General features: G+C 45.0%; 103 protein-coding genes and 1 tRNA gene (2 of these 104 running past the window's edge). 34 read left to right on the forward strand and 70 right to left on the reverse strand.

Features of this window, described 5'->3' with window-relative positions:
* Positions 1–594 carry the 3' portion of a tetratricopeptide repeat protein gene (locus DYD21_RS06335; protein WP_116034232.1) on the forward strand. Its footprint begins 33 nt before the window's first position, so the window shows 594 of its 627 coding nt (coding positions 34–627); its start codon lies off the left edge, out of view; its stop codon occupies positions 592–594.
* On the opposite strand, the gene DYD21_RS06340 is transcribed toward DYD21_RS06335, so the two are convergent.
* From DYD21_RS06340 to DYD21_RS06365, 6 genes are all read right to left on the reverse strand, one after another.
* Entirely contained in the window at positions 583–900 is a 318-nt protein-coding gene (locus DYD21_RS06340) for a hypothetical protein (protein ID WP_116034235.1), read from the reverse strand. The two genes, DYD21_RS06335 and DYD21_RS06340, sit on opposite strands and share 12 nt — an antisense overlap.
* Before the next feature lie 146 nt (positions 901–1046).
* Positions 1047–1655 (reverse strand): sigma-70 family RNA polymerase sigma factor, encoded by a 609-nt coding sequence (locus tag DYD21_RS06345; protein WP_116034238.1) that lies wholly within the window; start codon positions 1653–1655, stop codon positions 1047–1049.
* 47 nt (positions 1656–1702) lie between these two features.
* Positions 1703–2764 (reverse strand): DNA polymerase III subunit delta, encoded by a 1062-nt coding sequence (gene holA, locus DYD21_RS06350; protein ID WP_158551437.1) that lies wholly within the window; start codon positions 2762–2764, stop codon positions 1703–1705.
* A 378-nt stretch (positions 2765–3142) separates the two neighbouring features.
* Complete coding sequence (locus DYD21_RS06355) at positions 3143–4363, reverse strand: hypothetical protein (RefSeq protein WP_116034245.1); 1221 nt, start codon at positions 4361–4363, stop codon at positions 3143–3145.
* Between the two features lie 12 nt (positions 4364–4375).
* Entirely contained in the window at positions 4376–4825 is a 450-nt protein-coding gene (locus DYD21_RS06360) for a hypothetical protein (protein WP_116034248.1), read from the reverse strand.
* Between the two features lie 67 nt (positions 4826–4892).
* On the reverse strand, positions 4893–5423 hold the full coding sequence (locus DYD21_RS06365) for an adenine phosphoribosyltransferase (RefSeq protein ID WP_116034251.1): 531 nt from the start codon (positions 5421–5423) through the stop codon (positions 4893–4895).
* A gap of 69 nt (positions 5424–5492) precedes the next feature.
* Between DYD21_RS06365 and tadA the strand changes: the two genes are divergently transcribed.
* Complete coding sequence (gene tadA / locus DYD21_RS06370) at positions 5493–5969, forward strand: tRNA adenosine(34) deaminase TadA (RefSeq protein ID WP_116034253.1); 477 nt, start codon at positions 5493–5495, stop codon at positions 5967–5969.
* A gap of 1 nt (position 5970) precedes the next feature.
* Here tadA and DYD21_RS06375 read toward each other — a convergent pair whose 3' ends face one another.
* Positions 5971–7554, reverse strand: coding sequence for a VTT domain-containing protein (locus tag DYD21_RS06375; RefSeq protein WP_158551438.1), 1584 nt, complete (start codon positions 7552–7554; stop codon positions 5971–5973).
* 14 nt (positions 7555–7568) lie between these two features.
* Positions 7569–8363, reverse strand: coding sequence for a 1-acyl-sn-glycerol-3-phosphate acyltransferase (locus tag DYD21_RS06380; RefSeq protein WP_116034259.1), 795 nt, complete (start codon positions 8361–8363; stop codon positions 7569–7571).
* Positions 8364–8637: 274 nt separating this feature from the next.
* On the opposite strand from DYD21_RS06380, the gene DYD21_RS06385 reads away from it, so the two are divergent.
* Positions 8638–9450 carry an alpha/beta fold hydrolase gene (locus DYD21_RS06385; protein ID WP_116034261.1) on the forward strand — a complete coding sequence of 271 codons (813 nt, stop codon included), beginning with the start codon at positions 8638–8640 and terminating at the stop codon, positions 9448–9450.
* Positions 9451–9735: 285 nt separating this feature from the next.
* On the opposite strand, the gene DYD21_RS06390 is transcribed toward DYD21_RS06385, so the two are convergent.
* The 11 genes from DYD21_RS06390 to DYD21_RS06440 form a co-directional block, all read right to left on the reverse strand.
* Positions 9736–11583, reverse strand: coding sequence for a hypothetical protein (locus DYD21_RS06390; protein ID WP_158551439.1), 1848 nt, complete (start codon positions 11581–11583; stop codon positions 9736–9738).
* Positions 11584–11600: 17 nt separating this feature from the next.
* On the reverse strand, positions 11601–12452 hold the full coding sequence (locus tag DYD21_RS06395) for a hypothetical protein (protein ID WP_116034267.1): 852 nt from the start codon (positions 12450–12452) through the stop codon (positions 11601–11603).
* Positions 12453–12454: 2 nt separating this feature from the next.
* Positions 12455–14197 (reverse strand): PilN domain-containing protein, encoded by a 1743-nt coding sequence (locus tag DYD21_RS06400; RefSeq protein WP_116034269.1) that lies wholly within the window; start codon positions 14195–14197, stop codon positions 12455–12457.
* Between the two features lie 5 nt (positions 14198–14202).
* A complete protein-coding gene (locus DYD21_RS06405) occupies positions 14203–15462 on the reverse strand; it encodes a type IV pilus twitching motility protein PilT (protein WP_116034272.1) in 1260 nt (419 codons plus the stop codon).
* 161 nt (positions 15463–15623) lie between these two features.
* On the reverse strand, positions 15624–16127 hold the full coding sequence (locus DYD21_RS06410) for a Crp/Fnr family transcriptional regulator (protein ID WP_116034275.1): 504 nt from the start codon (positions 16125–16127) through the stop codon (positions 15624–15626).
* A gap of 11 nt (positions 16128–16138) precedes the next feature.
* Positions 16139–17911: a GspE/PulE family protein gene (locus tag DYD21_RS06415; RefSeq protein WP_116034278.1), complete on the reverse strand. Its 1773-nt coding sequence runs from the start codon at positions 17909–17911 to the stop codon at positions 16139–16141.
* Between the two features lie 504 nt (positions 17912–18415).
* Positions 18416–18504, reverse strand: a tRNA-Ser gene (locus DYD21_RS06420).
* Between the two features lie 78 nt (positions 18505–18582).
* The gene (locus DYD21_RS06425) at positions 18583–20154 is read right to left on the reverse strand and encodes an MFS transporter (protein WP_116034281.1); all 1572 of its coding nucleotides are present in this window, start codon (positions 20152–20154) and stop codon (positions 18583–18585) included.
* 37 nt (positions 20155–20191) lie between these two features.
* Positions 20192–21565, reverse strand: a complete 1374-nt coding sequence (locus DYD21_RS06430; protein ID WP_233505484.1) for an alpha-amylase family glycosyl hydrolase — start codon at positions 21563–21565, stop codon at positions 20192–20194.
* A 51-nt stretch (positions 21566–21616) separates the two neighbouring features.
* A complete protein-coding gene (locus tag DYD21_RS06435) occupies positions 21617–24541 on the reverse strand; it encodes an alpha-amylase family glycosyl hydrolase (RefSeq protein WP_116034284.1) in 2925 nt (974 codons plus the stop codon).
* 6 nt (positions 24542–24547) lie between these two features.
* Positions 24548–25564, reverse strand: a complete 1017-nt coding sequence (locus DYD21_RS06440) for a LacI family DNA-binding transcriptional regulator (RefSeq protein ID WP_116034286.1) — start codon at positions 25562–25564, stop codon at positions 24548–24550.
* Between the two features lie 308 nt (positions 25565–25872).
* Between DYD21_RS06440 and DYD21_RS06445 the strand changes: the two genes are divergently transcribed.
* Complete coding sequence (locus DYD21_RS06445) at positions 25873–27375, forward strand: phospholipase D family protein (protein WP_116034289.1); 1503 nt, start codon at positions 25873–25875, stop codon at positions 27373–27375.
* 1 nt (position 27376) lies between these two features.
* Here DYD21_RS06445 and DYD21_RS06450 read toward each other — a convergent pair whose 3' ends face one another.
* From DYD21_RS06450 to DYD21_RS06470, 5 genes are all read right to left on the reverse strand, one after another.
* Positions 27377–27874, reverse strand: a complete 498-nt coding sequence (locus DYD21_RS06450) for a VOC family protein (RefSeq protein WP_116034292.1) — start codon at positions 27872–27874, stop codon at positions 27377–27379.
* A 108-nt stretch (positions 27875–27982) separates the two neighbouring features.
* Complete coding sequence (locus tag DYD21_RS06455) at positions 27983–28720, reverse strand: DsbA family protein (RefSeq protein WP_116034295.1); 738 nt, start codon at positions 28718–28720, stop codon at positions 27983–27985.
* Positions 28713–29138: a MauE/DoxX family redox-associated membrane protein gene (locus DYD21_RS06460; protein WP_158551440.1), complete on the reverse strand. Its 426-nt coding sequence runs from the start codon at positions 29136–29138 to the stop codon at positions 28713–28715. The genes DYD21_RS06455 and DYD21_RS06460 overlap by 8 nt, the downstream gene beginning before the upstream one ends.
* 317 nt (positions 29139–29455) lie before the next feature.
* Positions 29456–30031, reverse strand: coding sequence for a YceI family protein (locus tag DYD21_RS06465; protein WP_116034300.1), 576 nt, complete (start codon positions 30029–30031; stop codon positions 29456–29458).
* Positions 30032–30088: 57 nt separating this feature from the next.
* Positions 30089–30589: a hypothetical protein gene (locus tag DYD21_RS06470; RefSeq protein WP_116034303.1), complete on the reverse strand. Its 501-nt coding sequence runs from the start codon at positions 30587–30589 to the stop codon at positions 30089–30091.
* Between the two features lie 383 nt (positions 30590–30972).
* Here DYD21_RS06470 and DYD21_RS06475 point away from each other — a divergent pair, with 383 nt between their 5' ends.
* Both DYD21_RS06475 and DYD21_RS06480 read left to right on the forward strand, forming a co-directional pair.
* Entirely contained in the window at positions 30973–31860 is an 888-nt protein-coding gene (locus DYD21_RS06475) for an SDR family oxidoreductase (RefSeq protein ID WP_116034305.1), read from the forward strand.
* A gap of 172 nt (positions 31861–32032) precedes the next feature.
* Positions 32033–32344, forward strand: a complete 312-nt coding sequence (locus DYD21_RS06480) for a putative quinol monooxygenase (RefSeq protein ID WP_116034308.1) — start codon at positions 32033–32035, stop codon at positions 32342–32344.
* Between the two features lie 16 nt (positions 32345–32360).
* Here DYD21_RS06480 and DYD21_RS06485 read toward each other — a convergent pair whose 3' ends face one another.
* The 3 genes from DYD21_RS06485 to DYD21_RS06495 all read right to left on the reverse strand — a co-directional run bounded on the left by DYD21_RS06485 (position 32361) and on the right by DYD21_RS06495 (position 34501).
* Positions 32361–32936, reverse strand: coding sequence for a Crp/Fnr family transcriptional regulator (locus DYD21_RS06485; RefSeq protein WP_116034312.1), 576 nt, complete (start codon positions 32934–32936; stop codon positions 32361–32363).
* 201 nt (positions 32937–33137) lie between these two features.
* Positions 33138–33488: a hypothetical protein gene (locus DYD21_RS06490; protein WP_116034314.1), complete on the reverse strand. Its 351-nt coding sequence runs from the start codon at positions 33486–33488 to the stop codon at positions 33138–33140.
* A gap of 80 nt (positions 33489–33568) precedes the next feature.
* A complete protein-coding gene (locus DYD21_RS06495) occupies positions 33569–34501 on the reverse strand; it encodes a ring-cleaving dioxygenase (protein WP_116034316.1) in 933 nt (310 codons plus the stop codon).
* Positions 34502–34762: 261 nt separating this feature from the next.
* Here DYD21_RS06495 and DYD21_RS06500 point away from each other — a divergent pair, with 261 nt between their 5' ends.
* Positions 34763–35047, forward strand: a complete 285-nt coding sequence (locus DYD21_RS06500; RefSeq protein WP_116034319.1) for a GNAT family N-acetyltransferase — start codon at positions 34763–34765, stop codon at positions 35045–35047.
* Positions 35048–35134: 87 nt separating this feature from the next.
* Here the strand turns inward: DYD21_RS06500 and ispG are convergent, their stop codons facing one another.
* The 7 genes from ispG to DYD21_RS06535 all read right to left on the reverse strand — a co-directional run bounded on the left by ispG (position 35135) and on the right by DYD21_RS06535 (position 43076).
* Complete coding sequence (ispG, locus tag DYD21_RS06505) at positions 35135–36370, reverse strand: flavodoxin-dependent (E)-4-hydroxy-3-methylbut-2-enyl-diphosphate synthase (protein WP_116034321.1); 1236 nt, start codon at positions 36368–36370, stop codon at positions 35135–35137.
* 154 nt (positions 36371–36524) lie between these two features.
* Positions 36525–37388: a rhomboid family intramembrane serine protease gene (locus tag DYD21_RS06510; protein WP_116034324.1), complete on the reverse strand. Its 864-nt coding sequence runs from the start codon at positions 37386–37388 to the stop codon at positions 36525–36527.
* 6 nt (positions 37389–37394) lie between these two features.
* Entirely contained in the window at positions 37395–37925 is a 531-nt protein-coding gene (locus DYD21_RS06515; protein ID WP_233505485.1) for a rhomboid family intramembrane serine protease, read from the reverse strand.
* A gap of 76 nt (positions 37926–38001) precedes the next feature.
* Entirely contained in the window at positions 38002–39534 is a 1533-nt protein-coding gene (locus tag DYD21_RS06520; protein WP_116034330.1) for an NAD(P)/FAD-dependent oxidoreductase, read from the reverse strand.
* A 64-nt stretch (positions 39535–39598) separates the two neighbouring features.
* Positions 39599–40333, reverse strand: a complete 735-nt coding sequence (locus tag DYD21_RS06525) for an ABC transporter ATP-binding protein (RefSeq protein ID WP_116034333.1) — start codon at positions 40331–40333, stop codon at positions 39599–39601.
* Between the two features lie 12 nt (positions 40334–40345).
* Positions 40346–41707: an efflux RND transporter periplasmic adaptor subunit gene (locus DYD21_RS06530; RefSeq protein WP_116034335.1), complete on the reverse strand. Its 1362-nt coding sequence runs from the start codon at positions 41705–41707 to the stop codon at positions 40346–40348.
* Positions 41708–41726: 19 nt separating this feature from the next.
* The gene (locus tag DYD21_RS06535; protein ID WP_233505486.1) at positions 41727–43076 is read right to left on the reverse strand and encodes a TolC family protein; all 1350 of its coding nucleotides are present in this window, start codon (positions 43074–43076) and stop codon (positions 41727–41729) included.
* 344 nt (positions 43077–43420) lie between these two features.
* Here DYD21_RS06535 and DYD21_RS06540 point away from each other — a divergent pair, with 344 nt between their 5' ends.
* Complete coding sequence (locus DYD21_RS06540) at positions 43421–43981, forward strand: DUF4256 domain-containing protein (RefSeq protein WP_116034338.1); 561 nt, start codon at positions 43421–43423, stop codon at positions 43979–43981.
* A gap of 184 nt (positions 43982–44165) precedes the next feature.
* Here the strand turns inward: DYD21_RS06540 and DYD21_RS06545 are convergent, their stop codons facing one another.
* From DYD21_RS06545 to DYD21_RS06565, 5 genes are all read right to left on the reverse strand, one after another.
* Entirely contained in the window at positions 44166–44594 is a 429-nt protein-coding gene (locus DYD21_RS06545; RefSeq protein ID WP_116034340.1) for a hypothetical protein, read from the reverse strand.
* Positions 44591–45022, reverse strand: coding sequence for a phage holin family protein (locus tag DYD21_RS06550; RefSeq protein ID WP_116034343.1), 432 nt, complete (start codon positions 45020–45022; stop codon positions 44591–44593). The genes DYD21_RS06545 and DYD21_RS06550 overlap by 4 nt, the downstream gene beginning before the upstream one ends.
* A 5-nt stretch (positions 45023–45027) precedes the next feature.
* Entirely contained in the window at positions 45028–45240 is a 213-nt protein-coding gene (locus DYD21_RS06555) for a hypothetical protein (protein ID WP_116034346.1), read from the reverse strand.
* 113 nt (positions 45241–45353) lie between these two features.
* Positions 45354–46580, reverse strand: a complete 1227-nt coding sequence (locus DYD21_RS06560) for an ABC transporter permease (RefSeq protein ID WP_116034348.1) — start codon at positions 46578–46580, stop codon at positions 45354–45356.
* A 2-nt stretch (positions 46581–46582) separates the two neighbouring features.
* Positions 46583–47815 (reverse strand): ABC transporter permease, encoded by a 1233-nt coding sequence (locus DYD21_RS06565; RefSeq protein ID WP_116034351.1) that lies wholly within the window; start codon positions 47813–47815, stop codon positions 46583–46585.
* Positions 47816–47979: 164 nt separating this feature from the next.
* Between DYD21_RS06565 and bshB1 the strand changes: the two genes are divergently transcribed.
* A complete protein-coding gene (bshB1, locus tag DYD21_RS06570; protein WP_116034615.1) occupies positions 47980–48723 on the forward strand; it encodes a bacillithiol biosynthesis deacetylase BshB1 in 744 nt (247 codons plus the stop codon).
* Between the two features lie 394 nt (positions 48724–49117).
* Here the strand turns inward: bshB1 and DYD21_RS06580 are convergent, their stop codons facing one another.
* Positions 49118–49924 carry an inositol monophosphatase family protein gene (locus DYD21_RS06580; RefSeq protein ID WP_233505487.1) on the reverse strand — a complete coding sequence of 269 codons (807 nt, stop codon included), beginning with the start codon at positions 49922–49924 and terminating at the stop codon, positions 49118–49120.
* Between the two features lie 768 nt (positions 49925–50692).
* Here DYD21_RS06580 and DYD21_RS06585 point away from each other — a divergent pair.
* The 9 genes from DYD21_RS06585 to wecB are packed head-to-tail and all read left to right on the forward strand — an operon-like array spanning position 50693 to position 61190.
* Positions 50693–51475 (forward strand): hypothetical protein, encoded by a 783-nt coding sequence (locus DYD21_RS06585; RefSeq protein WP_116034359.1) that lies wholly within the window; start codon positions 50693–50695, stop codon positions 51473–51475.
* Positions 51476–53089, forward strand: a complete 1614-nt coding sequence (locus DYD21_RS06590) for a FlgD immunoglobulin-like domain containing protein (protein ID WP_116034361.1) — start codon at positions 51476–51478, stop codon at positions 53087–53089.
* Between the two features lie 7 nt (positions 53090–53096).
* Entirely contained in the window at positions 53097–54149 is a 1053-nt protein-coding gene (locus DYD21_RS06595; protein ID WP_116034364.1) for a hypothetical protein, read from the forward strand.
* The gene (locus DYD21_RS06600) at positions 54146–55096 is read left to right on the forward strand and encodes a PorV/PorQ family protein (protein ID WP_116034367.1); all 951 of its coding nucleotides are present in this window, start codon (positions 54146–54148) and stop codon (positions 55094–55096) included. Before DYD21_RS06595 ends, DYD21_RS06600 begins: the two co-directional genes overlap by 4 nt.
* A gap of 15 nt (positions 55097–55111) precedes the next feature.
* On the forward strand, positions 55112–56155 hold the full coding sequence (locus DYD21_RS06605) for a glycosyltransferase (RefSeq protein WP_116034369.1): 1044 nt from the start codon (positions 55112–55114) through the stop codon (positions 56153–56155).
* The gene (locus tag DYD21_RS06610; RefSeq protein WP_116034372.1) at positions 56148–57542 is read left to right on the forward strand and encodes an oligosaccharide flippase family protein; all 1395 of its coding nucleotides are present in this window, start codon (positions 56148–56150) and stop codon (positions 57540–57542) included. The genes DYD21_RS06605 and DYD21_RS06610 overlap by 8 nt, the downstream gene beginning before the upstream one ends.
* Positions 57542–59071: a polysaccharide deacetylase family protein gene (locus tag DYD21_RS06615; protein WP_116034375.1), complete on the forward strand. Its 1530-nt coding sequence runs from the start codon at positions 57542–57544 to the stop codon at positions 59069–59071. Before DYD21_RS06610 ends, DYD21_RS06615 begins: the two co-directional genes overlap by 1 nt.
* Complete coding sequence (locus DYD21_RS06620; RefSeq protein ID WP_158551441.1) at positions 59068–60096, forward strand: glycosyltransferase; 1029 nt, start codon at positions 59068–59070, stop codon at positions 60094–60096. The genes DYD21_RS06615 and DYD21_RS06620 overlap by 4 nt, the downstream gene beginning before the upstream one ends.
* Positions 60093–61190: a non-hydrolyzing UDP-N-acetylglucosamine 2-epimerase gene (wecB, locus tag DYD21_RS06625; RefSeq protein WP_116034381.1), complete on the forward strand. Its 1098-nt coding sequence runs from the start codon at positions 60093–60095 to the stop codon at positions 61188–61190. The genes DYD21_RS06620 and wecB overlap by 4 nt, the downstream gene beginning before the upstream one ends.
* A gap of 725 nt (positions 61191–61915) precedes the next feature.
* Here the strand turns inward: wecB and DYD21_RS06630 are convergent.
* Genes DYD21_RS06630 through DYD21_RS06650 form a run of 5 tightly spaced genes read right to left on the reverse strand, consistent with a single transcriptional unit; the run spans position 61916 to position 68299 of the window.
* Positions 61916–64039: a M3 family metallopeptidase gene (locus DYD21_RS06630; RefSeq protein ID WP_116034383.1), complete on the reverse strand. Its 2124-nt coding sequence runs from the start codon at positions 64037–64039 to the stop codon at positions 61916–61918.
* A gap of 41 nt (positions 64040–64080) precedes the next feature.
* Entirely contained in the window at positions 64081–64974 is an 894-nt protein-coding gene (gene folD, locus DYD21_RS06635) for a bifunctional methylenetetrahydrofolate dehydrogenase/methenyltetrahydrofolate cyclohydrolase FolD (protein ID WP_116034386.1), read from the reverse strand.
* An 8-nt stretch (positions 64975–64982) separates the two neighbouring features.
* A complete protein-coding gene (locus DYD21_RS06640; RefSeq protein ID WP_116034388.1) occupies positions 64983–66356 on the reverse strand; it encodes a sigma-54 dependent transcriptional regulator in 1374 nt (457 codons plus the stop codon).
* 4 nt (positions 66357–66360) lie between these two features.
* The gene (dacB, locus tag DYD21_RS06645) at positions 66361–67827 is read right to left on the reverse strand and encodes a D-alanyl-D-alanine carboxypeptidase/D-alanyl-D-alanine-endopeptidase (RefSeq protein ID WP_158551442.1); all 1467 of its coding nucleotides are present in this window, start codon (positions 67825–67827) and stop codon (positions 66361–66363) included.
* 1 nt (position 67828) lies between these two features.
* Positions 67829–68299, reverse strand: a complete 471-nt coding sequence (locus tag DYD21_RS06650) for a PTS sugar transporter subunit IIA (RefSeq protein WP_116034393.1) — start codon at positions 68297–68299, stop codon at positions 67829–67831.
* Between the two features lie 242 nt (positions 68300–68541).
* Here DYD21_RS06650 and DYD21_RS06655 point away from each other — a divergent pair, with 242 nt between their 5' ends.
* From DYD21_RS06655 to DYD21_RS06685, 7 genes are read left to right on the forward strand one after another with little or no spacing between them, the layout of a single operon-like run.
* The gene (locus tag DYD21_RS06655) at positions 68542–69204 is read left to right on the forward strand and encodes a heme exporter protein CcmB (RefSeq protein ID WP_116034396.1); all 663 of its coding nucleotides are present in this window, start codon (positions 68542–68544) and stop codon (positions 69202–69204) included.
* On the forward strand, positions 69204–70406 hold the full coding sequence (locus DYD21_RS06660) for a DNA polymerase III subunit delta' C-terminal domain-containing protein (protein ID WP_116034398.1): 1203 nt from the start codon (positions 69204–69206) through the stop codon (positions 70404–70406). Before DYD21_RS06655 ends, DYD21_RS06660 begins: the two co-directional genes overlap by 1 nt.
* 2 nt (positions 70407–70408) lie before the next feature.
* Positions 70409–71239: a diaminopimelate epimerase gene (gene dapF, locus DYD21_RS06665; RefSeq protein WP_116034401.1), complete on the forward strand. Its 831-nt coding sequence runs from the start codon at positions 70409–70411 to the stop codon at positions 71237–71239.
* Positions 71217–72527 (forward strand): type IX secretion system plug protein domain-containing protein, encoded by a 1311-nt coding sequence (locus DYD21_RS06670; RefSeq protein ID WP_116034403.1) that lies wholly within the window; start codon positions 71217–71219, stop codon positions 72525–72527. The genes dapF and DYD21_RS06670 overlap by 23 nt, the downstream gene beginning before the upstream one ends.
* A 9-nt stretch (positions 72528–72536) precedes the next feature.
* Positions 72537–73772, forward strand: a complete 1236-nt coding sequence (locus DYD21_RS06675) for a serine hydrolase (RefSeq protein WP_116034404.1) — start codon at positions 72537–72539, stop codon at positions 73770–73772.
* A gap of 16 nt (positions 73773–73788) precedes the next feature.
* Positions 73789–74289 carry a hypothetical protein gene (locus DYD21_RS06680; RefSeq protein WP_116034406.1) on the forward strand — a complete coding sequence of 167 codons (501 nt, stop codon included), beginning with the start codon at positions 73789–73791 and terminating at the stop codon, positions 74287–74289.
* A gap of 7 nt (positions 74290–74296) precedes the next feature.
* The gene (locus DYD21_RS06685; RefSeq protein WP_116034408.1) at positions 74297–75013 is read left to right on the forward strand and encodes an SAM-dependent methyltransferase; all 717 of its coding nucleotides are present in this window, start codon (positions 74297–74299) and stop codon (positions 75011–75013) included.
* A gap of 304 nt (positions 75014–75317) precedes the next feature.
* Here DYD21_RS06685 and DYD21_RS06690 read toward each other — a convergent pair whose 3' ends face one another.
* The 3 genes from DYD21_RS06690 to DYD21_RS06700 form a co-directional block, all read right to left on the reverse strand.
* Positions 75318–75896: a gluconate 2-dehydrogenase subunit 3 family protein gene (locus tag DYD21_RS06690; RefSeq protein WP_116034410.1), complete on the reverse strand. Its 579-nt coding sequence runs from the start codon at positions 75894–75896 to the stop codon at positions 75318–75320.
* 1 nt (position 75897) lies between these two features.
* The gene (locus DYD21_RS06695) at positions 75898–77595 is read right to left on the reverse strand and encodes a GMC oxidoreductase (RefSeq protein WP_116034412.1); all 1698 of its coding nucleotides are present in this window, start codon (positions 77593–77595) and stop codon (positions 75898–75900) included.
* Between the two features lie 75 nt (positions 77596–77670).
* Positions 77671–78435, reverse strand: coding sequence for a DUF1080 domain-containing protein (locus tag DYD21_RS06700; protein WP_116034415.1), 765 nt, complete (start codon positions 78433–78435; stop codon positions 77671–77673).
* Between the two features lie 811 nt (positions 78436–79246).
* On the opposite strand from DYD21_RS06700, the gene DYD21_RS06705 reads away from it, so the two are divergent.
* From DYD21_RS06705 to DYD21_RS06725, 5 genes are all read left to right on the forward strand, one after another.
* Complete coding sequence (locus DYD21_RS06705; protein ID WP_116034418.1) at positions 79247–82261, forward strand: TonB-dependent receptor; 3015 nt, start codon at positions 79247–79249, stop codon at positions 82259–82261.
* A gap of 25 nt (positions 82262–82286) precedes the next feature.
* The gene (locus tag DYD21_RS06710; protein ID WP_199535476.1) at positions 82287–84197 is read left to right on the forward strand and encodes a RagB/SusD family nutrient uptake outer membrane protein; all 1911 of its coding nucleotides are present in this window, start codon (positions 82287–82289) and stop codon (positions 84195–84197) included.
* 28 nt (positions 84198–84225) lie between these two features.
* The gene (locus DYD21_RS06715; protein WP_116034420.1) at positions 84226–85326 is read left to right on the forward strand and encodes a SusE domain-containing protein; all 1101 of its coding nucleotides are present in this window, start codon (positions 84226–84228) and stop codon (positions 85324–85326) included.
* 415 nt (positions 85327–85741) lie between these two features.
* Complete coding sequence (locus DYD21_RS06720) at positions 85742–85954, forward strand: hypothetical protein (RefSeq protein WP_116034421.1); 213 nt, start codon at positions 85742–85744, stop codon at positions 85952–85954.
* An 8-nt stretch (positions 85955–85962) separates the two neighbouring features.
* Positions 85963–86562, forward strand: coding sequence for a hypothetical protein (locus tag DYD21_RS06725; protein ID WP_116034424.1), 600 nt, complete (start codon positions 85963–85965; stop codon positions 86560–86562).
* Positions 86563–86955: 393 nt separating this feature from the next.
* Here DYD21_RS06725 and dnaG read toward each other — a convergent pair whose 3' ends face one another.
* The gene (dnaG, locus tag DYD21_RS06735) at positions 86956–88959 is read right to left on the reverse strand and encodes a DNA primase (RefSeq protein ID WP_116034427.1); all 2004 of its coding nucleotides are present in this window, start codon (positions 88957–88959) and stop codon (positions 86956–86958) included.
* A 403-nt stretch (positions 88960–89362) separates the two neighbouring features.
* Between dnaG and DYD21_RS06740 the strand changes: the two genes are divergently transcribed.
* Complete coding sequence (locus DYD21_RS06740; RefSeq protein WP_116034429.1) at positions 89363–90226, forward strand: bacteriorhodopsin; 864 nt, start codon at positions 89363–89365, stop codon at positions 90224–90226.
* A gap of 211 nt (positions 90227–90437) precedes the next feature.
* A complete protein-coding gene (gene sucD / locus DYD21_RS06745) occupies positions 90438–91304 on the forward strand; it encodes a succinate--CoA ligase subunit alpha (RefSeq protein WP_116034432.1) in 867 nt (288 codons plus the stop codon).
* A 259-nt stretch (positions 91305–91563) separates the two neighbouring features.
* Here the strand turns inward: sucD and DYD21_RS06750 are convergent, their stop codons facing one another.
* The 18 genes from DYD21_RS06750 to gatB form a co-directional block, all read right to left on the reverse strand.
* On the reverse strand, positions 91564–92331 hold the full coding sequence (locus DYD21_RS06750; protein ID WP_116034434.1) for a trans-aconitate 2-methyltransferase: 768 nt from the start codon (positions 92329–92331) through the stop codon (positions 91564–91566).
* Positions 92332–92369: 38 nt separating this feature from the next.
* Positions 92370–93467, reverse strand: coding sequence for a DUF4837 family protein (locus tag DYD21_RS06755; RefSeq protein WP_116034436.1), 1098 nt, complete (start codon positions 93465–93467; stop codon positions 92370–92372).
* A 28-nt stretch (positions 93468–93495) separates the two neighbouring features.
* Positions 93496–94308, reverse strand: coding sequence for a tryptophan synthase subunit alpha (gene trpA, locus DYD21_RS06760; RefSeq protein WP_116034438.1), 813 nt, complete (start codon positions 94306–94308; stop codon positions 93496–93498).
* Positions 94305–95495, reverse strand: coding sequence for a tryptophan synthase subunit beta (trpB, locus tag DYD21_RS06765; protein WP_116034440.1), 1191 nt, complete (start codon positions 95493–95495; stop codon positions 94305–94307). Before trpB ends, trpA begins: the two co-directional genes overlap by 4 nt.
* Before the next feature lie 194 nt (positions 95496–95689).
* A complete protein-coding gene (locus DYD21_RS06770; protein WP_116034442.1) occupies positions 95690–96364 on the reverse strand; it encodes a phosphoribosylanthranilate isomerase in 675 nt (224 codons plus the stop codon).
* A gap of 11 nt (positions 96365–96375) precedes the next feature.
* Positions 96376–97179 (reverse strand): indole-3-glycerol phosphate synthase TrpC, encoded by an 804-nt coding sequence (gene trpC, locus DYD21_RS06775; protein ID WP_116034444.1) that lies wholly within the window; start codon positions 97177–97179, stop codon positions 96376–96378.
* A 1-nt stretch (position 97180) separates the two neighbouring features.
* Positions 97181–98203: an anthranilate phosphoribosyltransferase gene (trpD, locus tag DYD21_RS06780; protein WP_116034447.1), complete on the reverse strand. Its 1023-nt coding sequence runs from the start codon at positions 98201–98203 to the stop codon at positions 97181–97183.
* A 54-nt stretch (positions 98204–98257) separates the two neighbouring features.
* A complete protein-coding gene (locus tag DYD21_RS06785; RefSeq protein ID WP_116034449.1) occupies positions 98258–98845 on the reverse strand; it encodes an aminodeoxychorismate/anthranilate synthase component II in 588 nt (195 codons plus the stop codon).
* Between the two features lie 60 nt (positions 98846–98905).
* Positions 98906–99898 carry a tryptophan--tRNA ligase gene (trpS, locus tag DYD21_RS06790; RefSeq protein WP_116034452.1) on the reverse strand — a complete coding sequence of 331 codons (993 nt, stop codon included), beginning with the start codon at positions 99896–99898 and terminating at the stop codon, positions 98906–98908.
* Between the two features lie 94 nt (positions 99899–99992).
* On the reverse strand, positions 99993–101459 hold the full coding sequence (gene trpE / locus DYD21_RS06795) for an anthranilate synthase component I (protein ID WP_116034455.1): 1467 nt from the start codon (positions 101457–101459) through the stop codon (positions 99993–99995).
* 696 nt (positions 101460–102155) lie between these two features.
* Positions 102156–103256: an acyl-CoA reductase gene (locus DYD21_RS06800; RefSeq protein WP_116034457.1), complete on the reverse strand. Its 1101-nt coding sequence runs from the start codon at positions 103254–103256 to the stop codon at positions 102156–102158.
* Positions 103226–104230 (reverse strand): hypothetical protein, encoded by a 1005-nt coding sequence (locus tag DYD21_RS06805; RefSeq protein WP_116034459.1) that lies wholly within the window; start codon positions 104228–104230, stop codon positions 103226–103228. Before DYD21_RS06805 ends, DYD21_RS06800 begins: the two co-directional genes overlap by 31 nt.
* Positions 104230–104700, reverse strand: a complete 471-nt coding sequence (locus DYD21_RS06810) for a hypothetical protein (RefSeq protein ID WP_147303510.1) — start codon at positions 104698–104700, stop codon at positions 104230–104232. The genes DYD21_RS06805 and DYD21_RS06810 overlap by 1 nt, the downstream gene beginning before the upstream one ends.
* A 38-nt stretch (positions 104701–104738) precedes the next feature.
* The gene (locus DYD21_RS06815) at positions 104739–105566 is read right to left on the reverse strand and encodes a hypothetical protein (protein WP_147303511.1); all 828 of its coding nucleotides are present in this window, start codon (positions 105564–105566) and stop codon (positions 104739–104741) included.
* Positions 105559–106851, reverse strand: coding sequence for a phosphoribosylamine--glycine ligase (gene purD / locus DYD21_RS06820; RefSeq protein WP_199535477.1), 1293 nt, complete (start codon positions 106849–106851; stop codon positions 105559–105561). The genes DYD21_RS06815 and purD overlap by 8 nt, the downstream gene beginning before the upstream one ends.
* Positions 106851–107621 carry a triose-phosphate isomerase gene (gene tpiA / locus DYD21_RS06825; protein ID WP_116034467.1) on the reverse strand — a complete coding sequence of 257 codons (771 nt, stop codon included), beginning with the start codon at positions 107619–107621 and terminating at the stop codon, positions 106851–106853. Before tpiA ends, purD begins: the two co-directional genes overlap by 1 nt.
* Positions 107618–109003, reverse strand: a complete 1386-nt coding sequence (locus DYD21_RS06830) for a hypothetical protein (RefSeq protein WP_116034469.1) — start codon at positions 109001–109003, stop codon at positions 107618–107620. The genes tpiA and DYD21_RS06830 overlap by 4 nt, the downstream gene beginning before the upstream one ends.
* Positions 109003–110451 (reverse strand): Asp-tRNA(Asn)/Glu-tRNA(Gln) amidotransferase subunit GatB, encoded by a 1449-nt coding sequence (gatB, locus tag DYD21_RS06835; protein WP_116034471.1) that lies wholly within the window; start codon positions 110449–110451, stop codon positions 109003–109005. The genes DYD21_RS06830 and gatB overlap by 1 nt, the downstream gene beginning before the upstream one ends.
* Positions 110452–110660: 209 nt before the next feature.
* Between gatB and DYD21_RS06840 the strand changes: the two genes are divergently transcribed.
* Both DYD21_RS06840 and DYD21_RS06845 read left to right on the forward strand, forming a co-directional pair.
* Positions 110661–111446 (forward strand): hypothetical protein, encoded by a 786-nt coding sequence (locus DYD21_RS06840; protein WP_116034474.1) that lies wholly within the window; start codon positions 110661–110663, stop codon positions 111444–111446.
* A gap of 268 nt (positions 111447–111714) precedes the next feature.
* On the forward strand, positions 111715–112308 hold the full coding sequence (locus DYD21_RS06845) for a hypothetical protein (protein ID WP_147303512.1): 594 nt from the start codon (positions 111715–111717) through the stop codon (positions 112306–112308).
* A 217-nt stretch (positions 112309–112525) separates the two neighbouring features.
* Here DYD21_RS06845 and DYD21_RS06850 read toward each other — a convergent pair whose 3' ends face one another.
* From DYD21_RS06850 to DYD21_RS06860, 3 genes are all read right to left on the reverse strand, one after another.
* Positions 112526–113590, reverse strand: coding sequence for an agmatine/peptidylarginine deiminase (locus DYD21_RS06850; protein ID WP_116034480.1), 1065 nt, complete (start codon positions 113588–113590; stop codon positions 112526–112528).
* 243 nt (positions 113591–113833) lie between these two features.
* Positions 113834–114394, reverse strand: a complete 561-nt coding sequence (locus tag DYD21_RS06855) for a hypothetical protein (protein WP_116034483.1) — start codon at positions 114392–114394, stop codon at positions 113834–113836.
* A gap of 191 nt (positions 114395–114585) precedes the next feature.
* Positions 114586–115343: the 3' portion of a DUF5689 domain-containing protein gene (locus tag DYD21_RS06860; protein WP_116034485.1), read on the reverse strand. Its footprint extends 1828 nt past the window's final position; only the last 758 of its 2586 coding nucleotides appear in the window; the start codon falls outside the window, past its right edge; it ends in the stop codon at positions 114586–114588.

Here is a 115343-nt window from a genome sequence, read left to right on the forward strand (position 1 = left end):
GAAATTGAGCAGGAACTTACTGAAGAAAATGACCGCGCTGATCTGCACAATGATGCCGGAGTTGGATATTCTCTTTTAGGGGAGTTTGATAAGGCAGAGCGCTATCATAAAAAAGCGGTAGAGTTGCATCGAACACCTGCTCACCTGTTTAACCTGGCAAACATTTTTTCTCAGCAGGAAAAACTGGAGCAATCAATAGATATGTATCTTCAGGTGCTGGAATTGAACCCTGCTCACATTGGTGCTTTAAATAATCTTGCGGATAGTTATGAATTGAATGGTCAGACTGACAAGGCGCACGAGTTATTTCATTATATCACACACATTCAGCCGGATGAACCGATGTCTCATTTTAACCTCGGAAACTTTTTTCTAAGGCAAAACCAACATATAGAAGCGGCTAAGTGTTATGAGGCAGCAATCGAAAAAGATGAGAATTTTACGGATGCCTATTTCAATATCGCCTGGGTTCTGTTCCAGGCGAAGGCGTACAGAGAAGCGTTAGAGTATGCAAATTTAGGTCTGGAGACAGATCCGAATTACGACGATCTGAAACAGATAAAAGTGAAAATCGAGAAAGAGTTAGCTGAATGATGTCGAAACATCTGCTATAGAAGATTTTTTTGCACGCATGGAACGGTTTGCTACCTGTACTTCTCTTTCCAGTTCCAGGGCAAATTTAGCGGCCATTCGCTGATCAAAACCGGGACGGCACCCTATTTTTGGCAGTCGCCTGAGGTTTTTTCTGGCTCTCATTCCAGATCGGGCATATCGCTGCAGTTCTGAATCTTGTTCCTGCAACTCTGAGAACGATTGCAACTCAGCTTTGGAAAGTTTTCCTTCTGCGAAGTCGTTCACGAACTCTTCAAGTAGGTTCTCATGTTGTTTAAAGCTCATCATATCGAAGTAGCGTGTTTAATTGAGGATGATTAGAGATTGATACCGGCCCGGCAACATTTAGTTCCCAGAAAGTTTATTTCTGAAGAATTAATGTGCCGGGCACCGGGATTTCTCTTTCCGGGTACACTACTTCAACTGAGTACAGCCTAAATTGTTTCAGGATTTACGTACTCTCCGATTAATGCCTGCAACTGTTGCCGGGCTCGGTTTATTCGGGATTTCACCGTACCCATTGCGGTATCGGTAATCTCAGCAATTTCCTCGTATGTAAGCTGCTGAATATCTCGTAAAACGATTACTTCTCTGAAGTCATCATTGAGTGTCATTAATGCTTTTTCAAGTTCTTTAACCGACATTTTTTGGTGAAGCTGATCATCCTGGAGAATCACGCTATCCTCAATTTCAAATTCTCTGTCATCCGGATCAGAAGGATCGGCATGCATAGAAATAGTTGTCATGCGCTGCTTCTTTTTATACATGCTTTTCGCAAGGTTCAATGCAATGGTATACATCCAGGTTGAAAGCTTAGCAATTCTTACATAGGATTGTCGGCTTCGGTATACCCTCAGAAATGTTTCCTGAACAAGATCTTCGCAATCCTGGTGGTTGTGGGTATAACGGTAGAGAAAATTGTGGAGGCGATCTTTATATCGCTGAACAATAATATCGAAAGCCGGAATGACGCCAGCCTGAAGTTGTTCCATTACATCTTCGTCGGAAAGTGAATGTAAGTTTACTTTAGTTGATGATTCCATGGTGGTACCCCTATTTCGAAGTTGCTGTTTTGTACCACCGGGCGTTATCAGCCGATGATACGTTTTATCAGCAGGAGGTAGATCGAAGGGATATCAAGTGTGCTGAAGCCTTTAGCTGCCCGATCTGCATCGAGCAGGGCTTCAAAAATGCGAGGCATTTCGGATAGCTGAAACTGAGAAGCATCTTTCCATTTAAAGTTGAAAAGATAACTGCTGCCAATTCCAAGTTCGGATTGAACCTGGCTTTTGGTCAGCTGCTTCTCCATCAGCCGTCGAATTTGCCATACATCTGCGAACACTCTGTAAAAGAACCCTACGGATCGAATAACTTCTCCCGCATCTGCATTACTCTTGAGCAACATCTGTTCCGCAATGCCAAGGGCTTTTTCAAGATTTCGCTGAAATATGGCTTCTTTAAGCTCAATCACCGAATATTCGCGATATGAGCCGATTATTTTTTTTACGTGGTCTATAGTCACTCTCTCCTGACTGTCTACAAAAGTGCACACTTTATCTATTTCAGTGGACAGAAGTTTTAAATTATTACCTACAAGCTGAGCCAGGATTTGCGAGGCCCGCGGGTCGAGCTGTTTATTATATTGAGATTTGGCCCACTCCATCGCCCAGTCTGCCAGCTGATAATCGGGTAATGTTTCAAATTCAAACTCCTGAACATTTGAATTGGATTTACTTTTAAAAGCTTTTCCGAGCGAGGTTCTCCCATCCGGTAATTTTTTATCAATGATGCATAAGGTCGTTGATGGATTTGGCTGCTTTGCATAGTGTTCAAAATCATTAATGTTCCCTCCTCCTGATTCGCCAACCCGTAGTTTTAAAAAGTCGCGAACAATTACAACTCTCTGCTCCGCCATCATCGGAAAGCTTTTGACTATGCCAAGAACTTTTTCGGGAGTAGTCTCGCTTCCATAAAGAAGATCAAAATTAAAATCTTTTTGATCCCCGGGCACAAGTTCGCTTATCTCCTTTTGAAGCCTCTCAATAAAAAATTGCTCCTCTCCATAGAGGTAATAAATGGGTTTCCTCTGGTCCGGAGTACGTATACTGTTGCGTGCTTTTTTGAAAAGATCTATGCTGGTTGCCTTTGCCAAGAGTTGTTTTGTTCGAGGGATTGAAATTTAACTAACGTAAGGTGAGATGATAGGAATTGTAATCAGAACACACCAATGAAAAACATTCAAAACATGGAATTGTTTGGTAGTTCTAACCATAGTTTCGAAAAGGATACAGCTTAATAGTCTTAGAAGTCCGGCAATTCATTATCGGGTTGAAAAGAGTGCCGTCCACTCACCTGATAGATCCGCTAACTGGAAGGAATATAATTTCGACACCGGAACACCCGACATTCTATAGATATCATCACAGTAAATTGATTTCACCAAAATACCAATCATAAAAAAAGCCTGCCCCGAACTTAATCAGGACAGGCTTAAAATCATTATCGCCTAATGAAATCTGTTAGTCAGAATTTAGCTTTTTTTCGTTACCAGGAGAACAATCAACCCGATAATAACAGCCAAACTAATGAGGAACAGAATAAACATCAGGTTGGATACCGGTTCTGCTGACCGTGCCCAGTCACCGAGTTTTACGTCAATTGAGGCAATTTGTCCTTGTGAAAGAACATTTCCTGTAGTTAAATATTCGCCCCAGTCAGATTTCACCGTATTGTTCCAGTAATTGCTGAAACTTTCATAGAGTTGTACATCTGCCTCTTCATTCTGCTCACGGGCAGTAGCTGAGGCATTGTCTACAAAGGAGTTCAATGCATTATTAAACGCATTTTCACTGGTAAATGCAGGAAGTTCAATTCCATTTTGGTTAAACGCGGTACTAAGAGCGTTCCAAAGTTTGTTATCGACGCTTGCCTGCCATGCGGCGAGAAGATCTGTAATCTCCTGTTCAGCCTGTACGGGTGAATCAGAAGCATATGCATTCGCCATTCTGGAACCAACCCGATCCCAAACTGTCTCGAAATATGCGTGCTGAGCTCTCATGCGCAGGTAATCCTGTGCTTCAAGGCCGGTTTCTCGATCGGCCTGATTGATATACTCAGAAAGGATGGTTCGAAGCAGTGAAAGCGGATCGTCTTCAAGGCTTTCGCTCGCTTCTGCAATTTCAGACTGAGTCTGAGAGTCCATTGCCTGGTAACGGTTGAGTAGATTTTCAAGGAAATCTGAAACAAACTCATCACGTGACTCCAGGTTTTGTCTGTACTGGGTTACCAGTCCTGAGAGCCTGCGTTCGTTGGCAGAAGCCCGTTCAAGCCGCTGTCGCACAGCTTCCGAGTCTTCATCCATTTGAGCAATTTGAGTGCGGAATTCGTCGATTTCAGCCTGCAGGCCTTCAATTCGTTCATTCAGCTCGTTTACAACTTCAATGTTGCTTTCGGCTCCGCCTAAACTGGTACGCAAAATAGCTACTCTATCTTCAAATGTATCCGGATAGAGAGCTGCGTTCAGAAGTTCTTCGTATCCTGAGTAATCAGCTTCAAGCTGATCAATCTGGTCGTTAATATCACTAACATCATCAGATGAAGCCGCACTGTTTATTCGATCTGTGATTTCATTGTAATCAGCTCTGAAATCTTGCTGCACCTGGTAATCACTCTGCTGAGCCATTACTGATGCCGAAGCAAATAATAAAAGAGCCGCCAATGTAGAAATCGTTGTTGTCATTACTTTCTTCATAGTTTCTCTCCTTTATCTGCGACCGGTTTGATCAAGGTTATAAGTATCGCCTGTTCCCATATCAACGAGTTCGACATATCCGTCACGCTGATTGAATGCAGGTTGTTGCAGCCCATTTTCTGTGATTGAGATTACGCGTTCGAGTGAGAGTTCGCTCTCACCGGGTTCAAAAACGTATACGTTGCTGAATCCTGCCGCAGTAAGAAAGTAGAATCCTGCACTGTTCCGAATCAGACGAACTTCATCAACAGATGAAACGCCCTCTTCCTCAAGTACGGGAGCTACCGAAAACTTAACTGCGTAACGCTGATCGTGAACCTCAGAATTGCTGTCGACGGTGAGTACGCTTTCGATAGGCTGAGCGTAATCAACACCTTGCAATGTAAGAGATGGACCACAAGCAGCAGCGCCAAACAATAAAGCAACACACAACGCAAGTGTGGTTAGTTTTGGTTTTGCCATAATAGTTATATTTCTATGATGTTTTGGTGATTATTCGTTTCTATGATAATCGAGTTATAATGTTTCCTTACACTGATAAAAGTGTGGAACACAAATACGACTCATTTAAAGATTTATACCCATTCAATGAATCAATCTGCATGATAAAGGAAAATCCAATAATATTTCCACCTAATTTTTCAATTAATTCAGCACATGCCTTTGCCGTGCCTCCGGTTGCAATCAGGTCGTCATGAATTAATACATTGGCTCCTTTATCGACAGCATCGGCATGAATCTCAAGTGTATCTGTGCCATATTCGAGCTCATATTTGTGCGAAACGGTATCCGCAGGAAGTTTATTGGGTTTTCGTACGGGAATAAATCCAGCATTCAGATCCTGGGCAAGTCGCAAACCAAACAGGAATCCGCGTGATTCAAGGCCTGCCACGAAATCAACATTCTGATTTTTATATGGTTCTGCGAGCAATTTGGATGTGAGTACCAGCGTCCCGGAATTGGCCAGAAGGGGTGTAAAATCTTTAAACTGAATTCCCGGTTTTGGAAAATCAGGAATTGTTCTGATTTTATCGTGTATTCGTTGTAGCTGTTCAGTCATCTATAATTAATGGATCATTCTTTTTTATTCATTGGTAATATCGGTTAAGAACATACAAATTTATCAACTATGTTTAATGGTTTTCCCTCATCGGTCCATCAAAAATATATGCGTGAAGCGCTTAAGCTTGCAGAAACCGCTTTGCGTGAGGATGAAGTACCGGTCGGGGCGGTTGTTGTACATAACGACAGGATTATCGGACGTGGGTATAACCAGGTGGAAATGCTTGGCGACCCCACCGCCCATGCGGAGATGATAGCACTATCCGCAGCTTGTACAACCCTTGGAAATAAATATTTAAAAAATGCTACGTTGTACGTTACCCTCGAACCGTGTGTGATGTGTTCCGGTGCTGCAGTCTGGTCGAAAATTGACCGGCTGGTATTCGGGGCAATGGATGAAAAAGCCGGTGGTGCAGGATCCGTTTTTAATATCACTTCAAACCGTAAACTAAACCATTCCATTGAAACAATTCAGGGAGTACTTGAAAGTAATTGCTCTGCACTGCTCAAAGAGTTCTTCAGAAAGAAAAGAGAAGAACGTTAAATCAATTTGATTCACCAAATAATCGCTGTTTCATACGGATAATACGAACCGCAAATTCCCGCCTCCCCTTTTTTGTTGCAAGTGGCAATACAATCTTGAAAAGCAGGTACAGCCCTATCACAAGGCCGACAAAAATGTGGATGGTATATTCCTGATAGATTTGTAAATATTCCAGCATCTGCTGTCCGGCAATAATTGAGATTCCAAGAAGCAGCGGCGTCCAGATCGTTATTGCAACTATAAAATAGAGCAGGAATAACCGGAAATTTGTCTTCAGCAAGCCTGCTGTAAAATAGGTTGGAAAGCGGGTGCCGGGAAGAAACCGGCTGGCAAAAATTATTTTGAACCCATTGTCACGAAACATTTCAGCGGATAAATCAACATCTTTTTTGCTGATCAGCCAGCGAAACGGAGCTTTTTCAATCACAGGTCGCCCTAAAATTCTGCCGATCCAGTATATAAAAGTATCTACCAGAATAATCCCAATATATATGGTTAGGAAGGCCACCCACAGGGGAATTACGCCGCCCGCTACGAGCAAACCGCCCCCGATGCACCCAAGGTCCTCACTGACAATTGTTACGCTGCTCAGCAACAAAATGATTAGCACAAGTCCCCAGCCATGAACGGGTGGCACATCCTCAAATCGAAATGACCGGTTTGATTCCTCAACTCTCTGTGTATCAGCCTGCGCTCTTGTTACTCCCTGGCCCTGCTCAACATGCTGCAGAAATTGCGCCATTTCCCGTACCCATTGCTCAACATTTTCATAAACGGAGAGATGTCCACCCTCAAAAAGGTGTAGTTCACTCTGAGGAATAATTCTGTGGTGTTCAATTGCTGTCTCTGGTGAAACGTGCGAATCATTTTTACCATGCAGAATTTGTGAGGGCATTTCGATGGAGTTGAGGATATTCCGATACTCTCTTTGATCGAGCGAATTCATTATCCTGACCCGTTCCAGGTCCACAGTATTAAACTGGTACCATCCTGCTATCGGTAACAGATATTCTACTGCGATTCCAATAGGATACAATAGTGAATAGATCGGCTGATTGAGCACATGATAACCGAGGAAATGATATTCCTCCACACCCAAAGCAGACATCATGACATAGCTGTTTACCCCGAAATTATTGTCGCGGGTGGCATCGATAAAATCAATGGCGGTACCGTTTCCAAATCCGTATCCGGCAACGTGCAGAGAATCAATTCCAGTGGCTTCCAGCCAGGCTGCGGCCATCGAGGCCCTTGAAGCCGGTGAATGGCTGAGTCTTTCTCCATCCAACGAATGTGTTGGAAATTCGGGAATCAGAACTTTCCATTGATCTGATAAACGCTGTGCAAGTGGTTCAAGCCGGGTCAGATTGGTGAATGGATCCGGAAAGATCAAAATTGGTGAGCCGGTTTGTTGATTTCCGAATTCAAGATAGCTGAACTGAATAGTCTTCTGTTCCCACTCCAGTTCAACTCTGTTCTCATGAAGGTGTGGTTTCTCTTCTACCGGAAACAGAAAACGGACCGAGAATGATATAAGATATAATGTTACAAGAAAGAGCAGTACCCGAACGGATAACCGGTTCATATCGAAACCTACCATTAAAACTGAATCGGTTCGTATTTGGTGTCAACTTCTGAAGAAATGGGGGTAAAAATAGCACTCATTTTGTTATGCAGTTTTTCTGCAAGAAGTTTTCTATCTGAATCATGCAGTACATTGTCCCCGAATGTAATGGTTGCATTGATATTTTTTTGTTTTGCAAGATTATATAAATGGGTGTGTATAGGATCATCACCCCACCAGCAAACGGTTTCATGTGCTGGATCTGAATTCGGACAAGTACTATAATGAAGCACACAATAGTGTACGCCAAGTTTAGATTTTGAAGGATATTCAAGCAGTGATGGACGAAAACGTAATAATTTTTCTCCCGGAGAGGTCGTTCCTTCCGGAAACAGGGTGAGTCCGCGGGTATCGGTAACTTTTCCTGAAATCTCTTCATTCACTCGTGCAATGTCCATTTTATTCTTACGGTCGATAAAAACAATCCCAACTGATTTAGCAATTGTACCGAGTACCGGCCAGTCGGCTATTTCTGCTTTAGCAACAAATGTGGTATGTAGTGTCCGGAACAAGACAATAATATCCACATAACTCAGGTGGTTGCTTACCAGGAAAAATGGAGCACTTGGGATAGGGCCTTCTACAGTTACCCTTATTGAGAGCAGGCGGCTAATGCTTCTTCCCCATAATTTCAGGATTCGATTTAGCCAGGCATCGCCTTGCCTGCGAAAGAGTTTTAAAACTCCAAGCCCGGCGATATACCCCGCATAGATAGTAAGGGTAGCTAAAATGACTAATGAAACTTTTACAATAGCGAATAAACTTCTCATAGAATCAAGATAACAAGGATTGAAGATAGTATGACAGCTTTTTTATTATAAATCTGCACTTAAAAATTTAAATTTTACTGAAAGACCTGAAAGTTTCTCATGGCTCAGTGGATCTTCAATTTTTATAGCAGTACCCGATTCTTTATTTTATAAAGCTATATATTTTTTCTGAATCACGAATAAAACAAGAAAATAATAATTATCTGAGACTGATTGCGAAACATAATGTGTTATTACAACAGTTTATGTCACACACGTAATCGGCCGGTATACAATGCTCTATTACAAAACTTTTATCAAAGACCCGTCTCTGGATTGGGTTGTTTTTATCCACGGTGCCGGCGGGTCCTCATCGATCTGGTTTAAGCAGGTGCGGGCTTACCAGGAGGCTTTCAATGTTATGCTGGTTGATTTACGGGGGCATGGCAAATCGAAAGAGATGAGCACGATGAAGGCATACTACAAAGAGAAATATACATTTAAAACCGTAAGCCGAGATGTGCTGGAAGTTCTCAGAAATAATAAGATTGATAGTGCTCATTTTGTAGGTGTTTCTCTCGGTACAATCATCATTCGAACAATTGCCGAGCTCAAACCTGAAGTTGTGCAATCAGCCGTTATGTGCGGTGCGATCACGCGGATGGATGTTCGCTCCCGCATATTAGTTTGGCTTGGACACACATTTAAAAAAATTGTTCCGTTCATTTGGCTGTATAAACTTTTTGCGTGGGTCATCATGCCAAAAAAAAATCACCAGGAATCCAGAAGCATGTTTATCAGTGATGCCAAAAATCTGGCCAAAAAAGAGTTCCTGAAATGGTTTCGTCTAACCTACGATGTAAATCCGCTGTTACGCTATTTTAAAGAGAAAGAGATGCAGAATCCCACACTTTACGTGATGGGCAGTGAAGATCACATGTTTTTACCCCCTGTTAAAAAAATGATCGCCGATTTTGAACGAAGTTCACTGCATGTAATCGAGGGATGCGGACATGTATGCAACATTGAGGAACCCGACCTGTTTAACGAAATCTCTATCAAATTTTTAAAGAACAACGCTACTCACCTTCAGCAGGAAACGGCATAGCAATTTAAATTCACCAGAAAATTTATCATCCAAAACATGCTCAGAGGGCTTTGAGCCACAGGAATCCCTTCAGGGCATTACTGCACGCTGTATGTGCGCTCTGACGGGGTTATGAACTCCCACCCATTAGCGGGGAACAGCCGACAGATGGGTATTTCAAAGCCTTAGGTCAACAATTTTTTTCCTTCACTTCAATCATGGCGTATCAAAAAAATAAGCCGTGAAAAAGATACCCGAAAGGGCACCTATTCACGGCTTGGGTCTATCTCTATTAAAAGTTTTTCGTTAATCGCTGTTCAGGTCCAGTCTCCGCTCTTCTCTGATCAGGCGAGAGAGCCATGCTTCCGGCTGCCTGTTTGATTTTATTTGATGTAAATATTCAATTGAGTCATCAAAGGATGAAAATCCTTTATATGCTACAAAGAAGAACCCCGTAACCGGATTATAAAGCATGTGTGCATCGAGCCCTTCATTTTTAAATGAATTGTAGAGATTGTCGGCATATCCCCTGTTCTTAAATGCTCCGCCAATCACATAGTATTCGTAATCTTCATGATTGCCATTCACATTCTGAAGCTCCATTGCCCGCATATCACGCGTGTAGTCTGATACATTTCTGCGGCTTACACTGCTTTCAGAAACTCCGTTATATGTAGGCTCCGGGCGGATATCAGAGAGATTAATCTCTTTCAACTCAATATTGCTGTTTGACCTGGCTGAATGATTTGAGTTTGAGTTCGAATCAGATCCAGTTATAGAAGAATCCTGATTATCCAAAGCCATATCCGGCAGCGTATGATCAACTGGAATGTCGGATTGTGGAGATGGCGGGACCGGTGATTTATCGCTGATATAATTCATATTATTTCGATGCTCATCTTTACGCTCGGCGAGCAGTTCACCTTTACTTTGGAATGCGCGATGAAGCCGATTATCGAGCGATTCTTCAAGTTCTGCCTGCAACAGTACTACAAGCTCCGATTCCTGCACGTCGGTTGAGTTATATCCGAAAAGATATTTCAAACCGAAAAACCAGCCGGGCAGATCTTTAAGAATTGGAATTCCCCTTCGAATTTCAGTCTGTTCAGTTCTGTAAAGTCCGGCAATCACCGTACTCTCTCCATCCAGGAGAAGAGCGTGTGTATTCGCCTGTTGCTTGTTTATAATAGTACTCACCGGATCGGGCTGTGCGGAAGAACGTTCTGCTTCGAGATCCAGATAGATTAATGTAGTATCTCCAATCTCAACAATTTGCGGGCGAACCAGCAGAATAGTACCGGTACTGAAGAACTGATCGGTTACATTCCCCGCAAAATCACGCTGTTTGATCGAGAAATCCTGCCCCACCTGAATGCGGCCCTCTTCACCATCCATGACTTTCACGCTCGGTGTAGCCAGAATCTGCCCAAGGTTATCAGCTTCAAAAGCACTGAAAAGAGCCTGGACTTCAATTCCGCCACCGATATCGCCAAAGTTTATGAGCGAGTTAAATACGTTTTGCGATACGTTCTGCGCCCCTCTGGCATTTACGGAAACGAACTGGCTTCCGCCAAACTCAATGCTAGGCAATTCACCATCCCCACCGCCGTCAGTTATAAAGTCAGTAATATTATCGGGGACATTATTGGTAAGCGTTGACCAATCTACACCAATTTCGCGCAGGGCACGTTTATTTCCTTCAAAAAACGTTGCATTGATGCGAATTTCCCGGGTGTTTGTTGAAATTCTCCGTCCTTCAATTTCTTCGGCACCTCTTCGCTGCACAGTATCTTCCCCTTCGCCAAGCCGTTCCCGGGCTGCCTGGGCTGTCACAATTTCCAGAATATCATCTGATTCGAGAACGACAAGATTCTGAACCCGCATTATATAATTGAGCGCATCTTTCCAGTGCATTGCTGGCAGAGATACACCAATAGGCCCCGAGGCATTGGAGCGGTCGATGATAAAGCGGTTTTCAAAACGCTGAGCATAAGTGGTTAGAACCTCTACTGCATCCTGAAACGGTGTTCTTCTGTCGAATGAAATCAATTCTTCAGGATTGGTATACTCCCTCGGAAGATTGTCTGTCGCCTGAGATTGCAGAAGTTCAGAAACTCCAAGAACAAATAGTAGAGTGAGTATTAATGCTTTCATAGTTCGTTTATAGATTTTCATCGTTGTACCTCCAGTGATACCGTCTCCACAATTCCGCCTTTATTCAGCCGGAAAATGGCATAGCCCTGATTAATATTGATAGATTCGAGGCGCCCGAGATACACCCGGTCCCTTTCTTGTAATGTTTGTAACCGACCGTTCTGATCCAGCAAGTACACGATTCCGCTCCCGATCCCAACAAGCTGGCTCTGTTCCACATCAATCAAATCATCTGTGTTGGGATCAACATTTCTGATGAGCGGAAAGAATGGATTGTGTGAAGCAAACTGGATCTGTCCGGATACACCCGGTGTGTTCCTTGCATTGAAATAATTGTGACGGTCGTAGAAACTCCGCAATCTGAAATTGAATGTGACAAACGTATATTCATCCACCTGACTAACCGGTGAGATTACCAGTTCCTCAATTTTCTGGACCGGTTCGCTGTTTTCAATGCGGGTCATGAAATTTAGTACCGCTCTGTACGGTCCCCTACCGGCCAGCTGAGAGGTTACTACTCCATACCGGTCGGTTTGCGTGGAATCTGTATAAATATAGTCGAACTGAATTGGGTCCGTATCGCTCAAAATGGAGAGAAAGCGGTAGACCTGATCCGGATTATTTGTCCGGAAAAGTGTTTTATCAAAATTCTCGATAAACTCTTTAGACTGAACAAATTGCTGTTCAAGATCCGGCAAACGGTCTGCGATTTCTCGCTTGTTATCGTATTCAGCCTGATCTGTCTCGATTGTTTGTTCAAGTTTATCAATTTGCGGTAGCTGATAGAAGTGAATAATGAGATATCCGCCTGCTGTAATAAAAATCAGCACCATCAGCAGAATTAAAGTATTTCGGAGTGCGTACGACATGGCTATTGAGTTGAAGCTTGTTGAATTTCAGCAGATTCACCGGGTGTAAAAAGAGAGCGGTCATCTACGACTTCCCGAATCATCATGGAGAATGAAAAGATATCGCGCTCCCGTAATTCCTGTTTACGAACATTGAGCAGCGTTACCGTTTCAAACTGACCGGCAAGCAGGGGTATTCTGTCCTTAAAAAGCGAATAGCCATCTACCATCAGCACATCATCATTCTGCCTGAACGAGGTGATCCAGGTGCTGCCCGTATTCTGTAAAGCCCTGTTGAAGCGATCCATCGTTACTGTCCACCGGATGTTATCTTCATTAAGTTCTCGCAACAGGTTAAGCTGATCCTGCATCAGGCTGAGTTCCTGTGAAAGTTCTTCAGATCGTGTCACCAGGGGATTCACATCTGCAATCATCATATTCAGCTGATTAGAGCGAAGCTGAAGAGAATCGATTTCAGCACTGTTTTGCTGATAGAAAAAGTTTAGTATAATTGGACTAAGCCCTATCAGCACAAGGAGTAACACACCATGCCATTGAAGCCTGAAGATCTTTTGCTGATCGACCACATAGGATGGAAGAAATGACAGATCGATATTTTTCCGGATATCACCCTTTGCCGCAATTTCTGCCAGCCCGATCGCGGTTGTATAAAACGGTACGATCTCTGTCAGAGATTCTTCGTAGAGCAGTTTATCGCTGTTGAAGGCGAACTCTTCAACATTCAGTTCACTGAAACTTGACTGAAAAAAATCGGTGACTTTTTTGCCGTTACCATTATTAAATATGATCAGCTGATCGAGTGCAGGGACTTCCCCGGTATCAATCTGAAAGAGAATTTTTGAAAATATCGTACTCAAATAATTCTTGTGATCAAACCCTTCGTTAATCACAGGAGAAACCTGCAGGAGCTGATCCCCTTTCATAAAAAGCAACCGGCTCTTCTTTTTCCCGATCTGCAGAAGTGCAGTTATAATTTCAGAATTCATCTCATAATGGGTACGATACATTCCCATCATTACCGATTCATCGGGAAGCACATCCTGAACCTGACTTTTCAGGTTAAACCGTTCCCCGGCCTGAAGCATAAGTTTCAGTGTCGGCGATTCATTATCTACGGAACCAATAATGAGTGTACCATCGTCACGGATCTTGAAATCGTAGAGTTCTTCATTCGGTTTCCGATTGTAAAGAGCATATAGTTTCTCTTCAAGAATTTCGAGAACTTCCTTCTTTTTGATTTCTGAATAGTTTAAATCGCTCAGAAACTGAAAAACCGTATCTCCGGCAGGAATATTAACCGCTACCTGCTTGTTGTCTGATTCAACTGTTGTGAGGTAATCGTAGATCAGTTTTTCATTCGAAATCGAATCATCAGATTGAGAAACCAGGTCTTCATTCTCATCCTCAGAGAAAACATCAGCATCCAGGTCATCCAGATCGATCTCTCCAAAAATGTCGTCGTCGCTGGATTTGGAGGATCCTTCTTTTTTTGATTCCGGTTCGGGATCAGGACTATCATCATCAAGCCCGAAAATCAGATCGGCATCGAGTTCATCATCGTCAAAAACATCTCCGGCGGGCTCTTTTTCAAGAACTGATGCAGGCTGAGCTTTCTTAATCGGCTCTACAAGCGTCAGCTGATCTACACGAATAAGTCTCAGTTGATTTTTTTCTGAAACAACACGGGCAACTTTTATGGAATCCCCTTCCAGGCTAATGCCGATATATTCTTTAGGTTTAAACATATGGCTTAATAATCTAAATCGTTAAACAGCTGGAACAGCCTTTTTTTATTATTGGCGTTATTTATCGCCTCTTCTTTAGAAATCTTTCCTTCATCAAACAATCGCTTTAAATCCTGCTCCATAGTGGTCATACCCAGTTCACTACCTTCGGCGAGCATCTGGTAAATTTCATTTACGTTATCATTTCGGATAGCCGCACGAACAGAAGGAGTTACAAGCAGAACCTCTTTTGCCATCACCCGCTTTCCATCGAGACTTGGAATTAGTTTCTGACTAATTACGCCCGTTAACACATCAGCAAGGCGGGAGCGAACCCTGTTCTGTTCCTCTGTGGGTACTTCACCGAGAATACGCTCAATACTTTCCATTGCTGATGATGTGTGCAGGGTGCCGAATGTTTTGTGGCCTGAATCAGTAATTTCAAGAGTTGTCATAATGGTTTCCGGATCACGGAGCTCACCAATAACAATGATATCGGGATCCTGCCGAAGCGCCTGGACAGCCCCGTTTTTGAAAGAGGTTACATCACGGCCCACTTCCCTGTGGCGAACTACAGAGCGCTTTGGCGTGTGAATCAATTCAACAGGAGAAGCAATGATTACGATGTGAGAATCAACCGTTCGGTTATTCGCATCGATGATGGTATCGAGCGTACTTGATTTACCTGAACCGGTAATACCTGTGATAAGAGTCAGCCCGTATTTGTAATATTTGAGACTCAGGGCTTTTGCTACTTCTGGATGAACGCCAAGCGTTTTGAATGGGCGGATTTCCTCATCAATTTTCCGCATGTTCAGTGCAAGATGCTCCAGGTCGAAATATGCATTGGCACGAAATCGCTGTGCTTTTTCGCCATTCTGCGTTGGTAAAGAGTAGGAAAAATCCAGGTTCCTGTCTTCCAGCAGTCTTCGGCGCTGTTCATCTGTGATAATGCTGTGAATCAGAAGGTCGGTTTCTTTATAACTTAACTCTTCGGGCAAATTGAGCGGGGATTTGTTACCAAACACACGGTACCAGATTTTGCCATTACACCCTGTTCCCCCGATATCAATATCTGAAGCCTCATTTTTTCTCATGTAGAGTAAAAATGAGTGCAGCGAACTCATCAGTTGTTTTCTTTTGAGGTCGTCCAGAGTCTTAATTCGTTTCCCAAGCTCTTCATGGTAGTCCATTCCTCTGAACGAGTCTGGCATCTGTCCAAGAATCTCTGCCGCGATGGTGCGAATCGGAGCCAGTGATACTTTAGATGTTTCTGTTTCAACCATGAGTAGTGATATTTAATAATTATTAAGAAATTCTAATGTCACACTATATAGATTATTTCAGGGGTGATTTGTTACAAAAAAACCGAATTAGGTGTGAAGCTGTTAAACGTTTAAGAAATTACCCCGGAAAAGATGTGACTGCAGCGGATGCAATCACCTCTCTACCACTTCTTATCGTCAAGAATTCGTTTTTTTAAAGTGAAAAGCTGAAGATTCATACTTGATATTTTATTTTGCTGAATCTCGATGATGTTTTTCGTAAAGATATTGAACAATTTTTCAGGGCGTTTTCTAAAGTAGTTTAGCGCCATATACCGCTCATATTTTAGCAGAATGCAATCTTCCTCGCACGTAACGCGTGCCATTCGGTTGTTTTTACTGAATAAAAATGTCTCTCCCAAGAAGCTGTTCGTTTCAAGTGTAGCCAGCTGAATATTTTCTTTCCAGATTGAGACTTTACCACTGGCTACTAAATACGCTGAACTAACATATTCATCTTCACTGATGATCGTATCTCCTTCAACAAACCGGGTTTCTTCTCCCAGTTCAAGAAATGCGAGAATATCTTCGTAGTGAAAGTTTTTTAACAGATGTGGCGGATCTTTCAGAAGATCACGAAGATGCTTTTGCATGATGTCGGATTGAAACTTTTTTTGCTCGTCCATAGCGTAATGTACTAATCGTCTACTGTGATTGCCATAATTTCCTCAGCGGTCGTTAAACCTTTCTTGATCCTCTCGCGCCCAGAAGCTCTCAGCGTTAGCATTCCATTCTTTACCGCTGTTTCTTTGATGATTTCTTCATCAATTTCGCCGCCTGATTCCAGGATAATACGTTTTATCTCTTTGGAAAAGTAGAGGGCTTCCATAATTGCAACACGTCCCTTAAAACCGGTATCAAAACACTTTTCACATCCTACAGGTTTATAAAATGTTGTTTCAGCAATTTCTTCATCATTAAACCCTATTCCTTTTAACGTTTCCGGATGCGGCTCATACACCTCTTTGCAGCTGCATAATTTTCGCACAAGCCGCTGAGCCATAACCAGGTTTACAGCATTGGCAATCAGGAACGGCTCAATTCCCATTTTATAGAGCCGTGAAACCGCACTTGGAGCATCATTTGTGTGAAGCGTTGAAAATGTAAGGTGACCTGTATTTGCCATTTTGATGGCTACTTCTGCGGTTTGTAGATCACGCATCTCCCCTACAAGAACAATATCGGGATCATGACGCAGAATACCGCGAATAGCTTGTTCGAACGTCATATTTTTACTGATTTTAAGCTGACGGGCGCCATTAATCAGATACTCAACCGGTTCTTCAATAGTGAGCACATTTTTTGTCGGATCAATAACATAATACAGGGCAGCTACAAGCGTAGTAGACTTTCCGCTTCCTGTTGGGCCTGTGATAATTACAATCCCCGATGGTTTTTCTATAGCCTTCACAAAGTCAGCTTTGGCCTGTTCCTGAAGCCCCAGCACGTTCAGGTCGGTTATGACCTCACGATCGTCCAGTATCCGAATTACCACCGACTCAAATTTCCGTTCAAACTGGGCACCAACCATTGGCATGATGGAAACCCGGTACCGGATATTATAGTTATCCACCGCACGCTGAATAAATCCATCCTGTGAGCTGTCGCGCTCAAAACGGTCAACGTTCCGGGTTTTATCTTTAATAACCGCCGTGATGGCTTCCGGTTTCACATTTTTTTGCTGATACCAGAGCTGGAGCTTTCCATCAATCCTGAACCGGATATCGGTCGTAGATGGACCACTGGGGATGATGTGCATATCACTAACGCCCCTTCGCACTCCCTCAACGAGCATCCCTTCCACCAGGGAGTTAAGCATACTCTGGTTGATCTCCGCATCAATTTCTGACTCATCAACATCCTCTTCGGTTTCGTTGATTTGGCCATCTTCCATGTCGATATCTTCCAGAAGATCGAGGAACTCATTTTTCTGCTCATACACTTTTGAGAGCGTATCTTCAATGAGCTCGTACCGGCAATAGCGGATGTCGTACTCTTTATAGTTTAGCCGCGAAATAATCGTAGACAATTCCGGGTTTGAGGGGTCCGGAGTTGCAATTGTAAGTGAGGTGGCGTTCATTGCTACTGGAATAGCTTTTTGATGCACCAGTTCATCAATCACCTCTTTAGGAATCCGTTCTACATAGGATTTAATCTTCTCAATCTGATCATGGTCGAGCTGCTCGAGTCCGAAGTAAATTTCATCAAAAGCATAAATGCTGGCAATTTCACGCATCACTGCGTGTCGGTCCAGACTCAGATCCTGGTGAAGGATCTGACCAATTCGCCTTGTTGAACCTTGTGGTTCTTCATTCAAAATTTTGAACGCAAGACTTAACTCTTCTTCACTGATAACTCCCCGGCTGAGCAGCAGGTTACCAATATGTTGTTTTGCGTTAACCTTCCCCATTCCTGAACATTTTGGCTTTCATTCTGCATCTGGTTCTCGCAAATCTTTAAGCAGAGCGCATAGAACAGACTGACGATTCTTTCTAATCGGGTATTCGTTAGTTATGAAAAGCAATCCCAGAACTTTATCGCAAAGTTGTTTTAACAAAGGGAGCCTGCTTTTGTATTATTTCATATCCAACACAAACGATTTTATACTTTATCGACCGGCATGAAAAAAACTAAAACCAAACTCTAAAACTGAAGCAGATTACATTTTTGAGTAAAGCTATTTATATCGGAGAGATGCGAAATCACAATAGTTTAAACCGGGTGAAGAAAAATGAATTGATCATTAGTACCGTCATGCCGGACTCAGATCCGGCATCTTTTGCCTGTATTAGAGTTAGAGATAATAGATCTCACTTCCCTGGTAGAGAGAGAGTGCGAGATGATGCGCATTTTGGACAGCTATTAGGCAAAATAAAAAAAGCGTAACCTGAGATTCAGATTACGCTTTTTTAAGCGGAGGGGGAGGGATTCGAACCCTCGGTACCTCTTTCGAGGTACACACGCTTTCCAGGCGAGCCCATTCGACCACTCTGGCACCCCTCCAAAAGATTCGAAGCACAGAATATAGGAGTTTGATTCCCTACATTCAACAATAGAAACCTGTGGCTCTGATTTTAAAAACTATTCGCCCGGCATAACAGATTTTTTTACTTCGCCGGTCTCAATATCTGCATCCACATCATCCACGAAATACATGGATGCGGCAGCAATCAGCATCGCCAGGCCTCCGAGCATCAGCGAGTAAATCGCCTCCCCATCGAACCAGTTCCGGGTTACAAATCCGAGCATGCTGGCTGCAATGATCTGAGGAATCACAATGAAGAAGTTAAAAATCCCCATATAGAGTCCCATCTTTTTGGCCGGGAGTGATCCGGCAAGAATGGCATACGGCATCGCCAGAATACTTGCCCAGGCAAATCCGATTCCTACCATGGATACAATGAGCATATTTGGAGATGTCATAAAGTAGATCGAAATGTAGCTGAGCCCCCCGCAAATCAGTGCAATCGCGTGAACAGTTTTTCTGCTGGTGCGTTTGGCCATCGGTGCAAGGGCAAATGCGATCACGGCAGCAAACCCATTATAAACAGCAAAGAGAATTCCAACCCAGTCGGCTCCTTCATTATAGAGCGCAGATGTTGTATCACTTGTGCCGTAAATATGTGATGTTACCGCAGCTGTAGTATAAATCCAGAGCGAAAAGAGAGCAAACCAGGAGAAGAACTGCACCACAGAAAGCTGTATCATCGTTTTTGGCATGGTGAGAAAATCGTGTGCCACTACAACAAGTCCCTGTTCTGTTTTACCTCCTCTTTGCAGTATTCCGGCAGCGAGTGAAATCAATCCAAGCACAGCCAGACCCACCGTTACGATGTATAGATCAAAATCATAGTTACCAAAATAGACTACTGCAGTGAGACCGAGCCCCAACGCTGTGAAAATATATCCGAATGTTACTTTCTTCTGCCCTTCACCCGCTTCAATCGGGATATCGCGTTTTACCTCTTCAGCATCAGCATCCAGTTTTTCATTTTCATAGGCTTCAAAAGCTTCCAGCTCTTCAGGGGTATATTCTCTGGTGCGAAGAACGGTCCATAAAACGGCAAGAAAGAAAATCGCTGCACCAATGTAGAATGACCATTTTACAGATGGCGGTATCACCCCTTCCGGTGCGGTGTTTGCAACCCCGAACCAATTGGTCATCATCCAGGGAAGCGCAGAAGCAACAACGGCGCCTGTCCCGATAAAAAAGCTCTGCATTGCAAACCCTTTGGTTCGCTGTTCAGACGGAAGCATATCTCCCACAAAAGCCCGGAACGGTTCCATCGACACATTAATTGAGGCGTCCAGGATCCAGAGCATTCCGGCCGCAACCCAAAGTACCGGCGAGTTGGGCATGATCACCAGTGCTGCTGATGCCGCAATGGCACCGTAGAGGAAATATGGCCGCCGCCTTCCGAGGCGTGTCCATGTGCGGTCGCTGAAATACCCGATAATCGGCTGTACCACCAGCCCCGTTACGGGAGCGGCAATCCAAAGGAGCGGGATTGCGCCTACATCAGCGCCAAGTGTTTCAAAAATCCGGCTAACGTTTGCGTTCTGCAGTGCAAAACCGAACTGGATTCCGAGAAATCCGAAACTCATATTCCAGATTTGCCAGAAACTTAATTTGGGGCGTGGTTTGGGGTTCATATCACGTAGTTAATTTTGGAAATTTCTGAATCTCAGTTTATTGCCGTCTTTCAAATAGTTTATAGGAATTACCTTCAAGCTGCATGGTAGCGCTGATTTCAACTTGCTCACCGGAAAAAACATCACTCCAAACACCCTGACTTCCTGAATCGAATCTAAACTCTACTTCTTCATCAGAAAAATTGAGCACAACAAATACACGCTCATCATCGGCAACCCGCTTGTATGAGAAGATCACATCATCGCGGTCTGTGGAGGATTTGAGATAGCTTCCACCCTGCTCACCGTTCCAGAGCGCACGGTTATCGCGGTTCAGGTGGAGCAGTGTTCTGTAGAAGTCTTCATATTTATAATCGCCCCACTCTATTTCATCTTTTTCAAAAAATTCCAGCTGCTTGTCCAGGCCTGATTCCTGACCATTATAAACCAACGGCATTCCCCAAACGGTAGCTGAGAGCACCGCAAAATTTTCGAAATTGTCACCATAAAGTTCAGTGTCGCTCCCGGACCATGAATTTTCATCGTGGTTGGTGGTGAAGAACATCCGGTAGTCGGATCGGCTGAATTGATCAAAATTACGGGAGAGCGCCCGGTCCAGATCGCTCAGGTCAGCTTCACCAGCGCCGATATCGCGAATGGTCTGTGCATAATCCCATGCGTATGACATATCGAATGCCTGATGAAGTTCCGGCTCTTCTGCTTCAGCCAGCATAAACACCGGCTTGATCTGATCGAGCCGCTCCCGTGCATCGATCCAGAATTCTGTAGGCACCATATAGGCGACATCCGCGCGGTATCCGTCCACGCCATATTCGCGGACCCAGTACTCCATCGCCTGGATCATCTGCTCCTGCATTTCGGGATTTTCAACATCAAGCTGAATGACATCCTCCCAATCCTCTACCGGGGGAAAAAAGTTGCCATCTCCATCTGTTTCGTAAAATTCCGGATTCGTTTCAGTCCAAACAGCATCCCATGCGGTGTGATTGGCTACCCAGTCGAGAATCAGTTTCATATCGTGATCATGGGCTTTTTCAACCAGGTTTTTGAAATCATCTTTGGTGCCAAACTCAGGATTCACATCGGTATAATCCACAATGGAGTAGTAGCTGCCGAGCGTGCCTTTCCGGTTCTCTTCTCCGATGGGATGGATCGGCATCAGCCATAGAATTTTAACGCCCATTTCCTGAAGCCGCGGAATATCTTCTGCAAATGCGTTAAATGTTCCCTCAGGTGTATTCTGCCGGATGTTCACCTCGTAAATGGTTGCGTTATACGCCCAGTCAGGCGGTGCTGCCGAATAGGTTTCCCCTTCAGCGGTATATTCTGTTTCATCACAGGAAACAGCCGTAAATGTCAGTGAAAGCAGGAGCGTAAAAAGTGCTCCCATGCGCAGATTTAGTTTAAACATAAGGTGTTTCTTTCTGTTCAATTAATAGATCCCTGTTCGGGTACGTGACAATTATTTAATAAGAGACATTTTCCGGGTGACGGATGTCGAACCGGCTTCAAGGCGCGTGAAGTAGATCCCGCTGCTTAAACCGGATGCATCAAATGAAACGGTGAACGTTCCTGCCGGATGCTGCTGATCCTGCACAAGAGTGGCCACTTCACGTCCCAGCATGTCGTAAACAGCTATGGTAACGTCCGATCGTTCAGGAATTTCATACGAAATGTTAGTCGTAGGATTAAAAGGATTCGGATAGTTTGGATTTAAACGAAATGTCTGGGGCTGCGTGGATTCCTCCTGCCGTTCGCTGCTCACAAATACATCCTCACCGGCAGGTTCCACAAATTGAGAGGTGTAGATTCGGACTTCACCCGGCTGCAGTTCAAATGTCTGATCAGCGGTTTCTGCATTCAGAGTTGTTCCCGTAACAAAATCAAACCATTCCCCGCTGTCCGGAAAAGTGACGGTTGATGACTGCGTTTCCACATCAAAATTACCGACGATCATCGCGTCCATGGTTTCGTGCTGCATCCGCATCCATTTGACTTCTCCGCCAAGTGATGATTCAAATACGGTTTCTCGGCTCGTGAATACCGGGTTTTCATTTCTCAGACGAAGCATTTCGCTCCAAGACCGGTAGACATTCTGACGCGCACTATTTTCGTAATAATCCCATCTCACCGGTTTCTGATCTGTCCGGCCGGGATCGGAAGGTTCACAATCTCCATCGGATCCGTCTCCCGGTTTCAGGCATTCATTTGGTCCGCCGCCATATCCCAGTTCACCGAACTGCCAGAGCATTCTCGGACCGGGAACCGTAAGAAAAAATGCTGCAACAGACTTCTGACGCTCAAGGGCGGTGAGATCGTGAGTTACATCGTAGCTTCCATCAGAACTGGAGTTTCCAAATTTGAGGTTTTTGAGCATCATCCACTGCTCATCATGGCTTTCCATATAGCTGATACCGTTTGCCACATCCAGCCCGTTGATATTGCCAAAGTATGTGTTTGTCAGGTTTGATGTGTATCCCATCGAAGCTTCAGAATATTCGTGGTTCATGTTGTTCCAGAACATCATTCCCTGGAAGCCTTCATCCCGGCCGTACACCGCAAGTTCCAGTTCTTCCTCCCGTTGAAAGTGCTCCAGAATGAGATACGCATCGGAATCAAAACTCCACATCTCATCGGCCATTCGCTTCAAATTGTCCACCCGCCCCTGGTTGTAATTATCTACGTTGGAGCTGATGCCGGGGTTGGCCGCAAATCCTTTGGTGAGATCAAACCTGAAACCGTCAACATTATACCGTTCCAGCCAGTGGCGATTTGCCCTGTCCAGCCAGTACTGAATGTATGGATGATCGTGATTGAGGTGATTAAACACGTTATATGCATGCCCCGGGCCAATCAGCGGATTTTCATTCCGGTCACTTCCTTTCAGGCGGATCAGCGGTGATTGATCGGTAGCGTGATTGTACACAACATCAAGAATCACGGCAATACCGCGCTGATGTGCCTCATCCACAAATCGCTTAAAATCTTCTGCGGGGCCGTACGCTTTCTCCAGTGCAAAATGAAATGCAGGATTGTATCCCCAGCTCAGGTTTCCGTCAAATTGCGAAACCGGCATCAGTTCGATGGCGTTGACTCCAAGCCGCTCAAAATATCCGAGCGTATCAGCCATGTTAGCGTACGTTCCTTCATCCAGAAAATCGCGGATGACCAGCTCATAAATCACCAGTTCCTCAGCGTGAGGACGCTCAAAATCGGGAACCTGCCAGTCATAGGCATCACGACCCGGATGGATCACACCTGCAATTTCCTGGGTTTGACCGGACGGGTACGGCATAAGGTCCGGGTAGATGCCGTCGTTGATGAGATAGATATCATTCCATGGATCCAAAACTTTTTCTGAAAATAGATCCGCCATTCGGATTTCTCCATCTACAAAATATTGAAACGCATACTCCTGTCCAGGCTGAAGGCCGTCGATCTCCACCCAGTAATGGTATCCGTCAAACGGTCCGGTTTCGTCCCGATTCATCATGTAGTCGGGATTTACTTCCCAATCATTAAAATCGCCGATGAGATACACAAATTCATTATCCGGAGCGAAAAGAGAGAACGTAACCCGTCCCGGATCATCATCGTGATAGGTAATTCCATCTTCAATACCGGCCTGCCGCGGCTGAACGGTCACATCCGGATTGACGATAATGTACAGTGAATCCTCCGTGCTGTTTCCCGATTCATCCTCGGCAACTACATAAAAATCGGTTCTGCCGGTGCTGGTCACTTCATAAGAGTAATTGAGTTCATTGGAGTCGCTAACAGATGCCAGCTCCGATTCCCCTTCAAATAACGTGATAGATGCCAGGGTACCGGATGGAGCCGATCCCACAATTTCGAACTCAACGATTTCATTCAGCTGGGTGAAATATGGATTAAGCGGTGATACATTCGGCCGGTTGAACCTGACCGTAAGTTCTCCATCGAAAATATCAACAAAAAGATCCTCGGTCTGGCGGGATCCATCTGCACTTCTAAAAACAAATGCGAGCTGATAAATTTGTTCAACCGATTCCGGAACGTCGTAAAATTCACGGATATCCTCGATTTCCAATTCCCAAAGATCATCTCCGAGATGGGAAAGCTGAAGTTCAGGTAAGTTTTCATTCCATTCTGCGATCACATATGACCAGTTATTACTGCCCATATCACTTTCGGAAATAATGACTCCGGTATGTGCGTACACATCTCCGGTAAACCCTTCAAGGTCGTTTCGATCCGCTTCTGATGCATCAAATGTAATGGTCAGGGGCTGATCTTCCGTTGGGAAATTTGGCTCCGTCTGGATGACTTGTCCGTTTACAACTCCTGTAAAGAGAAGAAACAGAGCTGTAAATGCTGTTGTGAGAATATTGTATCGATGTTGCTTCATAATCGTTTATGTGATGTTTTCTCTGTCAAGATTAACTTCCGAAGATGATCGGATGACCAGCTCGGGTTGATAGATTGTTTTAGAGGGGTGGAGAGATGGATTGTCGATTCGTTTGATCAGGCTTTCCGTTGCTTTTTCACCCATTTCGTAGATCGGCTGATGTACGGTAGAAAGGCCGATGTACTCCGCAATCGTAAGATTATCGTAACTAATGACCGGAATTTTTATTCCCGTCTCCTCCATTGCTTTTAAAGCTCCAATCGCTTTAATATCGGATGCGCATACGCAGGCTTCCGGCAATGGATGAATGTTTAAAATTTTCTTCATCGCCTGGTAACCGCTGCGCTCGGTAAACCCATCGCGGGACATATCATCTCCGCGCTGTACAAGATTTTTTTCAAATGGTATGTTAAAATCTTCAAGCGCCATTTGGTATCCCTTAAGACGCTGCTCAACCGGTACGGAACCGGGTAATGCACTTAAATGGGCTATGGATGTGCACCCTTTTTTGAGGAAATATTCTGTTGCAATGTATGAGCCCTCATAATTATCAACAGAGACAGAATCGAACATAGAGTTTGAATCATCAATCACTGAGATCGGAACATCAAACTTCTTGAAAACTTCCCACTGTTCAGGGTCAAAATGAAGGGACACAAACAGATAGCCATCAGACCACCGGCGTTTTAATTGATATTCAACTTGGGAAAAAACGTCTTCATCGGGTGTGATGTGAACAATATTCAGCTCAAAATTTTTATCAGTGAGTTTATCCTGTATTGCCCCGAGTACTTCCATGAAGAAGTGATTCGACATGATGGGGACAAACATCATAATACTGTTCTTTTTTTTCCGCGCCAGCCCCTGTGCAAATACCTGGGGATGGTACCCAAGCTCATCCGCAACCCGCATTACCTTCTGACGGGTCTGTTCTTTCACCCTCCCCTTGTTATTGAAGACTCTGGAAACAGTTGCTATACTTACACCGGCCGCTTTTGCTATATCGTAGATTGTTTTGGGCACAGTTGGTAGAGGTTTTTTTGATAATTGAAGATATGTTTGCTAAACCTTATACGAGTAGAGCCTACAAGCCAGGGATTATACTCTTAAGCTGAACTCCAACCTATTTGAACTCAGTTTACGGTATGAATAAATATGCAGAATGTAAGCGCTTACATAATATCAGCATAAAATTAGATAAGGTCAACAGCAGTTTTGCTCTCTGATGTAGCTTAGTATAAACAAAAACTGGCAAACGAGTTTTTTTGGTTGATTCCTCAAAACATTATCAACTTTTTTGCAACATTCGAAGGAACAGCTTATCTATCTGAATGGCTGCAAACAGATATATTTTTCCATCCCGTAAAGATCGAACCGAAACCGGCCGGCTGCAAATTGAAGAGGCTCTGAATACCCGTATCGGGAAGGAAATCCAGGATCGGCTGATTGAACATTCAAATGAGAGTGGTGTTCACCCCCTCCGGCAGGCGCATGATGCCTTCGCTTCCAGGGCTCTGCTTGCTCAAACCGCAGAAAAAACGCTGGATATTCAATATTACATCTGGAAAAAGGATCTTACCGGCACACTCATGTTTAAGGCTATTGTTGATGCTGCCAAACGGGGAGTACGTGTTCGTCTGCTGCTGGATGATAACGGCATTAACGGACTGGATGAGAGCCTGATAGCACTCAACCGATACTCAAATATCGACGTACGGCTTTTCAACCCCTTTTCATTGCGATGGCCAAAGTGGATGGGTTCTATCACAAACTTTACCAGACTGAATCGACGCATGCATAACAAATCGTTCACAGCGGATAATCAGGCCTCAATTGTAGGCGGAAGAAATATCGGTGATGAATATTTCGGAGCTGGTACCGGACAGCTATTTGCCGATCTTGATGTGCTTTTAATCGGGCAGGTTGTTCAGGAGATTTCTGAAGATTTTGATACTTATTGGAACAACACTCTTTCCATTCCGATTGACCAGATCGTGAAAAATACTGGTGAAAAAGAACATAAAAAGTTCTCCCAAACCATTTCTGAAATTGAGAACAAACCCGAAGCAACAGAATATATCGGGATCCTGAGAGACTCCAACTTTATCCGGGACTTGTTTAGTGGAAATCTCGATATGGTATGGGCTGACGTACGATTGGTCAGCGATAATCCCTCCAAAATTTTGGACAAATCAAAGCCGGACCAGAATCTCATACAACAGATTCAAAATATTGTAGGAGAACCACAGAAAGAGTTGATTCTGGTTTCCCCCTATTTTGTGCCAGCAAAAGCGGGCGTGGAAGTTTTCAGGAATATGGTAAAAAGAGGTGTGAGTATCCGGATTCTGACCAACTCACTGCAAGCAACTGATGTTAAAGTCGTTCATGCCGGTTATGAAAAAAGGAGGATTGAACTTCTGAAAGCCGGTATACAGCTGCATGAAATGAAAAGATTTTCAGATGACATGAAGTTTCGTGAACAGGCCGGTCCATTTGGGTCATCCGGATCCAGCCTTCACGCTAAAACGTTCTCTGTGGATGGCCAGCGAGTTTTCGTTGGATCATTTAATTTTGATCAACGCTCCTTACACCTTAATACCGAGATGGGCGTGGTGATTGAGAGCTCCAGGCTGGCCAATGATATTCGTGAAATTTTCGAGCAGGGTGTACCTGAAAATTCCTATGAAGTATCTCTAAATGAGAATGGAAAAATACAATGGATTGAGTATACCGATGAGGGAAAAATGATTCACAAGCAGGAACCAGAGACCAACCTCATGCAACTCATTTTTGTGAGGTTCTTTTCCATGATGCCAATTGAGCGGTTTTTGTAAATCAATCTGCTTCAAGCTCCTTCAGAAGACCTTCAATATCAAGCGGTTCCGTCACCATTTCGATCGATCCATCCTCCCTGTAATTCCACTGCTCTTTAGGTCTGTCGCGATACAGTTCGACGCCGTTTCCGTCCGGATCATTGAGATAGATCGCCTCGGAAACCCCGTGATCACTTGCACCGGAAATAGGATATTCCAGATCGATCAATCGCTTCACAATTCTGGCGAGATCTTTACGTGTTGGATAGAGAAATGCTGTGTGATAAAGTCCCGCCGCTCGCTTCTGTGCCGGTGCCCCGCCCTTGCTGTGCCAGGTATTAAGGCCGATATGGTGGTGATATCCGCCGGCAGACAAAAATGCAGCCTGATCTCCGTACATGGTGGTTAGCTCAAAACCGAGCAGATCGCGGTAGAACTTCAATGCACGCCCGAGATCGGTAACTTTCAGGTGAATATGCCCGACAGATGTACTTTCGGGAGCTTTGTAGGTTGATGGCATTGTGGATTCTGAGATTTGAGTTGCTGTTGTTTTTGAAAAATATGTAGCCCGAGACCTCCAAGGGTTTAAAACCCTTGGAGGGTTGTAGATGGTCTTTTTCGAAATATTTCAACACTTCTTATCCGGGCCGCAAACGGCTCCGTCGGTATCAGATATATTTCTAAGGTTCAACTCATCTTTCAGCTTCTCAAGAGCTTGTGTAAACACCTCAACAGGCTGAGCTCCGGAGATGGAGTATTTTTCGTTCAGAATGAAAAATGGCACTCCCTGGATACCCAGTTTCCGGGCATTTGTGATATCCTCAAGGATCTCCTTTTCGATAGAGTCACTCTGCAGCGCTTTGTGAACTTCCTCTTCATTAAGTCCCGCCTGCCTGGCCGTTTCAACAAGAAAATCATCGCTGTCGATATTTTTACCATCTATAAAGTAGCCTTTGAGTAAAAGCTCTTTCACCTCATTTTGTAGTTTGTTCTTTTTAGCGAGATGCAGCAGCCGGTGAGCTTTAAAGCTGTTTGCTGGTACGGTTTTGTCGAAATCGTATTCCAGGCCGGACTCTCTCGCCCTCTGTTCCATCTGCTTATGAATCTGCTTCGACTGCTCAAGGCTCCATCCTTTTCGCTTACCGAGCTCTTCATAAATCGTGGCATTGGGCTTGGTTTCTGCATCGGGAGCGAGTTCAAAACTGTGCCACACTACGTTAACGTTGTCCGTCAAACCGGTCTGATCAAGCGCATTTTCGAAGTTTCGTTTACCGATGTAGCAGAATGGACAGACAATATCTGACCATATATCCACAGTAAACGCTGTAGTTTTTTGATCGGGATTTAGATTCTCCAGGTTATTCATACGTACGTCCTATTTTATTGTCAACGCTCCAGCTGTTTGCATGTACATTCCAGAGCAGGAAAAAGGTGATGATCGCGTAAATTAAATTATTAGCCGTTGTAGCCGGATCGCCTGAAAGTACCGCGCCAAATGTAAGAGCGGTGATTAAGAGTCCGGTGCCTGTAAGCGTGATCATACTAAACAATCCCAGGATCAAAAAGAGTCCGAGGATCAGTTCTGCGAATGGCAGAACCCAAACAAACGGAACCAGTAAAATTTCGGGGAGCAGGCCGGCAAACCGATCCATCATAAAATCGGCAAAATTCGCGATGCCCTGGTTAAAGAATTTACTCGCTCCAAACGTAAAAAATGCTACTCCAAGAGTAATTCTTAATATGAAATATGCTATTTGCTGCGGTTTGGTAATTGGTTGATTCAATGTGTTTGAGTTTATTGTAATGTTTTGAATTAAATTCTGTATTAGTTTCGTGTCGGAAGATAAAAATATCCCCTTGAGATGCTGTGAAACAATGATTTATGATATTTTGATAACCAAAAAAATATACCGACGAGATCGCTATGTACGAAAACAATATGAATAAATATCCTCTGCGGATGTTTGCGCCCTTGCGGTAAAAAATTTAAAGGCACCTATTATTTGGCAAGGAATATTCTCATAGCACCTAATGGGGAGTTTCGAAGCAGAGTGTAGGCGAGGGATGTTCATCCCCTCGCTCTTCCGGCAGCTGTCGATACTTACTGAATTACAAACTCACCGTCTGCCTTAATTTCAACATTATTGCTAATCATGGGCGGTGGAAATCCATTCCCGAGGTTGAATTCTGATCTGTCAATGGTGCCAGAAATCTGGATACCAGCAACCGGGGCGCCATCGGCCATTGGGTTTTCAACGGTTCCGCGGTGAACCATGGTCATAGTTACTTCACGGGTTACATCCAGAAGAGTAAGGTCGCCGGTCAGTTCAAAAACGCCCTCTTCTACCGTACGGATCGAACGGCTGCTAAACGTCATCTCGGGATACTGTTCTACATGGAAAAAATCTTCACTTCGGAGGTGATCGTCACGGTCCTGCACTCGTGTATTTACAGTAGCTGTCTGGACCGTCAATTCGATTTGTGCATCACTAAAATCCTCTTCAGAGGCGGTAATGGAAACGCTGTACTCCCCAAAGTGCCCCGGAACATCCGCGATACCTAAGTGAGTTACGGTAAATCCGAGATTGGAGTGATACTGATCATGAACCCACGTATCCTGGGCGATAATCGTGAGTGGTAAAAGTAAAAATATTAAAAGTGCGGTTAGTTGCTTCATAGGTTGTTTTGGTTTTGGTTATTGATGTGTAATTAAAATTTGTGAATTGAATAAATCTCATTTTACCTCTATCAGGACGGGCTGAAACCCGGAGGCAGAGATCATGTCTCTTACAGTGTCCAGTGCTTTCTTTTGTCTGGAGTGAAGGTGAACATTATTTGTGCTGCTTTTTGCCGGAAAGAGTCCCACTACTCTGGAATTTGGGAAATAGGATTCTACCTGTTCCAGATCATCTGCACGCTCGGCCTTTAAAAGCGTAACGATGATCTTTTGTGTGGATACTTCATTTATCTTTTCTGACAGATCTTTAAGATCGATCCCGTTTTTAAGAATCAAAATTACATCTGCTTCCCAGCTTGCCTGGTGCGAACATTCCAAAAACTCAATATCAGCGCCTTCAACAGATGAACTGATCTCATCAGAAAGCCTCTCAGCCTCTTCCCTGTTCTCTTCAATAAGCAGCAATCTATAGTTATCCCTGCACAGAGCGTTGACGAAAGATCTGCCAATCCCATTGCTGCTGCCAATAATCGCTACGGTCTGTTTTGTAATAGGCATGATGGTGATTCTGATTTCCGACTAAATTTACAACCGTAAAGTAAGCCGGCCGGCGTCCCCTTCTCCTTGATATGTGATAAGAAATTCCCTTGATATATATCAAGAGCAGAGTCTCACGATAGATTATAATGTCATGTCAATGATGAGCCATACAAAGAGAATGATCCATGAATTACATATTGATCCGGTTAGAATCAATTTTTAGAAAAACTCATGCGACTTCAGAATCAATTTTCGATTTGGCTTTCGGCTCTAAGTTGATGTTCAACCTTTGATATAAATTTCGATTTCTTGATTTTATCATTATTAATTTTGAGATAACATAAATAAAATAATGGAAGAAGCAAGGATAACCTCGAGAGCGGTGGTACAAGTAGAACAAGATGAATAAAATACTATTAGCTGGTTCAACGGGATATTTAGGAAGTTTCATACTTAAAGAACTTTTGAACAGAGGGTATGCAACACGAACAATTACACGCAATGAAAAGAAATTGCCGAAACCTGTTACTGAAAATAACCGATTGGAAATTGTAAAAGCCGAATTAACGGTTCCAAAATCGATTAAAAACTGTTGTCGAAATGTAGATACGGTTATTTCAACAGTTGGTATTACCAATCAAAAAGACGGGTTAACCTATATGGATGTTGATTACCAGGCAAACCTAAACTTACTTGAAGAAGCAAAACGCAGCGGGGTAAAAAAATTTATATATGTATCCGTTTTAAAGGGAGATCAATTAACACACCTTAAAATCTGCGAAGCTAAAGAAAAATTCGTTTCGGCAGTAAGAAATTCCGGATTGGATTACTGTATCATTCGCCCAAACGGATTTTTCTCTGATATGGGGGAATTTTATGAAATGGCCAAAAAAGGAAGAGTTTATTTGTTTGGAAACGGTGAGTACAAAGCAAATCCAATCCACGGGGCTGACCTTGCTGAAATTTGCGTAAATGCCATACAATCTACTGATAAAGAAATTTCCGTTGGCGGACCACAAACATTAACCCACAACCAAATTGCTAAGATTGCTTTTTCAGTCGCCAGCAAGAAGCCTAAAATCACTTACATTCCTGACGGGATAAGAAAAGCCGTTTTGTTTTTATTGAGAAGCTTCACAAATAGCAAAATTTATGGCCCGATTGAGTTTTTTATGACTGTTTTATCAATGGACTTAATTGCACCTGAATATGGAACCCGTACGTTGAAAAAATATTTTGAAGAACTAAAATCGGCACACAATCAAACAGATAGTACCGATCAAATTTGAGCTAAGTGCGCTTCTTGGTATAGATGCTTCTTCATGGTTTTTTATTCAACTATTCACCCAGGTTTGAAGAAAATACTTTAGCTTATTTTTCAAAATATCCTTTGGCGTATCTCTCCATTTGGATAAAAAATCTGTTAACTGACAATCAACTTTTAAAAATAGCTACACAATAATGGCAAACAAGTACTTACTGCACGGAAAACTATCTGCAAAACCAGGGCATCGGGATGAACTTACAAATATCTTATTAGACGCATCCAAACTTGTATCCACCGCAAAAGGCTGTAAACTTTATGTGATTGGGACGGACCAAAATTATCCAGACACTGTATTTGTAACTGAGATTTGGGATACGAAGGAAGACCACGAGAATTCACTCCATGTTGAAGGAGTTAAAGAACTCATCATGAAAGTAATGCCTATTTTGGACGTTCAACCAAGGAAAGGCCAGGAACTTGAAATATTGGGTGGTGCAGGAATATAAAAAATGCCCGCCGAATTTATCGATCAAAATTTCCACGCACTCTGCTCAGTGTCTCCGGAGTTATGCCCAGGTAAGACGCCACCAGGTTTAACGGCACACGATTTATAAATTCAGGATTTTGATCTATCAGGTAGGCATACTTTTCTTCAGCGGTAAGACCCAACGCATTTTCCACACGCTGCTGGATGGCTATATATGCATTCTGAACAATAATCCGATGATAGCGTTCATACGCTGGTATCTCTTCAATTAACTTTTCATGATTATCTTTATCAAGTACCAGAAGCTCACTGTCTTCAAGTACCTCGATATTTAATCGTGTTGGTTTACCGGTGAAAAAGCTTTGCAGGTTTGCCATCCACCACCCATCAAATGCAAATCGAATTACATGTTTATTGCCTGATGAATCAACGTTATAGGAATACAGTGCCCCTTTTTCCACAAAAGTCAGCTCTCTGCAAACATCTCCCTCCTGAAGCAGAAATTGTCTTTTCAGCATCCGTTTTGGACGGAAACTGTTTTTGCACAGCCCCCACTCATCATCGGATAGTGAAACGTGTTCATGAATGCTTTTATAGAGTTGATCAAACATAGGTTGTTCAGATTTAGCTTTGCTGCTGAGCGAACCCAAGGTAGAAGTTCTGAAAACGATATTCTACAGATAAATTTTCTTCAGGTATGGCGGCTTCAACTGAGACCTCCAAGGTTTTTGAAACCTTGGAGGTCTATATCAGCGCCTCTAACCCTCCAAGGGTTCGAAACCCTTGGAGGGTTGGTTGTTAGTAGCTCATTCTTAATCCAGCGTTACAAAAACAGATGTACGCGCTGCATTATTTACAGCCCTGCTTTTATGTCCGCGGCCGTTTACATCTTCAACCAGCAATATATCACCTGTTGAAAAACGCCGTACGGTTCCATCCCCTACTTCCACATCCACCGCTCCATCAAGCATGATGATATACTGACGCTCCGGTGCGTTGTGCCAGTCGTAATCGTAATCCGGTTCGGTTCTTCGAAAGATGATACCGGTTGCGTTTACCTTTTCAGAGAGCTGACCAATTTCACCGGCACTTTTAAGTTCTATTTCAATATCCTCAAAGTGAGATTCATTATCAGTGCCGGTGTAAAGACGGGTAATTTTCATTTTATAAAGTAGGTTTCAATAAGGAGAGACCTCCAGGGTTTTCAAAACCTGGAGGTCTTGTTTATTATGAATAACAATACTCAAACATCAATCTCAGGCAATCGCTGTTCGATCTGTTCACGTTTCGATTCAAGCCATGGGGGAAGAATCAGCTTTTGACCAAGCTTATCGGGATCCTCATCCACATCATAGCCCGGGCCGTCGGTTGCAATTTCAAAAAGAACTCCGCCCGGAGATCTGAAATAGACCGAGTGGAACCAATGGCGATCAATTACCTGGGATGGGTTCAGCCCCATATCAATTACTTTCCCGCGCAAACTTTTCAGCTCTTCATCATCTTCAGCCCGAAAAGCGACATGGTGAATAATTCCACGGCCATTGGCCGACGGTTTAGACTCCCCTTTTACGATGATGACAGATCCGCCAATAGGAGCATCCGTCGTGTAATGCCATGCATTATCTTTTTGATCGGTTTCCTCAAACTGAAAGAGGTTTTTCAGCACATCGGCCGTAGCCTGATGCTCATTCAATCGAAGAGTAGTTCCCCGGAATCCCCGGATGCCGTTTTCTGCTGGAACCGTTCCTTTGTCCCAGCCCGGCAACTCGTCAACCTTCTCGTCAAAAACAAGCTCCAGCTTCATCAGGTCGGGATCTTTAAAACCGATCGCCTGCTGACCAAACCGGTCATAGGGACCATCAAAATCGATCCCCACTTCACCAAAACGTTCCACCCAATAGTCCATTGAGCCGGATGGGACAGCAAGTGCAACTTTCACAGCTTCGCCCAGACCGGGTTTACCTTGTTGCGCCATCGGCCAGGGAAAGAATGTTAAACCAGAACCCGGTGACCCTTCTGCATTTCCATAAAACAGATGATAAGTACCCGGGTCATCCTGGTTGACAGATTTTTTTACTAATCGCATTCCCAGTGATTTCACATAGAATTCCGCATTGCGTCTGGCATCGCCGGAAAGTGCTGTAATGTGATGTATTCCTTTTTGATGTTTTGTCATGATTATGTAATTATAATTCAATGTTGAACTTTTCTATATCAATTTAAAAACTTTGTTGACTTCTGCAATTGATATTTATCAAGAACTGACCCCGATTCAAAAAAACAATGCTCATTTTGTAATTAACAAATACAAAGATAACTTATATTTCATGTGAGGAATAATTCAGGTAAACTCACTGATTTGCCCTCTTAAAATGTCTCACATGAATTTATAGAGGGTAGTGATACTTTAAACATGAATCTGTAATTTTTTAACTTTATGGACATTCAACACAAAAGTGGTGAGACAAAAGGAGAGTTTTATATAGAAAAAAGTGGTGCTGTTAAAGGTAAAATCACCTACTCAAAACTGGGTAATACTCAATTAATCATAGATCATACTGAAGTAGCCGATGATTTACGAGGTGAGGATATGGGAAGAACGCTGGTTGAACACGCAGTGAATTATGCCCGGAGAAACAATCTGAAAATTATACCACTTTGCCCGTTTGCCAAATCCATTATAGAACGGGATAAGTCGCTCCAGGATGTGCTCAGGAAATGATACTCTTCAGGCGAAACCGAACAAAGGTGAACGGTCACCTATAAAATTGTGTCAGTTAGATTTTAAAAAAGCGAATTGATTCATCTGTCAATCACTGCTAACTTTTTCCTTGTTTGAATAATTTTTGACAACATAATCGTCCAGTATTTTTCTGAATTCTGCCCCGATCCCCTCTCCTCTCAGTGTTGTAAAGTGTTCGCCATCCACATAAACGGGAGCTTTTGGTTCTTCAAAAGTACCGGGTAGTGAGATGCCAATATTGGCGTGTCGGGACTCACCGGGACCGTTTACAACGCACCCCATCACAGCAACGTCCATCTCTTCAACGCCGGGATAAACCTCTCTCCAAACCGGCATCGATTCAACGACATACGTCTGAATTTCATCGGCAAGCTCCTGGAAATAGGTGCTTTTCGTACGGCCACATCCCGGACAGGAAGTCACCTGCGGAATAAAACTGCGAATGCCGATTGATTGAAGAATCTGCTGACAAATTCTCACCTCTTCAGCCCGGTCAGCTCCCGGCATGGGTGTGAGTGAAACCCGGATTGTATCGCCAATCCCTTTTTGGAGCAAAACAGAAAGAGCTACGGAACTTGCGACCGTCCCCTTCATTCCCATTCCCGCCTCCGTAAGGCCGAGATGAAGCGCATAAGGCAGATCCGCGGCAATACGCTGATACACATTAATCAGGTCCTGAACGCCGCTCATTTTGCAGCTCACAATGATTTTATCAGGTGCGAGTCCCACATCCTCAGCGAGCGCTGTTGACCGCCGGGCGCTCTCAACCATAGTATCAAGCATGACTTCTTTTGAGGATTTCGGATTTTCCCGTTCATTGTTCTCGTCCATATACAGAGCAAGGAGCTGTTGATCCAGCGATCCCCAGTTCACGCCAATCCGAACCGGCTTATCATACTTGATTGCCTGTTCAACAATCGTACAGAAGTTTTTGTCGCGTGTTTTCGTACCGGTATTTCCAGGATTGATGCGGAATTTGGCCAGTGATTTTGCCATCTCCGGGTAAGCAGGGAGAAGTTTATGACCATTGTAATGAAAATCTCCGATGATGGGTACGTTCACTCCGCGATTCAGTAATTTCTCTTTGATGTACGGAACCGCTTTGGCGGCGGCATCATTGTTTACTGTAATTCTAACGAGTTCTGATCCGCACTTGTGGAGGTGATCAACCTGGTCTACGGTTTCATCAATATCGGCCGTATCCGTGTTCGTCATCGACTGAACTACAATTGGATGGTCTCCTCCTACATATACACCACCAACATTTACTGCGATTGAATCTCTTCTGTCAATTGGGTTCATAAATCATTCGTTATTCAAAACATTAGCAATCAGTATGAAAGATAAAATCGTAAACTTTACAATTCACCCACAGAAACTCATTGTTATGATAATTCATTCAGTGGATCTGAAAACAACTATTTCGTATTCATATAATTTCCATTGATGGAATGGCTCAATTTTTCTTACTCAGATCAAATAGTTTTTTCTTCTCTTCAGCGGTCAGCCCGTCGTACCCTTTTTTCGATATCTTTTCCAGTATCTCATCCAGTTCATCCACATCCTGCTCCTCCATAATTTCTACATCGGAGACAGCATACATATCGGAGCGTTTCGGTTTCTTCTTTTTCTTTTTGGACCCACCTTTGCCTTTAAAGATTTGTTCAATAGGCCGAACGAGAGAACTCAGATCATATCCCTGATAATGCATTTTGGTGAGCAGAAAACCCGTACCGGCTCCTCCAAGGTGTACCAGGCGCGCAACATTATCCCCGGATCCAAGAAGCAGAAAATCGAGTGCAATCCAGCCGGCAACAAAAAACCTGGCTTGTATCGGTGGCAGGAACAGGAGCATTATTGGTGCGGTTGGAAACAGGTAAGCAAAAGCCACCATGATGCCAAGTACGGCCCCGGAAGCTCCAATCACAAAATTAGCTCCGAAAACTGATGCATAAGCCACCTGCAGCAAAGCACCTCCGATTCCTGCACCAAAAAAGATCACGGAAAAGGTTCTTGGTCCGATGGATTCTTCCACCATACGCCCCATCCACCAAAGCCAGAGCATATTAAAGATCAGGTGAAAACCGCCACCATGGAGAAACATATAGGTTATGATTCTCCAGGGCTGCGTAAGAGCGGTAAACGGGTCCGGATTAAAGGCAAACAGAGAAAGCAGCGGTTCACTGATCCATGAACCTAACAGGGCCATCAGCACAAATATCACAACATTGATCGCGATAATTGTACGGATTACCGGGGGCATGCTCAGGAAGCCCCGCTTAAATGCATTCCAAAAAGAATCTTGCTGGTATACCGACATAATGTATTAACTCTGTCTTTCGCCTTTTAAACCCCAGTATTTAATCAGAATAAATCCTACAACCATTCCGCCCAAGTGAGCAAAGTGGGCAATACCGCTGCCCGGGCGCATCACTCCGCTAAAGAGCTCAATCACACCAAATATAGCAACAAAATATTTCGCCTTAATCGGAATCGGCGGAATCAGTAACACAATGTAGCGATTGGGAAACATCATCCCGAAAGCCAGCAGAATACCGAACACCGCACCCGAAGCACCAACTGTTGGAGCCCCACCGCCGCCTATAAACATATGGATGATGGCTGCGCCGATACCGGTCAGAAAATAGTAGACCGTGAAACGTTTGGTTCCCCAAAAATTTTCAATCGCCTGCCCGAAGATCCAGAGTGCAAAAAGATTAAAAAATATGTGTCCCAGGCCACCATGCAGAAACATATAGGTGACCAGCTGCCACGGTTCAAAAAAGGAATCACCAAGAGGCCAAAGTGCCCCGTAGCGAAAAATATAATCACCGATTCCCGGTGTTGTTAACGCCAAAAAACAAAGTGCATTTACAATCAGCAGATGTTTAACTGCGGGGGGAAATACTGAAAATTGAGAATTAGGAGAAAAACTATTGTCTTGGAAATTCAACGAATCTAATTGTTTTAAAATGTTTAATGAGCCTGAAATATACGTTTATTCCGCTTAAAGTTACGCCCGGAATTCCCTGCCCCGGGAAGACAGTATCTCCGGTTAGGTAAAACCCTTCAAACGGTGTTTCTGCAGATGTCCAGTCGAGCAACGAACGGCTCATATGTTGTGGTATTCCTCCAACCCTGCCTTTTTTTCGATACACCCAGTTATTCCAGGTAACCGGTGTTGATGAAAATACAACGTTTATATCTCGTTTGTTGAAACCCGGCACCCGGGCGGACAGCAGATCAATAATTTGTTCCTGAACCTTCATCTTTGTCTGATCATATTCTCCGTTCAGGTTAAACCAGTATTCCGGTTCAACATGAGCTGAGACATTCATAGTTCTCATTTGATCAGGTGATCGCACAGGGTCATTCGGATGCGACAAAGATACAAAGATTGAACCGGAATGCAGTCCTTCAATTTTTTGGTCAGGCTTGAGATGGATCTGGTGGTGAAGGGGAACATCATCGGGAATTCGATTTTTAAATGCGATCCCCATCGTAAATGCGCCCCAGGCGTGTTTATATTTCGCTGCCTCTTTTCTGAAATAGGTTGCCATTTCACCATGTGTGATCTCTTCGAGGTTCCAGACCGGCAGATTTGAGATGACCGTTTTGGCTTGATACTGGTTCTTAACACCATTTTTCTTCCCGGTTGTAACAATAAATCGCTCCCCTTTTCGATCCACATTAATAACAGCTTCTTTGGTTTTCGTGGTTCCGCCATGGTGTTCAATAAAATCGCGGAGTGTGTGTACCATTGTTATCAGCCCACCCGGCACGTAGTAATTGGTAGAGTTGGTATATGTAATTGCCGGTGCGCCAAACAGAAAAGCGGTCTGATCTGATGGTGCCTGAGCAGAAATCATGAGCTGTTCATCCAGAAATTTAAAGAATTCGGGATTCGTGATGCCACGGTTTGATGCTACATTTTTCACTGATTTAGAAGCGTAAGGCAGAACCCACACGTCAGTCGGATCATTTTTTAGCAGCGCCGCCCATTCCATCAATTTTTGAGGAGGGAAAAACGGATTTCGCCCTGAGACTTTCCAAACAACATCTGCTACTGAAAAAGATAATTCCCAGAACGATTTTTGAGAGGCCTCTTCACCGAACTGTTGTACCGCTTCTTCTATCCAATTGTCGCGATCTCTCCACCGGGTAATCGTTCTTTCACCCATTTGTACCTGCATGGATGGTTCGAGAGGAATTTTGGGAATCGTAACCCCAAGTTTATCTTCTAAAATTCGCATCGGCTGATGTTGATCAAACCCGATTAGAGTGGTCGCACCGGACTCGAATGTAAATCCCTTGCGCGTGTATGATGAGCTGCAACCTCCAAGGGCGTGCGCTGCTTCGAGAACTAATACACTGTATCCGTCGGCTGCGAGTAAAGATGCGGCACTCATCCCTCCCATTCCGGAACCGATGATAATGGCATCGTAAATGAATTCATTTTCTTTCATACGGATATGAACACCTTTCGAATGCCACCCTGTTCCGCAAAAATAAAATATCAGGTCCGAATCTTCAGGCAGGAACTGCAGTACTAAAATCTAACCCGGCCAAAACGGGTTGTTGAACTTTTTCATCACTCTCAATTAATCCGTCCCGTAAACGGATTATTCGGCGCGCATGATCCGCTATCTCCTGTTCGTGTGTTACCACGATGATGGTATTACCTCCACGATAGAGCTCCTCAAAAAGCCTCATGATCTCTTCGCCGGTTTTTGTATCGAGATTACCTGTCGGCTCATCAGCAAGCAGTATGGATGGATTATTGACGAGCGCCCGGGCAATGGCTACTCTCTGTCGTTGCCCCCCGGAGAGTTCATTTGGTTTGTGATCCATTCGATCACCAAGCCCGACTTTAGTCAGTGTATCTGCCGCGCGCTTTTTTCTTTCAGATGTTTTTACACCTGCATAAATCAGCGGAAGCTCTACATTACTCAGGCAATCAGTTCTTGGAAGAAGGTTAAACGTTTGGAACACAAATCCGATTTCACGGTTTCGTGCCTCAGCAAGTTCACTGTCATCAAGCTGGCTTACATCGTGACCGTTTAGAATGTATGTGCCGGATGATGGCGTATCGAGACAGCCGATCATATTCATCAGAGTAGATTTCCCTGAACCGGACGGCCCCATGATTGCGATGTATTCATTTGAATTAACATCAAATGATACACCATTGAGAGCATGAACAAGCATGCTTCCCATTTTGTAAATCTTTTTCAGATCCCGTATTTCAATTACCGCATCACTCATAATTATCTCCTGCTAATTTGAAGCCAGCTGTTGACTATTTGTCACCCGAATGGCATCACCATTATTCAAGTCTCTGGAAAGAACCCGGTAACTGCCTGTAATCACTTCATCACCGGCACGTACACCATTCAAAATCTGTATGTGGGTGTTATCACTGATCCCGGTTTCCACTTCAACTCGCTTTGCAACTCCGTTGTCATTAAGGAATACAACTCTTCTGAAATCCTCATCGCTACCCGAAGAGCGTTTTTGTTCTGTTGTTTCCGATCCAGTGGTATCAGAATCTGCAGACTCACCGGCAAAATCGCGAACCGTTACGGCTTGTATCGGCACAGCTACCACGTCTACAGCTGTATTTGTTCGAATATCAACCGTACCTGACATGCCAGGCTTGAAAATCGGGGACGGAGGCCCGGCCGGTGATTCCTGATCAGAAACCTGTACAATTTGTGCTTCCGGACCCGCATTCAGATTATGCGGAGTTGTGATTCGTATCTTCACTTTGTAATTGGTAATCTGTTCAGCAGAACCTGTTCCGGTGATATCTGCAGAGTTTGCGATTTCTGTTACCCTTCCCAAAAAGGAGCGGTTTGGGTATGCGTCTACTTCAATATCGGTTGTATCATCCACCGATACATTTACGATATCATTCTCATTCACCTCGACTTCCACTTCCATCTGATTCAGCCGTGCAATTCTCATCATCTCTGTTCCGGCTGTCTGGGCATTTCCCAACACCCTTTCACCACGTTCAATATTCAATCTGCTGATGGTTCCATCTTTCGGGGATCGGATAACCGTTTGCTGGAGTTCCTCCTCAGCCCTGCGAAGCTGCGCTCTTGCACTTTCAATCTGATATTCTGCAGCTTTGAAATTCGATTTTTGAGATTCGAAATTATTTTCACTTTGCATGAATTCCAGCTCAGATATCAGATCCCGGTCGTACAATTGTTTATTTTTCTGATACTCAATTTCAGCCTGTAATTTTGTGGACCGGGCCTGCTCCATACGAGACTGCTGTGTTAAAAGCATAGCATTGAGTTCATCAATCCGCGCCTGGTAAATGTCCGGTTTGATTCGGAGCAACAGATCGCCTTCCCGTACAAAATCTCCTTCCCGGACATTCAATTCAATTACCTCACCCGATACATCCGGACGAATAATCACTTCCACTTCCGGCTGTATTCGGCCTGACGCTGAAACAATTTGGGTAATGGTTCGCAACTCAGCTTCGGCAGAGGTAACAGATTTTTCGTTTTCTCCGCCGTCCATCCAACCCATAAGGTTGGCAAGTACACCGCCTGCTATGATCAGAACCACAAGGATTCCAAGTATTTTAAGTAACTTTTTTGTAGCTGATTGTTGCTTTCCCATCTTTCGTACCTAATTCTATTTAATTAAATTCTAAGGATTCATCCAAGCGGCCTATATAGAAATCCAGAAGCTGCTCCTGGAAAATAAAATTATAGACAGATTGAATTCGGTTTGATTGAGCCTGTACGTAATTTGCATTCGCCTGGTTCAATTCTATGAGTGTAGTGGAGCCAATTTCGTACCGCTGCTGTTCGGTTTCATAAGCTCGTTCAGCTGCAATCAATGATTTCTCAGTCGACTCCAGTTCTTTTGAGATCGCTATATAATCGTTATACGCCTGACGCACTTCTTCACTGATCTGGAAGCGGATGTTATCCAGCTCGAGCTCACTGTTTTTTAGCTGAACCTGAGCATTCTGATAGTTGGCACGTGTGTTCCAGCGGTTGAAGATTGGAATGGAGAGTGAAAAACCTACGCTTCTGGTTACGTTCTGGTCAAAAAACTGATCGCCGAAAGGGATAGTTTCACCAAGAAGTACCCGTTGGTCACTATAATTACTACCGATACTTGCACTGAAAGTTAATGATGGCATGAAGTCCGCACGGACGATCCTTCGGTTCTGTTCATTACTTTCAATGGTTTTTTCCTGCGCCAGGTAATCTCGTCGTGACTGCAGAGCCGATTCTATCATCTCATCCATATCAAGTTCAACCGGCATGAGTGCAAGTTCATCGGTATCGGGTACACTTACTTCGATATCTGTGATTTCCGGGTCCTGCATGATGCGTATCAGCCGGGCGATGCTTACTTCGAGTGAGTTTTCACTCTGGATCACCGCAAGTTCATCATTTGCAACAGTTGCTTCCTGGTTGTAAAGATCAACCGTTGGCCGCGAACCGACTTCAACCTGGGCTTCAACTTGCTGAAGCTGACTTTCACTTGCTTCCAAAGAACTTTCAGCAATTTTAAGAAGTTCTTTATCTAATACTACCTGCAAATATCTTGAGGCAGTATCAAATATAATCGATTCCCTGAGGCGCTGAAGGTCAAGTTCCTGGGCATCCCGGTTAATTTCACTTTGCCGCAGACTGGCAATGTTTGAAAACCCGTTAAATACGGTAACCTGGGAACTCAGACCACCGCTTAAACGGAGGCTGCTTCGATCTTCAAACGCAAGGTCTTCCTGGATAAACTGGAGACCTGCATCGCGGCTGCCGTTAAAGTTTGCGCTAAGTGAGGGAAGGAAATCTGCACGGGCACTCCAGATCCGGGTATCGGCGAGGTCGAGATTGTTATCGGCCTGTTTTAACTGGTAGTTGTTCTCCAGGGCAAGCTGAATGGCATCATTCAATGTCAGGTTATGTGTCTGCGCCTGAACAATCATGGGTACAAGTAAAAATGCTGAGATGACTATAAGTTTTCGAATCATAGTAAATTTGGTAATTGTTTTGAGTGGTACTACGGAGAAGTGTAAGCAGAGTTACAGAAAATTTATTCCGATTTGGCAGAAAAATACTTTTTTTAACATCGTCGCAAAAAAAACCTTGTTTAAAAGGTTTTAACCAATGTGCAGATTCAGCAAATCGCGCTAAAGTATTCCCGATGTTAAAAAAAGAATCCGTATTCGATTTGGTTTTGTTTCTTCACACAAATATTGTGTTCACTCAAAATTAATAAGCAGACCAGTAATTGGATCATTGCGCGAATCAAACCGATAGATTAATATGAAAGACCACTATATAATCTATCCGCTCTAAAATCATAAATTGCATAATGAAAGAACTATCTTCTAAACAGCGGGATGAACTTTTCTATATTCTTAAAACCCGCTTTGAAACGAACATGAATCGTCATGAACACGTGGACTGGAAGACGGTCAAGGATAGGCTGAGTTCGAAAAGATCAGGAAAGAAACTCTGGTCTCTTCAGCAAATGGAAACTACCGGTGGAGAACCCGATGTAATTGAGCATGATGATAAGACAGGCGAACTCATATTTTTTGACTGCTCTGAGGAAAGTCCCAAAGACCGCAGAAGTGTGTGTTATGATCAACAAAGCCGGGAATCCCGAAAAACGCATAAACCTGCAAATAGTGCACTTGAGATGGCATCTGCGATGGGGATTGAACTCTTAACCGAAGAACAGTATCGTCACCTTCAAAAAGTGGGTGCGTTCGATTTAAAAACGTCAAGCTGGGTAAAAACACCTTCTGAAATCAGAGATCTCGGCGGAGCACTTTTTTGCGACCGGCGGTATGATACTGTTTTTGTGTATCACAACGGTGCGCAATCATACTACGCATCAAGAGGTTTTCGTGGGGTGTTGAGAATCTGAAATGTGTGGATAAGGTATGTTCAATTGTGGAATTCTGGAGATATGCGAATGATAAGCTTTCAAATGTGATCCCTCTTATGTGTACTTGTTACAACTACCGGCCTTCTCGGTTCAGCGATCCGAGGTACATAGAAATTCCGGACTCTTGCAAACTTTCTGTGTACCCAAAAACTTTATTTTAGAATCAAAATCTATCTTTTGGGTCATATTTTGGCTTACTCTCCTCTTTCTTTATCTCTTTCTCTTTAAATCGGGGCATAACTTTTTCATCCAGCATGTCTGATAAATAGAGCATGGCTCTCTGAGCCGCAACGCGTTTCAACTCAGCCATAAAAAGTGATGAGAATCCGGTGCCATGAGCTATCGGCCTCCTGCTTCTTCTCCGGCTACCCCCGGTAAGAAAACCGACGACAAATCCCACACCTATTGAAACCCCAACAGCCTTAAAAGGGTTTTTCCGAATCTCTTTCATCGGCTGAAGTGCTTTTTTTACACTGTTTTCGATTTTTGATGTTTGATCAGAATATTTCGTCTCAATTCGATCTATTTCAGCCTTCAGTTCCTGTTTTCTCTGTTTGATACTTTTAAGTGTTATGTCGTTACGATTGCTCAAAGCTGGTTCTGTTTTGGATGTACTTTCGCTGATGGTTTTGCCTCTTCTTCACTTTCAGTAATTGAATCTCGTATTTGGAGTGTGACTTTCTGAATAATTTCAGCCTGTATTTTCTCCTCCAGTCCGCGAGAACTGCCCTTATACAGCACAAATCCGAGTATGACTAAAGGGAGAGCAGCCAGAAGGAATCCAAGAGCCTGACTGTTTAAAAGGTCACCCAGAAAGAAACCGAGTGCAATCCACAGAAAAATTGCGCCGACACTCAAAAAAAGAACGCCAACAAGCTTTTGAATGGAAGCGGAAGCAGCAGATGCAACCTGTTCGGCTATCGAAATGGAGAAAAGCTCCAGACGGCTCTCAATGTAGGATTTCAGATCTTTCCCCGGTTTAATCTCATCTTCCGGGGGTTTTATCGGTTGATTTAACATTCAAATCAGGATCTGAAGATTTTACCAATCAGATATCCTGCAGCTGCGCCAAGTAAAACACTTTGGATCGGGTGTTTACGGATAAAAAGTTCTGTATCTGTTTTTACTTCGTTGAAACGATCCTTCAGCTCGGCATTTTCTATGATTTGCCGGCCTTCATCAATTACATCCTCAAGTTCTTCATTCAGGCTATTCAAAATATCTTCTTCCATGTCCATCTTTGATTTCTGTTATTAAAATTGAAATTTAAGATAAGATGTTGATCTATAATGAGAAAGAAGATTTCGGATAAATCGTTCACATAATTTAAAAACAAACTATGTGAAACTGTTTATTCGTACCTGAGGCTTTCAATCGGATCAAGACGTGCGGCTTTATATGCGGGATACACCCCAAACAGTACCCCGATCACCGTCATCCCAATAATTCCGCCAACTGCTGATCCCCAGGGAAGAACGATGTTAGCATCGAGATAGAGTGCGGCCACATTGCCCAGCCCAATTCCGGCAATGATGCCAATCACGCCGCCAATCTGGCAAATTGCTATTGTCTCCATCAAAAACTGGGATACAATCGCTTTTCGGGTAGCTCCGACCGATTTTCGAAGCCCAATTTCACGGGTTCGCTCACTTACAGAAACGAGCATGATGTTCATCACACCAATACCGGCTCCGAGCAGCACGACCCCACCGATCACAAAACCTATCATATAAAGAATTCCTGTAAAACTTTCGAATGTGCTGCTCAGGGATTCATTCGTCGTAATTTCAAAATCGTTCTGTTCGCCGGGATCTACTTTTCGAATCACGCGCAACACACCGGTGATTTCATCAATGGCGTTCTGAATATTTTCAACGGACCCGGCCCGGACCTGGATTCCAATATTCTGATTTCGGCCATAAAGTCCGGCCAGGTTTGAGTAGGGTACCACCACAAATCGGTCCAGCGTACTTCCAAATACATTGCCCTTCGCTTCAACCACACCGATCACCGTGTATCGCCGGCCCTCAATGCGAATGGTTTTGCCAATGGCATCCTGGTTTTCAAATAGAGCAGATTCCACATCAGCGCCAATTATCGCTACTGAACGTGCATAATCAATATCTTCAGGCAAAATATTTCGGCCGCTGGCCAGTGTATATGCGTTGTTGTCTAAATAATATTCATTCCCTCCTCTGATCCCGATATTCGGCTCTGTCTCTTCATTTTCAAAAACCACTCTTGTGGTTCGATAGGTTCGGTTTGGCCCCACTTCTGAAGCCTGGTCACTTAAATCCTGCAGTCGCTCCATCTGGTCAATGGTAATATCCTGCCGGTTTCTGAACCGCTCCCAGTCCATCGGTCCCATCGAAATCGCCGGTGTTTTTGTGACCGTGATGACGTCACCACCCATCAGGCTGAGAGTATCTTTAAAATAGGTATCGAGAACAAGCACTGCGGTGTTCGCGCTGATGATAGCAAAAACACCTACCGAAATGGCAAGCAGCGTGAGTGATGATCTCAGTTTGTTTGACCGGAGTGAATCAAAAGCCTGGCGAAATACTTCAATGAAATTCATATCTATTCGTATCTGAGAGATTCAATGGGGTCTGATTTAGCCGCGCGGCTGGATGGCAGATATCCAAACAATAGCCCCACGGCGGTACAGATCAGGATAGCGTTCAGGACGGTGGTCCAGTCCATATAGGCTACAAAGATCTGGTTGATTAGCTGGGTGATTCCGATCGAAAGTATCACGCCGATGATTCCACCAAGAAGGCAGATTACGATCGATTCCATTAAAAACTGCATCATAATTTCCCACGATTTTGCGCCAACAGCTTTGCGAATACCGATCTCTTTCGTGCGCTCTTTCACCGAAACAAACATGATGTTCATCACCCCGATACCTCCGACAAACAGGGCCAGGCCGGTCAGAAAAATTCCGATACCGTAAATGGCTACCTTCATACCCTGAAACTCCTGTTCGAATAGCGCAGCCTGGTTGATGGCAAAATCATCATCCTCCAGTGGATCGAGTCCACGAATCTGACGCATTGCCCCGATAACTTCGTATTCACCTTCAGTGAGTGTGGCCTCATCAGGAAACTGAACCGAAAGCTGTATACCCCATCGCAGATCATAAATGGTGCCATATGCGGATATGGGCATAATCATTCGATTATCTCCATCCTCCAACCCAAGGAAATTGCCCTGCTTCTCCAATATTCCAATCACCGTAAACCGCTGACCGCGAATGCGAACCTGTTTGTTTAGCGGGTCGGTGTTTTCAAATAGCGCATCGGCTACAGTTGCTCCTAAAATGACAACCCTCGCAGCACGCTGCTCTTCCTCGTCGGTAAAAGCACGCCCATCTTCGATATTTAATCCTGCGGTTTGGAAATAGGTGGATGTAGCCCCGTTGAGAGAAACACTTTCAACGGTTCGGTCCTGGTAGCGAATTGACGTTCTTCTGGATGCGGACGCCGAGACCTGGGAAGCAGTTGGTACAAGGTCTCTGAGCTGATCTGTATAAGCCAGACGCATTTCACGCCTGTTTCTGTATTCCCACCAGCGATATTCACCTCCGAAACCCCATGGCCACTTTTCCACAAATACAACATTTCGCCCAAGCATATCCATACTCTCTTCAAAAGAACGGTCGATTCCGTCTGAAATGGTATTCATTGCCGTTACGGACACAATTCCGATAACAATACAAGTTGTGGTGAGCGTTGCCCGCAATTTATTTGTCCAGAGAGCCGACAGCGCAATTTTCGACCCTTCAGATAAGCTTAGTAAAATCTTTTTCATGCGATTCCCATTGGTATTCAAACAAAATGGTTCATAGATTTCGACCCGGTTCGCGTCCGGCTCTGCCATTAATTCTTAAGAATTCTGTTGGTGGGCTTACGGAGCGATCTGAGAAACGTTTCAGATTTATTGAAAAAATATTCAAAACTATATCTCTCTATTTCATGAAAGCAGATATTTTGGCCTTTGGTGCTCACCCTGATGATACAGAACTCGGTTGTGCCGGTACACTTGCCGCCCTGGTTCAGAAGAACCGGTCGGTCGTTGTGGCAGATCTGACCCGCGGTGAGATGGGTTCCCGGGGTACGGCAAAATTGCGGCTTCAGGAAGCGGAGAAAGCAGCTTCCATTATAGGACTGTCGGATCGCCTGAATCTCGGCCTGCCCGATACGGAATTATCAAATATCCGTGAATTCCAGATCCCGATTATTGAAGTGATACGTCATTTCAGGCCGCACATCTGCATCCTTCCCGCTCCCGCCGACCGCCACCCCGATCATGGGAATGCGGCCAGACTGATCAGCGATGCTATTTTTTACAGCGGTTTGATAAAAATAGAGACAAAAAACAGGGCTGGAAACGTACAAAATCCACATCGCCCGGCACACATCTTACATTACATGCAGGATCGGCCGTTTGAACCCGATTTTATTTTTGATATTACGAATACACTTTCCATTAAAGAAAAAGCAATTAAAGCATTTACATCGCAGTTTGATGTTGCTGATCCCGGGGATGAACCGGAGACCTACATATCGGATCCCTCCTTTTTTGATGCGCTCCGTTCTCGTGCAAAACACATGGGCCACCTGGCCGGGTTTGAATATGGTGAAGCTTTCAAATATGCTCAAAAACCCTTTCCGATGAATTCATTAAATTTTTTGATGGACACCTCTCCTTTGCGATAACTTAAAATATAGAACCGGAACTCTCAGATATGGTATTTCTGGAGGTTTTGAGTTTTGCGAAGCGGTGAATCCGCAATAGCTTTGGAATTTTGGACTGGGGTAAGAAGCATGAGAAATACCATATCTCTTCCATGTATGGTTTCGGGGCCTTCAGATATGGTATTTCTGAGGATTTTGAGTTTTGCGAAGCGATGAATCCGCAATAGCTTTCGGATTTTGGATTGGGGTGAGAAGCGTGAAAAATACCATATCTCCTCCTTGCTTGATTTCGGGACTTTCAGATATGGTATTTCTGAGGATTTTGAGTTTTGCGAAATTGTTTATTCGTAAGAGTTTCAGGACTTTAGTCTGTATTAAATGCCACGAGAAATACCATATCATTGCCTCGGAATGGTTATTGGGCATTTTCCCTGGATTTTTCGGGGATGTGTTCTTTGATTCGGTTTAAGAGATGAGCATGAATATCCGGATTACCGGCGACCATGCGCTGGCCGAAAAGCCAATCGTCTTCGCCCATCCAGTTGGTTACTGTTCCGCCGGCTTCTTTGATGATCAAGGCGGCGGCTGCCACATCCCATGCGTGGAGTGAGTATTCGTAAAAACCGTCGAACCTGCCGCAAGCCACACAACAGAGATCAAACGATGCAGCTCCGGGACGGCGGATACCCTGCAGCTCTTCCATCAGTATTTTAAAAAGTGAAAGGTATGGATCCACCAGGGAGAGATCGTTGTAGGGAAATCCGGTGGCAACAAATGCATTTTTTGCATCCGTTTTATTGGAAACTGATATCGGATCCCCGTTCAACCAAGCCCCTTCCCCTGCAACTGCCGTGAATTCCTCATTTCGGTTTACTTCAATCACCACCGCTATTTTGGGCTGCCTGTTTTCCCACATCGCAACGGAGACGCAATAGACCGGGAAATCGTGTGCAAAATTGGTGGTGCCATCAATTGGATCGATAATCCAGGTTCGGGAATCACTTAGTTGGTCGTGGTTCTCGGTCTCTTCAGCAAGTACTTCATCTTTGGGAAATTGATTTCTGAGAATACTCAGAATTGTCTTTTCTGTGGCCAGGTCTGCATCGGTCACCAGATCGTGAAATCCTTTTTGTTGTACATTCAGCGATTTAGATTTGAAACTTTTTACAGTCTTCACCCCTTCGCGGGCAGCCTGAAGGGCAATTTCAAGGTCTTTATTCATTCCTATATATGAAAATTAATTTTAAGCTGAAGCATAAAGGTACAAATCTCTCTTGTTTATTTGTAAAGCGCATTGAGAATTTGGGATGCTTGAAATCACCGGTAATGAACTACTTCGGGTTAGAGCACACGAGGTATCAACTTTGAATCCATTTTTTTTATTCGAATATATATTTTCTCAGGAGTACAACCCTTTGAAGACAATATCACTAATATTAGTATTAAAATTATTCTGTATTTTTTGTGCCTCATCATCTAATTGTTTGTCCGAGATTCACCGGCCTTTGATTACTGAAGGAGGTGTTTGATTTGCGGGGAGTGCATACGATGTTTGTAAAAACTACCGGCCAAATCTAAGATTACTGTCACGAAGTGATGTGGACCTTTGTTTTTACATCGCAAAACGGACCGCTAATCCCGACTGAAGGAATCACCAGCCCGGCGGGTTTTGGGTACTGCCGCCTGCCCCGAGCGCTTTTGTCTCGGGGACCGTTCAAAAGTATCAGGAGAATAAACCTTTGGCTAATATTTGTGACATTACCTTCGAGGAGAGACTTTTATCCTTTCCTACCCAGAGGGACGGGGAATTAAACCATATAAGGTTAAATACACTCAGCAAACAATTCAGTTGTGTGAAACAAATTACAGCCTAAATACTTTCAACTTGTATCTGCTCAAAAATCGGCTTACTATTTAGGTTCCTTCATCAAACAGAACATCCGCCTATAGTGTAACGTTACATACCCGATTTTTAAATTAATCAGACGTTTTGAAGCACTCGCTACATTTTTCTTTAGGCGCTGTTCTGCTGCTTGTTTTTGTTATTTCATCTTGTGATGAAATCTCAACAACCCCGGAATCCGGTTCATTATCTGTACAATCTTTTTCTATCTCTCCAAACAATGTTCAGTTTGATGAAGAGACCCCAATCGGCGTGGTGTCACTTCCCGTATCCCTCCAGCTGACCCTGAATGAACCCACGGACCAAGAGATCCGATACACGTTTGAAAACCGTGGAAATCTTGTTGAAGAAGGCACTTTCAACTCAGAAAGCGAGACTGAATACATCGCTGAACTTTCACTTGCCGTAAACAGCGTCGAAAATGTTACCTATAAAGTATATGCTTTCTCTAATAGCGGTGATCGCATGCAGGGATCCATCAATTTTATCGGAAGAATGGTTTCGCCACCTGAAATCGCGGACGCTTACAATACCGAGGAAGCCGTAATCCCTAATGCAGGCAATGAACAAATCGATTTTTTTGCTGAAGTATCCCATCCGGATGGGCAGGAATATATTGATGGAGTATTTTTCATCCTGATCGACCAACAGGGGAACCAGCTGGGAAACGACTTTGAAATGTATGATGACGGAGTACAAATTGAAGACGAAGGACGAATTGATGAAACTGCCGATGATGGCCTGTACAGCAGGGCCTTTTTTATCAACCCATCAAATAACCCGGATGAATATTCTGTTTTTTACTATGCAATGGGCGCCGACGGGCAGTCGAGTGATACCCTTCAAACTCAATTGAGAATTGTAGAATAGATGGCATATCTCAAATGGTTTCTTCCTTTTATTGTAATCATGATTTGCTCTGCCGGTGAACTCTATTCGCAGCACTTTGGGCCGATTCCGGATCGGTTTGAATCACTGCGACAGAATTCGATTACCTCCCTGGAATCCACCGGAAACTCACTTTGGATCGGGCCGGGATTAAACCGGATTGATGAAAACAGCCCCGATATTTTTATCCCTGTGAATGCCGACAGCGTGTTTGATGGACGCGGACGTGTTTTTTCTCTTCAGGCTGATGGAAACCGGATTGTTGCGGGTTTGGGATATAACACGGAATCCGGTGACGGCAGCGTGCAAACAGGGATGGGTTTTTACGAATCGATCGACTTTGGGGAGAGCTGGAGGTTTATCCCCTTTCCGCTTGATCCTCAGCCTGATGAAAACAGCGATTGCACTATCGCTTCTGTGGGGCCGCCCTGCGACCTGGAATTTACGTATGGAGAGGAAACCTACATTCAAACAAGAATAACGGTACCGCAGCAATCGCCTCCTTTCGAAACCGATTTCAGGGGAGAAACTGTATTTGTTGCCGCCTGGGCATCCGGCATCCAGCGAAGTTTAGACGGAGGAGATACCTGGGAACGGCTGATACTGCCGCCCTCATCCGTTTCTGAACTCACACCAGACAGATCGTACCAATGGACCTCCCAGGCAGGAAGTTCAGGAACGGTTGAGCGATACGATCCAAGAAGCGATAATAACCTGCTTGGTTTTGGCCTTTTGATCGATTCAAACGACCGGGTCTGGGCCGGAACAGCAGCCGGTATCAATATCTCGGAAAATGCATTGACTGCATCGCGCGATCAAGTTTCCTGGCGTAGAATTTCCGCCGACGGACGCACCGACGGCCTGCTGGGTAACTGGATTGTAAACATCCGGGAGCAGCCGGGAACCAACAGGATCTGGATGTCTACCTGGAACGCCACAACCAGCGAGAACGACCGCTTTGGATTGGTTTATACCGAAGATGGCGGAGAAACCTTTCGTCAGTTTCTCGAAGGTGAACGGGTGAACGATATCGGGTTTCACAACGGAACTATTTTTGTGGCAGCCGATCGCGGACTTTTCATCTCTCATGATGACGGCGATACATGGAGGCGAATCGAGCAGATCCGAAGCCCGAATCAAATCATCAATAAAGATGCTGAATATTTTGCGCTTACGGCAACGGAAGACCGGATTTGGGTGGGAACCTCCGATGGGCTCGCCTCCAGCAGTGACGGCGGAGAAACATGGGCCATAACACGGGTGGATTTCCCACTCAGCGGCGGCAATATCTACCAGCAGGATGCGTCTGATGTGGATACCTTTGCTTATCCAAATCCATTTTCGCCGGATGTTCACAATATGGTTCGCATAAAATATGAGACATCGGGCAGCGGCCGGTCCACACTGCGTATTTTTGATTTTGCGATGAATCAGGTGTATGAGCAGCGAACGGATGGAATTTCCCAGTCCGGCTCCTACGAATTTACATGGAACGGAACGGACAGTTCAGGCCGCTACGTCGCAACAGGATCGTACATCTATGTCATAGAAACGCCGGGTGGTCAGGTAGATGGAAAAATATTATTGATCGATTAGGGAAGTCATGAAGAATCGAAAACTACTTATTTATTTCGTTTTGATTGCAGGATGGACGCTGCTTCCTGTCGGGATGGCGCTTGCCCAGGCCGGCGGGTTTACCGGCTCTTTCAGCCGGATGGGCTTTGCACCACGGGGGATGGCCATGGGCAATGCCTTAACAGCCGTTCACCAGGAAGGTTCGTATGCCTACTACAACCCTGCCCTTGCGGCGGTGCATGGAGAAACCGTTCAGCTCGATTTTTCCAGCTCTGCGATGCGGTTCGACCGTCAGCTGCATATGGTAACCGGCCATTTTCAGCTGCCTCCATCAGCGGGAATATCGGTCTCTATTTTGAACGGACGTGTTGGCGAAATTGATGGCCGAACACAAAGCGGATATCAAACCGAAACATTTTCTACCAACGAATTTCAGATTCTTTCCAACTTTGGAATCCGTTTCAGTGATACATTCTGGGGCGGGATCGGCATCAAATTTAACCTGGCTGATTATCATGAAGATGTATCTTCGGGAACTTCCGTGGGTGTGGATGCCGGTTTTTTGAAACTGGCCGGCAGTATGAGTTTCGGGTTTACGGTTCAGGATTTGTTCGCTTCCACCCAATACGATACCTCTAACCTCTTTGGCAGTAATGTCGGTGGTTCGCGCAGTAATGATTATCCCACAAGGATTTCATTCGGTGCATCCTATATCCCAAGTGCGCTGCCGGAACTTCTGGTGAGCAGTGATTACGAAATCCAGGTGCTTCGATCGGAAGTCAGGCGTGAATCCACAGAACAGCGGGAAGGGCGGCCGGTAACGGTGGTCAGCCGGGAGGATGTAATGACGAATACACAGATCGCACGTATCGGTGCTCGTTATCTGCTCCATGAACGAGTAACCTTACGGGCCGGGATACAGGGGCTTGATCTGAATCATGATCTTTCGGTACAACCAACTGCCGGTTTTTCACTACATTTACCGTTCGACAGATTTTCTCCCGCAATTGATTACGCATTTGTAAGAGAGCCGTCGCAATTATCAACCATGCACGTTTTTTCAATCCGACTGAACATATGAGAATTACAGCGACAATTATTATCACCCTGCTGTTCATTTCATCAGCTGCAGCACAGCAGGATACAGGCAGCGGAATGGACTTTTTAAGCATCTCCCCTTCAGCATTCCAGTTATCTCTTTCTGAGGCATCATCAGCTACGTTAACGGGATCATCCGCCATCTATTCGAACCCTGCCCTGCTGGCTATGGAACCGATGTCGAGCGTGGAGATCGATTACACCCTCTGGGTTGCGGAAGTAAACCATCAGTTTGCATCAGCTAACTTTCTGAGGGAGAATTATTCGCTCGGCCTGGGAATCTATAATTCCCGATCTGACGGATTTGAAGCAAGAGATGGGGCTGGCCCATCACAAGGTGACTTTTCCATCGGATATTTATCCGTAGCCGGTGCATTTGCATATAAAATTGACCGATTTTCCGTGGGTGTTACGGCGCATTACCTGCGCGAAGAAGTTTTTCAATATCGTGCCAATGGTTATGCTGTAAGTGCTGGTGCCGCGGCAGAGTTTTTTGAGCAGAGAGTAAGGCTTGGCGCGGTGGTTCAGAATCTCGGTGAGATGGAAGAACTGGATGGTATTTCCACATCACTTCCCACTACGTTTCGCCTTGGCGGTATGGCAAATATTGTTGAAGTGAACACGCCCGGCAGAAATGATCTGCCGATTCTATTCTCACTACATACTGAATGGGTCCATCCGCTGGAAGACTTGCCATCCTCAGATTACATTGACCGGGATGGCGGAGATGATTTTATAGCTTTTGCATTAAGTGCTGATGTCGCGGACCTTTTCAACATTCGCGGAGGTTACAAAGCCGGCCCGACGGAACGGCCGCTCAGTTTTGGCCTTGGACTAAATATCGACCCCGTTACTGTGAATTACGCTGTTGTTCCATTTTCTACCGGTTTTGGCTGGGTACACTCCATCGGTGTACAATACTATTTTTGATAAAACAGGCTTTCTATGAATCTGCATGAGAAACTGTTATCTCTTTATGATTCGCTTTTTTCGGAAAATGAAGACACTGCCGCAGGGATCGACCTGTTTGTTGTTCCATTGATCCGATTTAATTATAAAAAATCGGACTATCTCTACCTGTTGTATAAAGAGATCCTTGAAAATGATGAAAGCCGGTACCGCGTTCACAGCACAAGCATTTCTGAACACTGGAAGTTTGTCTGGAATGCATTCCGGGGCAAACCGACCATTCTGCACTATCACTGGCTGGAGTGTTCCGATTTCAAATCACTTCTCGGGATAGTCTACAAACTGTTCTGTATAAAACTATTCAAAAGGTTCGGGGGTAAAATTGTGTGGACTATACACAATAAAATGCCCCACGACCGCAGGTTCAAGAATATAAATGAATCAATTCGTAGCTCCATGGCACAGCGTGCAGATCTGCTGCATGTGCACTGCAACACCGCAAAAAGGGAATTGTGTAAATTCTTTGATCAGCCGGAATCAAAATTCAGCGTAATTCCGCATCCAGAATATCCCGCTGAAAAACTTCCGAGAAAAAAGGCTATCCATAAGTTAAATCGGAAAAGAGATCTTCAGCTCTCGGCGGATGACCAGATCTTTTTAATGTTTGGAAACATCAGTTCATATAAACAGATTGATAAAGTAGCTAAGCTATTTGAGCAACTACCGGAGAATAAAAAATTGATCATTGTTGGACCGGTAAAAAAAGGGCAAATGGTTTACTACCATAAAATTAAGAAAATTAGCTCAAATTCATCTAATATCCGTTTGATTCCTCATTTTATTCCTGAAGCAGACGTACCGCTTTATCACTCAGCAGCGGATTGTGTGCTTTTCAATTTCCGGGATATTTTGACTTCAGGAGGAGTGGCGTTAGCACAAAGTTATGATGTGCCAATTATTGCACCATCAAAGGGATGTCTTTCCGAACTAAATGGTGACAACGTTTACCTTTTTGAAAATGAAGATGAATTAAACTCCCGCATTATCAATTTTGCATCCGGGGTTACGAGTGATGGCTAATCTCACCTCCAGGGCACTATGGATTTTTATGGGTGATGGCGGAGCGAAACTCTTCGGTTTTTTATCAACCATCTACCTTGCGAGAACACTGGGCGCATCTCAATACGGGCTGCTGACCCTGGCAATATCTGCCCTCGGTATTGCGAGCTGGTTTAGTGATCTCGGGCTGAAAACACTGGCTACGCGTTCTGTGGCAGGTTCGTCATCGGAACCGGGTGACCTCGCCCGATTTTTCTGGCTAAAGATTTTACTTTCTGCAGCGGTATTGTTGATCGCTGGCGGTATTACCTGGTTTCTGCTATCGGAACAGCCACAGCTCCGGCTCCTGATTCTTCTGTTCCTGCTCTCCCTCCTTCCGCAATCGCTCAGAGTTGACTGGTACTACAAAGGGGTTCAGGAATTTCACTGGGTAACGCTCTCTAACTGGGTACAGGGAGTTATCTATTTGTGTGGCTTACTTCTCATCGTATCCACAGATGACCTGCTTCTTGTCCCCTGGATTTACTCGCTCTCCATACTCTTAGGTGCACTCGTTTTGCTTTTCACTTATAAAGGCAAAAATTCCTTTATTTCAAAACCGCGGGTTGTTAAATGGGGTGAGGATCTGAGAAACAGCTTTTTTCTCGGTGCCGGGCACTTTTTTTCCCAGTCAATTATTCTATTGCCGCCGCTAGTCATCGGATATTTTTTTACGGAATTGCAGGTGGGTTACTATGGAGTCGCCCTCAAACTGATACTTGCCGCCATGATTATCGATCATGTTCTGAATACGCTTCTTCTGCCAAACCTGACAAAATTATGGCAAAACAACCGTTCTGAAGTTCAACCTCAGCTTAAGAAAGTCAGCCGCTGGGTTCTATTGATTGGAGTTTGCGGGATGATGGTACTCGCTTACGCCGCTGAGCCAATCATCTATTTTCTTTTTGGGGATACGTATCTGCCTGCGGTGCCGATGCTGATTCTGCTTTCAGTTGTTCTGCCGATAACGTTCATCAATTCCATTTTCAGTTTCGGTCTGATCTCATTCGGCCTCGATCGTGATTTTCTCTACTCTACCTCAGCAGGTGCCCTGGGCGCTTTGATTTTGATTATCGGTGCCGGTTTTACGGGCGATATGCAAATTTTGATTCTCTCTGTGGTACTTTCAGAACTTTGGATCACAATCTGTATGTATTACCGGTTTCGCCGAATTGTAAATCTGAAAATCGGCGGCTTCGTATTGGGGATTACAACCGTATCAGCATTGCTTATGGCACTCATTTTTCTGTACCTGACGCCCGGAATCTGGATTGCGATCACCTCTCCCCTGATTCTGTTCACCGTTCTCTATATATTCGGCCTGATAACCTGGGATGATATTTCCTGGATGAAACGGAGAATTTTTTAGTGAAACGAAACATTCATATCGGAATTATCGGGATCAACCCGGGTTGGGAAAAAATCCTGGATCAGATCGGTGCGAGCTGGTCACGGATTACTTCAATCCGTACAGTTGATGTTAAATCGTACAGTTGTATCGTTGCTGTCCGTAACCTGGAACGTGAAGAGATGAAGTCCGTCACGCACTATCTCGATGCCGGAGGTGCGGTTGTTGACACGACCGGTCAGTTTCTGAAGAAAACTCCGTCAGCGCGAAAGGTCAAAACCATCACACCGGAAACAGACGACCCCTATTTTAATCACATCCGCGAGATTCGCGTTGATGACACTGCTCTTTTTCATCCCACATCAAAAATGGCGGGCGGCACGGTATGGCTGGATCATGACCGATCCAATCGTCTCGCGTTTTCAGGGCTGCCATACCGTGTTCTTACCGAACATCACCCGCTGAAACCGACTCAGTTTACGTCGGCTGATCTTCCCGCGGTTATCGAACGAACATCCACCCACAGCAGCGGCGCTTGGGTGGATCTCACGCTCAAACTGCTCATCGAGCTTCACTCGCGATCCGGGATGCCGTTTGTGCACAAATGGTGGATGCCTGAGTCAGATCATCAAACCGCCACATTTCGTGTGGATACCGATTACGGATCTGAGCAATCGATCCATCAAACCGCAAGTGTGCTTGATGAGTTTGGAGTCTCATCCACTTTTTTTCTGCACACTGAAGCGCATGAAAACAGTCTTTCTCAGTTTGAAGACATCAAAAATCATGAAATTTCGCTGCACGGATATCGTCATTCCGAATTCAAAACTAAAGAGCAGTACGTTTCTGATATCCGGCACGGACTCAACCTGCTGAAAGATCACGGGATGGATCCTCAAGGTTACGCAGCTCCCTATGGATACTGGTCACCAGAACTGGCATCTGCACTCAGAGAATTCAACTTTCAATACAGCAGTGAATTCGGGTACGATTACGATGCACTTCCATCAACTCCGCAATCATCAGGAACGTTGCAGCTGCCCGTTCACCCAATTTCGATCGGTTCATTCAGCCGTTTCAATTTTACGGAAGAGATGATTGAAGCCTATTTCCTGGAATGGATACGTATCTGTCAACTTCAGCGAAAGCCAATCCATCTTTTTTACCATCCCAATGACGGTCACGCTGACGTTCTGAGATCTATTTTTAAACAGGCTGATACCCATTCAACAAAGTGGCTGACCTATTCGCAGTGGGCAAATTGGTGGAAAAAACGGTCATCCCATTTATTGAACCCGGTTTTCGATACAGAAACCGGGAATCTGGCGCTCAATCAAACCGGGGAAATTCCGGCAGCCGTTCATCACGATAACAAGATGTTATGTACCACCGGATCGGGAAATATTGATCTGGATGATCGGCGATTCTCTGTGTACATTTCGCCCGAATGGATTGAATGGATAAACCGAAGAAGAAATGGCCGGAAACTCTCGCTTTTCAGGATGAAAAAAGATCAACTTATGACGAGCCTTTGGAGGAACCGGTCATGAAAATTTTGATGATTGCCCCGCTCTCCGCCGGAATTGTACACGGAGGTGTTCGTATGCAGAGTGCCAAAACACTTGAGTATCTGCGTACCCGTGGTCACGAGGTTGCGGCCTATAATCCGTGGGAACATTACGAACCGGAATCGTTCGACATCATCCACCTGTTTCTTGCAGGCAATGAAACTCTAACTCTCGCCAAAAATCTCAGGAACAGATCGACCCGGTTTGTGCTCTCCCCGGTCTTTTTCACCCGCAGATCTGCGTCAACAATTCGGAATATATTGTCCATGGAAGATATTGGAAGCCAATTGTTAAAAGGATTCAGTTCTGATTATTCTATCAAGGCGGATGTGTGCAGATCAGCAGATCTAATTTTGCCAAACACAATGGATGAAGCCAACCTGATTATTGATGGATTTGGAGTTCCGATCGAGAACGTTACGGTGGTTCCAAACGGCGTGGAAAATCGGTTCGAAAATGCTTCTGCGGATCCATTCATTCAAAAATATGGGTTGAAAGATTTTACGCTTTTTGTGGGTGATGCATCCGCTGCCCGAAAAAATGTGTTGCCCATGCTTGAACAGTATGGAGCTGACGATCCGCCGTTGGTGATTATCGGAGCGCTTGATGAGTCCGATTACTCTTCTGCCTGCCGAAAGTTGATCAAAGCTTCTGACAACATTCATTACCTGGGACCGATAAATCATGACGATCCGATGCTTGAATCTGCTTACAAAGCTGCGGCCGTATTTGTACTCCCTTCCCTTTTTGAAACACCGGGTATCGCCGCACTGGAGGCGGGCCTTGCCGGATGCCGTATTGCAATTACCGGATTAGGCGGTACCCGTGAATATTTTGGGGATCATGCGTTTTATATCAATCCTGATAAACAGGAATCGATCATTCGGGCGATCCGGAATGCACATCAGGCAGAAGAGTCCCCGGAATTAAAAAACAGAATTAAAAAACAGTTTACCTGGCAGGCTGTTGCAGAAAAAACTGAAGCTGCTTACCAATCCATTTTATGAATAAACCGATAACCATTTTATTCGGTACCCGGCCGGAAGCGATAAAAGTTGCGCCCGTGATCTTGAAACTCCGGGAAAAGAACATTCCGGTGCGGGTGATACATACCGGTCAGCATGCCGAGCTGGCTGATGAAATATTGAGAACATTTGATATAAAGCCGGATTTACGTCTTGAGATGATGAAAAAGTCACAGACGCCTATCGACTTGCTCCAGCGTCTGCTGAAATCACTGCCCGAATGGATATCAGCAGAACACACCGGCGTTCTGCTGGTTCAGGGAGATACAACTACTGCACTTGCGGGTGCGCTAACCGCACATCACCAACAAGTGCCGCTTGCCCATCTTGAGGCGGGCCTCCGTTCCGGTGACCGTTCACAGCCTTTTCCTGAAGAAGCGAACCGCACGCTGATCAGCCATCTTGCCGATGCACATTTTGCACCCACGGCAAGTGCTCGTAAAAATCTACTCGCTGAAAATATATCGCCGGAATCGATCCACATCACCGGAAATTCTGTGGTTGATGCATTGCAGATGATCGTAAAACGGTCCGGGCATTCGGTAAGTGAAATTCGCGGCAAATACAGTGCAGAAAAGAAAAAACTGATATTACTCACCACACACCGCCGCGAAAACTTTGGGGAGCCGCTTCGCCAGATTTTTGAGGCCGTATCAGAACTTGCTTCACGTTATCGCGATTTGAAAATCCTGTTTCCTGCCCATCCCAATCCAAATGTTCAGGATTTGCTTCATCTGCTTGATCATCAACCCTCCATTGAACTAATCAAACCGCTCAATTACCTCGAATTTGTACCGCTGATGGCTGCATCTGATCTGATTCTCACAGATTCGGGCGGTATTCAGGAAGAAGCTCCCGCACTTGGTACGCCGGTCCTCGTTCTGCGAAAGAAAACCGAACGTCCGGAGCTGATAGAAAGCGGCGCTGGAAAGCTGATTGGCACCGATAAGCAGAAAATTATCGAAGCGACAGAGTTTTACCTGCAAACGATGAATCACACTGGCCCTGCTGAAATTTTCGGAGATGGTAATACTGCAGAACGGGTGGTTCAGATTTTAAAAGAGATGAACAGGTAAATGGTAGTTAAGCACAGTTTATTCAGAGCTCTTAATTTTGTCCAAAAGTCGGGTATCACTATTTAAAAGTTTATAGTTGAAAAATCCCCTCTCGAAAATTCGGAAACAACTGTAGCTTGAGCGGGGATTTCACCAACTGGATCCCTGTGGGAAGGGGTGTATTTCCCGGAGCCTTGATCATAATTGTAGTCGTATTTTGGCTGCTTGCCCTTTCTACACACCCCTCGATTTGAAAATCTGCGTTCCGCAGTTTTCAAATCCTTTCCCCTTCGACAGGCTGTGAGAAAATTGTTTCCCCAAAGAAAATGCACTTAAATAAATTAAGATTTCTGCCATTTTCTCAGCTTCCAGACTTTCTGACCCACCCCCGTCCCCTCCCTATCGCGCCCTAACGGGACTTGATAGGGAGGGGAGCTTCAATACAAGGTTTGACACCTTAAAAAATAATGAATGCCAACGAATGAGAGTGTAAAATCTCACAGCCTCTTGAGCGGGGATTTAAGGGGGGCTCGATCAAAAAAGTATTCGCATTTTGGCTCCTGGCCCTTTCAACACACCCCTCGATTTGAAAATCTGCGTTCCGCAGTTTTCAAATCCTTTTCGCTAACGCGGGTAAAAAGAGGAACCCTCTCGAGAGGGGATTTTCCATCACGAATCCCGGATTCCTGATGATAGGGGCACTTCAATCATTTCCGGTCCAAAGAGGTAACTTCTGATTAACCGAATTAATTCAATCCACGTCTGTTCAGAAGATTGGTTACATCGGGATCGCCGCCTCTGTATTCACGGTAAAGTTCCATCGCGTCGCGGCTTCCTCCGCGCGAGAGAATATGCTCGCGGTACCGGTCACCGTTTTCGCGGGTTAATCCTCCCTGCTCTTTCATAAATGCAAATGCATCCGCTGCAAGAATTTCACTCCAGATGTAGGCGTAATAATTAGCAGAATATCCGCCGGAGAATACGTGTGCAAAGTAAGGTGATTTGTAGCGGGGAGGAATCACCGGGTTATCGAGATTATATTTTTCGAGAGACCGGTTTTCAAACTCCACTACATCGTCGGGTACGGAGCCTTCTTCGAGCAGATGCCACTCCATATCTACCATCGTCGCGCCGAGGTATTCATACGTATCGAAACCCTGGTTGAATTCCCGAGCCTCGATCAGGCGGTCGAGCAGATCCTGGGGAATGCGTTCCCCGGTTTCGTAGTGAACGGCGTAGTTTTCCAGAACTTCAGGCAGTATCGCCCAATCTTCTTCAAATGTGGATGGAAATTCAACAAAATCGCGGGGTACGGAGGTACCAGCGAGTGAGGGATAAGTTACATCAGAAAAAAGACCGTGAACGGCGTGACCCATTTCGTGAAACAGTGTGGTAACGTTATCAAAACTAATCAGTGCGGGATCTCCCTCTGCAGGCGGCGTGATGTTGAGCACGTTGACCACAACCGGTTTTTTATCCAGCAGGTGAGATTGCACAACAAACGAGTTCATCCAGGCACCGCCGCGTTTTGAATCGCGCGAAAAGAAATCGCCGTAAAAAAGTCCGAGTTCGCTGTCGTCGCTGTCGTAAACTGTGAAGACACGCACATCAGGGTGGTACACAGGGATATCATCACGTTCTTCAAATCGAATGCCGTACAAACGCTCCATCGTGTAGAACACGCCATCTTTCAGAACCGTGTCGAGTTCAAAATATGCGCGGACTTCATCATCGTTGAAATCATAACGCTCGCTTCTCACTTTTTCGGCGTAGTATTCCCAATCCCAGGGCTGCAATTCATCATCAATTCCATCGCGCTGCATCATTTCTGTGATCAGCCTGCCTTCTTCATTGGCATTTTCAACTACAGCTGGAATAAGTCCGTTGAGCATTTCGAGGACGTTATCGGGGTGACCCGCAGTTTGAGGTTCGATCGCATATTCGGCATAATTCTGATATCCCAGAAGAGCAACCCGCTCTGCCCTCAATTCCGCGAGTTCCAGCACAATCGGGCGGGTATCTATCCCACCGTCCTCACCAATTCCGCGATTAGCGGATGCTTCCCATAGTTTTTGTCGCATTTCCCGGTTGTTCAGCGACGTCAGCAGCGGATGCCGTGTGGTATTGCTGATGCTGATGAGATATTTCCCATCCTCATCGCGTCGTTCTGCCGCTTCACGGGCCGATGCAATTCGATCGCTGCTCAAACCGTCGAGCATCGATTCATCTTCCACAATTACAGAACGTTCGCGTGTCATATCGAGCAGTTTTTCCTGGAATTCTGTGGTTAGCGACGAAATCCGTTCGTTGATCTCCCGCATTCTGCGTTGCTGATCATCGGTGAGCCGGGCTCCGGCACGTACAAAATCGAGGTGTGTATCTTCAAGAAGCTTAAGCGATTCATCATCCAGACCGAGATTTTCACGGTTATTGTAAAGCTGATCTACCCGCTCAAATAGTGTGCTGTTCAGCAGAATATCATCACTGTGCGCGGCCAGTTTTGGCGCAAGTTCAGATTGAATATCCTGAATCTGATCGTTGGTATGAGCTGATGCAAGATTAAAAAATACCCGCTGAACTCTTGTCAGGAGTCTGCCTGACCGCTCCATCTCCACAATCGTATTCTCAAAAGTGGGTTCTTCCGAGTTGTTGGCAATCCGCTCAATCTCCTCCAGGTGTTCTTCCATCCCTGCCGTAAATGCGGGCATAAAATGGTCATCGTTAATCTGGTTAAAATCGGGCGCCTCAAACGGCAGGGTGCTCTCTTCCGAAAACGGGTTCTCGCTCATATCAATATCATTAGTTTGGTTATCGCAGGCCGCAGCAAAAAAAACTGCCAGCAGCAGAAAGGAAATCTGTTTTAGTTTCATGGGTTGATCAGGTGTTGGTTAAAAATATTTTGTTTTAAACGCTACGCATCGGGATAAATTGATTTCTTAGCAGCGAGAAGTGTGTTTTTCATCAGCATGGCTACCGTCATTGGGCCAACTCCGCCCGGAACCGGTGTGATCCAACTCGCTTTTTCGCGCAGTCCTTCAAAATCGCAATCGCCTACCAGCTTGTAGCCTTTTTTGCTGGTTTCATCAGCCACACGATTAATTCCCACGTCGATGATTACAACACCCTCTTTCACCATTTCTGCTTTAATCAGCCCGGGCTGCCCCGCGGCAACAATCAGAATATCGGCATCAATGGTGTGGCGGGTGATATCTTTTGTGTACTTATGACAAATGGTTGTAGTCGCTTTTCCTGACGAATTTTCCCTGGAAAGCATAATGGCCATTGGCGAACCAACAATATTGGATGCCCCAACAACCACGGCATGTTTACTTTTCACCTGAATGCTGTAATGTTTAAAGAGTTCAAAGATTCCAGCGGGTGTACACGAACGAAACGTAGGTTGATCCACAGCAAGGCGACCCACGTTCATGGGGTGAAACCCGTCTACATCTTTTCGATGATCGATACTCTCAATAACATCGTGAGATGATAAATGCGACGGAAGCGGAAGCTGTACCAGTATGCCGTCCACACTGCTGCTTTCATTAAATTTTCGAATCTCCTGCTTCAATTCTTTGGCAGAGATGGTATCTGAGAGGTGTGCTGTTCCAGTTTCAATTCCAACATCATTACACGCCCTGGTTTTTGCGCCAATATAGGTGGAAGATGCGGGATCGCTCCCAATCTGAATCACCTGAAGAAAAGGCGGGCGGTTGCCCTGTTTCACCCAGCTTTCAACATCCTCCCTAATCTGGCTGCGGGTCAGTTCTGCTACTTTTTTTCCATCAATTAGTTGTGCGGACATAATGTAGTTTAGCGTTCTATATCGTATTTTTTCATTTTATTGTAAATATGGCTTCTCTGGATATCTATCGCGTCGGCTGTAGCCGAAACATTCCAATCGTGCTCCTCCAGCTTATTCAGCAGATAATACCGTTCGGCCTGCTCTTTATACTCCTGGAAAGAAAGCGACTGCTCGGCAAGTTCTTTCAGGTCGGATTTTGTACCCGTTTTCATCGAGCCGAGATGAGTAACGTCATCCCGATCGATACTCTCACCATCCGAAAGAAGCGCCATTCTTTCCACAGCGTTCTGCAGTTCCCGGATGTTGCCCGACCACTGATGTGATTTCAGCTCTTCAAGAGCATCATCCGTAAACGACTTTCCGGCATAGATAATTTCTTTATCAGAAAGCTGTGAGAGAAACCACCTGGCCAGCAGCGGAATATCATCCTTTCGCTCACGCAGCGGCGGCAGTTTGATGGGAATCACGTTGATGCGGTGATAAAGATCTTCCCGAAACCTGTTCTCGCGAATCTCTTCTTCAAGATCGCGGTTGGTTGCACAGATGACCCTCACGTCAACATCAATTCGTTCATTGCCCCCAACACGTGTAATCTGATTTTCCTGCAGTACCCGAAGCACTTTTGCCTGTGCATCGGGGCTCATATCACCGATTTCATCCAGGAAAAGCGTTCCGCCGTCCGCCTGCTCAAATTTTCCGATGCGCCGATCTGAAGCGCCCGTAAACGCGCCTTTTTCGTGACCAAACAATTCACTTTCCAATAGTTCTGACGGAATAGCCGCGCAGTTCACATCCACAAACTTTTTGGATGCCCGTTTGCTCTTTTCGTGAATCCAGCGTGCCACAAGTTCTTTTCCAGTTCCATTTTCACCGGTGATGAGAATACGGCTGGTGCTGGGCGCTACTTTTTCAATCGTTTTTTTGATGCGGGCAATAGCAGGACTTTCACCAACCATTTCCTTCACATTGTTCAGCTCGCTTCGGATGCGTTTGTTTTCCTCTACCAGTTCATTGCGGGACAATGCATTGCGAACGCTAATTAATAATCTGTTTAGGTCCGGCGGCTTCTCAATGAAATCAAATGCACCAATCTTTGTAGCCTGAACGGCAATCTTAATGGTGCCGTGTCCGCTGATCATAATCACAGGCAGATCGGGATGGGTTTCCCGAATGTTTTCCAGCACCTCAATTCCGTCCATGCCTTTCATTTTGATATCGAGTATCACAAGGTCCACTTTAGATTCCCGGATCTGCTGCAGAGCGGTCTCCCCGCCCTCCGCCTGGAGCACGTTATACTGTTCAAATTCAAGAATTTCACTCAGACTGTTCCGGATGCTTTTCTCATCGTCCGTAACAAGTATGGTCGGTTTCTTATTTGCCATCGGATCAGTAGTTCGTGTATAAATAATTTAAAATACGTTCGTGGATCAAATCCACTACGGCTGTCCGCACAGTATAGTTGTTTGTTGCGATTGTAACAACGAGCCGATCTCCTCCAGCGGTTTCAAGATAACCGCTCAGGCTCCTGACGCCCGATAAAAATCCTGTTTTGCCCCGAAATCCATCCGATACCGGGCTGTTGTGAAACCGATAGCGAAGCGTGCCATTTCGGCTGCCCACCGACAAGCTGTTCAGGTATATATCAAAATAGGGTTTATACTGTATCTGGAAGAGAAAATGATTGAGTTCCCCGGCTTTCAGCTGTGTAGCCGGTGCCATTCCGGATGCATCGCGAAGCATGATCGAACCGGGAGTAAATCCGTTCGATTCCATATACTCTTCAAGCAGCTGTAACCCGAGTTCAGTGGTTCCCTGAACTCCATATTTTTCTGAAGCTAAATACTTTAACAGCATCTCAGTATAAAAATTATCACTCTCTCTGTTCAGCCGGGTAATCATTGTAGAAAGAGGTTTCGACCGGTGTGAATCCAGCGGAGTAAACCCGGGGGCGTCCCAGTTCACACGCTCCTGCGATACAAGCAGCTGGCCCCTGACGTTGATGCCATGTCTGTCAAGATAGCGGCTGAATGTATCAATAAAAAAGAGAGAGGGATTATGTATGCTAAGCGGCTCAGTTTCGTAATATCCTTGCGGGAGCCTGCTTCTCAGGTAGATTGTGTTTTCTCCCAGTTCCCGGCGGTACGATTCATCAAAACGGGTACCTTGCGGCGTGATCGTCTGCTCGTTCACAAACCGGACATACGGCGTATCAAACGGGAACCATGTGATTGAAGGTCTGGATCCGGGACTGCCATCCGCCCTCACTTCCAGGTTCACCACATTCATATTAAATGAGAGCGCGCTTATTTCAGGTGCATAATAGTAACTCAAATCATCCCATTCCCATCCTCTTGGATACGGCACATCATCAAAAAGTCCGTCGTGCCCGATGATATTTCCATCAATTGTTTCGATACCCATTGAGTCGAGAACGGAGTACCAACGTTCAAACAGAAAAAACGGATCGTCATACGCTTCACCGTTAATGGATGGATCGCCGTTTCCGCGAATATAAAGATCACCGCGCCAGGTTTGTCCGTCTTGTTCCCCGGTTCCGTAGAGTTTGGTGTTGAATTGGTGATCATGCCCCAGAAGCTCCAGAAATGCTGCGGATGATACAAGCTTCAGGTTCGAAGCCGGACGGATCAGCTTATCGCCGTTATAATCATAAATAACATTGTTTTCGGAATCGCGCACAACAACCGACCAGAATGATGATGCAGCATGACTTTGACGAATGATATCCTGTACGGGGTCAACGGTTTGAAAACCCCTGGCCGGCGTAATGAGACCGAAAAGCAAAAACCCGAAACATAAAAGGGACGGAAAAAATGGGAAGTGGTGATTCTTCACGTCAGTTACCGAAATATTCGATCTCCTCGCGCTGAAACGTCTCAAAAATTTCATCTGCAGACGTACAACCGATCAGTTTCTCCCGGAATGATGAGCTGTTCATCAGCCGCGATATTCGGCTCAGTAACTTAATGTGTGTATTGCATTTACTTTCGGGACCGACCAGAAGAAATACAATTTTAACAGGCTCATTATCGATAGAATTGAAGTCAATGGGATCCTCAAGAAGTGCAAAACTTGCAAGAATATCATCGATTTGTGAGCATTTTCCGTGCGGGATGGCAAGCTGCTTCCCCACTCCGGTTGACATGATCTCCTCCCGTTCAAAAACAGAAGAACGTATCTTTTCAAGTTGATCACTGTTCACTTTTGGCTCAAGAAGATCAACAAGTTCGTTGATGAGATCCTTTTTGTCATCTGCCTTTAAGCCTGCAATAATGGTTGATTTGTCAAGAAGTGAATAAATGTCCATAAATCCGTAATGCCCAGTATCGATAATTTTAAATAGATGCCGAAGATAACAGGAATTATGATAAATTACTTATTTCATAATCCCGATTCCCGGCCAATGACGGAATAAAACGAAACAGCGTTCCCATTATTGGCTGATGATCTGCAATTGCCCGGTTCCGGGCCTGATTAAAGTGCAAATTCTATTTACCCGCCCGTTACTTTTTTGCTACCTTTAAGGATGCAATTAAACATGTATAACAGATGGTAAAACCGGCTCTCTCTATCTTTAAAAAAGAGATCGCCATTGAGCTGCGTACGCGTTATGCGCTCAATACCCTGCTCGCCTTCACCGGTGCTTCTCTGCTGTTGATTTTATTTACGCTTCGTGCTGATCAGCTGGATCCAACCCCGAAAAGCGGCCTGGTGTGGATCATCATATTATTTGCTGCTATGACGGGCATGATGCGTTCTTTTGTGCAGGAAGCGGATAAAAAAACGTGGGATCTTTTGAAACTACATGCAAAACCGTCGCAGATTTTCATCGGCAAACTTGCATATAATTTTGTCTTTCTGCTGGTACTCCACATTTTTACGATTTTTTTCTACATCATCATGATGAACATGGTTATTGTGGATGTTCCGTTTCTGCTTTCAGCCATCTTTTTTGGCGCTGCAGGTCTGGCAAGCGTCACTACGCTAACATCAGCGATGATTGCCCAGGCAGACCGTCGCGGCGCGGTGTTCTCGGTTCTCTGTATTCCGCTGATTGTGCCGCTTCTGCTGATTTTAACGTCTGTTACCCGAACCGCGCTTATTGAAGGGGTAACGGACGATGCGTACAACGACCTGGCCGCACTCATTGGATACTGCGGAGTGATGATAAGTGCCGGGATCATACTATTTGATTTTATTTGGGAGGATTGATGAACATACTTAATGAACAAATAAACCTTGGAAACCGTCGAATTGTCGGCCAATCGCATGCGCTTGACCAGGTCGAAAAAATATTCAGGTCCGACAGGCTGAGCCACGCCTATCTGATCACCGGACCCGACGGTTCGGGGAAAACTCCCTTCGCATTGGCGATGGCTGAAGCGATCAATGGAATCGATCATCTCACCGATCTGAAAGGTACCGCAAAGAGTAAAAAATCGAGCTGGTACACCCATCCCGATATTCATGTTTTCATACCGCTTCCCACATCATCCGGAACAAATGAACTAAAAGAACGAATTAAGCTCCTCGCGGAAGATCCATACAAAATTGTTGATTTCACACTGCGGCCTGACCTGAATAACGACTCCAGTTCAAAAAATAAGCGGGCATTTTACTATATCGATTATTATCGCGATGAAATTCGCCCCAAAACGGTTCTGAAACCGAACGAAGGCCGGCGGACGGTCATGGTCATCACGGGAATTGATACGATGAGAAAAGAGGCTGCAAATGCATTTTTGAAGCTTCTTGAAGAGCCTGCAGGAAATGTTATGTTTATCCTAACGGCTGATAAAACCGATCAGCTGTTGCCCACCATCATGTCGCGCTGTCAGCAGATCCGGCTGGCGCCACTCTCAAGAGAAGAAATCTCCGATGGGTTGCAAAGGTTTGATGGATTTGAGAAAAAAGATGCCGATTTCCTGGCCCGTATTTCTGATGGCAATTACGCTCTCTGCCGCTATCTTGATTTGAAAGAGATGCAGAAATCAAGAGCTGAAACTGTTGATTTTCTTCGGTATTCCTATACCCAGGATGCGCCCGAGCTCGTTCCACTGATTGAAGGGTGGCAGTCCAGGCTAAACCTCGAAGGACAGATCGCCCTCAGCAACACACTGGAGCAGCTTCTTCGGGATATCATGATCTACAGGGAAACACAAAACCGCGATCTGATAATTAACGTAGACCAGCTGGATGTGATAAAAAAGTTTTGCAAATCCCTTGGCGATGCAAGGCTGGAAGAGATGATTGAAGAGATTCAAAATCTTAAGCAGCTTTTCTACAATAATGTTCAATTTAAGCTTATCTTTACAGCACTCGCCTTTCGCTTCGGAAACCTGATGAGAGGTACAGAGCCCGATATACCAAACAGCAAACCCTGGCAGCATCTACCTGCATACAGTGAATCTTAACCATGCGTACCAACGATTCTCTACCCTTCGTAAAAATTCACGGTGCAGGAAACGATTTCGTTCTCTTTGATAACCGCACGCTGCAGCTCTCTGATAAACAGATTGCATCCATCACTCCCAGATTAAGTAACCGGAAGTTCGGCGTTGGATCCGATGGCGTAATTGCCCTGAATTACGATGACGAAAAACAGGCAGATCTGGTGATGACCTATAAAAACCCGGATGGCAGCGATGCCGGGATGTGTGGAAACGGAGCTCGTTGTTTTGCTTCCTACGCCGTTACCCTGGGTGCTCCGCACGAATTTTCGTTTCGTGTGCACGATAAAATTTACCAGGCAACGGTTAATGAAAAATCCGTTACCATCGACTTTCCATTAACCACGACTGTAAAACAGGTTACAATTGAGGATAAAGAATATCTTAATATTTACACCAATACTGAGCACATCGTTGGTGTTCGGCCGAAAGCTGAACTCAAAAACGAGTCCGAACTTATATCTACAGGGCGGCAATTGCGCCAGCACGAAAAATTTTCACCGAAAGGTACAAACGTGAACTTTATTGCCGGAACAGATCGCAGCCAACTTTCGCTGCAAACATACGAACGAGGAGTTGAAAATCTTACACTCGCCTGTGGAACCGGGGCTATCGCCTCCGCCCTTGCCTGGCACCATTTACAGGAGAGCGGCACAGGTGAATTCAGATACCAAATTAATGTGAAGGGAGGTACGCTTTTCGTTCATTTTACGTTTTCATCCGTGAACAACAGCTATTCATCCATAAAACTTGAAGGCCCTACTGCTTTTGTATTTGAAGGACGATACTTTTTTTAAACTTTTTTGCCTGTTTTTACTGTCAATTGCGGTTACTGCCTGTGGTACATCAGAAAACGGCAGCCGGGACCAGGGTGCAGCTGCGTCTGAATATAGCCAGCCGGAAAACCTGTTTACGGTTCCCGGTCAGATGAATGCCAGCGACCTGGTCTACTCTGTACGTTTAAACCGTGCCGGCAGTATAAACGCAGCCCCGGTCATCCGCCTGAATTCCTCGCAGCAACTCAGTCTGAATTTCGATCTGTTAGAATATAATTCGCGGCAGCTGCGTATTACGTTTACCCATCACAATCCTGACTGGAGCCAATCGGGACTGGCTGAAGATTTTTTTAAAGACGGATATTTTAGCCTGAATATCCCCACCGGAAGATTAAGCCGGGCAGAACGTCCAACCTATCGGCAATACAGTTACAATTTTCCGAACGATGATATCCAATTCCTCGTCAGCGGTAATTACATGCTGCAGGTTGAAGATGCGGATAGCGGTGATTTTATGTTCTCCATGCCATTTTTCATTACCGAAAATGAAGGTTCTATCCGATCCCAGGTTGAAACAAGAACAGTTCCCCGGCAGGATGGGCGCATTTCCCACCGGCCCCGAAGCGTTTTTGAACTCCCGGATTTCGTAACAACACCTCAGTTTGATCTCGAATTCTATTACATACAAAATCAATTCTGGGGACGTGCACGGCAAGCTCAGGAACTGGATACATCCACACAGGGCGAAGTTCTGTTTGAAATGCGCCAGGAGAATTCATTTACCGGAGATTATGAATTCCAGCAGCTCGATCTAACAGATTTAACCCTTCAGGCACCTCAAATCCTGGAGTATAATCCAACGGAAATCCCGCCCCGGGTTCTCCTTTTTGATGATGTTCAGGGGTTTTCGGCATCCAGAACCCGTCTACCCGGGTCCCGGTTAACCAACCCGGATACGGACCTTTCAGCCCGGTATGCCAACGTACATTTCCGTTTTCAGCCCGACAGCAGGATTTCACAAAATTCCACGATCTATCTTGTAGGTGATTTTAACAACTGGGCGATACAATCTGATTACCGGCTAAGATATCACCCGGAAACCGACCGGTGGAGAACGAACGGATTTATCAAAACCGGCACGTATGCATACAAATATCTGTTGATTGAGAACAACCAGATTAACGATCTTGCGCTCGATGATTCGTTTACGCGAACCGAACAGGAATATCATGCATTTGTCTATTACCGGGACCCCAATCGGTTTTATTACCGCCTACTTCAAACCAATAACTTTTTCGAAAATTCCTGATCAGCAACTATGGGAAGAGCATTAAAATTTTTCGCCGCATTCTTTTTTACCGCAGTCATTATCTTCGGATCTATCTTATTTCTGAACTGGCAGCCATTCACCGTATTTTTTGAAAATCGTGATGCGATGGTCGAAGGCAGTGAATGGGTGGAAGAGACCTACTCCTTACAAGGTTTATCACGATACATTGAGCAGAATCCCGAACACGTTTCTTTTGTGAGCAAGGTTATGGTACCGGCCGACTCCACCATCCGTTACGGTGAAGACATCCGGCGTCCGATGGGAACCACATCAAACCTGTTTATACTGATCGCCGGAGCCGCAGGTATTGAAAATGGAGATTTTAATCCCGATACACGAATTCAATGGAGTTCCATCAGCAGTCACCAGCTGCCTGATGTGAATCAATCAGAACATGAGCAGAGTTTCAGGGCAGCCGACAGGCGTGGCTGGATACAGGATGGTGAAATCACCCTGGATCATGCAATGAAACTGCTGGCTGAATATAATGATCTCGCGCTGTCCGACTATCTCTGGTGGAATATCGGCCCTGAGAGGTGGGATGCATTATCCCAAACGCTGCAGCTGGAACAAACGGATCTGCCCCTGCCCTTTTCCGGTCTCTACATGACTCTCTCGCCCGGACTCCGGCAGATGGAAGCAGACGAAATTTATCGTATTGAATCTGAAAAAGAGACTGCTGATTTTCGTTCTCTCGTTATAGACTTTTCGGAACGCTTTCTGCATGAGGATGATTTCAGGGATTCCGTTCGTACATACACCCGCGAAAAGCGTCTTGGAAATACCTTTATGGAGGAACGAGACGGGCTGGGACTATTTCCCAAAACCACTGCCCGGGAAATGACCGATATTCTGGAGCAAATCGCCTCAGAAAATTTGATCAGCCCGGGTGTCAGCAATCAGGTGATGGAATGGCTGCGATGGCCGATGGAGCAGCAGTCAGGTATCACCAGGGACTTCAGCGATTACGGTGCGATTTATGATCACCGGATGGGACTCCTTACAGGAATTGATATCGGTACTTCTGCATATACGGGAGACACTACCGTACAGGCCGTATTTTTTGATAGAATTCAAATTGCTTTCTGGTTTCATATGTCAAGCAATCACATGCACCAGGATTTTCAGCAGCGCATGATTTTTGATCCGGCGATGATCATACAGATGCAACAGGTTGCCGACAGAGCCGGCAACGGATCCGCCACCGTTTTAAGTGACGAATAGAACAAATAGTTAAATCATGAATAAATATTATTTTCTCTTTCTGATCTGGTTGCTCCCTGCTTATTTTTTATTTCAGGGAGGGTACCAGTTACTGGTATACAACGGGTTAAATAGCACTTACGAGAATGGTGAAAGCTACGTAGCGGATGTGATCGATTTTGATGTAAAACAGATTGCAGCCCAAACCAACGGCTATGTTGTGCTGCGTTTCGAGCTTCAGGATGGTGAACGTGTTGAAGAACGACTTGCTCTGCCCGTTCAAATGGCACAGGTGATTATGGAGTCTGAACTCATACCGGTCCGCTACAGCAGCAATTCATTCAACCCGATTGTGATGCTTCCCACCTACGAACTTCAAAAAAGCGTGGTTTCTGTAAATATGGCTGTCTCTTTTATCAGCCTTATTGCGGTTTTAATCGTGGCGTTTTTTGTTACCCGTTTTGCATTACGCAGAATCAGAGATGGTGAAGAAAAAATTGAAATTGAACAGATTGACGCTGAAACCGCTATAGCATAAGCTGGATATGTCAAATAAAAACACCCTCTATCTCATTCCTACTCCAATATCAAAACGCAAAGAAAACCTGGCTCTGCCTGAACATACACTTTCGGTGATCCGGTCACTGAACTGTTTTGTTGTTGAAAAAATGCAGACCACCGAGAGTTTTTTACAATGGATTAAACATCCAACCCCAACGTATAAACAGACCTTCCGGGTACTCAACAAAAAAACACCCGATCATGAAGTGATAAGCTTTATGAATTTGCTCAGCGAAGAGGATGTCGGGCTGATGTCGGAGGCGGGTGCACCTGCAGTAGCTGATCCGGGAGCCAAACTTGTAAACCTCGCCCATCAGCAGGGGCACCCGGTTGTTCCGCTGATCGGACCGTCATCCATTTTGCTTGCGTTGATGGGATCAGGAATGAATGGTCAGTCGTTTACCTTTCACGGGTATCTTCCCATCCAGGAGAAATCGAGAATACAGGAAATTCAGGAACTTGAAAAAGAATCGGCAGTCCGGAAACGAACCCAGATTTTCATGGAAACTCCGCATCGAAACAGTTCTCTTTATGATCAGCTTCTCAAACATTGCAGACTCTCCACCCGGCTCTGCATTGCCTGCAATTTAACTGCAGAGGATGAGTTTTTAAAAACCAAACCGGTCTACGAATGGAAAGCGGAACCGGCCCCTGATCTACAGAAAAAACCTGCACTCTTCTTGATTTATGCCGATAATTGATGGCGGGGAAGCTAACCGATCTGATGAAGTTTATGATTTAAACGCCGTTTCCTTTCCGGGCTGGACAGAACCTTAAAGGAAAATTGTTGATTTAATTCATGAGATAACCATCGAATTGTATTTCGAATCTTTCACAAGATCCAGCCCCATGGTATTAATTTTCTTTCTTCCTCAACTCAACGTTGAAAAATGAGAACTACCGGCTCGGCCAGCCAATTAAATCCGCAGAACAGATAAAACCTGTGGCAGATACAAATTATGGGACTCCAAATTGTTTAATTGGGGAGCACCTGAAAACACATCATTACGTCGCCCAGGTACGGCCCACCTCTTCTAAAGGCATGCACCCGTCATACATACCGGGATTTGCCTCATACCGAAGAACTTGCGTTGCTCCCACTTCAGAAGTAAAATAGCCGAGCATTGTCAGTTCTTTGAAAGTAAGAATAAACGGACTCTCACCGGGGCTTTCCTCAATGGCAATGCGGTTTTGGTGATAGGTAAAATCGTACTTCTCATCATCCGTGCCATCAAAATATTCGCCCTGGATTTCTGTTCTGTATTCATCGGCGAACCTATCCAGTCCATCTAAAAACTGGTTGCGCTGTTCTTCGCTGTAATGATCTTTCACCATCGTTTCGATAAACTGTGGTACACCTACCTCACTCGCTGACGGTGTGTCATCAGCCGGCAGGATCACATCAGAAAGTGCGGTGACAACCCGTGCTTGTTCAGCAGAAAAAAGCTCCGGGTCCCAGCCTCCCGGCGTTGGCGAGCACCCTTTTAGAACTCCCAGAATATTCGGCGCAAAAATCACACCTCCAAGGAGTAACCCGGTTCGTTTAATTGCTTCTTTTCTGTTCATTCCGCTTTCGTTACTCATCTTAGAGATCTCCTTTTTTGATTTGTTCTGCAGCGTAATTAGCAGCCCTGGCTGAAAGAGCCATATAGGTTAAAGATGGATTCTGGCACGCAGCTGAGGTCATGCAGGACCCGTCCGTTATAAATACATTCGGAACGGTATGAATTTGGTTCCATTCACCAAGAACAGATGTTTGAGGATCGCGTCCCATTCGGGCTGTTCCCATTTCGTGAATACCAAGACCAGGACCGCCGGCATCATCATACGTGCTTACATTTTTCATACCGGCCGCTTCAAGCATTTCGGCTGCGTCATTTTTCATATCCTCACGCATTTTATATTCATTCTCTTTGAATTCAACGTCAAAGACAACGGTAGGCTGACCCCATTTGTCAGTTTCATCATGGTTCAGCCACATTCGGTTGCTGTGATCGGGAAGCATTTCACCGAAAGCGGTCATCCCAAGCGTCCATTTCCCGGGCGTAGATACAAGATTTTTGAGCTCTGAACCTATCGCCAGTTCGCGAACACCCCGATGCCACCCTTCGCGACTTGCACTTCCCTGGTAGCCAAATCCACGCAGGTAATCTCTGTCGTTCCCGTTGATATTTCTGAAACGGGGAATATAGAAGCCGTTGGGTCGCCTTCCGTAGTAGTAGCGGTCTTCAAATCCATCCATCTCGCCATTTGCACCCACACGAAAGTGGTGATCCATCATATTGTGACCCAGTTCGCCGGAGTCGTTGCCCATTCCATCCGGAAAACGATCGGAAGTGGAGTTCATTAATATAGATGTGGAATTGACGGTAGACGCATTCAGAAAAATAATTCGGGCATAATATTCATACATTTCACCCGATTCCGCATCTACAACCCGTACACCGGTCGCCTTGCCTGTTTCTTCATCATACATTACGGAATTTACAATTGAATGCGGCCGGAGTGTCATATTCCCGGTTCGCTCAGCGGCAGGAAGAGTTGAAGCGTTACTGCTGAAATAAGCACCGTAAGGACATCCCCTGCTACAAAGGTTTCGATACATGCAGCTGCCTCTTCCTTGATGAGACCGGGTAAGATTTGCTACACGGCCGGTGGTAAGAACACGATCAAACGTTTCTGCCATAGATTCTCGCAATGCCTCTTCAACGCAGTTGAGTTCCATGGGCGGAAGAAATTCACTATCTGGCAGCTGAGGAAGTCCAAGCGCCTCACCACAAATTCCGGCGAATTTTTCGACATGAGAATACCAGGGTTCAAGGTCTTCATACCGGATGGGCCAATCTACAGCAATTCCTTCCCGGGCATTGGCTTCGAAATCCATCGGTGAAAGTCGATAACTATGTCTGCCCCACATAATCGAACGTCCGCCCACATGGTAGCCCCGAATCCAGTCGAACCGTTTTCTCTCCTCGTAGGGCTGATCGGTATCCCGAATCCACCAATGTTTTGTGGATTCACGAATTGTGTAACCCGTGCGCAGCTGTTTTTCATAGTGCTTCCGTTCCTCATAAGGAACCTGATCATTGGGGGGAAGTTCCCAGGGATCAAGTGTTGCAGTAGGGTAATCATCGATATGTTTCACATCTCTTCCACGTTCCAGTACCAGTGTCTCAAGGCCGTTTTCTGTTAGCTCCTTAGCAGACCATCCTCCGCTGATACCGGTTCCTACAACAATTGCGTCGTATGTGTTTTCTTCGCGGGCTTTAATATTTAGATTCATTCGTTTTTCTTCTGCGTTATATGGTTTACCGTTTAGGTGCGCTGAAAGCGCTGCCAGTCAAATCAATAAATTATACTACAATTCTCTGATTTTTATATTTCTGAATTTCACAATATCTCCATGATCCTGAAGGCCGATATGACCGTTCCGGATCGCACCAAACTCCGGATAACATTGAAATTTGCTTTCGTGGAGCATATTGAACCAGTCTTCCGTCCATCGCTCATACTCTAAAACTTTTTCCCCATTCTGCCAGTGCTCAACCACAGGTCCGTCAGACACAATTTTTATAGAATTCCACTCACCGAAAGGATTCGTATTTTGAGGATTTGCCGGAATCAAATCATACAGTGAACCGGCTTTTCGGTTTCCATCCACTCCTTGTGCAGCATCGGGATGATTTTCATTATCGAGGATTTGCATTTCGGGGCCTGACCAGTAAATTTCGCGTTCCTGCTCTAAAACGTGATAAAAGATGCCGCTATTGCCTCCCTCCTCTACCATCCACTCGAGTTTAAATTCAAAATCAGTGTAGGTTTCCCGGGTGATGATATCGAGACCTTGTGATTGATTCTCAACCGTTGATGGCTGGAATTGCAGAAGCCCATTTTCAATTTGCCAGCCTTGCTGAGGAAAACGATCCATATTGTATCCCCGCCATAAATCTGCGTTTTCTCCATCAAACAGGAGTTTCCATCCCTCTTCAATTTCCTGTTCTGAAAGCTGGTTCATATCCGGGTTTGTTGAGTGGGAAAAACCTCTGCTGTCACTGCAGGCATATACAATTACCGCAGCTAATAGAATTAAAACTGATGGATAAAACGGTACGTATGAGTTCATTAACAGGATATTGTGATAGCAGATCTACTAAATTAATCAAAAAGATAGTGTACATACTTCAGTTTGGATCAGGCAAAATAAATTACCTTTTGCTGAAGCCAGCCACAACTACAAACAGGCGCCAGCTGTCAACAATAAAATAGATTCAGGTGTGATACACAACCAGAACCGATAAAAAAGTTGAGGTTATCTCGTATATGGCATTTCATTTTCACCCAGGAAACCGGGACAACTTATTCCGATTCAATTTGCTGCTCCTGAATTTCATACGTTATTGAATTTGCAAAATCAGGAGTGACTCATACTCATTTTCGTTGATCTGCGAATGACAGCCGGTCAATTTTTATAGAGCAAAGTGTAAGCGCTTACCAAAAGTAGCGCTTACAATCGTTGTTTGAAAGCAATATCAGAATAACCGAACAGAAATAAAAAGGTTTATATACAGCGCTTGTTCCTGCAATAAATGGCTTGGCTGCCAGCTGTATTAAATGCCTGTAAAAAAACTGTTAATACCTTTCTATACCGGTTTGATTAGCCTGTTTTATCCCTTTAACCACAACAAACACATCCCCTTATTACGTTTTACATAAGGATTTGAAATTACGTGTATAAACTCCTGTCAGATTTTGATTATGAAAAATGTAAGCGTTTACATAAGTTTCACAATAATTACGTAACTTTATGAAAATAACTCATGCAACATCAAAATTGATGGTAAAGCGCTCTATCAAAAACAAATAGAAAAGCGCTTCGAATAATTTCACAACAGCTCAGGATTTTATTCCTCAATTTCTAATCAAAAGCAATACAAATGAAGTTAAAATATCTACTAAGTATAGTACTGCTCTTTGGATTCTGCGCAATGGCCTCCCAGGCTTTTGCACAGACAGACCACCGAGTCAGTGGAACGGTTACCGAAGCAGGTACAGATGCTCCGTTACCCGGCGTAAATATTGTGGTTCAGGGTCAGCCTGAACGCGGCACATCTACAAATATCAACGGTGAATACTCCATTCAAGTGGCACCAGATGAAGTTCTCGTCTTCAGTTTCCTTGGATTTGTGCGCCAGGAAATCCCAATTGATGGCCGTGAAACGATCGATGTGGCGATGCAGGAAGATATTGCCGAACTCGAAGGCCTCGTGGTTATTGGTTATGGCGTGCAGCAGCGCGGAGATAATACAGGTTCCGTGAGCACCATCAGTTCCCGCGATTTTAACCAGGGAGCGATTACTTCCCCTGAAGATCTCTTCCAGGGCCGTTCAGCCGGTGTAAACGTAACATCTAACAGTGGAGCTCCCGGCGCAGGTGCAACTATCCGTATTCGCGGCGGTTCATCACTCTCGGCCAGTAATGATCCTCTTTACGTAGTAGATGGAGTCCCTCTGGATGACGGCGGAATCGCTGGAATGAGAAGCCCGCTCAACTCCATCAACCCGAACGATATTGAATCGATCACCGTCCTGAAAGATGCATCAGCTACCGCTATTTACGGTTCCCGTGCATCCAACGGTGTGATTATCATTACCACAAAACGTGGAGAAAGCGGTCAGCCGCTGCAGGTAGACTATTCCGGACGGTTCTCTTATCAAACCAATACCGACAGAATTGGAGTACTTGATGCCGATGAGTACAGAGAATTTGTTGAACAAAGTGTCGCTGAAGGACGCATCAGTGCTAACGCGCTCGATATACTTGGCGATGCAAATACAAACTGGCAGGATGAAATTTTCCGGAACGCATTTTCACAGGATCACAACATCAGTGTTGCAGGCTCCTATGGTGATTTCCCTTACCGGGTTTCTTTAGGTTTCTCTGGAAATCAGGGCGTACTTCGAACCTCATCAAACGACCGCCTGACTGGTTCGGTTGCGCTGACTCCTACCTTCTTTGAAGATCAGCTGAGTGTAGATCTGAACTTCCGTGGAATGCGGGTAGATAACCGTTTTGCAGATCAGGGATCTATCGGGTCAGCTATTTCATACGATCCAACACAGCCCGTACGATTCTTTGATGAAGACGGAGATGTTATGGAAGACCGATTTGGAGGCTATTACACGTGGCTGGATGCAGATGGTAATCCTATTTCCATTGCACCGTCTAACCCATTGTCTCTGATCAATCAAAGACAGGATGAGTCTACGGTATACCGCTCTATTGGTAACCTGAAACTGGATTATACACCAGACTTTTTCCCAAATCTTACCGCAACCATTAGTGCTGGTTACGACTATTCAGATGTAGGTAATGGAGAAGTTGTAGTGTCAGATCAGGCGGCATTCGCATTTGACGGAAGCGGATTCTCCGGTGAGCGTACTGACTACGATCAGAGAAAAGAGAATGAACTGCTGGATATCTACTTCAATTATGATACGTTCCTCCCTGCTCTCGACAGTGAACTGGACCTTACAGCAGGATACTCGTGGGAACACCACTACGAACGGGGATCTACATTTTCCACAAACTTCGATCGTTCAGCGGATGAAGTTCAGGTGAATACAGATACCGACTATGCTACTGAATACTACATTGTATCATTCTTTGGGCGGGCAAACTACTCACTCTTCGACCGATACCTGTTCACCGGTACACTCCGGTACGACGGAACTTCCCGGTTTTCTGAAGATAACCGATGGGGTCTTTTCCCTTCATTTGCCTTCGCCTGGAAATTGCATGAAGAGAACTTCCTCTCCGATTTTGATCGCCTGAGTGAACTGAAACTGCGTCTTGGTTACGGTGTAACCGGTCAGCAGCGAATTGGCCAGGGTAATTACCCATACCTTCCTCAATACACATTCAGTGAAAATACAGCGCGTTATCCATTCGGAAATGAGTTCATCACAACACTTCGGCCTGAAGGATACAATGCTGGCCTGAAATGGGAAGAAACCACAACCTACAACGTAGGTCTGGATTACAGTTTCAACGACGAACAGATTTTTGGTTCTGTTGAATACTTCTACCGTCAAACAGACGACCTTCTCAACGTGATCCCGGTACCTGCGGGAACTAACTTCACAAACCGTATCCTCTCTAACGTAGGAACCCTGGACGTGCAAGGTTTGGAATTCGACATTACAACACGTCTGATCTCAACAGAAGACACTTTCTGGCAGGTAACCTTTAATACTACCTACACGATTGATGAAATCACCAGACTAACAACTGTTGACGACCCGAACTATCTCGGTGTTGAAGTTGGAGGAATTGCAGGTGGTACGGGTAACACTGTCCAGGTTCACAGTGTCGGGCATCCAAGAAGTGCATTCTTTGTATATGAACAGGTATATGATAACGATGGAAACCCAATCGAAGGTCTTTATGTTGACAGGAATGGCGATGGCGTCATTGATGAAAACGATAAATATCGCTTCAAGAGCCCGAACGCAGACTGGACATTTGGCCTCTCTTCCCGTTATGAGTATCAAAACTGGGACGCATCGTTCTCTGCCCGTGCAAGTTTTGGAAACTACGTTTATAACAACGTAGCGTCTGATAACGCAATCGTAAGCCAGACTTTCAACAACACCGGGTTTTTAACGAATCCAACCAGTTATGTAAGAGATACGAACTTTACAAATGCCCAGTATCGAACCGACCACTTTGTTGAGGATGGATCGTTCTTGAGATTGGACAATGTCTCCGTAGGATACAGATTTGAAAATCTGCTCAATACTGCGACCTCCATGAGGGTATCAGCTACTGTTCAGAATGTATTTACTCTAACAGAGTATAGCGGGCAGGATCCCGAAGTGTTTGGCGGAATTGACTACAATCTCTATCCACGACCAAGAACATTTGTGTTGGGACTCAATCTCAACTTTTAATTGAAAAATCTTAAAGATGAAGATTATGTTTAACAAAGAATTAAAAATTGCAGCATTTGTATTACTGGCGCTTACCGTTGCGTTCGCTACAGTCTCTTGTGTGGATAGTTTGAATACCTCACCGATTGACGACAGCGTAGTTACATCTGCTGATGTGTATGATACTCCTGACGATTTTCGCCAGGTTTTAGCAAAATTATATGCCGGATTTTCAGCAACTGGCCAGCAGGGCCCCGCCGGAATGCCGGACATTCAGGGAATTGATGAAGGCTTTTCAAGTTACATTCGTCAATATTTTGTGCACCAGGTTCTCACCACAGATGAGGGTGTAGTTGCCTGGAACGATCCCGGTCTCCCGGAATTTAATTTCCACTCATGGGGTGCATCGAATGACTTTGTGATGGGAATGTATAGCCGGATTTTTTACGAAGTGACCCTCACGAATGAATTTATTCGTGAAACACAGCAGCGCAACGAAGATGTGATTCGGGGTTACGAAGCGGAAGCCCGGTTTTTAAGAGCTCTCAGCTATTGGCACGCACTTGATTTGTACGGCGGAAATGTGCCGTTTACAACAGAAGCCGACCCGATTGGCGCATACATGCCAAATCCTACAACTCCGGAAGATCTGTTCAGCTACATTGAAAGTGAACTGATTGATATTCTGGATGAACTTCCTGCGCCAGGTCAAAATGACTACGGCCGTGCCGATCGTGGTGCAGCCTGGACACTCCTCTCCAAGCTCTACCTGAATGCGGAAGTATATATCGGTGAAAACCGTGCAACAGACGCACTCACATACGCAGAACTTGTGATCGACGAGGGCGGATATCAGCTCGATGAAAATTATGAGTACCTTTTCCTTGCAGATAATGACCAGGCAGATGGCATCATCTTCCCTATTCGGTTTGATGGTGACAATTTGCAAACATTTGGCGGAACCAACTTTATTATTCATGCTGCCATCGGCGGAAGCATGAGCGCAAGCTCATTCGGTATGGATGGCGGATGGGCCGGCCACAGGGTAACTCCTGAGTTCGTTTCTATCTTTGGCGATACCGGAGATCGGTTTTCAGGTTTTGAAACTGAAAACACCGGAAACTATCCAACCATTTATGTACCGGGTGGTTACCAGGCTGCCAGCGGATATGGCAACGACTGGTCACCGGGCGAAGCTCCTGCACTGATTTCACAAAACAGTGACGATGTATACACCGGCCAGGTCTATTTTGCTAATGCTGGAGTTCCCTTTAAATTCACAGCCGAAAGTAACTGGGATGCCGGTGACTGGGGTGGTGAAGATGGTGAACTGGATAGCGCAGGTGACGATCTGATTATTCCACAGGCAGGTTTGCATACCATTGTTGTGGATCTTAATGAGATGACCTACAGCGTAACACCGGCCGAACGACGTGCCATGTTCCACACAGACGGTCAGACTCTCGAAATTAATGACTGGCGTACGTTCAACGACGGATTTGCCGTCACGAAATGGAAAAACGTAACGCGCACCGGAGAGCCCGGAAAGCGACTCGAATACGCTGATACTGATTTTCCAAAGTTCCGACTTGCCGATGTCTACCTGATGTATGCTGAAGCAACACTCCGGGGTGCCACCGGCGGCGACGAAACCCGTGCGGTAAACCTGGTTAATCAACTCAGGGAACGAGCATACGGAAACGACATTGCGAATATCACGGCAGGAGAACTCGACCTTGACTTTATCCTCGATGAGCGTGCCAGGGAACTCTACTGGGAAGGCCACAGAAGAACCGATCTTAGAAGATTCGGCCAATATACTGGCAATGAGTACGTATGGTCCTGGAAAGGAAACCAACAGGAAGGAACCGGAACAAATCAGCGATATGAGATCTTCCCGATCCCGTCTTCTGATATCAATTCCAACCTGAACCTGACACAGAACCCAGGCTACTAACCTTTTTAACTCATAAGATTTAAGAGTCATGAAAAAATTAATTATATCAACAATTGCGATTCTTGGCCTGCTGGTCTTCACCTCGTGTGAAGACTCGGTAGGGCCCACGATCAATTCCGATGGAAGCTCTCCTGCCCTTACATCACATAGTGGTGGCGAAAGTTTTGTACTCAACGAGGAGGAAGCAGATGATGAATTGTTCACCCTCTCGTGGGACGCACCGGATTACGGGTTCTCGGCTGCTGTAACCTATACCATCCAGATGGATGCAGACAACAGCGGATTCGAAAATCCTGTTACATTTGCTGAAACAACCCAAACATCCATCACGATGACGGTAGGTGAAGTAAATGCTATTCTGCTTGATGCCGGCCTCCCATTTAGCGAGGAGACAACCGTAGATATGAGAATTCGTGCTCATGTAAACGATTCAGTTGAAGACCGATATTCGGATGTCTTCACACTTGGTTTCACACCATACGAAACCGAAGTAGATGTCACATTTCCCGAAGAGCTCTTCATGATTGGAAACAGCGTGGGCGGCTGGGATTGGGGCGCCGTTGATCTGCCGATGATTCCGGTATACGATAAACCACATCTGTTCTGGAAAATCGTATGGATTGAAGCTGGTGTTGATGATCCGGGATATAAGTTTGCTCCCGAACAGGATTGGGGCAATGATTTTGGATACAACGGTGAAGCACCCGTTGACGGCGTCGTTGAGTTTGGAGGTGATAACATGCCAGAACCTGAAGAATCAGGCTATTACATGGTTGTTGTAAACTATGAAACAGAAGAGATTGCCGTTGTTGATCCGCAGGTTTACCTGATCGGTGAAACCGTGGGAAGCTGGGATACCGCAAACCAGGATGCACGTTTTGACGTGGACAACGAAAACGAACTCCTGACAATCACCCGGGAGCTCAATTCTGAAGAACTCAGGATGTATGCCTGGTATGATGGCGGCTGGTTCACCGACTGGTGGCAGTCAGAGTTTATGATCTTCGGTGGCGAAATTGAATTTCGCGGTACCGGGGGCGACCAGGATCGCGTCAACATCAGTCCTGCCGGTGAATATACAATTGAACTGGATTTCAGAAATAACACAGGATCCGTTCAGCAGCAGTAATCAATTCACGCAACTCTAAAATTATCAAAGCCCGCTCTGAAGAAATTCGGATCGGGCTTTTTTTATTTGATTTGAATAAAAAATCAAAAAAAGATTTTCTTGAACTTACCAAAGAAGACTTTAAAGTCTGTCTTGAAAATACTTCTGATACCGGGTAGCGCGTTAAATTGAGAGATCCATTTTAATAAACCTGATCCTTTATGTATTTATTATTTTTAAACTTCCATTAGTATAATTATCAAATTCTTTTATTTTACCATATATGTCGTATTAAGAGTTGCACGTACATATCCTCCTGCCGCACAATCGTTACTCAATCGTTCGAATTGAAGTTAGAAGTGACCGACAATACCGGACGGACGGTAGAATCAACGGTTCATCCTGTGGCCACCAATTAAAAAAGACGGAGGAAGCAATGAAAATGACGAGATATAAATTCACTGGACTTATCCTTCTCCTGGTGTTCCTGACTGCAGGCTGTGATCTGAGCGGCGCCGCGGAGGACCTTGAAGAGAACGAGGAAGAAAACCCCGTTTCAGTTTTTCCGCCCGAACTGTTGCGTCTCAACATTTTTTTCAACAAAAAAAATGGGCTGTCGGTGAATCGTTTATTGTACGGGGTAATGTAACACGCGATGTGTATACACCCGGCCTCGATGAGCCACTAGAGCTTATACTTTCCACCGATGTCGGCGAACAGGTAACAGTGAGCGGTTTTCAATGGTGGGATTTTTTCCCGCCGGAGGACTTAGAGGAAGTATTTCGGAATCATGCATCCCTGGCTCTAATTGGTGGGAAAGAGGAAAATGAAGATCGTGGATACGCTCCTTGTACAGAAGGCGGGGGACGAATAGTATCTGAAGAGACTATTGAAATGCTGGCGGAGTGGGTCAAACAGAAAGAGGGTATTGAAAATGCATATCGTGTACCTTCCCGCTACGTGATCAATGTATATCTAAAACAGGAGGAAATAACAGCAGAAGAGATTCGGGAAATCCGGGATCATCCTAATTTTTGGTTCATGGAGCCTGCAGAAGGGCTTTTTCTTAAAGCAATGAATCAACTGAACACTGCAGATGAAGAGAATTGTAGTGAGAGTATACGGCAAGTATTCAGACTTTTCCGCTGGGAGGAACTGGAGGAACTGCTCATCCTTGAACCAGGTATGGTGCTGACGATCAGTTATGAACAGCCGGACGGATCGGTGCTTGAAACGTCAGTGAATATTGTAGAATGACGGGTGCAAATAGCCGGACTGGAAAAATATATATTATAAATCATTCTGATTTCTCAGTGGGAAGATGAAATCATTCAGTTGTAAACACAGATACAGAAAACTGTCTTTTATAAATAGCTGTTAAGTTGTTATCAAGCTTAATTGTTTAAAATTACCGTTCCTGAAACAGAATTCCTTTTCCATTTTCGCAATATTTTTCGAGCTAAAGTGAAAAAAGCTCCGGTTGAAGTTGCACAATCGGTAAAATTCGGTTAATTCTTGCCATCCGTTAGGTACAAGGGTTACTTTTGTTTTCCCGTTTTCTTCTACCAGTTCAAATAAAACTTCCGTATCAAACCACTCAAGTACAAGCTTAACCACTGTTGCACACCGAGTGCTGGCAAACTGATTCCCCTACTTCTCCCCTTTCATCTTATACTCAAACGTCTCCTGAATGATGGTATCCGACGAGTCATCATCCATAAAATCCGGATCATCAAAAAGCATGTCGGCAGACATTTTCTGAATTTTTGTGATCTCTTTCTGAACTTTGGAAATCATCTTCATAAAACGTTGACGTTCGTCCGTGTCTCCCTCTTTTAATAGCTGGGAAAGCTCGGCTCGTTTGCGTTCATAAAAGTGCAGGCGCAGGGCTTTCATCGCTGATTTGGCGCTTTTGAACGGAAATTTATCTTTTTTGAACTCATTGCCGGTCGCTTTGGAGTGGTTTTCACTAACGGAATATCGTTCGAGTAAAATATCGCTCAGCAGCGAAGGAAACGGCTGATCACGGCTGGAATAGTGCTCCACCGAAATTTCTTGTTCCTTGATGTGGCGGGTCATAATATCTTCGTAAAATTCCCTGAGTTGTTCATCCTCAATTTGATCCGCCCCAACGTTATGACCGATAAATTTCTGCATTTTTGGTCCGAAAGTCAGAAGCAGCCGAATAATCTCTTTTTCGTAAAACGGCCGCTTTTTTTCAGGAGCCGGTTTAGACCTGGCAGCCCCTTCCTGCGGCGGAGCAGGCCGCGGATCATTCGGAGTTGAAACCGGTGCAGACTGTTCACGTCGTTTCGATCGCTGTTCTGCCCGGCGTTTTTCTGCGATAAATTTTTCAAGCTGCTGAAACAGCTCCCGGTCACTCCCCTTGCGGTATTGCTGCGTTTTCTGGTGCAGATGCTGCACATACACCTGGCGCTGAATCTCCTCAGGAATTTCGGCAATCTGTTCCAGAATCGTATGGATCAGCCGGGCACGATCGCCGGGCTTCTCCAGGTCTCCTTTCTTTTCCGCCTTATGAATGGTGAAGGATATAAAATCTTCCGCCTTCTCTTTTTTTAGATTCAGAAAGGAATCCTTGCCAAACTGCTTCACAAACGAATCGGGATCTTCACCATCGGGCAATTCCAGCAAATTCACCTCCATACCTTCATGAAGTGCAATTTTCAACCCGCGTTCCATCGCTTTTTGTCCGGCTTCATCCGCATCATAAATCATCACAATGCGGTTGCCGTACCGCTGCAGAATATTGATCTGTTTTGATGTAAGAGAAGTACCGCTTGAAGCCACCACATTTTTAATTCCGTGCTGATACATGGTAATCACATCCGTGTACCCTTCAACCAGAATGACCTCCTCTTCCTTACGAATATCATTTTTCGCAAAGTTAACCCCATACACCACTTCACTTTTGTTGTAGGCGATGGTTTGGGCGGAGTTTACATACTTCGCCGTTTTTTTATTTTCATTCAGTATTCTGCCGGCAAACGCAATGACCTTACCCGAAGGATTGAAAATCGGAAACATCAGCCGGTCCCGGAAGGTGTCATAAAATCCATCGCCGCGATTGCTCGGTTTGATGAGATCTGACTCCGCAAGATACTCCTCTTTGATCCCCTCCTTTTCTGCTTCCTTTAGCAGGGAATCACCGCCGCCGGGTGCGTATCCCAGGCCGAATGTTCGGATGATTTTGTCATCATATCCGCGGCTATTCAGGTACTCTCTCGCTTTTTTCGCATCACTGCTTTCATGAAGCTGCCTGTGATAATAAAGTCCTGCATATTTCAGGGCATGGAGCACTCCCTCCCGCAGATGACTCTCTTCCTTGTATTTCTCCGACTCTTCCGGTTTGGGCAGATCAATTCCGTAGCGATCGGCAAGTGTTTTCATCGCATCGGGAAAACTCACACCCTCCATCTCCATAATAAAATTATAGACGTCCCCGCTCTCCCCGCAGCCAAAACATTTATAAATCCCCATGCGTGGAGTAACGTGAAAAGAAGGCGTTTTTTCATCATGAAACGGACACAAACCCACAAAGCCGTTCCCGGATTTCTTGAGGCGGACGTAATCGTTGATCACCTCAACAATATCGGCTGCTTCCCGAATTTCTTCTTTTTTATCGTCACCTGTCATCTGCTGCTTTTAAAATCAGTCATAAAAAAAATCGTTGATCAAATCCTTGAGTCGGAACAGTGAGTTTACAAAAAATGGCCTCTTCATATATGATGCTGCTATTAGAAAACTCAATTACAGTAACCAAAATATCCATCCCCAGACCCGGGCTAAACTTACAAATTTTGCATAACAAATCTTGATGAATCATCGGAACGAACGTGAACAATTTAGATTTTAAATACTATTGGTTCCCTTCCTAAACAAGAGAGAATGAACTGAATGTCATTCCATTTTTCTTCTGTCATTTGTGGGACATATATCAGTCAAAATCTATTTTCAATAATTTCTGTAAATATTGAACTTTCCAAATAACCGGGGTGTTAGCGGGACATGTCAATAACCCCAAATCAAATCAATAACTATGGAAGCTTTAATCGAAATGTTGGGTAATGCCACATTTGAAAACTATGTAGGTGCGGCTGAAGGGTATACCGAAATGGCGTACCAGATGTCTGCTCACGTTCTAACGCTCGGTTTTGCAATTATGCTGGCCGGTCTTCTTTACTTCGTTCTAACCATAAAAACCGTAGCTCCTAAATACAGAACCTCATCCGTACTCTCCGGTGTGGTTATGGTCTCTGCTTTTCTGCTGCTCTATGTACAGTCGCAGAACTGGACAAGCGCAATGGTTTATGACGCTGATACTGCCCGATATGTATTGGGCGACGGTAACGACCTGTTCAATAACGGATATCGCTATCTGAACTGGCTGATTGATGTCCCGATGCTGCTCTTCCAGATTCTGTTCGTGGTTACGCTCACCAAAAGTGATTTCAGTTCCATCAGAAATCAATTCTGGTTCTCGGGTACAGCTATGATCCTCACAGGATACGTTGGACAGTTTTACGAAGTAACCAACCCGACATTATTCTTCGTCTGGGGATTCATCTCAACCATCTTCTTTGTTCATATTCTTATTCTGATGAAGCGGGTGATCAGCGAAGGAAAAGAAGGCGCTCCTCCAAAAGCACAAAAATATCTCGGGTACATTTGGGTACTCTTTTTATTCTCCTGGATGCTCTATCCCGGTGCATATCTGATGCCATATCTCACAATGACACTCGATCCTGTCTTGAGCGAAACACTTGTTGTAGGGCGACACATTACCTATACAATTGCTGATGTTAGTTCTAAGGTGATCTACGGTATCTTCCTCACGCTCGCTGCTCAAGAGATGAGTAAGGCCGAAGGATACGATTACGAAACTATGAAAAACGCACTCTGATAAATTCTTAACCCCACAAAAAACCCGGGTGTCAGCAGCATCCGGGTTTTTTTATGTCTGATATTTTTATAACCCTAAAGAAAACAGAGCCTGATTTTTAAAGGGATGTCAAAAATTGCACAACACTCGCAATCGTTGGTAAATCTGCAGTAGGAAGGCTATATTCCACCCGATGAAAAGAAACGGAATCCATTAATTAAATTTGATATAGATGAGTGTATTAGTTGGTAAGGATACCCGCCTCGTTGTTCAGGGGTTTACCGGTAGCGAAGGGACCTTTCACGCGGAACAGATGATTGAGTACGGTACGAATGTAGTCGGTGGAGTAACCCCCGGTAAAGGTGGTCAAACCCATCTCGATCTGCCGGTATTTAACACAGTTGCCGATGCGGTTAAAGAAGAGCAGGCAAATACATCTGTAATTTTTGTTCCCCCACCCTTTGCCGGCGATGCAATTTCTGAAGCGGCATTTGCAGGAATTAAAGTGATTATTTGCATCACCGAAGGAATTCCCGTTGCTGATATGATCATAGCAAAACAAATTGTAAAGAGCCACGGTGCTGTTCTGATCGGGCCAAACTGCCCCGGAGTTATCACACCGGGTGAAGCAAAAATCGGAATTATGCCGGCAGATATTTTTGAACCGGGTAACATCGGACTGATTTCAAGATCCGGAACACTCACTTACGAAGCCGTTGACCAGCTTTCCAAAGCCGGACTCGGACAAACCACAGCAATTGGAATTGGCGGTGATCCCGTTATCGGAACCAATCACCTCGACGCTGTAAAACTGTTCCAGGATGATCCCGATACCGAAGCAATCGTACTGATTGGCGAGATCGGCGGAACAGCCGAAGAAGAGGCTGCTGCCTATATTAAAGATAATGTAGACAAGCCGGTTGTAGCATTTATCGCCGGAAGTACAGCACCTCCCGGACGCCGCATGGGTCATGCCGGTGCAATTATCTCAGGCGGAAAAGGATCTGCCCAGGATAAGAAAAAAGCACTGCGTGATGCAGGGATCACCGTGGTTGACAGCCCCGCCGAAATCGGATCAACACTGAAAGAAATGCTCTAAGCACTTAATCCATAATCGGTTGACAGCCTAAAAGCCATTTCTGAGTGATCGGAAATGGCTTTTTTTTGTAGAACCATTTTCCAAAATATTCATCATCTAACGTTTACAGGTCTTTTATTCGTGCAGAGGCGCGCTGATTAATCCGCTGATTTACGCAGATCATTCACAATCCATTCTGGGCCTATCAGCGTAACTCTGCGATATACACAGCGAAAATCTGCGAAAAACAGAGCAGCATTTGGTTTCCACTTCAATTCAACTACTCAGCGATCCGCTTCACTGCCAGAAACACATTATGGTAGGTCAGCCCGATTCTTCCTTCACTCCTCTCCTTCCAGTTTTCATTTAAAAGCTTGATCTCTTTCCGGGTAAGCATCCTGTCATCTTTTTGTGCATTCACACCGCTCTTTTTGAATTGAATCAAAAAATCTTCAAATGATTCAAAATAGTGAACCGACTGATCTTCATAAAAATCGACCTGAACCGGTCCCATTGACAGATGAATCACCAGCGGTTCGGTTTGAGGAAGCTGCCGGCCTGTATAGGGAATACCGAGATCAAGACAAACTGATCTCCACTCTTTAAAGGAATCTTCGCCTGGAAATGACATCAGCATCAGCCCGTCTACTTTCAAAGACCGGCTAAGTCTTTCGAGAGCTGTTGCAGGCTGAGTAAATGACTGAACGGTGTGATGACCGCAAATCAGGGCGTAATTAAGCTCATCGGGCGGATCATTTTCCGGATCTCTCGCCTCCCGGGTTAGCCGATCCGTATCTGGATAAAAATCATTGTGAAAGGCGATTTTTTCAGAATCAGGATCCATCACTTCAATGTCACGTTCGGGAAACATCTTTATCAGATATTCCGTGAAATGACCTACTCCTGCACCTGTTTCCAAAATGGGACCGACGGGTATGGAAAAACGCCACGGCTCCAGGGATTTGGCCATTCGTTCAGCGGAATCTTTCTCTGGACCTGAATTTATTTTGTACTCAGCGAGGGAATGAGGACTATCAGTATTGTTCATCAACGGTTATTACGTTCAACTCTAATTATCTTGACGATTTACTCCAACCCTGTAATTTCTTCGGAACGTGTGGTAACCCAAGTTGAATCGCTTTCGAACGTTCGTCCCATCGCCTGAAACTGCCTTACAAACCGGCGTTTATTCACTCTGGGTGCAAACTGGGCATACTCAACCATAAAGAGCCGGTTCGTCTCGGGATCATGATATGTGAAGTGCACAAACGGGCCGCCCATAAAGTCGTTTGTCATCCGCCAGATACCCATGGTTTCATACGCGGTCAGGCGATCGTCTCTGTCAATGGAACGTGTCTCAAGTGGCCTTCGGTAATCGGTGGTTACATACGAGCCATCGCGTTCCCCCTGCACCAGGTATTCCATCAGTGAATCGCGTTTTGCATTAATCCAGTCAGCATTGATAAAGTCGGGATCTTCCACCCCATCCTGCCACCAGGCCCACATCCAGCGGTTATTATCGGGCAGGTAGCGTCGGAACATCACAGCATTTGTTGAATCGATAACCTGGATATAATCGTGCTGCATCCTCACTTTCCATCCGTGATTTTCCCATAGCGAATCGGATACAGCAACCTGCTCTCCACGCCGGAAAATATTTTCAGTTCGTCTTTCCAGCTCTCTGTCCAGCAAATTCCCGACGAGATCTTCTTCAGCGTTATAAATTTTTTCAGCAAGAGCTTCATCGGAAACGGAAGTCAGAACCAGCGCCCACTGATCACGCACCCAGCGATCGCTTAGTGGAAACGCAAAACTTTCCTCCTGTCGCACACGGTTTTCCACTTCATCACTCAAAATACCGTTGATAAACCTCGATACATTTGTTTCTTGATCAATCGGTGCAGCAAAAATCACATTTTTAAACTCTTTGAGCTGTTCAAGCTGCTGATTGTTTCTGAAATCACGAAAGGTGAGTGTGTATGCGTTTTCAGGTGTGGGTACGGTTTGAATCAATCCGCCAAACGTTTCACGGATTGCCATTGCGGTTTCGCTTTCCCACTGGGTTGAATCCATTACAACAATAACCTCATCCACTGGACCAATGGAATTGGGACGATAATCACCGCTGCAGGCAGCAAACAGAATCAGCAGTGCAAATGGCGCTAAAAAAGATGATAATTTCATAGAGGGCATCTGTATTATTTAATGTCGATCAAATATTTCCAAATTTCAGTTCTTTAACAAATGAAAACAGCTTCTGTTTCCATCCGTTTTCGGGATAGTTTTCCCGGATATTCTCAACCAACGCACTTCCAACGATAAAGCCGTCGAGATCGGAGGATATTTTCTTCGCATCTGTATGATTTTTGATTCCAAACCCAACCAGGCTCGGATTTTTCTGAACATTCTCGCGAACACGTGAGATAAATTTTTGCACGGATTGAGCAACCTCTTCACCATCCCGCGCACCTGTAACGCCGGTAACCGACACACAGTATACAAATCCGCTGCTTCTCTGATCGATCAGTTTCATTCGCTCACTGGATGTATTTGGAGCCACCAGAAAAATCATTGAAAGTCCTGCTTTTTCGGCGTGTTCACTTAGCAAACCCGATTCCTCGATCGGGGCATCGGGAATAATCAGACCATCAACACCGCACTCTTCAGCACGAATACAGAACTTCTCCACACCGTACCGGAACACCGGATTGATGTACCCCATCAGCACAATCGGGATTTCTGATTGCAGACGGATCTCTTTCACCATTTCAAAGATTTTATCCATGGTAATTCCCGCTTTAATCGCTTCGTTACTGGCATACTGAATGGTTGGTCCGTCAGCCAATGGATCGCTGAACGGCATGCCGAGTTCTATCATATCGGCGCCGTTCTGTTCGAAACCGAGCACCAGATCTACGGTTGACTCCAGATCGGGAAATCCCGCAGTAAGAAATAGGGACATGATTTTATCGCCATCTTTCCGTTTTTCAAAAACCGACTGAATTCTGTTTTTCTGTGCAATCATGAGTTAAAGTATTCTGAAATAGTTTTCATGTCTTTGTCGCCGCGTCCGGAGCAGTTAATTACTACAATTTCATCTTTGGAAGTGAGCGGCATTAGCGTCTCGAGATAAGCCAGCGCATGCGCCGTTTCAATCGCCGGGATGATCCCCTCAAATTTTGAAGTTCGTTCTACTGCATCCATCGCCTCTTTATCGGTCACACCATAGTACGAAACGCGTTTGATATCATGTAAATGCGCATGTTCGGGACCAATTCCCGGATAATCCAAACCGGCACTGATGGAGTGGGCAAGCTGAATCTGACCCTCGTTGTTATGCAAAAGGTAGCTGAGTGAGCCGTGCAGAATGCCGGGCGTTCCGATCGTCAGGGTTGCTGCGGTTTGATCAGTATCGGCTCCCAAACCGGCTGCTTCCACACCGATCATTTTCACTTCTTCGTCGTTAATAAACGGGTAGAAAAACCCGATCGCGTTTGATCCGCCGCCAACACAGGCTACCAGGTAATCCGGCAGCCGGCTTTCTGCCTGCAAAATTTGCGATTTGGTCTCTTTACCGATCACCTGGTGAAAATCTCTCGTCATTTTTGGATACGGATGCGGGCCCACAACTGAACCGATGATGTAAAATGTATCTTCAACGTTAGTCACCCAGTCGCGGATCGCTTCGTTGGTCGCATCTTTCAACGTCTTCGATCCGCTGGATACTGAACGAACCTCAGCTCCAAGCAATCGCATCCGGTCTACATTCAATTTCTGGCGCTCCATATCTTCAGCTCCCATATAGACCACGCACTCGATCCCAAATTTAGCGCAGACCGTTGCAGTTGCCACACCGTGCTGACCTGCACCCGTTTCAGCGATAATCCGGTTTTTGCCCATCTTTTTAGCGAGTAGAATCTGACCAATCGCATTATTGATTTTGTGAGCCCCGGTGTGGCAGAGATCTTCCCGCTTGAGATAGATTTTCGCCTTGCCGTAGTGATCCGTAAGCCGGTCAGCAAACGTTAGTTTAGTCGGCCGGCCAACATACTCTTCCAAAAGCTGATGATATTCGTTTAAAAATATCGGATCATTCTGCGCTTCATTAAACGCGGATTCAAGTTCTTCAAGGGCCGGCATTAAAACTTCAGGAACAAACTTCCCACCGTAATCGCCAAAATAACCGGTTTTTGTGGGTGCTTCGTAATTCATAATGGTCTGTTGTTAATCGGTTTTTAAAATCTTTAAATGCAACTTTCAAGTGTCGCAAATCCAGTAATCAAATATATTTTTTTAGGAGTGTCCCCCTTGGAAGGGGGCAATGGGGGATGATCTTTTGTGCACCTTGGCCAAGCTTCACCTTTAACTGAGCATGAGGGTCATCACCCTGCACAAAGTTAATTCTCCTATAATTCCCCCATCTCCTGGGCATCCCAGATATCGCGCATCTGCTCAAAAAAATCTTCAATTTTCGAAAAATCTTTAAGGCCGGGTGATTCCTCGAGTCCGCTCGACAAATCAACAGCAAATGGCCGTACAGTCGTAATTGCATCGCGTATATTTACTTCATTCAATCCGCCTGAGAGAAAATAGGGTTTATCTTCACCGATATCGGATAAAATTTTCCAGTCGAACGATTTCCCGGTTCCGCCCCATTTGCCGGGTAGTTTGGTGTCGAATAACAGGTACTCCACCGTATCCAGGTATGGATCAATTTCGGCCCGAAGCGAATCGGCATCGGTATCTTCCCCGATATGAAACGCTTTGATTACCGGCTTGTCCATCAGCGAGCAGTATTCCACTGTCTCATTTCCGTGAAGCTGCACGTAATCGAGGCCGGTTTGGGTGGCAATTGATTGCACATCATCAAGGGGTTGGTTCACAAATACGCCAACTTTTTGGGGCCCTTCCAGCCAGTTTATGATGGCTCCCGCTTTTGCCGGTTCGACGTAACGAGGGCTATCTGGAAAAAAAATAAAGCCGATAAAATCAGCCAGTGCTCCGGAAACAAAACGGGCATCTTCAAGATTCGTAATTCCGCAAATTTTTACATTCGTTCGGTTCTCAGGTTCAGCGAACATTCAGAGTATTTTTAAATTTGAGTCAGTTTTTTAGTTTCTTCGATCATTTTCTTGAGTGCATCTCCGGGATTATCCTGACGCATAAACTGCTCGCCAATCAATGCGGCGTCGATCCCGTTATTGTGAAGCACTGCGAGGTCCGCTGCCGTTTTCAATCCGCTTTCAGACACTTTGATAACACTTTCTGGAGCTTTTTTCAGAAGCTCAACTCCTCTGTGCAGATCAACGGTAAACGTTTTCAGGTCCCGGTTATTTACGCCCAGAATATCAATTTCTTTCCAGTTGAGAGAATCCACTTCTTCTTCATGATAGCATTCGACCAGCGCTTCAAGGCCAAACTCTTTTGTGGCAGCCAGCAACTCAGACAGTTGTGAGCCTTCACAAATCGTTGCAATCAAAAGAACCGCATCTGCCCCGATTGCGGCCGCTTCTTTAATCTGATAGGGATCTACCAGAAAATCTTTTCTCAGCAGAGGTACCGGACTGATTTCTGCAATCTCGGCCAGGTACCTGGGTGATCCCATGAAAAACGGTTCGTCTGTAAGCACAGAAATTGCGGCAGCTCCCCCGCTGATATATTGTTCGGCTATCTTTTTCGGGTTGAAATCCTGACGGATAATTCCTTTTGACGGCGACCCTTTTTTCACTTCTGCAATGATAGAAACTTCACCTTCAACTGAAAGAGCATCGACAAGGGATCGGCGCTGTTTTTCAAATCCGGCAAACGATTCAAGTTCTTTGAGCGAAACGTCACGCTTTCTTCGGTTCAGATCATGTTGCGTTTTGTGTACAATCTCATCGAGTATACTTGCCATATTATGCCAGCCTCATTGACGCATTAATAAATTGTTCCAGTTTATTGGCCGCACTTCCAGAGCTGATACTTTCCGAAGCCATTTCTACCGCTTCTTCCAGCGTTCCGGCGGCACCGGCTGCATGAATTGCAAAAGCAGCATTTAGTTCAACAATATTTCTCTGCGCCTGTGATGCATTTCCTTTTACAATATTAATGATGATTTCCGCATTATAGTCAGCATCTCCGCCCAGAAGTTCCCTGAATTCGACTTTACTATAACCGAGACTCCCGGGATCAAAGGTCGTTGAATTCCCGCTAAGATTGGATTTGAGCTCGAATATTTCTGTTTGTGAGGACAGGCTTATTTCATCCAACCCGTCGTGAGCACTTAATGTGAACGCTGATTTTGTATCGAGGTTTGCGAGAATCTGAATCATCATCGCCGCTGCTTCTGTGCTAAACGCTCCAATCACCTGGTGCTGAACACCGGCCGGATTGAGCAGCGGTCCAAGCATATTGAAAAAGGTACGGATTTTCAACGATTTCCGGGCCGGCATCACATACTTCATTGCTGGATGAAAATTGGGAGCAAACATAAAGGCCATTCCCGTTTCTTCAAATAGTTTTTCTACTTCCGCTTTTTGCAGATGGGGAACCGCTCCAAGAGTTTCCAGCACATCATAACTTCCGCTTTTACTTGATACGCTCCGGTTGCCGTGTTTCAGAACCGGCACACCGGCACCCGCTACAACAAACATCGCTGCAGTGGAGATATTAAACGTTCCCGATTTATCTCCGCCGGTTCCGCAAAGATCAACGGCTCCGGTTGTATCTACATCCACTTTTGTTGAAGCTTCCCGCATCACCTTAACGAAAGCGGTTAGTTCTTCTAAGCTCTCCCCTTTCATTCGCATACCCACTAAAAAACCGGCAACTTCCTCATCCGAAACCATGCCGTCAACAATCATTTTCAGCGCATGAGAAGCTTCCGCTGATGTTAAATTTTCGTGTGCAGAAATTTTCTCAAGATATGTTGTAAACATTTATCGGCTAATTTGTTACGGGTTTTAACTTCAGCTACGTGAGGAAGAATTTGATCAGGTTAACGCTTTTTTATACGTCAGCTTCAGCCAGTTTTTTACAATCTTGGGACCCTCCGTAGTGAGGATACTTTCAGGATGAAACTGTATCCCCTCAATCGGAAACTCCCGGTGCCTCACTCCCATGATTACTCCGTCCGGTGTGCGGGCTGTGATCGTAAGATGATCCCCAGGTATAGAATCGGAATCAAGCGAAAGTGAATGATACCGGGTGGCTGTAAAGTTTTCATCAACAGTTTCGAAAACCGACAAACCGTCGTGTTCAATGACTGAGGTTTTTCCGTGCATCAGGCTGGGAGCATGAACTACTTTTGCTCCAAAAACCTGACCAATGGCCTGGTGACCCAGACAAACTCCCAGGATCGGAATCTCTTTTCCAAGTTCACGAATGACTGATTCTGTAATTCCGGCATCTTCCGGACGGCCCGGACCCGGTGAGATCAGAATTTTATCCGGAGCGAGATTTCGGATCTCTTCAACCGTCATGTCATCATTCCGTATCACACGGTAATCATCCGTTACCTCTGCCACGATATGCACCAGGTTATAGGTAAACGAGTCGTAGTTATCAATAATTAAAATCATACGCTTAAAATCAGGAATTGTGTTATAAGAACCTGTAACAGACGTTTTCAGTGAAATTACTTAATAATTGAAACTACGGTAAAGACCCGTAGCTGATCGGATCGGCTCCATCACCTGCTCGGCGCGTTCCCTGGCTTTGTTGCCACCTTCCCTGAGAACATCGTGAAGATAACCGGGATCAGCAGCAAGTTCTTTCCTCCGATTCCGTGCATCCGCGTAATATTCTTCAATCAGTCCCAGAAGTTCCTTTTTTGCATGGCCGTACCCATACCCGCCGCCGCGATACTTTTCGGCGATCTCTTCAATCGTATCATCATCCGCAAAAAGTTTTATGAGTGCAAACACGTTGCACGTCTCCGGGTTCTTGGGATCTTCAAGAGCTGTGGAATCGGTCTGAATCGACATCACCGTTTTCTTGAGGGATTTCCCTTCATCAAAAATATCAATAGTGTTGCCATACGATTTACTCATTTTACGTCCGTCCACTCCCGGCACCGTTGCCACCGATTTTACGATAAGTTCTTCCGGGATTTTCAAAAGATCCTGTTCATAGTTTCGGTTCAGCTTACCGGCCAGATCACGCGTAATTTCAATATTCTGTTTCTGATCTTCACCCACCGGCACAATATCGGAGTGATAGATCAGGATATCCGCAGCCTGCAGTATCGGGTATGTAAACAAACCGATATTCGGGTTGAGTCCGTTCGCTACTTTATCTTTATAGGCGACTCCTTTTTCCATCAGCGAAACGGGCGTTAATGTGCCCAGAATCCAGGCGAGCTCGGTGGTTTGTGGAACATCAGACTGGGCAAAAAAGGTACACTTTTCCGGATCAAGTCCCAGTGCCAGATAATCCAAAATAACGTCCATGGTGTAGTCAGTGAGCGTTTTACCGTCACTTACCGATGTCAGCGAGTGGTAGTTTGCCAGAAAATAGAACGCATCACCCTTATCCTGCATCGTGATATGCTGACGCATCGCACCGAAATAGTTTCCAATATGAAGTTTACCAGATGGCTGAATGCCGGATAAAATTGTTTTCTTTTGGGTCATGTAGTTGGGTATTGGGTATTAAGTAGAAAGTAGTGAGTAACTTTATTTATTTATGAATTCTTCACTGCTTTTTCTTTCTGTTTGATTCTAACCTTTATTTTGTGATTTCAAGTGCCAGGCTGAGTGCTTCTACAAGCGCACCGGCTTTACTTTTCGTTTCCTGGTACTCCGTTTCCGGATCACTATCGGCCACAATTCCCGCTCCGGCCTGAATATAGACCGAATCGCCGGTAACCACCATCGTCCGGATTGCAATGCAAGTGTCCATGTTTCCGGAAAAGTCAAAATAACCAACAGCACCGGCGTAGGGACCGCGTTTTGTTGGCTCCAGTTCATCAATAATCTGCATGGCACGAATCTTTGGAGCGCCGCTGACCGTTCCTGCTGGAAAACAGTTCTTTAATGCGTGAACGGATGTTTTTGACGGCTCAATCTCACCGACAACATCAGAAACGATATGCATCACGTGTGAAAACCGCTCGATGGATTGATTTCGCTCCAGTTTAACCGTTCCCGATTTGCAAACGCGTGACAAGTCATTTCGTCCCAGGTCAACCAGCATAATGTGTTCAGCTATCTCTTTGGGATCTTTTTTCAGATCATCCTCAAGCTGCAGATCCTCTTCATGAGATTTACCGCGCGGACGCGTTCCGGCAATCGGCAGCAGACGAACCTCGCTTTCCGTAACACGAACAAGCACTTCCGGGGAAGATCCAACCAGTGAAAAATCGCCAAAATCGAGAAAGAAAAGGTACGGTGATGGATTTACCATTCGCAATGCGCGATAGAGCGTAAAACGATCGCCCTCAAACGGGACTTCAAAACGCTGAGAAAGAACAACCTGGAAGATGTCTCCTTCATAAATATATTCTTTGGCCCGTTTCACCATGGAGTGGAACCGGTCACGCTCTACATTGCTGCTCAGTTTATCCGCATCAAGATGAAACGGTTTAGATTTTGGGCGTGCCGCTGTCGCTGACTGCTCCATTCTGTCCAGCGATTCCTGGGCAGATTCGTAAGCTTTTTCGAGATCGGTTTCTTCATCCACAAATACCGTCTTCATCAGAACCACCTGCTGTTTCACATGATCAAATGCGAAAACTTCGTCGTAAAATGACCAGATTGCCTCGGGCAATGCGACGTCATTTTCAGGTGGATTTGGCAGATGCTCCACCTCGCGAATAGTATCATATGAAGAGAAGCCAACAGCGCCGCCGGTCAGACGGGGAAGTTCCGGAATCTGAGGTTCGGAATGCTGTGTGGTGAGGCGTTCCAGGGCATCAAAATAGTTCTCATTCAGAAGTACCGGCTCGTTGTCTTTTTGCTGAAGCGTGACCGATTCGCCATCAAAACGGAGAATCTGGTAGGGATTTTTTCCCAGGAATGAGTAGCGGGCAAGACGTTCACCGCCCTCCACAGATTCAAACAAAAATGGGTATTTAGCATCGTTACTGATCGTTAAAAACAGAGATACCGGGGTAAGAATATCGGCCAGCATCCGTCGCGAAACGGGGATTGCCGAATACGATTCAGCCAGCTCCTTAAATGTGTTAAACGTCATATAAATCCATAAAAAAACCCGCTTCAGATTACTGCAGCGGGTTTTGATTTCATTTCAATTCGAATGTTCAGCTCATAGCCTTTCCACTGCCAAATATGTGAGATTCGGCCACCACCAGCTGATATTTTTAGCATCGTTTAATTTCATCACGAAGAAACTAATTGATCTCCCGTTCAAAAGCAACGGGATTTATCTCGAAAATAACAAGGGAATTAGATATGGTATTTCTGAAGACTCAAAGTTTTGCACAGCAGTTCAATCGAAAGGGCTTTATGGTTTTGAACTGGAGGAAGTGCCATGAGAAATACCATATCTTTTGGCTTGACGTAGTTATCGGGCTTGTAATTCATCGGACGAAAAAATCAATCGTCCGAGGAAGTCTCCGTACAGGGCATTCATCGGATGAAGCGAATTCATCCGATGAAGATTTCCGAACCATGCGCCGTAGGTGCATTATATTTGTAGAAACGTTATACGGTCCAAATATACAGACGCCGAGGCGATGAGTGATGCAAGGTGAATAAAACTATCGAGGCGTAACGGGAGCAGTTAATTCAAGTTCGTTACATCAATACCCTGTAGATATGGTATTTCTGAAGACTCAAAGTTGTGCACAGTGATTCATTCGGAAGGGCTTTATGGTTTTGGACTGGATTGAGTGCCTTGAGAAATACCATATCTCTTCCTCCGGATGGTTTATTTCAATTCTATCAGCCATTTCAGGGGATCTTGGCCGTCGGGTTTCCACCAGATCGGTGGATTCTGGGCATCTCTCATTAGTTCCGGTTCAACCGGGGCGTTCTCTATTTTAGCTGATGGATCTGTAACGTAAACCGTTTGCAATCTCTGGCGATACTTGTTTGCAAGTTCAGCGGCCTTGTTGCGGTCGCCCTGAACCCAGTGCAGGATGAACGGCTCCGTCGGTTCATGTTCGGTCTCTTCAATTAAAAAATCATCCAGCCAGGCTTGCTCAATTCCGGCCGCTTTGTTGTATGCATAGCGGTAATAAAGCGATCCCGATGGTTTTTCGTGCTGCGGATTTTTCAGCCAGAACGATTCCACATAATCGGTGAATTCACACTTGCTGCTGTTCAGCGAAAATGGAGCCACAACCATTGCCACCGACCTGCACCCTTTCCCGCCATACCGAAACACCGCATCCGCAAGGTGATGCATCGTCTCGCTGCTATTATCTTCAATACAGGCGATTGAAAAGTGGGCGGTTCGCATCAATTGTGGAGTTTTATTATCTGCAATATCAAGCTCTGACAGTTTTTCAAGCAGATCGTCAACTGAATGTACCGATCCGGAAAAAAGAAGTGCATCTGCCCTCTCCCCTTTCAGGTCCGGCAGTTCCACTGACCAGCGTCCCGATATCAGCCCGTCATTTTTTAAACTATTGAGCAGCGTTTGCGGCAGGTACGGATCTTTCCTCGAGATTTTCCCAATGTAGTGATGACCACTTAGTGCCACTGCAAGGATATCCTGCACACCTACCAGCGGAAGATTTCCCGCATGCAGACAGAGCACTTTTTTTTTCTCTGATATCCATTCTGTGTGGTTAGCCTGCTCTGCCCATCGAATCAGTTCCCCTCGTTTAATTGATTTTTTGAGGGCCTGAATTTGATATTTGATATCGGGAAAACTAAAAAACCCTTCCTTCACACTTCGGTCAATCGCTTCCCTGAGATGATCATTTCCCGGTGATAGCCATCGATCGATCGCATCCTGAAGTTTATTAATTCTCTGTTTAATCTGCAGATTCATCACACCTCCCGATCGATCAAAAAATTGCATCCGCGAAGTTCTGCGGTTTGCCAGCGTCCAAGCACGGAAAGATTTCCATCCATATCAATCACCCCGCGATCTTCGGTCAGTATAAACGGACAACTATAGATATTTGCAAGATCGATAATCCCGATTTTCCCTTCAAACTCTGGTGCACATTCATCAAACGGATCTTCTGGATTCCTGACTGATGCGTTCATCCAATGCGGTGTTTTGAACGTTTCACCCCCGATGGCGTACATTTGGCTCAGCAGTTCGCACATTCCATATTCGGAATGTATCTGCATAAGGTCCGTACCGAATCCATCTGAAAGACGCTGCCTGAGTTCGTCTTTACTCATCTCCCGCCGGTGCGTTTTCATCCCGCCGGTCTCGATAATGTGTGCTGATTTTGGGAGTTTCGCTGAACCGGCTTCAATCAGATCAAGCAGCCCGAATGCGGCTCCAAAAAGGATCAGCGTGTGATCTTTATCCAGTGCGGATTCTATAGTTTCGGTAGTCAGCGGTTCATCAAGCGGCAGGAACCGGCTTCTGCCCGAAAAATCTTGTTTGATCAGGTAGTTCAGCATCCATAAAAGTGAGGAATCTGGATTATCAGCGTAGCCCGGGGTGTAGCACAGAATGGTGCTCCTATCCAAATTGAAATGCTTATTGAAGCCTTCCGTGATCGATTTTCTGTACAGATCCAAATCGGCTACAGGATGCGTGCTGCGGTTCATCGTGCCGGTCCCGGAGCTTTTAAATATCACTTCCGGTTGTTTTCCATCAACAATTAAATTCATCTCCTTAAAAGCACGAATCGGCATCAAAGGAATTTCGGAAATGCGGCGAGGCTCCTTATTTCCGGAAATAAAATGACTGGCAAAAGTGGCATACGCCGGGTTGTGCTCCCGCTGGTAATTGAAAGCAAATATCGCACGTTCCAGAAACGAACGTGACTCATCAAACAGCACAGAGATGATCTTTTGCGTTTTTCTCTCCATCAGGATTCCGTTTCACAATCAATAGAAAGTGTGCCGGTGTAAATTCCCCTGAGATCACTCTCTTTCTTTTCCGCCTGCAATGTACCGCCGACGCGGATATAAAGTGTGCCTGATTCCGGAATTGTTATTTCATTACAGGCTGACGGGGAGATCATCTCCATCGTATCCGGAATTTGATCCTCACCTGCAATAAACCGATAGTCTGTTAAAATCGCGCGTTCACTGAATTGATTATTCAGATCTGTCTCCAGGGGTATCCTAAACGTAAATTCACTGTATGGTGTGCCGGAGATCACAATCAGTCCGCTCTGTTCATCAAATGGAGTAAGATCCACCTCATTTACCGATTCGCTCTCGTTGATGGCGATCATCACATCAACTGATTCCACAGAAACAGACGGCAGAACTGTTGCCATAAATTTCATGCGGGTATCTTCGTGTGCGGTTTGCGCCACTGTAATACCAGGCATCGAAATAATCAGAATTGCAAAAAATATGAGTCGCTTCATTATAGCGTTGCGGTCCAAAGTTGAGAAGGTGTGAGGATGTATGCCCGGCTCCCGCGGATGGCCAGGTCTGATGCGGACTGAACCGGTTCCCCGATCGTAAACGTCGCTACCAGGCTGCCCCGTTGATTTTTCTGAACGATTCTGTCGTTGTAAAGCGACCAGATATGCTGATCTGTCCCGAAAATAGCAAGGGCTCCTGCAAAACCGCTTATAAAATTCAGATAGCTTCCATCGCTCCGAAACCGGTGAATTACCCCATTATGGGCATCAAATAGCAATAATTCTGGACCCGATATTTTCATTTGATCCACGCTCCTGATTCCATGCTGACGCAAATTTATTTCGCCTGACTGATTTCCGTTGTTATCAAACACAAATATTTTAAACCGCTCGGAATCGTAAACATACAGATCGTTCGTGCGAGATACGGTCAGAGCCACAGGCCTCAATCTCGATTCTCCGTCAATAATATCAGCGGAGATCGTGGAGAGATACTGATGCCGGCGGTCGAACATCTGAACGCGTTCGTTGTTTTGATCGGCGACATAAATTTTAAGCCCGTTTGTGGCATTCACCGACACCGGCCTGTCGAACCGGTAATCACTTCTGCCCTGGCTGCCGACCGAATCGATGCGTGTCCCCAGCCGGTTGAGCTTCAGTAAACGGTGTTTTCCTCGTTCTGTGATGTAGATTTCACCGGAAGGAATAATGCTGATAGAGGTGGCTCCATCCAAATTTCCGCCAATGGGATGTAGCTGCACGGAGGTGTCGCGCGGCTCTGCGATCAGGCCAGCGGCAAACATTCCTATAAAGAGTAGATTAAGCAAGCTTTTTCAGACCTTTTTTACCGATATCCCTTCGATAATAACAATCTTTGAACGTAACCTTTTCCACATTCGTATAGGCGTGATCGATCGCCTGTTTTAGTGTTTTCCCGCGGCCAACAACGTTCAGAACACGTCCGCCATTGGTTACAAGCTTGCCGTCTTTATTCGCTGTACCGGCATGAAATAACAGGGCACGATCATCCATCTGGTCCGCTCCGCTGATTTCCAGTCCTTTTTTATACGGCCCGGGATATCCTCCGCTTGCCAAAACAACGGTACAAAAGTAATCGCTGTGGATCACAAGTTCCGGCTCAGTATCAATTTCTCCCCGTGTTGCGGAAATCATCAGTTTAAGCAGGTCGTTTTTCAGAGGCGGTAATATTACCTGGCACTCCGGATCACCAAATCTGCAGTTATATTCCACCACTTTTGGGCCATCTTCTGTCATCATCAGCCCGATATACAGGATTCCTTTATATGGATGTCCTGAAGCTTTCATCCCCTCAATCGTGGGACGTGTGATCTCATCATCGATTCTTTGTTTGAGTGAATCGGTTACAAGCGGAGCGGGTGCGTAGGCTCCCATACCGCCGGTATTCAAACCGGTATCTCCTTCTCCGATTCGTTTATGATCCTGCGCGTTGTGGATCACCCGAAACGATTCGCCGTCTGATATCACAAAAACGGACGCCTCTTCTCCTTCCATAAACTCTTCAACAACCAGTGTGGCTGCGGCAGATTTCAGGTTTTCATCCTCAGAAAGCTGAGAAAGCCGTTTCTCTACTTCCTGCTGATTTTCGCAGATGAACACACCTTTTCCGCCTGCCAGACCATCTGCTTTCAGCACAACCGGGTACCGGTTTTTTTGTTTGATGTATTCAGAAGCCTTATCAAACTGGTCGATCTCAAATGTTTGATAATCTGCTGTTGGAATTCCGTATTGCTTCATGAACTCCTTCGCAAACGACTTACTCCCCTCAAGCTGTGCCGCAGCGGCTGACGGGCCAAATACGGGGATTCCTTTTTCGGAAAGAGTATCTTCAATACCATCAACCAGCGGCTGTTCCGGCCCAACGATGACGAGCTCAATGCCGAGCTCCTTCACTTTTTTCTCAACGGTTACAAAATCGTCTGTATCGAGTGAAATATTGGTGCCGTACGGCTCGGTGCCAGGATTTCCCGGAGCGATATAGAGAGTATCAAGCAGCTCAGATCGTGATAATTTCCAGGCGATGGCACTTTCACGCCCACCGCTTCCTATCAGCAAAACATTGATTTTTTCCATTATTTAGAAAGGGATTCTGCAATCTCGATTAGTTCAGAAAAGGAATCTGCCTTCAGGCTCGCCCCGCCGATCAATCCGCCATCCACATCATCCTGAGACAGCAGCTCTTCTGCGTTGGCCGGTTTCATACTGCCGCCATACAGAATCCGGACATTTTTGCTTGCCGTTTCATCCCATCGATCCGCCACAACAGAACGGATATAGTTGTGCATTTCCTGCGCCTGTTCAGGTGATGCGGTTTCACCCGTTCCAATCGCCCAAACCGGCTCATAAGCAATTACAAAGTTTTTGGAATCTGAGCTGTCGATTGCGCTGAGCACTCCGTCGAGCTGTTTTTTCACCACTTTCTGCTGAGATCCATCTTTTCTCTCTTCCAGTTTTTCACCAACACATACAATAGCACGAAGGCCGTCGGCAATCACTTTTTTAGCTTTTGATGCTACCAGCTCATCGGTCTCGCCAAAATATTCGCGCCGTTCGGAGTGGCCGATAATCACATACTTACAGCCGGCATCTTTCACCATGGGTGTGCTGATTTCACCGGTAAACGCTCCGCTATCTTCAGTGTGTACATTCTGAACAGATACGGCGATATCCGTTCCCTTCAGCGCATCCACTACGGCGGGAACTGAAATGGCGGTCGGTGAAACCACCACATCATTCGAAAACGAGCCTGATGGCCATTTTTTTGAAAGTTCACCGGCCAGTGCAGCGGCATCTGTCGGTCCGAGATTCATTTTCCAGTTACCGGCTATCAAAAATTTTGTCATGATTCGATCTGTTCTTGAGTTAGAATATTCTGCAGACCCTGAATTACGGTATCGTACTCAGCACCTGCGTATCGTTTAATGATGGTTCCCTGGTCGTTTACAAGAAAACGGGTAGGAAGCTGTTGTATGTTATATTTTTCGATGAGTTCTTCAGCATTAAAACTTCCCGGTTCAACCACATCCCAAAGTTTAACTCTTTCATCAAAAAAGGCTTCTAATGCTGTTGCTGATGTGGCTAACGGTATGGTAACAATTTCAAGTCCATAATTACTGTAAATCTGCTGTATCACTACTGTTTGCTCATACTGTGCCTGGTAAAGCGGATTATCAAACCGGGTAATTTCCAGCAAATAAGCTGATCCTTCCAGTGATGCATTCGATACGGTTTCACCCTCTGTAGTTGTGAAATTAAATTCCGGGAATGCTCTGCCGGGAGCAAGTGTAGCCAGGTCGTACGTTTTGTTTTCAGCCCACTGCATGGCAGCTTCATGATCAGAGTACGTTCGTTTAAACTCTTCGAGAAGTGTTTCGGCATTGTCCGTTCTCGCGCTATCATATAGTAGTTCAATCTTTTCCATACGGATCTGCATCTGCCGTTCGCCGGTTTCAAATCTGCCGTCAAGCTGATCGAGGAAAGCGATGGACCGGTCGAGTCCCTCCTCTTCGGCATAATATTGAGTTAGTTGAACGCGGAGATCTGTCGGTAACCGGTTATACCGGGCAAGCAGCGTATCGGAACGTGCAACCATCAAGTCGTTATCCCACCCTTCGAGAATGGAAACTGATGTCACCGCAGATCGTTCTCCGGCATACGATGCATCGGTTTGTTCATAAAAATCCCAAAATAAGCCGCTCCATTTATAAATTTCGGTCTCCACACTGTCCCGGCTCATTCCAACCGTGTTGATGTATTGAACCACGCGGCTGAAATTACGCTGAAGACGCTCATAACGCTGAAATTCATTGTGTTCTACCGACTGAATATCTACAGACTCCTGCAGCGATGGAAGTACAGCACTCAGATTTATCGTATCACCTTTAGCCAGTACCAGATTTACGATACCGATCTGGTTGTTATTCCTGGATACAACCATCGGGTAGATACCGTTTTCGTCGGTCCGGGCTGTACCTGAAAAGGCACCTGTTGTGTCCGTTCGTGCAAAATAGAGTGTGTCACTAATTCCGCCCTGAACATCTGAAAACCCGATCATCAGCTCTATTCCGGAGTAGTCAGTGGTAGAATCCAGTTCAGGGTCAACGGTTACGATTCCCTGAATAACCGTTCCGGGTTCAGGTTCCGGATCAGAACTGCAGGCTGAGAAAAGAAGGCTAACCAGAACCAGAAACCCGATTCCTTTTCCAAATTTGTAATGCTGCTTCATCAGGCTTCAAGTTTTTTTGTGACGAGTTCGCGAACCTGTTTCGGATTCGCTTTTCCTTTCGATTGTTTCATAACCTGACCGATGAAAAATCCAATCAGGGCCTTTTTTCCGCCTCTGTATTTTTCTACTTCATCAGGGTTATTTTCGATGACATCCGCTATAATCGGTTCCACAAAACCGGAATCGGAAACCTGTATAAGGTTCATCTCTTCAGCAAGTTCTTCCGGCGGGCGTTCATCCGAGAGCATTTCATTAAAAATCTCCTGCATGGCCGATGAATTCACTTTGTCTTCCAGCTTTAGCGACACGAGTTCTGCAAGCCGTTCAACAGAAATCGTGAATTCCCGGATCGAAATGCTGCGGTCGTTCAGTACCCGGAGCACTTCTGATAAAATGATGTTTGCCACCGCTTTCGGCTCATCTAATTTTTCGAGGGTATTTTCGTAATAATCTGCCAGGTAACGATTTTCGGTCAGTACAATAGCGTCTTCTTCGGATAATTCCAGCTCTTCCATAAACCGTTGCAGGCGTACGTCAGGCAACTCCGGCAGTTCAGCTTTAATTTCGGAAAGCATCTCATCCGTGACCACAACCGGGGGAATATCGGGCTCTGGGAAATATCGGTAATCGTGCGCCTCCTCTTTGGTACGCATCTGCCGAGTTTCATTTTTGTTGGAGTCCCAAAGCAATGTTTTCTGTACAACTTCTCCGCCCGCTTCCACGAGGTCAATCTGACGCTGAATTTCAAATGCGATTGCACGTTCCACGTTTCGGAATGAGTTCATGTTTTTCAGCTCGGTACGGGTGCCGAGCTCTTCCTGGCCGCGGGGACGAATCGAAACGTTTGCATCGCACCGGAGACTACCCTCCTCCATATTTCCGTCACAAATTTCAAGATATTGAACAATCTGCTTGATTTTGGTCAGGTAAGCATACGCTTCCTGAGGTGTTCGCAAATCCGGTTCAGATACAATTTCAATCAGCGGAGTTCCGGCTCTGTTCAGGTCAACCAGTGTATGATAGGGATCCTGGTCGTGAATTGATTTACCGGCATCCTCCTCCATGTGGATTCGAGTCAGCCCGATTATTTTATCATACTCTTCAAGTTCAATGTGGATCTCGCCATCGTAGCAGATGGGTGTTTCGAACTGGGAGATCTGGTACCCTTTCGGGAGATCCGGATAAAAATAATTTTTTCGTGCAAAAATGGATTTTTCAGCAATTTTGCAATCGGTTGCAAGCCCCATCCGGATAATGTACCGCACTAGGTTTTCATTCAATACCGGCAATGTGCCCGGGTGACCAAGACAGAGCGGTGTGACCTGTGAGTTGGGCGCTCCGCCATATTGTGTGGATACGGGGGCAAACGCCTTACTTTCAGTTAATAACTGCGCGTGAACTTCAAGGCCGATAACAGCCTCGTACTTAGAATTTGCAATCGTCGACATAGAGTTGATTTGGACGGTTGAGTCGGTTTATATATTTGATCGGTGTGAAGATAGGAAAGTATTTACACAAAATAAGTGTTCAAATAGAATCCGCATGTTTGCCTCAATTTCATAAAAAAGTTTAAAATAGTATCGATTTTCAGCAAAATATTTAGATAAATGAAATAATTTTAGTAATTATTAAGACACCGCAAACAATCGGAGATCTTATGGTAACAAAAATACTAAAGCTCGCAGTAGCCGTTGCCCTTCTTCCACTTCTTTTGCACTCCCAAAACAGGCAAGGCGTTTATTTGAAAGTCGATTACCTAACAGTCGACCATACCCAGCTCACGGAATTTAAAAACAGCATCATTCCGCAACTCGAAGAACACAAAAATGAACGAATCTCATCCGGTGATATCGATTCCTGGGTGATTTATCGTGTGCTTTATTCTGGAAGCGGTTCCAATCATTATAATTATGTGAGTATAACCTCAGCTCCATCAATCGGATCTTTTGATGAACTGAATACCAATAAGTCGGATCTGCTTCTTACGTTCTCAGAACGGGATATGTACCAGTTAATGAAATCTGAACTTTGGACGGTACGAAACAGCCTGGTAAATCAAATGACCGAAACTCCCAGCAATTTTTTGATGATGGATTACATGCACGTACGCATGGGGCGTGAACTTGAATACCAGATGCTTGAGGATGAGGTTGCAAAACCGCTCCATGAACGAAGAATGGATCGGGAAATCATGGAGGCTTGGGAAATGTACCAGCTTGTAGCTCCCGGCGGATTAGAATACGGATACAATTTTGCAACTGGAAATTACTTCACCAAGCTTGAACATATTGAATTTGGGTTTAATGAAGAGCTGATCCGCAGCCAGAATCCAAATGTAAACCTCATGGAGTTTTTTGAACACATTTGGTCAACCCGTGATCTTGTGCGAAGTGAGATATGGCAGAGAATCGGGTATGTGACTGAAGATGAACCGTATAACTAAATCAGAATCAGCCGTAACTGCTCAGAGTTAATATGGCAGACCATTTATCCGCCTTGCAATCTGGAAAAACCAACCCAATTCAAGAACTTGGGAATAGCCCTGAACGTTCTGCCCAGACCGTATGTAACTCATTTTGTGTATCCACTGCTATTATTGTGACTCCCAATAACCCGGTTTACGTTTTATATGTTTGATAGCATTAATTGTGACTATATATTCGTTTAGGTATAGTTAAGTATCCATTTTTCGTACCCCGGGCATAAAAGTAATGTTCTTAGAAAAACAAACACTCTATTTATCGGATAAAACAATGCGTGCAACTATAAAGTGGAGTATCTGCTTACTCTTCATCAGTTATATGATAGGCTGTTCTGAGTTATTTGATTCTGATTCAAAAAATAAAGAAATGTTGTTAGTTGCCCTGGAAGATTTTTCCATCAAATCCGATCAAGAAGTATATAATATAGATCAAGAAGATAGTCCTCTAAAAATTACATATTCGTATATCAATAAGGGAAATCAAAATTTCTATCCTGGTTCATGCCTCGGCGTTCCCTCAGATGTCCTTGAAAAGCTCGTTGATGGTGAATGGATTATTGCTTATTCCCCCGTTTGTCCTGATATACTTCGTTCTCCAATCAAAATAGAGCCGGTTAAATCTTATGAGGCTGCCATACATTTATCCCCATCAATATGGGATCCCGAGAGTGAGGATGAATCATGGCATATAAGCGATATTGAGGGCACTTATCGTGTACGCGAGCAAGTATATGGAGAATGGAACATGAAAAAGTATGACTCAGGTAATTTGCAATCAGAGATTGTTTTTTCGAATTCATTCGTAATTAAAAAAAATCTATGATGTGATATAGACGTTTTACCTCTTTCTATAACTTCTTTATTCTACTGAGGTTACCTGACAAAAAAGGGGTTTCCTCATCCATTTTCTGTATGAACCCCCAGTCCATCTTATCCTAATACAGGTGCCTCCTAAAAAAACCGATGCGATCTGTCTTCACCATGGAATATTGAGTTCTTAAGGAGCGATTATATTAATGGAAAAGTTAGTACTACATGTTTCATAACGTAATCCCATAAAGCTGCTGGGTGATGCAGTGAATGCTGCCCTGCCCCCAAACAAGGTCTGAACACGGTATTCCTTCAATCACTCTGCCAGGAAAAAGTTCAGAAAAGAGCTGAACCATCTTCTGGTCACTTTTTTCATCATATAACGGCAGCAGAACAGCTCCGTTTGCGATATAAAAATTTGCATAACTCGCCGGAACATGATCTGAACCATCCACGGTAGGATCGGATGTGCGGGTGTCGGGCAGCGAAATTTCATGGATTTCAAGCGGATTTCCGTCGATATCACGGGCTGAACGGAGTATCTCCAGGTTTTCCTGCAGAATTTCATAATTTGGCCCGGAAGCATCATCCGTTACAGAAGAGACAATTGTATTTTTGTCGGTAAATCTCGTCAGATCATCAATATGTCCGTCTGTGTCATCCCCTTTCAGACCTGCTTTTAGCCAGATCACTTTTTCCGCACCAAGATAGTGCGCCAGTTTATCCTCAATCTCTTCCTTTGATAGTTCCGGATTACGGTTTTTATTTAGTAAAACGCTCTCAGTCGTTATAAACAAACCTTCACCGTTTGTTTCAATAGCTCCGCCTTCCAGCACCATTCCGGGGGTTAATTTTGATAAAGAAAACATCCCGGTAATTTTTGCAGGGATTTTATTGTCGTCACTCCAGGGTGCATACTTTCCTCCCCAGGAGTTAAACTCCCAGTCTGTAATCAGAAACGAATCATCATTCAGATCCTTCACAAAAATAGGTCCGCTGTCTCTCGCCCAAACATCATTCACAGGGGTAACAACAATGCGCATTGTATGTTTGCAGGAACTGAGATCTCCGAGTATTTTAATCGCCCGCTGTTTTACCGGTTCGCTATTCACAAACAACAAAACCGGTTCATATTTCAAAAGTGTGGTTATTATGGAGTGATATATCTTTTCCACAGCTTCCAGTCTTTTTTCGGGCCAGGTATCTCTGTTGTGGGGCCATATCAGCATAGTAGCTGAATGATGCGACCATTCAGCCGGCATCCTGTATTTTCTGTTCAGATTGGATTCAGCCATTACATCCTGTTTCGTATGGCATATCTGCCTGTGATGAATTTGTATGATACAAAGGAAATTTAAACAGAGATTGGGAAGATTCGTAACGCTTCTTCAATTTCAAAAACCTCGTATCAGGAGGTTTATCACGAATGGCATCCCCGGAGCCGGCTGATGGATGGCACTCATCCTTCAGACCGCAGAAACAGCGTGCAGACGGGACAGAAATGCCCCGAAGTGATGCCTGCGGCGCAAAGCTTACTATCAAAGAATAAATCGCACCCCGCCAGTCAGCACAAATTGACTCCCGCCAAGCAGTGTCGCTTTTGGTTCGCCATACACAACAAGATTTCCTATTCGAATTTCAAGTCCTGCACCGATATTCAATCCATATTTCCGGGTGTCGGGATTACCCAAATCACGTTCCACACGCCATCGCTGATCACTGCCTGACGTATTTGACACATTGATACCGCCAAGCCCGTATATTGTTAACCCTCCTCTGTTTCGCACAAAGTAATGAACATTGAAATTCAGTTCACTTGCATTTAATTCACGTTCACCAATCAGGTAATGGGTGTAGTCTACACCACCTCTGAAGTCTTCGGTTACGGTATAATAGATCTGCCCGGTTAAACCAAATTCAGAATTTCCCAAAAAACCGGTACTTGTACCCTGGGTTAAGCCAACGCCAAATGTTATATCTCCAGGATTGGTAACAAGTATCGAATCTTCTAAATTCTGAGCTTGTGCGCGCTCGTTTATACTAAACAGTAAAAACAGAGTAATTGCACCGGTTAAAATGATTAAAAGTGATTTTTTCATGATAAATAGCTTTTCATTAGGATTGGTTACAATATGCGTGATGTACTATGGATAACTTACCATATCATACAACACATGGTTCAGACATAAAGGTTCCTCTCTATTGTAAATCTTTCTGTATCAAACAGATGTAAATAAAAAAGGCCCCGAAGGACCTTTTTTGTGCTCATAAAATGTAGTTTTTTTCAATCCTATTTCACCAACATCATTCGACGTGTCAGGTTCATCCCGTTGTCCAGTGACAGCCTGTAGATATACATTCCGCTGGAGAGGCTCGATGCATCGAATGTCACTGCATGATTTCCGCCCGTAAACGACTGACGGTTGGCGAGAGTTGCCACTTCACGTCCCATCACATCGTACACCTTCAGAGTTACGTCAGATCGCTCCGGCAGCGTAAATGAGATATTGGTCGTTGGGTTAAACGGGTTTGGGTAGTTTTGATCCAGTGTCACCTGGGTCGGGTTCTCCGCGAGAATTTCATCTTCCACACTCACAAGACTGCGGCTGAAATCAAACCGGGTCCAAACGGGGGCGTGATCGGATGTGGTTGAGATGAAACTTCCGATATAGTTCGGATTTTCCACCCGCTGAGCGCCATCAATATGATCATCAATGAGATCATTTGTAACGGTGATGTGGTCAAGCATACTCCTGAATGTACCGGCAATGTAGGATGCAAACCCGCGAGCTTCCAGATCGTACGTAATCGTGTAGTAATTCTCATCATCTACAAAATTTTGATAAGGTGACTCCCGGTTCTCAAACGTGGCAGTGACCAGGCCATCATTGTAATCTCCAATAAAGATCACATTATCCTCTGTTCTGAAATCATCGAGATACTCTTTCATGCGGGTGGATGCCATCACTCGCCGGTCATATGACTCTTGATCTGATATCGCCTTGGCATGTGTATTATAAGCCCGAATTCGACGGGTAACGTCGTTCA

It is taken from the genome of Rhodohalobacter sp. SW132 (assembly GCF_003390325.1).
GTDB lineage: Bacteria > Bacteroidota > Rhodothermia > Balneolales > Balneolaceae > SW132.

Bases quoted from the DNA above. Each gene is read 5' to 3' on its own strand.
- DYD21_RS06695 (WP_116034412.1), bottom strand. From the start codon at position 77,595: ATGAATCTAAATATTAAAGCCCGCGAAGAAAACACATACGACGCAATT.
- DYD21_RS06345 (WP_116034238.1), bottom strand. From the start codon at position 1,655: ATGGAATCATCAACTAAAGTAAACTTACATTCACTTTCCGACGAAGAT.
- gatB (WP_116034471.1), bottom strand. From the start codon at position 110,451: ATGTCGACGATTGCAAATTCTAAGTACGAGGCTGTTATCGGCCTTGAA.
- DYD21_RS06595 (WP_116034364.1), top strand. From the start codon at position 53,097: ATGAAGAATCGAAAACTACTTATTTATTTCGTTTTGATTGCAGGATGG.
- DYD21_RS06805 (WP_116034459.1), bottom strand. From the start codon at position 104,230: ATGGAGAGAAAAACGCAAAAGATCATCTCTGTGCTGTTTGATGAGTCA.
- dapF (WP_116034401.1), top strand. From the start codon at position 70,409: ATGCGTACCAACGATTCTCTACCCTTCGTAAAAATTCACGGTGCAGGA.
- DYD21_RS06450 (WP_116034292.1), bottom strand. From the start codon at position 27,874: ATGCCATCAACCTACAAAGCTCCCGAAAGTACATCTGTCGGGCATATT.
- DYD21_RS06430 (WP_233505484.1), bottom strand. From the start codon at position 21,565: ATGTTTAAACTAAATCTGCGCATGGGAGCACTTTTTACGCTCCTGCTT.
- trpD (WP_116034447.1), bottom strand. From the start codon at position 98,203: ATGTTTACAACATATCTTGAGAAAATTTCTGCACACGAAAATTTAACA.
- trpS (WP_116034452.1), bottom strand. From the start codon at position 99,898: ATGACCCAAAAGAAAACAATTTTATCCGGCATTCAGCCATCTGGTAAA.
- DYD21_RS06755 (WP_116034436.1), bottom strand. From the start codon at position 93,467: ATGAAATTATCATCTTTTTTAGCGCCATTTGCACTGCTGATTCTGTTT.
- DYD21_RS06500 (WP_116034319.1), top strand. From the start codon at position 34,763: ATGGACATTCAACACAAAAGTGGTGAGACAAAAGGAGAGTTTTATATA.
- DYD21_RS06470 (WP_116034303.1), bottom strand. From the start codon at position 30,589: ATGCCTATTACAAAACAGACCGTAGCGATTATTGGCAGCAGCAATGGG.
- DYD21_RS06550 (WP_116034343.1), bottom strand. From the start codon at position 45,022: ATGTTAAATCAACCGATAAAACCCCCGGAAGATGAGATTAAACCGGGG.
- DYD21_RS06340 (WP_116034235.1), bottom strand. From the start codon at position 900: ATGATGAGCTTTAAACAACATGAGAACCTACTTGAAGAGTTCGTGAAC.
- DYD21_RS06405 (WP_116034272.1), bottom strand. From the start codon at position 15,462: ATGGTTGAAACAGAAACATCTAAAGTATCACTGGCTCCGATTCGCACC.
- DYD21_RS06610 (WP_116034372.1), top strand. From the start codon at position 56,148: ATGGCTAATCTCACCTCCAGGGCACTATGGATTTTTATGGGTGATGGC.
- DYD21_RS06355 (WP_116034245.1), bottom strand. From the start codon at position 4,363: ATGAAGAAAGTAATGACAACAACGATTTCTACATTGGCGGCTCTTTTA.
- DYD21_RS06700 (WP_116034415.1), bottom strand. From the start codon at position 78,435: ATGAACTCATACGTACCGTTTTATCCATCAGTTTTAATTCTATTAGCT.
- DYD21_RS06375 (WP_158551438.1), bottom strand. From the start codon at position 7,554: ATGAACCGGTTATCCGTTCGGGTACTGCTCTTTCTTGTAACATTATAT.
- DYD21_RS06455 (WP_116034295.1), bottom strand. From the start codon at position 28,720: ATGAATAACCTGGAGAATCTAAATCCCGATCAAAAAACTACAGCGTTT.
- DYD21_RS06485 (WP_116034312.1), bottom strand. From the start codon at position 32,936: ATGTTTGATCAACTCTATAAAAGCATTCATGAACACGTTTCACTATCC.
- DYD21_RS06655 (WP_116034396.1), top strand. From the start codon at position 68,542: ATGGTAAAACCGGCTCTCTCTATCTTTAAAAAAGAGATCGCCATTGAG.
- DYD21_RS06360 (WP_116034248.1), bottom strand. From the start codon at position 4,825: ATGGCAAAACCAAAACTAACCACACTTGCGTTGTGTGTTGCTTTATTG.
- DYD21_RS06555 (WP_116034346.1), bottom strand. From the start codon at position 45,240: ATGGACATGGAAGAAGATATTTTGAATAGCCTGAATGAAGAACTTGAG.
- DYD21_RS06490 (WP_116034314.1), bottom strand. From the start codon at position 33,488: ATGAAAATTACCCGTCTTTACACCGGCACTGATAATGAATCTCACTTT.
- ispG (WP_116034321.1), bottom strand. From the start codon at position 36,370: ATGAACCCAATTGACAGAAGAGATTCAATCGCAGTAAATGTTGGTGGT.
- DYD21_RS06855 (WP_116034483.1), bottom strand. From the start codon at position 114,394: ATGAAAAAATCACTTTTAATCATTTTAACCGGTGCAATTACTCTGTTT.
- DYD21_RS06535 (WP_233505486.1), bottom strand. From the start codon at position 43,076: ATGATTCGAAAACTTATAGTCATCTCAGCATTTTTACTTGTACCCATG.
- trpE (WP_116034455.1), bottom strand. From the start codon at position 101,459: ATGACGTTTAACACATTTAAGGAGCTGGCTGAATCGTATTCGGCAATC.
- DYD21_RS06710 (WP_199535476.1), top strand. From the start codon at position 82,287: ATGTTTAACAAAGAATTAAAAATTGCAGCATTTGTATTACTGGCGCTT.
- DYD21_RS06680 (WP_116034406.1), top strand. From the start codon at position 73,789: ATGAATAAATATTATTTTCTCTTTCTGATCTGGTTGCTCCCTGCTTAT.
- trpB (WP_116034440.1), bottom strand. From the start codon at position 95,495: ATGAATTACGAAGCACCCACAAAAACCGGTTATTTTGGCGATTACGGT.
- trpA (WP_116034438.1), bottom strand. From the start codon at position 94,308: ATGATTGCACAGAAAAACAGAATTCAGTCGGTTTTTGAAAAACGGAAA.
- DYD21_RS06650 (WP_116034393.1), bottom strand. From the start codon at position 68,299: ATGGACATTTATTCACTTCTTGACAAATCAACCATTATTGCAGGCTTA.
- DYD21_RS06740 (WP_116034429.1), top strand. From the start codon at position 89,363: ATGGAAGCTTTAATCGAAATGTTGGGTAATGCCACATTTGAAAACTAT.
- tpiA (WP_116034467.1), bottom strand. From the start codon at position 107,621: ATGACAAAATTTTTGATAGCCGGTAACTGGAAAATGAATCTCGGACCG.
- tadA (WP_116034253.1), top strand. From the start codon at position 5,493: ATGTTTAATGGTTTTCCCTCATCGGTCCATCAAAAATATATGCGTGAA.
- DYD21_RS06705 (WP_116034418.1), top strand. From the start codon at position 79,247: ATGAAGTTAAAATATCTACTAAGTATAGTACTGCTCTTTGGATTCTGC.
- DYD21_RS06605 (WP_116034369.1), top strand. From the start codon at position 55,112: ATGAATCTGCATGAGAAACTGTTATCTCTTTATGATTCGCTTTTTTCG.
- folD (WP_116034386.1), bottom strand. From the start codon at position 64,974: ATGTCCGCACAACTAATTGATGGAAAAAAAGTAGCAGAACTGACCCGC.
- DYD21_RS06465 (WP_116034300.1), bottom strand. From the start codon at position 30,031: ATGAAGCAACTAACCGCACTTTTAATATTTTTACTTTTACCACTCACG.
- DYD21_RS06580 (WP_233505487.1), bottom strand. From the start codon at position 49,924: ATGAATAAAGACCTTGAAATTGCCCTTCAGGCTGCCCGCGAAGGGGTG.
- DYD21_RS06690 (WP_116034410.1), bottom strand. From the start codon at position 75,896: ATGAGTAACGAAAGCGGAATGAACAGAAAAGAAGCAATTAAACGAACC.
- DYD21_RS06365 (WP_116034251.1), bottom strand. From the start codon at position 5,423: ATGACTGAACAGCTACAACGAATACACGATAAAATCAGAACAATTCCT.
- DYD21_RS06525 (WP_116034333.1), bottom strand. From the start codon at position 40,333: ATGAGTGATGCGGTAATTGAAATACGGGATCTGAAAAAGATTTACAAA.
- dnaG (WP_116034427.1), bottom strand. From the start codon at position 88,959: ATGACAGGTGACGATAAAAAAGAAGAAATTCGGGAAGCAGCCGATATT.
- DYD21_RS06380 (WP_116034259.1), bottom strand. From the start codon at position 8,363: ATGAGAAGTTTATTCGCTATTGTAAAAGTTTCATTAGTCATTTTAGCT.
- DYD21_RS06630 (WP_116034383.1), bottom strand. From the start codon at position 64,039: ATGAAACTAAAACAGATTTCCTTTCTGCTGCTGGCAGTTTTTTTTGCT.
- DYD21_RS06520 (WP_116034330.1), bottom strand. From the start codon at position 39,534: ATGAAAGAAAATGAATTCATTTACGATGCCATTATCATCGGTTCCGGA.
- DYD21_RS06810 (WP_147303510.1), bottom strand. From the start codon at position 104,700: ATGCCTGGTATTACAGTGGCGCAAACCGCACACGAAGATACCCGCATG.
- DYD21_RS06410 (WP_116034275.1), bottom strand. From the start codon at position 16,127: ATGGACGAGCAAAAAAAGTTTCAATCCGACATCATGCAAAAGCATCTT.
- DYD21_RS06475 (WP_116034305.1), top strand. From the start codon at position 30,973: ATGAATAAAATACTATTAGCTGGTTCAACGGGATATTTAGGAAGTTTC.
- wecB (WP_116034381.1), top strand. From the start codon at position 60,093: ATGAATAAACCGATAACCATTTTATTCGGTACCCGGCCGGAAGCGATA.
- DYD21_RS06685 (WP_116034408.1), top strand. From the start codon at position 74,297: ATGTCAAATAAAAACACCCTCTATCTCATTCCTACTCCAATATCAAAA.
- DYD21_RS06640 (WP_116034388.1), bottom strand. From the start codon at position 66,356: ATGGCAAATAAGAAACCGACCATACTTGTTACGGACGATGAGAAAAGC.
- DYD21_RS06560 (WP_116034348.1), bottom strand. From the start codon at position 46,580: ATGAATTTCATTGAAGTATTTCGCCAGGCTTTTGATTCACTCCGGTCA.
- DYD21_RS06540 (WP_116034338.1), top strand. From the start codon at position 43,421: ATGAAAGAACTATCTTCTAAACAGCGGGATGAACTTTTCTATATTCTT.
- DYD21_RS06415 (WP_116034278.1), bottom strand. From the start codon at position 17,911: ATGGGGAAGGTTAACGCAAAACAACATATTGGTAACCTGCTGCTCAGC.
- DYD21_RS06435 (WP_116034284.1), bottom strand. From the start codon at position 24,541: ATGAAGCAACATCGATACAATATTCTCACAACAGCATTTACAGCTCTG.
- DYD21_RS06480 (WP_116034308.1), top strand. From the start codon at position 32,033: ATGGCAAACAAGTACTTACTGCACGGAAAACTATCTGCAAAACCAGGG.
- DYD21_RS06840 (WP_116034474.1), top strand. From the start codon at position 110,661: ATGGTAACAAAAATACTAAAGCTCGCAGTAGCCGTTGCCCTTCTTCCA.
- trpC (WP_116034444.1), bottom strand. From the start codon at position 97,179: ATGGCAAGTATACTCGATGAGATTGTACACAAAACGCAACATGATCTG.
- sucD (WP_116034432.1), top strand. From the start codon at position 90,438: ATGAGTGTATTAGTTGGTAAGGATACCCGCCTCGTTGTTCAGGGGTTT.
- DYD21_RS06495 (WP_116034316.1), bottom strand. From the start codon at position 34,501: ATGACAAAACATCAAAAAGGAATACATCACATTACAGCACTTTCCGGC.
- DYD21_RS06590 (WP_116034361.1), top strand. From the start codon at position 51,476: ATGGCATATCTCAAATGGTTTCTTCCTTTTATTGTAATCATGATTTGC.
- DYD21_RS06385 (WP_116034261.1), top strand. From the start codon at position 8,638: ATGCTCTATTACAAAACTTTTATCAAAGACCCGTCTCTGGATTGGGTT.
- DYD21_RS06660 (WP_116034398.1), top strand. From the start codon at position 69,204: ATGAACATACTTAATGAACAAATAAACCTTGGAAACCGTCGAATTGTC.
- DYD21_RS06620 (WP_158551441.1), top strand. From the start codon at position 59,068: ATGAAAATTTTGATGATTGCCCCGCTCTCCGCCGGAATTGTACACGGA.
- DYD21_RS06720 (WP_116034421.1), top strand. From the start codon at position 85,742: ATGAAAATGACGAGATATAAATTCACTGGACTTATCCTTCTCCTGGTG.
- DYD21_RS06390 (WP_158551439.1), bottom strand. From the start codon at position 11,583: ATGAAAGCATTAATACTCACTCTACTATTTGTTCTTGGAGTTTCTGAA.
- DYD21_RS06850 (WP_116034480.1), bottom strand. From the start codon at position 113,590: ATGGCTGAATCCAATCTGAACAGAAAATACAGGATGCCGGCTGAATGG.
- DYD21_RS06770 (WP_116034442.1), bottom strand. From the start codon at position 96,364: ATGTTCGCTGAACCTGAGAACCGAACGAATGTAAAAATTTGCGGAATT.
- DYD21_RS06845 (WP_147303512.1), top strand. From the start codon at position 111,715: ATGTTCTTAGAAAAACAAACACTCTATTTATCGGATAAAACAATGCGT.
- DYD21_RS06750 (WP_116034434.1), bottom strand. From the start codon at position 92,331: ATGAACAATACTGATAGTCCTCATTCCCTCGCTGAGTACAAAATAAAT.
- DYD21_RS06565 (WP_116034351.1), bottom strand. From the start codon at position 47,815: ATGAAAAAGATTTTACTAAGCTTATCTGAAGGGTCGAAAATTGCGCTG.
- DYD21_RS06530 (WP_116034335.1), bottom strand. From the start codon at position 41,707: ATGGGAAAGCAACAATCAGCTACAAAAAAGTTACTTAAAATACTTGGA.
- DYD21_RS06510 (WP_116034324.1), bottom strand. From the start codon at position 37,388: ATGTCGGTATACCAGCAAGATTCTTTTTGGAATGCATTTAAGCGGGGC.
- DYD21_RS06600 (WP_116034367.1), top strand. From the start codon at position 54,146: ATGAGAATTACAGCGACAATTATTATCACCCTGCTGTTCATTTCATCA.
- bshB1 (WP_116034615.1), top strand. From the start codon at position 47,980: ATGAAAGCAGATATTTTGGCCTTTGGTGCTCACCCTGATGATACAGAA.
- DYD21_RS06675 (WP_116034404.1), top strand. From the start codon at position 72,537: ATGGGAAGAGCATTAAAATTTTTCGCCGCATTCTTTTTTACCGCAGTC.
- DYD21_RS06400 (WP_116034269.1), bottom strand. From the start codon at position 14,197: ATGTTTAAACCTAAAGAATATATCGGCATTAGCCTGGAAGGGGATTCC.
- DYD21_RS06785 (WP_116034449.1), bottom strand. From the start codon at position 98,845: ATGATTTTAATTATTGATAACTACGACTCGTTTACCTATAACCTGGTG.
- DYD21_RS06445 (WP_116034289.1), top strand. From the start codon at position 25,873: ATGGCTGCAAACAGATATATTTTTCCATCCCGTAAAGATCGAACCGAA.
- DYD21_RS06425 (WP_116034281.1), bottom strand. From the start codon at position 20,154: ATGAACCCCAAACCACGCCCCAAATTAAGTTTCTGGCAAATCTGGAAT.
- DYD21_RS06800 (WP_116034457.1), bottom strand. From the start codon at position 103,256: ATGCAATTTTTTGATCGATCGGGAGGTGTGATGAATCTGCAGATTAAA.
- DYD21_RS06715 (WP_116034420.1), top strand. From the start codon at position 84,226: ATGAAAAAATTAATTATATCAACAATTGCGATTCTTGGCCTGCTGGTC.
- DYD21_RS06395 (WP_116034267.1), bottom strand. From the start codon at position 12,452: ATGTCGTACGCACTCCGAAATACTTTAATTCTGCTGATGGTGCTGATT.
- DYD21_RS06830 (WP_116034469.1), bottom strand. From the start codon at position 109,003: ATGAAGCAGCATTACAAATTTGGAAAAGGAATCGGGTTTCTGGTTCTG.
- purD (WP_199535477.1), bottom strand. From the start codon at position 106,851: ATGGAAAAAATCAATGTTTTGCTGATAGGAAGCGGTGGGCGTGAAAGT.